The 114191-nt window shown below is 63.7% G+C and carries 104 protein-coding genes, 2 tRNA genes and 1 pseudogene (2 of these 107 cut by a window edge); 35 read left to right on the forward strand and 72 right to left on the reverse strand.

What is annotated here, in order from left to right:
* From SR858_RS17690 to SR858_RS17790, 21 genes are all read right to left on the reverse strand, one after another.
* Positions 1-376: the 5' portion of a hypothetical protein gene (locus SR858_RS17690; protein WP_322533686.1), read on the reverse strand. Its footprint begins 326 nt before the window's first position; 376 of the gene's 702 nt are visible here — the first part of the coding sequence; it begins with the start codon at positions 374-376; its stop codon lies off the left edge, out of view.
* A gap of 22 nt (positions 377-398) precedes the next feature.
* Complete coding sequence (locus tag SR858_RS17695) at positions 399-950, reverse strand: NUDIX domain-containing protein (RefSeq protein ID WP_019920318.1); 552 nt, start codon at positions 948-950, stop codon at positions 399-401.
* Between the two features lie 47 nt (positions 951-997).
* Positions 998-1309: a DUF2818 family protein gene (locus tag SR858_RS17700; protein ID WP_019920319.1), complete on the reverse strand. Its 312-nt coding sequence runs from the start codon at positions 1307-1309 to the stop codon at positions 998-1000.
* Positions 1309-2814 carry an NADH-quinone oxidoreductase subunit NuoN gene (gene nuoN / locus SR858_RS17705; protein WP_019920320.1) on the reverse strand — a complete coding sequence of 502 codons (1506 nt, stop codon included), beginning with the start codon at positions 2812-2814 and terminating at the stop codon, positions 1309-1311. The genes SR858_RS17700 and nuoN overlap by 1 nt, the downstream gene beginning before the upstream one ends.
* 36 nt (positions 2815-2850) lie before the next feature.
* Positions 2851-4350: an NADH-quinone oxidoreductase subunit M gene (locus SR858_RS17710; protein ID WP_026637000.1), complete on the reverse strand. Its 1500-nt coding sequence runs from the start codon at positions 4348-4350 to the stop codon at positions 2851-2853.
* A gap of 31 nt (positions 4351-4381) precedes the next feature.
* Positions 4382-6502 (reverse strand): NADH-quinone oxidoreductase subunit L, encoded by a 2121-nt coding sequence (gene nuoL, locus SR858_RS17715; protein ID WP_026637001.1) that lies wholly within the window; start codon positions 6500-6502, stop codon positions 4382-4384.
* Positions 6503-6549: 47 nt separating this feature from the next.
* Positions 6550-6858 (reverse strand): NADH-quinone oxidoreductase subunit NuoK, encoded by a 309-nt coding sequence (gene nuoK / locus SR858_RS17720; protein ID WP_019920323.1) that lies wholly within the window; start codon positions 6856-6858, stop codon positions 6550-6552.
* Positions 6855-7493, reverse strand: a complete 639-nt coding sequence (locus tag SR858_RS17725) for an NADH-quinone oxidoreductase subunit J (RefSeq protein ID WP_019920324.1) — start codon at positions 7491-7493, stop codon at positions 6855-6857. Before SR858_RS17725 ends, nuoK begins: the two co-directional genes overlap by 4 nt.
* A gap of 97 nt (positions 7494-7590) precedes the next feature.
* Positions 7591-8079, reverse strand: coding sequence for an NADH-quinone oxidoreductase subunit NuoI (gene nuoI / locus SR858_RS17730; RefSeq protein WP_019920325.1), 489 nt, complete (start codon positions 8077-8079; stop codon positions 7591-7593).
* Between the two features lie 13 nt (positions 8080-8092).
* Complete coding sequence (nuoH, locus tag SR858_RS17735) at positions 8093-9178, reverse strand: NADH-quinone oxidoreductase subunit NuoH (protein WP_019920326.1); 1086 nt, start codon at positions 9176-9178, stop codon at positions 8093-8095.
* Positions 9178-11499: an NADH-quinone oxidoreductase subunit NuoG gene (gene nuoG / locus SR858_RS17740; protein ID WP_026637002.1), complete on the reverse strand. Its 2322-nt coding sequence runs from the start codon at positions 11497-11499 to the stop codon at positions 9178-9180. The genes nuoH and nuoG overlap by 1 nt, the downstream gene beginning before the upstream one ends.
* A gap of 18 nt (positions 11500-11517) precedes the next feature.
* A complete protein-coding gene (gene nuoF / locus SR858_RS17745; protein ID WP_019920328.1) occupies positions 11518-12813 on the reverse strand; it encodes an NADH-quinone oxidoreductase subunit NuoF in 1296 nt (431 codons plus the stop codon).
* Complete coding sequence (gene nuoE, locus SR858_RS17750) at positions 12810-13298, reverse strand: NADH-quinone oxidoreductase subunit NuoE (protein WP_019920329.1); 489 nt, start codon at positions 13296-13298, stop codon at positions 12810-12812. The genes nuoF and nuoE overlap by 4 nt, the downstream gene beginning before the upstream one ends.
* Before the next feature lie 12 nt (positions 13299-13310).
* A complete protein-coding gene (locus tag SR858_RS17755; protein ID WP_019920330.1) occupies positions 13311-14564 on the reverse strand; it encodes an NADH-quinone oxidoreductase subunit D in 1254 nt (417 codons plus the stop codon).
* Complete coding sequence (locus SR858_RS17760) at positions 14564-15157, reverse strand: NADH-quinone oxidoreductase subunit C (RefSeq protein WP_019920331.1); 594 nt, start codon at positions 15155-15157, stop codon at positions 14564-14566. The genes SR858_RS17755 and SR858_RS17760 overlap by 1 nt, the downstream gene beginning before the upstream one ends.
* Entirely contained in the window at positions 15154-15630 is a 477-nt protein-coding gene (locus tag SR858_RS17765) for a NuoB/complex I 20 kDa subunit family protein (RefSeq protein WP_019920332.1), read from the reverse strand. Before SR858_RS17765 ends, SR858_RS17760 begins: the two co-directional genes overlap by 4 nt.
* A gap of 3 nt (positions 15631-15633) precedes the next feature.
* Positions 15634-15993: an NADH-quinone oxidoreductase subunit A gene (locus tag SR858_RS17770; protein WP_026637003.1), complete on the reverse strand. Its 360-nt coding sequence runs from the start codon at positions 15991-15993 to the stop codon at positions 15634-15636.
* 164 nt (positions 15994-16157) lie between these two features.
* Positions 16158-16242, reverse strand: a tRNA-Leu gene (locus SR858_RS17775).
* A 219-nt stretch (positions 16243-16461) separates the two neighbouring features.
* The gene (secG, locus tag SR858_RS17780; RefSeq protein ID WP_019920335.1) at positions 16462-16890 is read right to left on the reverse strand and encodes a preprotein translocase subunit SecG; all 429 of its coding nucleotides are present in this window, start codon (positions 16888-16890) and stop codon (positions 16462-16464) included.
* Positions 16891-17019: 129 nt separating this feature from the next.
* Positions 17020-17769: a triose-phosphate isomerase gene (tpiA, locus tag SR858_RS17785; protein ID WP_026637004.1), complete on the reverse strand. Its 750-nt coding sequence runs from the start codon at positions 17767-17769 to the stop codon at positions 17020-17022.
* A 102-nt stretch (positions 17770-17871) separates the two neighbouring features.
* Positions 17872-18852, reverse strand: a complete 981-nt coding sequence (locus SR858_RS17790) for an NAD(P)H-quinone oxidoreductase (protein ID WP_019920337.1) — start codon at positions 18850-18852, stop codon at positions 17872-17874.
* A 233-nt stretch (positions 18853-19085) separates the two neighbouring features.
* Between SR858_RS17790 and SR858_RS17795 the strand changes: the two genes are divergently transcribed.
* Positions 19086-21416, forward strand: a complete 2331-nt coding sequence (locus SR858_RS17795) for a TonB-dependent receptor (RefSeq protein WP_019920338.1) — start codon at positions 19086-19088, stop codon at positions 21414-21416.
* 2 nt (positions 21417-21418) lie between these two features.
* Here the strand turns inward: SR858_RS17795 and SR858_RS17800 are convergent, their stop codons facing one another.
* The 3 genes from SR858_RS17800 to SR858_RS17810 all read right to left on the reverse strand — a co-directional run bounded on the left by SR858_RS17800 (position 21419) and on the right by SR858_RS17810 (position 23948).
* On the reverse strand, positions 21419-22033 hold the full coding sequence (locus SR858_RS17800; RefSeq protein WP_019920339.1) for a tetratricopeptide repeat protein: 615 nt from the start codon (positions 22031-22033) through the stop codon (positions 21419-21421).
* A 31-nt stretch (positions 22034-22064) separates the two neighbouring features.
* On the reverse strand, positions 22065-22838 hold the full coding sequence (locus SR858_RS17805; protein ID WP_019920340.1) for a GIN domain-containing protein: 774 nt from the start codon (positions 22836-22838) through the stop codon (positions 22065-22067).
* Positions 22839-23063: 225 nt separating this feature from the next.
* Entirely contained in the window at positions 23064-23948 is an 885-nt protein-coding gene (locus SR858_RS17810) for a LysR substrate-binding domain-containing protein (protein ID WP_019920341.1), read from the reverse strand.
* 77 nt (positions 23949-24025) lie between these two features.
* Between SR858_RS17810 and SR858_RS17815 the strand changes: the two genes are divergently transcribed.
* Both SR858_RS17815 and SR858_RS17820 read left to right on the forward strand, forming a co-directional pair.
* Complete coding sequence (locus SR858_RS17815) at positions 24026-24457, forward strand: CidA/LrgA family protein (RefSeq protein ID WP_154819727.1); 432 nt, start codon at positions 24026-24028, stop codon at positions 24455-24457.
* Positions 24454-25131 carry an LrgB family protein gene (locus SR858_RS17820; RefSeq protein WP_019920343.1) on the forward strand — a complete coding sequence of 226 codons (678 nt, stop codon included), beginning with the start codon at positions 24454-24456 and terminating at the stop codon, positions 25129-25131. Before SR858_RS17815 ends, SR858_RS17820 begins: the two co-directional genes overlap by 4 nt.
* Positions 25132-25223: 92 nt before the next feature.
* Here the strand turns inward: SR858_RS17820 and axe2C are convergent, their stop codons facing one another.
* The 5 genes from axe2C to SR858_RS17845 are packed head-to-tail and all read right to left on the reverse strand — an operon-like array spanning position 25224 to position 32118.
* Complete coding sequence (gene axe2C / locus SR858_RS17825) at positions 25224-26348, reverse strand: bifunctional acetylxylan esterase/glucomannan deacetylase AxeC2 (RefSeq protein ID WP_019920344.1); 1125 nt, start codon at positions 26346-26348, stop codon at positions 25224-25226.
* 1 nt (position 26349) lies between these two features.
* Positions 26350-27108, reverse strand: a complete 759-nt coding sequence (locus SR858_RS17830) for a GDSL-type esterase/lipase family protein (RefSeq protein WP_019920345.1) — start codon at positions 27106-27108, stop codon at positions 26350-26352.
* Positions 27109-27145: 37 nt separating this feature from the next.
* Entirely contained in the window at positions 27146-28366 is a 1221-nt protein-coding gene (locus SR858_RS17835) for a glycoside hydrolase family 27 protein (protein ID WP_019920346.1), read from the reverse strand.
* Positions 28367-28376: 10 nt separating this feature from the next.
* A complete protein-coding gene (locus tag SR858_RS17840) occupies positions 28377-29726 on the reverse strand; it encodes a glycoside hydrolase 5 family protein (protein WP_019920347.1) in 1350 nt (449 codons plus the stop codon).
* Between the two features lie 28 nt (positions 29727-29754).
* Positions 29755-32118 (reverse strand): glycoside hydrolase family 3 C-terminal domain-containing protein, encoded by a 2364-nt coding sequence (locus SR858_RS17845; RefSeq protein ID WP_154819728.1) that lies wholly within the window; start codon positions 32116-32118, stop codon positions 29755-29757.
* Between the two features lie 310 nt (positions 32119-32428).
* Here SR858_RS17845 and SR858_RS17850 point away from each other — a divergent pair, with 310 nt between their 5' ends.
* The 12 genes from SR858_RS17850 to SR858_RS17905 all read left to right on the forward strand — a co-directional run bounded on the left by SR858_RS17850 (position 32429) and on the right by SR858_RS17905 (position 48625).
* Entirely contained in the window at positions 32429-33541 is a 1113-nt protein-coding gene (locus SR858_RS17850) for a LacI family DNA-binding transcriptional regulator (protein WP_019920349.1), read from the forward strand.
* Complete coding sequence (locus tag SR858_RS17855; RefSeq protein ID WP_019920350.1) at positions 33538-34749, forward strand: AGE family epimerase/isomerase; 1212 nt, start codon at positions 33538-33540, stop codon at positions 34747-34749. Before SR858_RS17850 ends, SR858_RS17855 begins: the two co-directional genes overlap by 4 nt.
* 3 nt (positions 34750-34752) lie before the next feature.
* Positions 34753-35670, forward strand: coding sequence for a carbohydrate kinase family protein (locus SR858_RS17860; RefSeq protein WP_019920351.1), 918 nt, complete (start codon positions 34753-34755; stop codon positions 35668-35670).
* A 200-nt stretch (positions 35671-35870) separates the two neighbouring features.
* Positions 35871-38942 carry a formate dehydrogenase-N subunit alpha gene (fdnG, locus tag SR858_RS17865; RefSeq protein ID WP_154819729.1) on the forward strand — a complete coding sequence of 1024 codons (3072 nt, stop codon included), beginning with the start codon at positions 35871-35873 and terminating at the stop codon, positions 38940-38942.
* 21 nt (positions 38943-38963) lie between these two features.
* Complete coding sequence (gene fdxH, locus SR858_RS17870; RefSeq protein ID WP_019920354.1) at positions 38964-39887, forward strand: formate dehydrogenase subunit beta; 924 nt, start codon at positions 38964-38966, stop codon at positions 39885-39887.
* Positions 39874-40533, forward strand: coding sequence for a formate dehydrogenase subunit gamma (locus tag SR858_RS17875; RefSeq protein ID WP_019920355.1), 660 nt, complete (start codon positions 39874-39876; stop codon positions 40531-40533). The genes fdxH and SR858_RS17875 overlap by 14 nt, the downstream gene beginning before the upstream one ends.
* A gap of 151 nt (positions 40534-40684) precedes the next feature.
* Positions 40685-41698, forward strand: coding sequence for a formate dehydrogenase accessory protein FdhE (gene fdhE, locus SR858_RS17880; RefSeq protein ID WP_019920356.1), 1014 nt, complete (start codon positions 40685-40687; stop codon positions 41696-41698).
* 17 nt (positions 41699-41715) lie between these two features.
* A complete protein-coding gene (selA, locus tag SR858_RS17885) occupies positions 41716-43224 on the forward strand; it encodes an L-seryl-tRNA(Sec) selenium transferase (RefSeq protein ID WP_051120272.1) in 1509 nt (502 codons plus the stop codon).
* Positions 43221-45110, forward strand: a complete 1890-nt coding sequence (gene selB / locus SR858_RS17890) for a selenocysteine-specific translation elongation factor (RefSeq protein WP_019920358.1) — start codon at positions 43221-43223, stop codon at positions 45108-45110. Before selA ends, selB begins: the two co-directional genes overlap by 4 nt.
* A gap of 9 nt (positions 45111-45119) precedes the next feature.
* Positions 45120-45215, forward strand: a tRNA-Sec gene (locus tag SR858_RS17895).
* Positions 45216-45447: 232 nt separating this feature from the next.
* On the forward strand, positions 45448-47019 hold the full coding sequence (locus tag SR858_RS17900) for a methyl-accepting chemotaxis protein (protein WP_322533696.1): 1572 nt from the start codon (positions 45448-45450) through the stop codon (positions 47017-47019).
* 184 nt (positions 47020-47203) lie between these two features.
* The gene (locus SR858_RS17905) at positions 47204-48625 is read left to right on the forward strand and encodes a PQQ-dependent sugar dehydrogenase (RefSeq protein ID WP_019920360.1); all 1422 of its coding nucleotides are present in this window, start codon (positions 47204-47206) and stop codon (positions 48623-48625) included.
* A gap of 71 nt (positions 48626-48696) precedes the next feature.
* Here SR858_RS17905 and pnp read toward each other — a convergent pair whose 3' ends face one another.
* Together pnp and rpsO are read right to left on the reverse strand one after the other, a co-directional pair.
* Positions 48697-50817: a polyribonucleotide nucleotidyltransferase gene (gene pnp / locus SR858_RS17910; RefSeq protein WP_019920361.1), complete on the reverse strand. Its 2121-nt coding sequence runs from the start codon at positions 50815-50817 to the stop codon at positions 48697-48699.
* A 223-nt stretch (positions 50818-51040) separates the two neighbouring features.
* On the reverse strand, positions 51041-51310 hold the full coding sequence (gene rpsO, locus SR858_RS17915; RefSeq protein WP_026637007.1) for a 30S ribosomal protein S15: 270 nt from the start codon (positions 51308-51310) through the stop codon (positions 51041-51043).
* 264 nt (positions 51311-51574) lie between these two features.
* Between rpsO and SR858_RS17920 the strand changes: the two genes are divergently transcribed.
* Positions 51575-52387, forward strand: a complete 813-nt coding sequence (locus tag SR858_RS17920) for a hypothetical protein (RefSeq protein ID WP_019920363.1) — start codon at positions 51575-51577, stop codon at positions 52385-52387.
* Positions 52388-52552: 165 nt separating this feature from the next.
* On the forward strand, positions 52553-53626 hold the full coding sequence (locus SR858_RS17925) for a TonB family protein (protein WP_084669796.1): 1074 nt from the start codon (positions 52553-52555) through the stop codon (positions 53624-53626).
* A 236-nt stretch (positions 53627-53862) separates the two neighbouring features.
* On the opposite strand, the gene SR858_RS17930 is transcribed toward SR858_RS17925, so the two are convergent.
* Genes SR858_RS17930 through SR858_RS17940 form a run of 3 tightly spaced genes read right to left on the reverse strand, consistent with a single transcriptional unit; the run spans position 53863 to position 55392 of the window.
* Positions 53863-54561, reverse strand: coding sequence for an ArsR/SmtB family transcription factor (locus SR858_RS17930; protein ID WP_019920365.1), 699 nt, complete (start codon positions 54559-54561; stop codon positions 53863-53865).
* Complete coding sequence (locus SR858_RS17935) at positions 54558-54992, reverse strand: antibiotic biosynthesis monooxygenase family protein (RefSeq protein ID WP_019920366.1); 435 nt, start codon at positions 54990-54992, stop codon at positions 54558-54560. Before SR858_RS17935 ends, SR858_RS17930 begins: the two co-directional genes overlap by 4 nt.
* Before the next feature lie 55 nt (positions 54993-55047).
* Complete coding sequence (locus tag SR858_RS17940) at positions 55048-55392, reverse strand: NIPSNAP family protein (RefSeq protein ID WP_019920367.1); 345 nt, start codon at positions 55390-55392, stop codon at positions 55048-55050.
* 340 nt (positions 55393-55732) lie between these two features.
* On the opposite strand from SR858_RS17940, the gene SR858_RS17945 reads away from it, so the two are divergent.
* A complete protein-coding gene (locus SR858_RS17945) occupies positions 55733-56218 on the forward strand; it encodes a hypothetical protein (RefSeq protein ID WP_019920368.1) in 486 nt (161 codons plus the stop codon).
* A gap of 81 nt (positions 56219-56299) precedes the next feature.
* Here the strand turns inward: SR858_RS17945 and pssA are convergent, their stop codons facing one another.
* From pssA to SR858_RS17995, 10 genes are all read right to left on the reverse strand, one after another.
* A complete protein-coding gene (gene pssA / locus SR858_RS17950; protein WP_019920369.1) occupies positions 56300-57166 on the reverse strand; it encodes a CDP-diacylglycerol--serine O-phosphatidyltransferase in 867 nt (288 codons plus the stop codon).
* Between the two features lie 101 nt (positions 57167-57267).
* Positions 57268-58017, reverse strand: coding sequence for an SIMPL domain-containing protein (locus SR858_RS17955; RefSeq protein WP_051120257.1), 750 nt, complete (start codon positions 58015-58017; stop codon positions 57268-57270).
* A gap of 66 nt (positions 58018-58083) precedes the next feature.
* A complete protein-coding gene (locus SR858_RS17960) occupies positions 58084-58839 on the reverse strand; it encodes an SIMPL domain-containing protein (RefSeq protein WP_019920371.1) in 756 nt (251 codons plus the stop codon).
* Between the two features lie 102 nt (positions 58840-58941).
* Positions 58942-60294, reverse strand: coding sequence for an ATP-binding protein (locus SR858_RS17965; protein WP_019920372.1), 1353 nt, complete (start codon positions 60292-60294; stop codon positions 58942-58944).
* Between the two features lie 7 nt (positions 60295-60301).
* Entirely contained in the window at positions 60302-61087 is a 786-nt protein-coding gene (locus SR858_RS17970; RefSeq protein WP_019920373.1) for a response regulator, read from the reverse strand.
* Between the two features lie 132 nt (positions 61088-61219).
* The gene (locus tag SR858_RS17975) at positions 61220-62287 is read right to left on the reverse strand and encodes an alpha/beta hydrolase (RefSeq protein ID WP_019920374.1); all 1068 of its coding nucleotides are present in this window, start codon (positions 62285-62287) and stop codon (positions 61220-61222) included.
* Positions 62288-62319: 32 nt separating this feature from the next.
* Entirely contained in the window at positions 62320-64533 is a 2214-nt protein-coding gene (locus SR858_RS17980; RefSeq protein ID WP_040377302.1) for a TonB-dependent siderophore receptor, read from the reverse strand.
* Positions 64534-64680: 147 nt separating this feature from the next.
* Positions 64681-65697, reverse strand: coding sequence for a ketol-acid reductoisomerase (ilvC, locus tag SR858_RS17985; protein WP_019920376.1), 1017 nt, complete (start codon positions 65695-65697; stop codon positions 64681-64683).
* Between the two features lie 57 nt (positions 65698-65754).
* Complete coding sequence (gene ilvN / locus SR858_RS17990; protein WP_026637011.1) at positions 65755-66246, reverse strand: acetolactate synthase small subunit; 492 nt, start codon at positions 66244-66246, stop codon at positions 65755-65757.
* 1 nt (position 66247) lies between these two features.
* Positions 66248-67993 carry an acetolactate synthase 3 catalytic subunit gene (locus SR858_RS17995; RefSeq protein ID WP_019920378.1) on the reverse strand — a complete coding sequence of 582 codons (1746 nt, stop codon included), beginning with the start codon at positions 67991-67993 and terminating at the stop codon, positions 66248-66250.
* 463 nt (positions 67994-68456) lie between these two features.
* Here SR858_RS17995 and SR858_RS18000 point away from each other — a divergent pair, with 463 nt between their 5' ends.
* The 6 genes and pseudogenes from SR858_RS18000 (at position 68457) to SR858_RS27780 (ending at position 71878) form a co-directional block, all read left to right on the forward strand.
* Entirely contained in the window at positions 68457-69023 is a 567-nt protein-coding gene (locus SR858_RS18000) for an RNA polymerase sigma factor (protein WP_019920379.1), read from the forward strand.
* Positions 69020-69436 (forward strand): DUF3619 family protein, encoded by a 417-nt coding sequence (locus SR858_RS18005; RefSeq protein WP_019920380.1) that lies wholly within the window; start codon positions 69020-69022, stop codon positions 69434-69436. The genes SR858_RS18000 and SR858_RS18005 overlap by 4 nt, the downstream gene beginning before the upstream one ends.
* Positions 69436-70188 carry a DUF3106 domain-containing protein gene (locus tag SR858_RS18010; protein ID WP_019920381.1) on the forward strand — a complete coding sequence of 251 codons (753 nt, stop codon included), beginning with the start codon at positions 69436-69438 and terminating at the stop codon, positions 70186-70188. The genes SR858_RS18005 and SR858_RS18010 overlap by 1 nt, the downstream gene beginning before the upstream one ends.
* Positions 70175-70699, forward strand: a complete 525-nt coding sequence (locus SR858_RS18015) for an RDD family protein (RefSeq protein ID WP_026637013.1) — start codon at positions 70175-70177, stop codon at positions 70697-70699. Before SR858_RS18010 ends, SR858_RS18015 begins: the two co-directional genes overlap by 14 nt.
* 321 nt (positions 70700-71020) lie before the next feature.
* Positions 71021-71245, forward strand: a pseudogene (locus tag SR858_RS27775) (hypothetical protein); the annotation flags it as partial.
* A 234-nt stretch (positions 71246-71479) separates the two neighbouring features.
* Positions 71480-71878 (forward strand): FxDxF family PEP-CTERM protein, encoded by a 399-nt coding sequence (locus SR858_RS27780; RefSeq protein WP_407654711.1) that lies wholly within the window; start codon positions 71480-71482, stop codon positions 71876-71878.
* Between the two features lie 5 nt (positions 71879-71883).
* Here the strand turns inward: SR858_RS27780 and SR858_RS18025 are convergent, their stop codons facing one another.
* The 14 genes from SR858_RS18025 to SR858_RS18090 all read right to left on the reverse strand — a co-directional run bounded on the left by SR858_RS18025 (position 71884) and on the right by SR858_RS18090 (position 84342).
* Positions 71884-72633: an rRNA pseudouridine synthase gene (locus tag SR858_RS18025; RefSeq protein WP_019920384.1), complete on the reverse strand. Its 750-nt coding sequence runs from the start codon at positions 72631-72633 to the stop codon at positions 71884-71886.
* The gene (gene ltaE / locus SR858_RS18030) at positions 72630-73652 is read right to left on the reverse strand and encodes a low-specificity L-threonine aldolase (RefSeq protein ID WP_019920385.1); all 1023 of its coding nucleotides are present in this window, start codon (positions 73650-73652) and stop codon (positions 72630-72632) included. The genes SR858_RS18025 and ltaE overlap by 4 nt, the downstream gene beginning before the upstream one ends.
* A gap of 29 nt (positions 73653-73681) precedes the next feature.
* Positions 73682-74506, reverse strand: a complete 825-nt coding sequence (locus tag SR858_RS18035) for a class I SAM-dependent methyltransferase (RefSeq protein ID WP_051120274.1) — start codon at positions 74504-74506, stop codon at positions 73682-73684.
* Positions 74507-74636: 130 nt separating this feature from the next.
* Complete coding sequence (fdx, locus tag SR858_RS18040; RefSeq protein WP_019920387.1) at positions 74637-74978, reverse strand: ISC system 2Fe-2S type ferredoxin; 342 nt, start codon at positions 74976-74978, stop codon at positions 74637-74639.
* 131 nt (positions 74979-75109) lie between these two features.
* Positions 75110-76990, reverse strand: a complete 1881-nt coding sequence (gene hscA / locus SR858_RS18045) for a Fe-S protein assembly chaperone HscA (protein ID WP_019920388.1) — start codon at positions 76988-76990, stop codon at positions 75110-75112.
* Between the two features lie 67 nt (positions 76991-77057).
* A complete protein-coding gene (gene hscB, locus SR858_RS18050; protein ID WP_019920389.1) occupies positions 77058-77573 on the reverse strand; it encodes a Fe-S protein assembly co-chaperone HscB in 516 nt (171 codons plus the stop codon).
* Between the two features lie 7 nt (positions 77574-77580).
* On the reverse strand, positions 77581-77904 hold the full coding sequence (iscA, locus tag SR858_RS18055; protein WP_019920390.1) for an iron-sulfur cluster assembly protein IscA: 324 nt from the start codon (positions 77902-77904) through the stop codon (positions 77581-77583).
* A 125-nt stretch (positions 77905-78029) separates the two neighbouring features.
* A complete protein-coding gene (iscU, locus tag SR858_RS18060) occupies positions 78030-78422 on the reverse strand; it encodes a Fe-S cluster assembly scaffold IscU (protein WP_019920391.1) in 393 nt (130 codons plus the stop codon).
* Positions 78423-78472: 50 nt separating this feature from the next.
* A complete protein-coding gene (locus SR858_RS18065; protein ID WP_019920392.1) occupies positions 78473-79729 on the reverse strand; it encodes an IscS subfamily cysteine desulfurase in 1257 nt (418 codons plus the stop codon).
* A gap of 47 nt (positions 79730-79776) precedes the next feature.
* Complete coding sequence (iscR, locus tag SR858_RS18070; protein ID WP_026637015.1) at positions 79777-80259, reverse strand: Fe-S cluster assembly transcriptional regulator IscR; 483 nt, start codon at positions 80257-80259, stop codon at positions 79777-79779.
* 138 nt (positions 80260-80397) lie between these two features.
* The gene (locus SR858_RS18075) at positions 80398-81174 is read right to left on the reverse strand and encodes a uracil-DNA glycosylase family protein (RefSeq protein ID WP_019920394.1); all 777 of its coding nucleotides are present in this window, start codon (positions 81172-81174) and stop codon (positions 80398-80400) included.
* 72 nt (positions 81175-81246) lie between these two features.
* Entirely contained in the window at positions 81247-82572 is a 1326-nt protein-coding gene (locus SR858_RS18080; RefSeq protein ID WP_019920395.1) for a glucoamylase family protein, read from the reverse strand.
* A gap of 103 nt (positions 82573-82675) precedes the next feature.
* Positions 82676-83320, reverse strand: a complete 645-nt coding sequence (gene maiA / locus SR858_RS18085) for a maleylacetoacetate isomerase (protein WP_019920396.1) — start codon at positions 83318-83320, stop codon at positions 82676-82678.
* A complete protein-coding gene (locus SR858_RS18090) occupies positions 83320-84342 on the reverse strand; it encodes a fumarylacetoacetate hydrolase family protein (RefSeq protein ID WP_019920397.1) in 1023 nt (340 codons plus the stop codon). The genes maiA and SR858_RS18090 overlap by 1 nt, the downstream gene beginning before the upstream one ends.
* Before the next feature lie 171 nt (positions 84343-84513).
* Between SR858_RS18090 and SR858_RS18095 the strand changes: the two genes are divergently transcribed.
* From SR858_RS18095 to SR858_RS18105, 3 genes are read left to right on the forward strand one after another with little or no spacing between them, the layout of a single operon-like run.
* Positions 84514-85428 carry a LysR family transcriptional regulator gene (locus SR858_RS18095; RefSeq protein WP_026637016.1) on the forward strand — a complete coding sequence of 305 codons (915 nt, stop codon included), beginning with the start codon at positions 84514-84516 and terminating at the stop codon, positions 85426-85428.
* A 57-nt stretch (positions 85429-85485) separates the two neighbouring features.
* A complete protein-coding gene (locus SR858_RS18100) occupies positions 85486-86031 on the forward strand; it encodes an NAD(P)H-dependent oxidoreductase (RefSeq protein ID WP_019920399.1) in 546 nt (181 codons plus the stop codon).
* 49 nt (positions 86032-86080) lie between these two features.
* The gene (locus SR858_RS18105; protein WP_026637017.1) at positions 86081-86770 is read left to right on the forward strand and encodes a gamma-glutamylcyclotransferase; all 690 of its coding nucleotides are present in this window, start codon (positions 86081-86083) and stop codon (positions 86768-86770) included.
* Positions 86771-86847: 77 nt separating this feature from the next.
* Here the strand turns inward: SR858_RS18105 and SR858_RS18110 are convergent, their stop codons facing one another.
* Positions 86848-88002, reverse strand: coding sequence for a PA0069 family radical SAM protein (locus tag SR858_RS18110; protein ID WP_019920401.1), 1155 nt, complete (start codon positions 88000-88002; stop codon positions 86848-86850).
* A 228-nt stretch (positions 88003-88230) separates the two neighbouring features.
* Here SR858_RS18110 and SR858_RS18115 point away from each other — a divergent pair, with 228 nt between their 5' ends.
* The 3 genes from SR858_RS18115 to SR858_RS18125 are packed head-to-tail and all read left to right on the forward strand — an operon-like array spanning position 88231 to position 93670.
* Entirely contained in the window at positions 88231-88908 is a 678-nt protein-coding gene (locus SR858_RS18115; protein ID WP_019920402.1) for a DUF2760 domain-containing protein, read from the forward strand.
* Positions 88905-90752 carry an Hsp70 family protein gene (locus SR858_RS18120; protein WP_019920403.1) on the forward strand — a complete coding sequence of 616 codons (1848 nt, stop codon included), beginning with the start codon at positions 88905-88907 and terminating at the stop codon, positions 90750-90752. Before SR858_RS18115 ends, SR858_RS18120 begins: the two co-directional genes overlap by 4 nt.
* A gap of 29 nt (positions 90753-90781) precedes the next feature.
* Positions 90782-93670, forward strand: coding sequence for an Hsp70 family protein (locus tag SR858_RS18125; protein WP_019920404.1), 2889 nt, complete (start codon positions 90782-90784; stop codon positions 93668-93670).
* Between the two features lie 98 nt (positions 93671-93768).
* Here the strand turns inward: SR858_RS18125 and SR858_RS18130 are convergent, their stop codons facing one another.
* From SR858_RS18130 to SR858_RS18170, 9 genes are all read right to left on the reverse strand, one after another.
* Positions 93769-94428 carry a tRNA-uridine aminocarboxypropyltransferase gene (locus tag SR858_RS18130; protein ID WP_051120259.1) on the reverse strand — a complete coding sequence of 220 codons (660 nt, stop codon included), beginning with the start codon at positions 94426-94428 and terminating at the stop codon, positions 93769-93771.
* 11 nt (positions 94429-94439) lie between these two features.
* Positions 94440-96002 (reverse strand): methyl-accepting chemotaxis protein, encoded by a 1563-nt coding sequence (locus tag SR858_RS18135; RefSeq protein WP_019920406.1) that lies wholly within the window; start codon positions 96000-96002, stop codon positions 94440-94442.
* Positions 96003-96116: 114 nt separating this feature from the next.
* Positions 96117-96992, reverse strand: coding sequence for a type VI secretion system protein TssA (gene tssA, locus SR858_RS18140; protein WP_019920407.1), 876 nt, complete (start codon positions 96990-96992; stop codon positions 96117-96119).
* A gap of 11 nt (positions 96993-97003) precedes the next feature.
* On the reverse strand, positions 97004-99598 hold the full coding sequence (tssH, locus tag SR858_RS18145) for a type VI secretion system ATPase TssH (protein WP_019920408.1): 2595 nt from the start codon (positions 99596-99598) through the stop codon (positions 97004-97006).
* Positions 99595-100056 (reverse strand): type VI secretion system baseplate subunit TssE, encoded by a 462-nt coding sequence (gene tssE / locus SR858_RS18150; RefSeq protein WP_019920409.1) that lies wholly within the window; start codon positions 100054-100056, stop codon positions 99595-99597. Before tssE ends, tssH begins: the two co-directional genes overlap by 4 nt.
* A gap of 60 nt (positions 100057-100116) precedes the next feature.
* Positions 100117-100608 carry an Hcp family type VI secretion system effector gene (locus SR858_RS18155; RefSeq protein WP_019920410.1) on the reverse strand — a complete coding sequence of 164 codons (492 nt, stop codon included), beginning with the start codon at positions 100606-100608 and terminating at the stop codon, positions 100117-100119.
* A 37-nt stretch (positions 100609-100645) separates the two neighbouring features.
* On the reverse strand, positions 100646-102136 hold the full coding sequence (gene tssC / locus SR858_RS18160) for a type VI secretion system contractile sheath large subunit (RefSeq protein WP_019920411.1): 1491 nt from the start codon (positions 102134-102136) through the stop codon (positions 100646-100648).
* A 1-nt stretch (position 102137) separates the two neighbouring features.
* Complete coding sequence (gene tssB / locus SR858_RS18165) at positions 102138-102647, reverse strand: type VI secretion system contractile sheath small subunit (protein ID WP_019920412.1); 510 nt, start codon at positions 102645-102647, stop codon at positions 102138-102140.
* Between the two features lie 34 nt (positions 102648-102681).
* Positions 102682-103287 carry a tetratricopeptide repeat protein gene (locus tag SR858_RS18170; RefSeq protein WP_026637018.1) on the reverse strand — a complete coding sequence of 202 codons (606 nt, stop codon included), beginning with the start codon at positions 103285-103287 and terminating at the stop codon, positions 102682-102684.
* A gap of 181 nt (positions 103288-103468) precedes the next feature.
* Here SR858_RS18170 and tssK point away from each other — a divergent pair, with 181 nt between their 5' ends.
* Together tssK and icmH are read left to right on the forward strand one after the other, a co-directional pair.
* Positions 103469-104815, forward strand: coding sequence for a type VI secretion system baseplate subunit TssK (tssK, locus tag SR858_RS18175; protein ID WP_019920414.1), 1347 nt, complete (start codon positions 103469-103471; stop codon positions 104813-104815).
* On the forward strand, positions 104812-105594 hold the full coding sequence (gene icmH / locus SR858_RS18180; protein WP_019920415.1) for a type IVB secretion system protein IcmH/DotU: 783 nt from the start codon (positions 104812-104814) through the stop codon (positions 105592-105594). The genes tssK and icmH overlap by 4 nt, the downstream gene beginning before the upstream one ends.
* Positions 105595-105635: 41 nt before the next feature.
* Here icmH and SR858_RS18185 read toward each other — a convergent pair whose 3' ends face one another.
* The 4 genes from SR858_RS18185 to SR858_RS18200 form a co-directional block, all read right to left on the reverse strand.
* Positions 105636-106418 (reverse strand): OmpA family protein, encoded by a 783-nt coding sequence (locus SR858_RS18185; protein ID WP_019920416.1) that lies wholly within the window; start codon positions 106416-106418, stop codon positions 105636-105638.
* Positions 106419-106437: 19 nt separating this feature from the next.
* Positions 106438-107415 (reverse strand): type VI secretion system-associated protein TagF, encoded by a 978-nt coding sequence (gene tagF / locus SR858_RS18190; protein WP_019920417.1) that lies wholly within the window; start codon positions 107413-107415, stop codon positions 106438-106440.
* On the reverse strand, positions 107412-111188 hold the full coding sequence (gene tssM, locus SR858_RS18195) for a type VI secretion system membrane subunit TssM (protein WP_019920418.1): 3777 nt from the start codon (positions 111186-111188) through the stop codon (positions 107412-107414). Before tssM ends, tagF begins: the two co-directional genes overlap by 4 nt.
* Before the next feature lie 113 nt (positions 111189-111301).
* Entirely contained in the window at positions 111302-112138 is an 837-nt protein-coding gene (locus SR858_RS18200; RefSeq protein WP_019920419.1) for a M15 family metallopeptidase, read from the reverse strand.
* Between the two features lie 120 nt (positions 112139-112258).
* Between SR858_RS18200 and SR858_RS18205 the strand changes: the two genes are divergently transcribed.
* From SR858_RS18205 to epsC, 3 genes are all read left to right on the forward strand, one after another.
* The gene (locus tag SR858_RS18205) at positions 112259-113203 is read left to right on the forward strand and encodes a hypothetical protein (protein WP_019920420.1); all 945 of its coding nucleotides are present in this window, start codon (positions 112259-112261) and stop codon (positions 113201-113203) included.
* Positions 113204-113316: 113 nt separating this feature from the next.
* A complete protein-coding gene (locus SR858_RS18210) occupies positions 113317-113787 on the forward strand; it encodes a rhodanese-like domain-containing protein (protein ID WP_019920421.1) in 471 nt (156 codons plus the stop codon).
* Positions 113788-113791: 4 nt separating this feature from the next.
* Positions 113792-114191: the start of a serine O-acetyltransferase EpsC gene (epsC, locus tag SR858_RS18215; RefSeq protein WP_019920422.1), read on the forward strand. It continues 536 nt past the right edge of the window; 400 of the gene's 936 nt are visible here — the first part of the coding sequence; the start codon lies at positions 113792-113794; its stop codon lies beyond the right edge, outside the window.

Below are 114191 nucleotides of genomic sequence, written 5' to 3' on the forward strand. Positions count from 1 at the left end.
CGGGCGCGAACTCGTTGCCGACGTAGATCAGCACCGGCGCGTAATTGAGTTTGACCTCTACCTTCGGGGCCACGCACTCGTAGCCGCTCACCGGATCCTGCAACATCGGCCCGCCCAACGTGGCCGAATACTGTGCGCGCGTCACCGTCAATCCCAGCGTTTCGCGGCGGCCGTCGATGCTGCCGGTCTTGAGCGTGAGCGCGCGGTATGGCAGCTGGTTGTTGATGGTAAAACCGTTGTTCTTGCTGGAGAGGACAGAGATGGTCTTGCTGATCGTGTCTTCGCAGCGGATCTGGAATGGCGTGCGGGCAGCTGCAGCAGCGGCTGGCGCCGGCGCCAGCACGCCGGCGGCGCCCGGCACAGCCAGCATCAACATGAGCGCCAGCACGCGCATGCGGTCAGCCCAGCTTCCAGTCGCCGGCGCGCAGCTTGTCGAGCCAGAACGCGCCGATCACGGTTTTCACGTCGGTCACTTTCCCTTCGCGGACCCATTGCAGCAGGTCGTCGAGCGGCGCGGTAAACAGTTCGAGAAATTCGCCGTCGTCGAGCTGTTGTTCGCCCGCGACCAGGCCGCGCGCCAGGTAGATGTCGAGGTGTTCGTCGGCATAGGCAATCGCGTTGTGGATGGTGCAGACGTACTGCCAGTCGGTCGCGGTATAGCCGGTTTCCTCGACCAGTTCGCGCTTGGCGCAATCGAGCGGGTCTTCGTTGGGATCGAGTTTACCGGCCGGAAATTCGATGAAGGCGCGGTGCAGCGGATAGCGGAACTGGTTTTCCAGCAGGACCCGGCCATCGTCGAACACGGGCAGGATCACGACCGCGCCCGGATGCTTGATGTACTCGCGCACGGCGTGGCGGCCATCGGGCAGTTCGATATTATCGCGTTGGACTTTGAGGAAGTGGCCATCGTAGGCCAGTTCGCCATCGAGGCGGGTTTCGGTCAGATTCACGTGCTGCTCTCCAGGGGTTCGAAGAGCAACAGTGTATCAGCGGAACATTAATCGCGGGGGCGGCGCAGGTAGCGCACGATGAAGCCCGGGAAGCCGAGCACCAGGAACAGGCAGGCGGAAATCGCGTAGAACTCCCAGGTCTGGGGGAAGCGCGTGCCGATCTGCGCTTCGAGCGCCATGCCGATGGCGCCCACCACGAAGTACAAGCCGATCATCTCGGCCAGCCGCACGTACAGCGGCTTGGCTTCGTTTGACCACCGTGCTGGCACCAGGGCCAGCACCTTGTCATTAAAGAATGGCAGGTTGGCCAATGCAATAGCTACCGCAATGACCAACCAGCTGGCAACGTTGACGTCCATTAGGTAGCCAGCGTCACTTTCATGGCGGCGGCGCACACGGCCAGCAGCGGGCCTGGCAGCACGCCCAGCGCCAGGATGGCGACGCCGTTCAGGCTCAGGACCACTTTCATGTCGGCCGGTGCATCGAGCGGTGCGCTGTCCACCGGCTCGTCGAACCACATGGTTTTGACGATGCGCAGGTAGTAGTAGGCGCCGATCAGCGAGAACATCACCGCGATGATGGTCAGCCATACCTGGCCGGTACCCAATACTGCGTTCAGTACCGAGAACTTGGCGGCAAAGCCGACCAGCGGTGGCACGCCGGCCATCGAGAACATCATGATGGTCATCATCAGCGCGAACCAGCCGCTGCGCTTGCCCAGGCCCTTGAAGTCGGCGATGTTGTCGGCGTCGAAACCGGCGCGCGACAGCAGCATCAGCAGGCCGAAGGTGCCCACGGTGGTCAGCACATAGGTAACCACGTAGAACATCGATGCGCTGTAGGCCGCTTCCATGCCGCCGGTACCGACGGTGGTGCCCACGCCAGCCAGCAGGCCCAGCAGCACGAAGCCGATTTGCGCGATGGTGGAATATGCGAGCATACGTTTCAGGTTGGTCTGGGCGATGGCGGTCAGGTTACCGATCACCAGCGACATCACGGCCAGGACCATCAACATTTGCTGCCAGTCGCCTGCCAGCGGCAGCAGGCCTTCCACCAGCAGGCGGATGCAGACGGCAAAGGTGGCGATCTTCGGTGCGCCGCCCAGCAGCAGGGTCACTGCGGTTGGCGAACCTTCGTACACGTCCGGTACCCACATGTGGAATGGCACGGCGCCCAGTTTGAATGCCAGGCCAGCGACCAGGAACACGATACCGAACACCAGGATGGTCGGCTTGATGGTGCCGGCAGCAACGGCAGCCGCCACTTTCGAGATTTCCAGCGAGCCGGTAGCGCCGTACAGCATCGACATGCCGTACAGCAGGAAGCCCGAAGCCAGAGCGCCGAGGACGAAGTACTTCATCGCCGCTTCGGTGGCCTTGTGATTGTCACGGCGCAGCGCGACCAGCGCGTACAGCGACAGCGACATCAGTTCCACACCGAGGTAGATGGTGAGGAAGTGCGAGCCGGAGATCATGATCATCTGGCCCAGGCCGGCGAACAGCGCCAGGACATAGAACTCGCCGCCCAGGTTGCCGGTCATCATGCCGCGCTGGGTGGTGTACTGGCGCGAATAAATCAGGGTCAGACCCAGTGCCAGGTACGTAAACAGCTTGAGCAGGTTCGACATCGGGTCGGAGACGTACATGCCGTTGAACGTGTACGTGGTGGTGCCGGCCATGAAATCGCCGTAGCTGATGGTCGCGCAAACGGCCAGCAGTGCCAGCGACAGCAGGTACGTGATCGAGCGCTTGGACTCCGACAGGTACATGTCGACCAACAGCAATAGCGAAGCGCCGACGATCATCGTGACCTCGGCATACGCCGGGGCGATGTTGAACGCCTCTTGTGGAATAGGTGTAATCATTAGGATTTTCTCGATGTTCCGGTGTTCAATTTCATTTTAAGGCAACTTGCTTTTGGCAACATGGGCCAGCAGGTCGGCCACCGACGTTTGCATGGTGTCGGTGAACGGCGCCGGGTACAGGCCCATGTACAGCACAGCAATCGCCAGCACGCCCAGCATGAAGAACTCGCGTCCGTTCACGTCGACCAGTGCGGCCACATGGTGGTTGGTCACTTTGCCGAAGATCACGCGCTTGGCCATCCACAGCGAGTAAGCCGCGCCGAAGATCAGCGCCGTGGCAGCCAGCAGGCCAATCCAGAAGTTGTACTGCACTGCGCCCAGGATCACCATGAACTCGCCGACGAAGCCGGAGGTTGCTGGCAGGCCGCAGTTGGCCATCGAGAAGAACACGAACAGTGCTGCGAACTTCGGCATCTTGTTGACCACACCACCGTAGTCGGCGATCTGGCGCGAGTGGGCCTGGTCGTACAGCACACCGATACACAGGAACATGGCGCCCGAGATGAAGCCGTGCGAAATCATTTGCACGATACCGCCCTGCACGCCGATCGGGTTGAAGATGAAGAAGCCCAGGGTGACAAAGCCCATGTGCGCAATCGACGAGTACGCCACCAGTTTCTTCATGTCCTTCTGGACCAGGGCGACCAGGCCGATGTAGATCACGGCGATCAGCGACAGCGTGATCACGAAGCCCGACAGATAGTGCGACGCGTCAGGGGTGATCGGCAGCGAAAATCGGAGAAACCCGTAGGCCCCGAGTTTCAGCATGATCGCGGCCAGCACGGCGGAACCGCCGGTCGGCGCTTCCACGTGGACGTCCGGCAGCCAGGTGTGGACCGGGAACATCGGTACCTTCACGGCAAACGCCATGAAGAACGCGGCAAAGATGAAGATCTGTTCCTTCATCGTCAACGGCGCCAGGTGCCAGTCGAGGATGTTGAAGCTGCCGGTGGTGCGGTACAGGTAGATGATCGCAACGAGCGTGAGCAGCGAACCGAAGAACGTGTACAGGAAGAACTTGAACGATGCGTACACGCGGTTTTCACCGCCCCACACGCCGATGATGATGTACATCGGGATCAGGGTCGCTTCGAAGAAGAAGTAGAACAGCAGGCCGTCCATGGCGCAGAACACGCCGATCATCAGGCCGGACAGGATCAGGAACGCGCCCATGTACTGCGCGACGCGCGACTGGATCACCTGCCAGGCCGAGATCACCACGATCACCGTGATGAAGGCGGTCAGCGGCACGAACCACAGCGACAGGCCGTCGATGCCCAGCGAGTAGTAGATGTTGAAAGTATCGATCCACTTGCTGCTTTCCACGAACTGCATGCCGTGGTGGGCATTGTCGAAATTGGTAATCAGCGGAATCGTTGCTGCAAAGCTGACGATGGCGCCGATCAGCGCGCCGATACGTACCAGGCCGGCGTTGGTGTCGCGGCCGAGCGCCAGGATCAGCGCGCCGAACACGATCGGGAGCCAGATCGCCAGGCTCAGGTACGGAGGTAATGTAGATATGGTTGACTGCATCATGGTTTTCGTTATCTCTATGCGTATCAGCTAATTAAGCGTGCCAAAACGGCAGGAAGTAGACCAGGAACCCCAGGATGCCCAGGATCATCACGAAGGCGTAGTGGTAGATGTAACCCGTCTGTCCCAAACGTGCCAGCTTCGAGAACCAGTTCACGACCTTGGCGCTGCCGTTGACCAGCAGGCCGTCGATCAGGGTCTTGTCGCCGACATTCCACAAGCCGTTGCCCAGCAGGCGGGCACCGCCGGCGAACACCACCTCGTTGAACTTGTCCATGTAGTACTTGTTCTCGAGCAGCGTGTGCACTGCAGTGAACTTGGCGAAGAACCAGGCCGGTACTCGTGGATTGATCATGTAGCAGTAGTATGCGCTGGCCACACCGGCAATTGCCAGCCACAGCGGCGCGGTCCTCAGCGAGTGGATCGCCATCGCCATGGCGCCGTGGAACTCTTCGCCCAGGATTTCCATGGCCTTGTGGTTTTCACCGACGAAGATCACGTTCTTGAAGAAGTCGCCGTGCAGCATCGGGCCGATGGCCAGGTAGCCGATGATGACCGAAGGAATCGCCAGCATCACCAGCGGGAACCAGACCACGAATGGCGATTCGTGCGGTTTCTGGCCAGGCTCCAGGCCGTGGTGGGCGTGGTCGTCTTCGTCTTCCTCGTGGTGGTCGTCATGACCATGAGCATCGTGGGCATCATGCGCACCGTGGGCAGCTTTCGGTGCGTGCTTGTCATCATGGTGGTGGGCATCGTGACCGTGGGCATGGGCCTGGCCGAAACGCTCTTTACCGTGGAACACCAGGAAGTACATGCGGAACGAGTAGAACGCGGTCACGAACACACCCGCCAGTACGGCGAAGTTGGCAAAGCCGGCGCCCCAGATGTGGGTCTCGTGCACGGCTTCGATGATCGAGTCTTTCGAGTAGAAACCCGAGAAGAACGGCGTACCGATCAGTGCCAGCGAACCGAGCAGCGACGTGATCCAGGTGATCGGCATGTATTTACGCAGGCCGCCCATGTTGCGGATGTCCTGGTCGTGGTGCATGCCGATGATGACCGAACCGGCGCCCAGGAACAGCAGTGCCTTGAAGAATGCGTGGGTCATCAGGTGGAACACGGCCACCGAGTAAGCGGAGCAACCCAAAGCCACGGTCATGTAGCCGAGCTGCGACAGCGTGGAGTAAGCCACCACGCGCTTGATGTCGTTCTGGATGATGCCCAGGAAGCCCATGAACAGCGCGGTAATCGAACCGATCACCAGGATGAACGACAGCGCGGTGTCCGACAGTTCGAACAGCGGCGACATGCGCGACACCATGAAGATGCCGGCGGTAACCATGGTTGCAGCGTGGATCAGTGCCGAGATCGGGGTAGGACCTTCCATCGAGTCCGGCAGCCATACGTGCAGCGGGAACTGCGCCGATTTACCCATGGCGCCGATGAACAGGCAGATGCAGGCAACGGTCAGCAGCGCCCAGTCGGTGCCAGGCAAGGTCAACAGCGCCAGTTCGTCCTTCTTGGCGAATACTTCCTGGTAGTTCATGGTGCCGGCGTACGCCAGCAGCAGGCCGATACCGAGGATGAAGCCGAAGTCGCCCACGCGGTTGACCAGGAACGCCTTCATGTTGGCGATGATCGCGGTCGGACGCTTGTACCAGAAACCGATCAGGAGGTACGAGACCAGGCCCACTGCTTCCCAGCCGAAGAACAGCTGCAGGAAGTTGTTGGCCATGACCAGCATCAGCATCGAGAACGTGAACAGCGAGATGTACGAGAAGAAGCGGTTATAGCCTTCGTCTTCGGCCATGTAGCCGATGGTGTAGATGTGCACCATCAGCGACACGAACGTGACCACGCACATCATCATCGCCGACAGCGTATCGATCTGGAAGCCGACCTCGAAGTTGATGCCGGCCACCGTCATCCAGTGGTAGACGGTGCCGTTGTACGTGGCGCCGTTCAGCACCTCGTTGAACGTCATCGCCGACAGGATGAAGGCGATCAGCACGCCCAGGATGGTGGCCGTGTGCGACGTTTTGCGTCCCACGACATTGCCAAAAAATTTGGTTCCTAACAAACCCGCAATCGCGGAGCCGACCAGCGGCGCCAGAGGTACGGCCAGTAGGAGGTTAGGGTTGAGAGTACCCGCCATGATGAACCTTAATCGTTATTTTTCGAAATGAGAACCAAGCCGCGGGATTAACCCTTGAGCCTATCGAGGTCTTCCACATTGATGGTGTCCAGATTACGGAACAGCACCACCAGGATCGCGAGGCCGATCGCTGATTCAGCAGCGGCCACGGTCAGGATGAAGAAAACAAAGATCTGGCCGGCTGCGTCGCCCAGGTAGTGGGAGAACGCGATGAAATTCATGTTCACTGCCAGCAGCATCAGTTCGATGGCCATCAGCAGAACGATGATGTTCTTGCGGTTCAGGAAAATACCAACGATCGAGATCGCGAACAGTATCGCGCCAAGAACCAGGTAGTGAGCAAGCGATAAAGTCATGGGGTCTCCTTATTCTCTGCCGAACCGGCCTCGACTTGTCCACGCGTGGTGACCGGGGCGATCTTGACGATCTTCAGGCGGTCGTTACGCTTGACGCGGACAGCGTCAGCCGGGTCGAAATGTTTGGTGTCCTTGCGCTTGCGCAGGGTCAGGGCCACGGCGGCAACGATGGCCACCAGCAGGATCGCCGCAGCGATCTCGAAGCCATAAACATATTTGGTGAAGATCAGGATGCCCAGTTCCTTGGTGCCGCCGATGTTACCGGCAGCAACGGCCTGGGTATCGAACGACAGGAACGACTTCCACAGCACGGCAGCCATTTCCAGCACGATGATCACGCCGACAAAGCTCGCTACCGGCAGGTAGCTCCAGAAGTTTTCGCGCAGCCTGCCGGTGTCGATGTCTAGCATCATCACCACGAACAGGAACAGCACCATGACCGCGCCGACATAGACCAGCACCAGCACGATGGCCAGGAACTCGGCTTCGAGCAGCATCCAGATGCCGGCGGCCGAGAAGAACGCCAGCACCAGGAACAGGGCCGCGTGGACCGGATTGCGGGCCGTGATAACGCGCGTGGCAGCCAATATCATGATGGCTGCAAAGGCGTAGAACAAAGCAGTTTTAAATTCCATAACTAACCCAAGAGACGTACAGTTTTTGTTTGAACCACCACTGCGGCGGAGAAGGCGCTAGCCGATGTTGCCGGCCTGCGCCCTGCCCCGCCTGTCGTCAGCGGTAAGGAGCGTCCGCGGCGCGTGCTTCGGCAATCTGGTTTTCGTAACGATCGCCCACGGCCAACAGCATTTCCTTGGTGTAGTACAGGTCGCCGCGTTTTTCGCCGTGGTATTCCAGCACGTGCGTTTCGACGATCGAATCGACCGGGCACGACTCTTCGCAGAAACCGCAGAAGATGCACTTGGTCAGGTCGATGTCGTAACGCGTGGTGCGGCGCGAACCGTCGTCGCGCTGCTCCGATTCAATCGTGATCGCCATCGCCGGGCACACTGCTTCGCACAGTTTGCAGGCGATGCAGCGCTCTTCCCCGTTCGGGTAGCGGCGCAGTGCATGCAGGCCACGGAAGCGCGGCGACATCGGCGTCTTCTCTTCCGGGTACTGCACGGTGATCTTGCGCGAGAACATATACTTGCCCGTCAGCGCCATCCCTTTGATCAGTTCGGTCAGCATGAAGCTGCCGATGAAGTCTTTTAAGCGTTCCATTTGTGTCTCTTCCTTAGTTCCAGATATTCCATGGGGAATGCATCCAACCAGCCACGAACACCAGGTACACCAGGGTCAGCGGAATGAACACTTTCCAGCCCAGACGCATGATCTGGTCGTAACGGTAGCGTGGGAAAGTACCGCGCACCCAGATGAAGACGGACACCAGGAAGAACGTCTTGGCGAACAACCAGAAGAAGCCGCCGAAACCGCCCCAGAATTCCAGGAACGCAAACGGTGCCGACCAGCCGCCGAGGAACATGATCGATGCCAAGGCCGCGATCAGGATCATGTTGGCGTATTCGGCCAGCATGAACATGGCGTACGCCATACCCGAGTATTCGACCATGTGACCGGCAACGATTTCCGACTCGCCTTCGACCACGTCGAACGGGTGGCGGTTACATTCGGCCAGGCCCGAGGTCAGGTACACCACGAACAGCGGCAGCAGCGGCAGCCAGTTCCACGACAGGAAGTTCACGCCATGCGAAGCCATCGTACCGGCCTGCTGGCTGGCGACGATATCGCCGAAGTTGAGCGAACCGGTAATCATCAGCACCACGACCAGCACGAAGCCCATCGGGATTTCGTACGAAATCATTTGTGCCGAAGCGCGCATTGCACCCATGAACGAGTACTTCGAGTTCGACGCCCAGCCGGCGATGATGATGCCGTAGACTTCCATCGACGTAATCGCCATCAGCAGCAGCAGGCCGGCGTTCACATTGGCCAGCACGGCTTCGGGACCGAAAGGCACCACGGCCCAGGCAGCCAGCGCCGGCATGATGGTCATGACCGGACCGATCACGAACAGGCCAGGATTGGCCTTGGCCGGGGTGATGATCTCTTTGAAGAGCAGTTTCAGTGCATCGGCGATCGGCTGCAGCAAGCCGCCGGGACCGACGCGGTTCGGGCCGATACGGATCTGGATGAAGCCGATCAGCTTGCGCTCCCACAGGGTCAGGTAAGCAACCAGGCCCATCAGTGGCAGCAGTACCACCACGATCTTGATCAGGTTCCAGACAATAGGCCAGACCGGGGCCAGCGGGCTGTTGGCGCCCAGGTCGTGCAACGTCGTGACGAATTCAGGCAACGCCATTATTTCACCTCTCCTGCTTTTTCAACGGTGATGGCACCGAACATGCTGCCCAGTGCAGCGGTCGAACGGTGGGCCGCAGCAACGCGCACGGCGTTCGCTGGCAGCTTGGCGTCAACGGTGGCAACCAGGACTGCGCTGCCGTTACCTTGCGTGACCTTGACGGTGTCGCCGGCCACCACGCCCAGCTGCTGCGCCAGTGCGCTCGACAGGTGCGCTTTCGGCGCAGCCGCGTCGGCCATCTTTTGCAGCGACTCGGCACGGCGCACCACGGCGTCGGCGAAGTAGATCGGCACGTCGGCGATACGTTCCACGCCGGTCGAGACCGAGGTCGAAGCCACGGCAGCTTGCGCAGCCTTGTTGTTGAGCTTGGCAGCAACGTCGAAGTTGCCGGCGCCCAGCACTTCGTCGCGGATCGCTTCCGAGGTGTCGTAGTCGAAACCGGACAGGCCGAGGATGTTACCCAGCACGCGCAGCACTTTCCAGGCAGGGCGGGTTTCCAGCAGCGGCTTGACGGTGCCGTTGAAGCTTTGCGCACGGCCTTCGCAATTGACGAACGTACCCGAGGTTTCGCTGAACGGCGAGACCGGCAGCAGCACGTCGGCGTAGTCCATGCCGTGCTTGAAGGCGGACATGACCACGACCATTTCGGCCTTGTTCAGTGCGGCAATCGCGGCTTGCGGATTGTGTGCGTCCAGTTCCGGCTCGACGTTGAGCAGCACGTAGGCTTGCTTGGCTTCGGTGAATGCCGGCGCGGTGGCGCCGTTGGCGTTGACGATGTAAGCGCCGACCGTGTTGGCCGCTTCGGTCAGATAACCGAGCGTGGCGCCAGTCTGCTCGGCCAGCCACTGGGCCGCTGCGTGCAGCGCGCCAGCTTGCGGGTGTTGCACGGCAGCGTTACCGAGGAAGATACCTTTGCGCTCGCCCGACACCAGCGAAGCAGCCACTGCCTTGGCAGCGTCCGATGCTTCGATGCCGTCGAAACCGGCAGGTGCAGCCACCGACTTGGCGGCAGCAACGGCGGCGACGATTTGCGACAGGCTTGATAACCATTCGCTAGGAGCGGCGATGACTTTGCTCGACACATTCATCAGCAGGTCGTCGTCGGTGGCGTGCAGCACGGACAGCTTGGCGCCGCCCTTCACTGCCGCGCGCAGGCGGGTGGCCAGCAGCGGATGGTCCTTGCGCAGGAACGAGCCGATCACGAACGCGCGGTCGAGCTGACCGAAGTCGTTGATCGACATGCCCAGCCACGGCGTCACGCCTTGCAGCGAGAAGTCGGACTGGCGCAGACGGGTGTCAACGCTGGTCGAACCCATGGCGCGGGTGAGCTTTTGCAGCAGGTGCAGTTCTTCGAGCGTGGAGTGCGGCGTGGCCAGGGTGGCCAGCGCGTTCTCGCCATGCTCGTGGCGGATGTTTTTCAGGCCGTGCGCCACGTATTCGAGCGCGGTCTGCCAATCGACTTCTTTCCACTCGCCGCCTTGCTTGAGCATAGGCTGGGTCAGGCGGTCGGCGGCTTCCAGGCCTTCGTACGAGAAGCGGTCCTTGTCGGAAATCCAGCACTCGTTGACGGCGTCATTTTCCAGCGGCAGCACGCGCTTGACCTTGCCGCCCTTGACTTGCACGATCAGGTTAGCGCCCAGGCCGTCATGCGGCGAGACCGATTTGCGGCGCGACAGTTCCCACGAACGGGCGCTGTAGCGGAATGGCTTCGACGTCAGCGCGCCGACCGGGCACAGGTCGATCATGTTGCCGGACATTTCCGAGTTGACGGTCTGGCCGACAAACGAGGTGATTTCCGAGTGTTCGCCACGGCCGATCATGCCCAGTTCCATCACGCCGGCCACTTCCTGGCCAAAACGTACGCAACGGGTGCACTGGATGCAGCGCGCCATCTCCTGCATCGAGACCAGCGGGCCGGCGTCTTTCGGCACGACCACGCGCTTGTCTTCTTCGTAGCGCGATTCGCTCTTGCCGTAACCAACTGCCAAGTCTTGCAACTGGCACTCGCCGCCCTGATCGCAGATCGGGCAGTCCAGCGGGTGGTTAATCAAGAGGAATTCCATCACCGACTTCTGTGCCTGCACAGCCTTGTCGGACGCAGAACGCACGATCATGCCGGCCGATACCGGCGTGGCGCAGGCAGGCAGCGGCTTCGGTGCTTTTTCCACTTCGACCAGGCACATGCGGCAGTTGGCGGCGATCGACAATTTCTTGTGATAGCAGAAGTGCGGGATGTACGTCCCCAGCTTGTTGGCGGCGTCCATCACCATGCTACCAGCAGGGACTTCGACTTTTTTGCCGTCTATTTCGATTTCAACCATGGTGATTGTTACCAGCTTTTAGATATATGCGGGCACACAGCAATTCTTGTGCTCGATATGGTGTTCAAATTCTTCGCGGAACTGCTTGATGAACGCACGCATCGGCATCGCCGCAGCGTCGCCCAGCGCGCAAATCGTGCGGCCCTGGATGTTGTCGCAAATGGAGTTCAGCACGTCCAGATCGGAAGCACGGCCCTGGCCGTTTTCGATGCGATGGATCATGCGGTACATCCAGCCCGTGCCTTCGCGGCAAGGGGTGCACTGGCCGCACGACTCTTCGAAATAGAAGTACGCCAGGCGTTCCATGGCCTTGACCATGCAACGGGTTTCGTCCATGACGATGACCGCGCCCGAACCGAGCATCGAGCCCGCCTTGGCGATCGAATCATAGTCGAGGTCGGTTTGCATCATGATCTCGCCACGGATCACCGGCGACGAGGAACCGCCAGGAATCACGGCCTTGATCTTTTTGCCGCCGCGCATGCCGCCAGCGAGCTCGAGCAGCTTGGCAAACGGGGTGCCCAGCGGGACTTCGTAGTTGCCCGGACGTTCGACGTCGCCCGAGATCGAGAAGATCTTGGAACCGCCGTTGTTCGGACGACCGATGGCCAGGTATTTTTCCGGGCCCATGTTCAGGATGAACGGCACCGCTGCAAAGGTCTCGGTGTTGTTGATCGTGGTTGGCTTGCCGTACAGGCCGAACGACGCCGGGAACGGCGGCTTGAAGCGTGGCTGACCCTTCTTGCCTTCCAGGGATTCGAGCAGCGCAGTTTCTTCGCCGCAGATGTAGGCGCCGTAACCGTGGTGCGCGTGCAGCTGGAAGCTGAACTCGCTACCCATGATGTTGTTGCCCAGGAAGCCGGCAGCGCGCGCCTCTTCCAGCGCTTCTTCAAACAGCTGGTACTCGGCGAAAATTTCGCCGTGGATGTAGTTGTAGCCGACGGTGATGCCCATCGCGTACGCGCCGATGGCCATGCCTTCGATCAGTGCATGCGGGTTGTAACGGATGATGTCGCGGTCCTTGAAAGTGCCAGGCTCGCCCTCATCTGTATTACATACCAGGTACTTCTGGCCCGGGAACTGACGGGGCATGAAGCTCCATTTCAGGCCGGTCGGGAAGCCCGCACCGCCACGGCCGCGCAGCGACGACGCTTTCAGGTCGGCGATGATCTGTTCCGGGGTGATCTTTTCTTCGATGATGCGGCGCAGGGCGCTGTAGCCGCCGCGCTTGACGTAATCTTCGAGGTGCCAGTTTTCGCCGTCGAGGCCGGCGAGAATGACAGGATCGATGTGACGATTGTGGAGTGACGTCATTTGGCGCTCCCGCTCAGTTCACCGACCAGGGTGTCGATTTTATCGTTGGACATGAAGCTACACATGCGGTGATTGTTCACCAGCAGCACCGGTGCGTCGCCGCAGGCGCCCATGCACTCCCCTTCCATCAGCGTGAATTCGCCGTCGTCCGTGGTGCCACGGTAGTCGATGCCCAGCTTTTGCTTGAGGTGCTGCGCAGCGCGCTCGCCACCGGACAAGGCGCATGGCAGGTTGGTGCACACGGTGATCTTGTGCTTGCCGATGGGCTTGAGGTTGTACATATTGTAGAAAGTGGCCACTTCCTGCACCGCGATTGCCGGCATGCGGATGTAGTCGGCCAGTTCCTGCATGGTTTCCGGCGAGATCCAGCCCAGTTCGACCTGGGCGTGCGCCAGCGCCGCCATCACGGCGGACTGACGCTGGTCGTCCGGGTACTTGGCCAGCTCGCGGTCGATTTTTTGATAGCACTGCTCTGATAACAACATACTTTTTGCCTCTTAGCGGTCAATACTGCCGAACACGATGTCCTGCGTACCGATGATGGTCACGGCGTCGGCAATCATGTGGCCGCGCGACATTTCGTCCAGCGCTTGCAGGTGCACATAGTCTGGCGTGCGCAACTTCATGCGGTATGGCTTGTTGGCGCCGTCCGACAGCAGGTACACGCCAAACTCGCCTTTCGGGTGTTCCACGGCGGCATACGCTTCGCCTGGTGGCACGTGGAAGCCTTCGGTAAACAGCTTGAAGTGGTGAATCAGCGATTCCATGTTGGTCTTCATGTCCACGCGGCTAGGCGGGGCAACCTTGTGGTTGCTGGTGATGACCGGACCCGGGTTGTTGCGCAACCACTCCACGCACTGCTTGATGATCTTGTTCGACTGGCGCAGTTCTTCCACGCGCACCAGGTAGCGGTCGTAGCAGTCGCCGTTGGTGCCGATGGCCACGTCGAAGTCCATCAGGTCGTACACTTCGTACGGCTGGTGCTTGCGCAGATCCCACTGGATGCCCGAACCGCGCAGCATGGCGCCGGTAAAGCCCATCGCCAGCGCATCTTCCGGCGTCACGACACCGATGCCGACGGTCCGTTGCTTCCAGATTCGATTATCGGTCAACAGGGTTTCGTACTCGTCCACGTAGCCTGGGAAACGGTTGGTGAACGCTTCGATGAAGTCGAGTACCGAACCCTGGCGGTGTTCGTTCAGGTCGGCAATCGCCTTGGCCGAACGGATGATCGATGGCTTGTGCTGCGGCATCGCGTCCGGCAGGTCGCGGTACACGCCGCCCGGGCGGTAGTAGGCCGCGTGCATGCGCGCGCCCGATACGGCTTCGTACACGTCGAACAAGTCTTCGCGGTCGCGGAAGCAGTACAGGAACGGGCCCATGGCACCGACGTCGAGCGCGTGCGCACCGAGCCACATCAGGTGGTTCAGGATACGGGTGATTTCATCGAACATCACGCGGATGTATTGCGCGCGCAGCGGCACTTCCAGGCCCAGCAGCTTTTCGATTGCCATCACGTACGCGTGCTCGTTGCACATCATCGACACGTAATCGAGGCGGTCCATGTACGGCACCGACTGCAGGTAGGTCTTTTGCTCGGCCAGCTTCTCGGTACCGCGGTGCAGCAGGCCGATGTGCGGGTCGGCGCGCTGGATCACTTCACCGTCGAGCTCAAGCACCAGGCGCAGCACGCCGTGCGCGGCCGGGTGTTGCGGACCGAAGTTCAGGGTGTAATTCTTAATCTCAGCCATTATTTAATCCCGTAGTTTTCTTCGCGGATCACGCGCGGCACGTTTTCACGCGGCTCGATGGTGACCGGCTGGTAGATCACGCGCTTCTGCTCGGGGTCGTAACGCATTTCGACATAGCCCGACACCGGGAAGTCCTTGCGGAACGGGTGGCCGATGAAACCGTAATCGGTGAGGATACGGCGCAAGTCGTTGTGGTTCTCGAACAGGATGCCGAACATGTCGAACGCTTCGCGTTCGAACCAGTTCAGGCAGCGCCACAGCGGCGTCAGTGACGGGAATACCGGCATGTCGTCATCCTGCGCAAAGCAGCGCACGCGCACGCGCCAGTTGTACTTGAGCGACAGCAGGTGGATCACGACCGCGAAACGCTGGCCGTCCCAGCTGCCTTCGCCATAGGTCATGTAATCGACGCCGCACAGGTCGATGGCCTGCTCGAAACCGAGCGACGCATCGTCGCGCAGGGTCTGCATCACGCCATAGTAGTCGGCTTGCTTGACGGTGATGGTGATCTCGCCGAGCGCCACGACCGTACTAACGCGTTCGCCCAGGGCAGTGCCGAGGGCGGTTTGGAGTTGTTCTAATTTGGTAGTCATCGTGCGATGGTGTTGGTACGCTTGATCTTGTTCTGCAGCTGCATGATGCCGTACAGCAGCGCCTCAGCGGTGGGCGGACAGCCTGGCACGTACACGTCGACCGGCACGATGCGATCGCAGCCGCGTACAACCGAGTACGAGTAGTGGTAGTAGCCGCCGCCATTGGCACAGGTGCCCATCGAGATGACCCAGCGCGGTTCCGGCATCTGGTCGTAGACCTTGCGCAGCGCAGGGGCCATCTTGTTGCACAGCGTGCCGGCCACGATCATCACGTCGGACTGACGCGGCGAAGGACGGAACACCACGCCGAAGCGGTCCATGTCATAACGGGCCGCGCCCACGTGCATCATTTCAACCGCACAGCAGGCCAGACCGAACGTCATCGGGAACATCGAACCCGTACGCGCCCAGTTGATCAGCTTGTCAGCCGAGGTAGTGATGAAACCTTCGTTTAATACGCCTTCAATAGCCATGGCTTATTCCCAATCAAGGGCACCTTTCTTCCAGATATACCAAAAACCGACCACGAATTCAGCGATGAAGCTCATCATCACCAGGAATCCGTTCCAGCCCAGTTCGCGCACGGAGACGCCCCAGGGGAAGAAGAATGCCGTTTCCAGATCGAACAAAATAAAGAGGATAGCGACGAGGTAGTAACGCACGTCGAATTTCATGCGCGCATCTTCGAAAGCTTCGAAGCCGCATTCATACGGGGACAGTTTGGCGAAGTCAGGCTTGTTTGGTCCGAGCACGTGGCCCAGCACCTGGGGAAGGATACCTACGCCGAGACCGACGAGGATGAACAACAGAACGGGGAGATAATTTTCGAGGTTCACGATTGATGAGCTTTTATTGAACGCTTGGTTTGAAGGACCACACTGCGATGTTTTGCGGTGCTCTTTACGTTCGCCCCAATCGTACAACTTAGACCAGGATCGAACGACACATCCTCGTAAAAAAGCCAGCTCAGGCACTACTCCCTTGCTGGCCTCTAAATTTTTGGTGCCGACGACGAGACTCGAACTCGTACAGCTTGCGCCACTACCCCCTCAAGATAGCGTGTCTACCAATTTCACCACGTCGGCATTCTAAGGCCGCTATTCTACTGCGTTTCTGCCGGCTTGTTAATGCCGTATTGCGAAAAAACAAGAAGAAAAACGATAAATATTTACTTCTCGGTACACTGGTTTAACTTTTGCCCACCAATGCGCCATTTCACTGCGTGTCACTGCCGATAACTGCCAAAACATTGAGCAACGTACTGCCTTTGTTGCCCAACGTTGTATTCCAAGACCGCTATTATATTACTTTGGGATGGAATTTGCAGGAGCCGGTGCAGGAGTTTGTGCAGCCGGCGCAGTTGGCTGCCCGGCAGGTGCTGCAGGCGCGGGCGTCGGCGCGTTCGGAATGCCGGCCGAACCGGTGGTTGGCGCGGTTGCCGGTACGGTTGGCAGGGCCTTGTCCATCACGCCGCCGCTGACGGCGCCGTTGTTGTGCTGGGTGGAGATGTACGCCAGGGCCAGGGTGGCGCTGAAGAAGATCGCCGCTGCCACACCGGTGGACTTGGACATGAAGTTCGAGGAGCCGGTGGCGCCGAACAGGCTGCCGGAAGCGCCGGAGCCGAAGGCTGCGCCCATATCGGCGCCCTTACCGTGCTGCAGCAAGACGAGGCCGATAATGGCCAGGGCCGAGACGACTTGGATGATGACTACCAGGTTGAACATGCTGCTCATGATATTCCATTCAAAATTAAATAGTTTTGTATCGTTTTGTTTCCAACCTGCCAATAGCGCGCGACAGGCTGGATTAACTGCATTTTTACAACAGTACTTCTCGTTAAGGGTAAACCCTTAATGTCCTGCTCAGGCGTGGATGATGGCGAGGAAATCTGCTGCCTTCAGTGCGGCGCCGCCGATCAGGCCGCCGTCGATGTCGGCCTGGGCCAGCAGTTCGACCGCGTTGTCCGGCTTCATGCTGCCGCCGTACAGGATCTGGATCTTGGCAGCGACCTGCTCGCTTTTCTTGGCCACGCAGCCGCGCAGGAAGAAATGCGCTTCCTGGGCCATCTGCGGGGTGGCGGTCTTGCCGGTGCCGATCGCCCACACCGGCTCGTAGGCCAGCACGACTTTATCGAGCTGATCGACCGGGATGACGTCAAGCGCAGCCTGCAACTGGGCGCAGATCACGGTTTCGGTATTGCCCGCTTCGCGGTCGTCCAGGGTCTCGCCCACGCAGATCACGGGGGTGAGGCCGGCGGCCAGCGCCACCACGGCTTTTTGCGCAACCAGCTCATTGGTCTCGCCGTGATACGCACGACGCTCGGAGTGGCCGACCAGCACGTATTTCGAACCGAAGTCGGTCAGCATGGCCGCTGCCACTTCACCAGTATAGGCGCCGCTGGCGTGGATCGACAGGTCCTGGCCGCCCCAGGCGACCGGGGTGGCATTCAATTCCTGTTCGCACTGGGCGAGGTAGGGGGCAGGCACGCAGACCGCGCAATCGGCGCGGTCGTTGACATCCTTGAGGCCGGAGACGATGCCGGACAACAAGGCCGCGTTGGCGGCGCGGTTGCCGTTCATTTTCCAATTGCCGATAACGAGTTTGCGTCGCATAGTAGCCTAAATTTTCAATAACCTATGATTTTACCGCGCCCGCCGACAGTGGGTCAAACTTGCATCGGTGAATTTGTTGTTTTGGTTGCAAGAGCTACGTGCTTAAATCACTTGCAGCATGATCTTGCCGACGTGGGTGCTGCTTTCCATCAGTTCATGCGCCCTGGCCGCCTGCTCGAGCGGAAACACCGTGTGGATCACCGGCTTGATCTTGCGCTCGGCCATCAACGGCCACACGTGCTTGAGCAGGTTTTTGGCTATCGCGCCCTTGAACTCCACCGAACGCGGTCGCAGCGTGGCACCGGTGATGGTCAGGCGGCGATACAGCATCTGCCCCAGGTCCAGCGTGGTCTTGGCGCCGCCCAGCGTGGCGATCAGCGCGATGCGGCCATCATCGGCCAGGCACGCCACTTCGCGCGGCACGTAGTCGCCGCCCACCATGTCGAGGATTACATCGACGCCACGGTCGTTGGTCAGCGACTTGACCACGTCAACGAAATCCTCGGTCTTGTAATTGATGCCGCGCTCGGCGCCCAGTTCCTGGCATGCAGCGATCTTGTCGGCGCTGCCGGCGGTGGCAAACACGCGGTGACCCAGGGCGCTGGCCAGCTGGATCGCCGCCACGCCGATACCGGAGGTACCGCCCTGCACCAGCAGGGTTTCGCCACCGGTCAACCGGGCGCGGTCGAATACATTGCTCCACACGGTGAAATAGTTTTCCGGAATCGTCGCCGCTTCCAGCATGCTCCAACCCTTGGGCACGGGCAGCACCTGCTCGATGGGCGCCACGCAGTATTCGGCGTAACCACCGCCCTGCACCAGCGCGCACACGTGGTCGCCGATGTCGAAGGTAGAGTAGTCGAGGTCGCCGTCGACGATCTCGCCGGCTACTTCCAGTCCTGGCAAATCCGACGCGCCCGGTGGCGGCGCGTAAGCGCCCTTGCGTTGGAAGACGTCGGGGCGGTTGATGCCGGCCACGTGCACCTTGATCAGCACTTCGCCGGTTTTCACGACCGGCATGGGGCGCTCGCACAGCTTCAGCACTTCGGGCGAACCGGGTTGGGTGATTTCAATCGCGCGCATGGTGGACCTCTGCAAATTTTAAAGAAAAGATTGTACGCGAGGCTACAGCGCCACGCAGGCGGGCGCACGGCTGCGCGGCATGCTTTCAATGCCGCGATTAATGCAATCGACTTGCAACAATGATGCTTGGCCGTTATTATTGCAACAGTTTTGCATTAACACTTCTGTGCTGCTGCCCTGCCCCATTTCGCCGGGCCGCGCCCACACCAACCCTCCGACCATTGCCAGGAATCATGCGCCATCACGTACTTGCAGCCGCCATTCTGTCCACATTTTCAAGCGCCTACGCGGCCGACGACACCACCCTGCAGACCGTTGAAGTCCGCGCCGACAAGCCGGTCGGCAGCGACACCAGCGTCACGGTCCAGAACGACCGCGCCCAGAACCGCACGCTCGGCGACATGCTCGAACACGTCTCTGGCGTGCAAAGCAGCGCCTTCGGCCCCAATGCCGGCGCGCCGGTGATCCGCAGCCTGTCCGGCAGCCGCGTGCAAATCCTCGAAGACGGCCAGTCGATCCTGGGCATGAACGCTATCAGCGGCGACATCAACATTCCGTTCGACCCGCTGTTTGCGCGCGGCGCCACCGTCAGCAAATCATCGGACAGCGTGCGCTACGGCGGCAACGCCATCGGCGGCAGCGTCAATGTCGATTCCGGACTGCTGTCGCGCACGATGGAGGAACAGGACCACGAACTGGAACTGGTGCTGCGCAAGGGCCACAACGATGCCGACGCCCAGGGCCTGCGCCTGAACGTCAACAACGGCAAGAATTTCTCGACCAATATCCAGCTGTCGTTCCAGAGCATCGGCCACTACGACATTCCCGGCAACAGCAAGGCGGCCGTGTGCAATACCGGGCTGTTCCCGGCCAACGGCGGCGTCAATACGTTTCTTGCCGACAGCTGCCAGAAAGAGGCGCGTATCCAGCAGGTGTACAACAAGGCGTCGCAGCCGTTCATCGAGCAATTCATCACGGAAAATCCTGACTGGGCCGATGGCGATTTTTCCTTCTACACCAACAACCCGACCTCGGTGTGGCAGCGTAAAACGTACATCAATCCAGCCAACCCGGCGTACGTGCCCGGCACGCCGCGCACGGTCGAAAACAAGATCAACAACGATGTCACGCCCGACTACCACGGCAGGCTCGGCAACAGCTACTCGAACAACTCGCACTTCGGCGTGGGCACCACCTATTTCTTCGACCAGGGCTACTTGGGCGTGAGCCTGGACTCGAAGGAAAGCAAGTACGGCGTGCCGGGCTTTTCGATGGAGAACAAGTCGTTCGGTGCCAACTACGATGAGGGACTGCCGGTCGGCGTGAAAATCCGCCAGGACAAGTATGCGCTGGAAGGCAAGCTGCGCGAGCCGGCGCCGTACGTGGAAAGTCTCGATCTGCGCGTCTCGCGCCTGAACAATACGTCGGGCGAGTACATCGGCCCGACCAACGCCAACGAGTACGCGTTCGATACCACCCAGGCCGAGCTGCTGCTGGCGCAGCGCCGCGCCGGGGCCTTGCATGGCCTGGTCGGCCTGTCGTACCGGTCGCGCGATGTGACCGGCAGCGGTCCGCAGCTGTACCTGCCCAATGTGGGCACTGCCAGCCGCGCGCTGTTCATCAGGCAGAACCTCGACTTCGACTGGGCATCGTTCGACGCCGGTTTCCGCCACGAGAAAGTGGAACACGAGATCGAGAACAGCGCGTTCAAGACCTCGCGCAATGCCGCCAACACCAAATTGGCCGACCGCGAGTTCAGCCTGAACAACTACAACATCGGCGCCGCGTTCGAGCTCGGCAAATTGTGGGGCGCCAAGCTGCGGTACGGTTCGTCGGAGCGCGCGCCCGATATCAACGAGCTGTACGCGAGCAACCGCCACTACTCGATCATGACGCAGGAGGAAGGCCACCAGAACCTGAAAGCTGAGCGTTCCCGCAATACCGAATTGACCGTGCTGTTTGGCGTTGGCGGCTTCAAATTGAGCGGTACCGCCTACCAGATGAAATACGACAATTACCTGTACCTTGGCCACTCGGGCCTGCAGACCGGCAACCGCCTGCCGCTCAAGTACTGGAAGCAGACCGACACGACCGTCAAGGGCTTCGAGCTCGATGCGTCGCAGGAGCTCAGCCTGGGCGCCTACGGCAAGCTGAACGTGTCGGCGTTTGCCGACCTGGTCAAGAACAAGGCCGACCACCCGGACCGGCTGCGCACGCAAAACGATGGCGAATACCTGCCCAATATGCCAACCAACCGCTATGGCGCCAACGTGGCGTGGGAGAACAGCGGCTGGAAGGCCCGCCTGTCGAGCACGTACTACGACAAGCAGAAATACCTGGGCAAAAGCGTGAGCAACGAAGTGCCGCTCGACGCCTACAACATGGTGAACTTCCAGGTCAGCCGCGCAATCGCGTTGCCTTACGCGCGTGTGACCGGGCTCGAAGTATTCATCAGCGGCTCCAACCTGCTCGATGACGATGCGCGGCCGCACAACTCGCCATTGAAATACATTGCGCCGCTGCCGGGACGCGGGTTCCAGGTGGGATTAACGATGAAGCTGTAACTTCAGTTGCCATCTCCCCCGGTCCGTGATTTGGTGGGCAGGGGCGAATTCGGCTTCCAGCGCGCCGACAGCGCCTGCCCTTCCTCGATCTGCTCCGGCGTCATGTGCTTGACCACGGCTGCGCGCTGTTCGGCCGCGTTGGGGGCGCTGCGGGCGGCGGCCAGGTTCCACAGCATGTAAGCGATCACGTTATCCTGCGGCACGCCGCCAATGTGATAGCGGTACATCAGGCCCATGGTTTGCAGCGCTTCGCCGTGGCCTTGCTGGGCCGCCTTGCGGAACCAGCTGACTGCCTGCTTGTGGTCCTGGATCACCGCGTTGCCGGTGTAGTACATGGCGCCGACCACGTACTGGGCGTCGGCCTTGCCTTGCAGCGCAGCCTTGCGGTGCCACTGGAACGCTTGCGGATAATCCTGCGGCACACCGCGCCCCATGTAATACATCAGGCCCAGCAGGTGCTGGGCATCGGCATTGCCGGCTTTTGCCAGCGGCGTGATTTCCTTCAGCGCGGTGCCGTAGTTCTTGTTGTTGTAGGCGGTGGCGCCTTCCAGGAAGCCGGCCAGCGCGGCTTGGTGCAGGCCCAGGGCGAGACAGATCGCCAGGATGAATTTTTTCATATCGTTTTAGCTATGGTGCGTTGATGCGGGCTCACTTCCAGTTGACCTTGCCGAGGCCGTCAACCGACACTTCGCGGTTGAGCGGCTTGCCGTACACGGTGACGGAACCGAGACCGCTCAGGTCGAGCTTGGCGTTGGTGGTGGCGGTGACGGTAGCGTTGCCGAGGCCGCTCAGATCGAGCTGGACACTGTCGGCCGTGAACTTCTGCGCATTCAAGCCGCCGAGTCCGCCCAGGTCGGCCTTGAGCAGCTTGCCGCGTCCGCCGAGGACGATATTGCCGGCGCCTCCCAGGTCGAGGTCGATGCGTTCGTTTTCGCTGATCCACAAATTCATCTTGCCCACGCCGCCGAGCTTGGCACGCACGGTCTTGTAATCGACCGTGGCCTTCATGCTGCCGGCGCCATCGAGCACCAGTTCCAGCTCCTGGCCGGAGAAGCCGCTGATATCAGTGGCGCCCAGCCCCTCCACCACCACCTGCCGCAGGTTGGGCAGCACCATCTCGGCGCGGGCGCCGTTGCTGGTATTGATCTTGATGCCGCGCCCGCCGTCGGTTTCCAGGTGCAGCGTATCGCCGCTCTGTGCGTAGGTCAGCCGGTCCATATAGCGCTTGTCGCCGGTGATCTTGAGCGACGGCGTGTCGCCCTGGCGCAGCCGGACATCGACCATGCCATCGATCTTGACCCGCACCACGCGCGCATCGATGCTGACGGTACGGGTTTCGCTGTTGTCGTCGGCAGCCGAGGCGCGCCCGAACAACGCGCACGCCGCAGCAAATAGCAAACCGAACTGGAAAATCCTCTTCATGATCTATCCCTGGCTGATGATTCCACAATCATAACGCCGCGAGCACGCCCACCCGAGAAATTGCGACGAACTGCACAAATCAAGGCATGAACAACCAATTCGGGATCACAATTCGGGGTCAGTGCCGACATTCGGACATTGGGGAACTTTTTTGGGCATGTTTCGGGCAGCGTGGCTGGGTTCGTGTCCAAATGTCGGCACTGACCCTGAAGTTGAACAACAAAATCACGTGGTGCGGGCGAGGTTGAGCCAGGCGCGGGCGGCAAACGACAGGTGGCTGTTGCGGCGCCAGGCCAGCCGCAGTTTCCAGTCGAGCGCGGGTTCGGTCAGCGTGGCGATCGAGAACTGGCCCTGTGGCAGGGTGTCGCAGAACAGCTTGGGCAGGATGGCGACACCCACGCCGAGGCGGACCAGCGAGGCGACGAAGTCCCACTGGCCGCTGCGCCCGCTGATCCTGGGCTGGAAGCCGGCGGCAGCGCAGGCGTCGGTAACGATGTCGTTGAGGGCGAACGACGCGCCGTAAAAAATGAACGGGCTGTCGGCCAGTTCGCGCAGCGCGATCGTGGACTGGCCGCGCCAGGGCGACGCCAGCGGTGCCAGCACGCACAACGGCGACGACACCAGCGGCAGCGAATCGAACTCGGTCCAGATGTGGGCGTTGCCGGCGTAGTCGAGCAGCGAGCCCATTTCCAGCGTGCCATTGCGCAGGTTGGTTTCGATCGCCTGGGTGCCGTCCTCGAACAGTTTGAGTTCCAGGTCCGGATACTGGCGGTGGTACGCCGCCAGCAGCGGCGCCAGCGGCTGGTGCGCCTGTTGCGTCACCCCCAGGCGTAATTCGCCGCGCCGCAGTTGCTGCAAATCGGCCAGCTCCACGTTCAGTTCCGCGTGCATGGCCAGCAGCGCCCTGCCCCGCGCCAGCACCACCTGGCCGGCGTCGGTCAGCGTGAAGCGCTTGCCGATGCGTTCGAGCAGCACCAGGTCAAGCGACTGCTCGAGCTGGGCAATCATCTTGCTGACCGTGGGCTGGGTCACGTGCAACTGCTCGGCAGCGCGGCTGAAACCCTGGTGGTCCACGACTGCGACGAAATACCGCAAGGAACGCAAATCCATGATCTATTCCAATATAGAATAATTTTCATAATTTTAATTCATTTTATCTTTTGATTAGCCACGCCTAGAATGGCTGCATGAAAACCTCTTCCGTCTCCCGATTCGTGTATACCGTACTGCAGATCGCGCTACTGATCGCCATCTGGTACGCCTGCGACCGCATCGCTGCCTGGCTGCACCTGCCGTTTTCCGGCGGCGTGGTGGGTCTGCTGGTCATGGTGGCGCTGCTGCTGGCGGGCGTGGTACGGCCGTCGGTGGTGGACCATGGCGCCGAGTGGCTGCTGTCGAACATGCTGCTGTTCTTCATCCCGCTGATCGTCTCGGTGGTGCAGTTCACCGCGCTGTTGGAACGCGAGGGCGTGCGGCTGTTCGCGGCGATCGGCATCGGTTTCATTTCGGTGCTGCTGGCCACTGCCTTGACCGTCGAGTGGGTATGCAAGTTCGAGCGGCGGGTGCGGCTGCGCAAGCTGCGCGGTGTTCGTCAAATCCGCCAGGAGCAGCCGGCATGAAACCGTTTCTCTACCTGGTGCTCACCGTGGTGCTGTTCTACGCCAACCAGGCGCTGCACCGCCGCTACCAGTACTTCTGGCTCACGCCCGCGATCACCACGTCAGCGATCCTGATTGCCCTGATCGAACTGACCTCGACCCCGTTCTCGCAATATTTTGGCGATACACGCTGGCTGCCCTGGCTGCTGGGCCCTGCCACCGTCGCCTTTGCGCTGCCGATCTACCAGCAGCGCGAGTTGATCAGGCGGCACTGGCTGGCGCTGGGCCTGGGCAGTTGTGCCGGCATCGTGGTCTCGCTGGGCAGTACGCTGCTGCTGAGCCGCCTGCTCGGCCTCGACGCCAATGCCGCCCACAGCCTGCTGGCGCGATCGGTGTCCACGCCGTTCGCGCTGGAAGCCACGCGCCACCTCGGCGGCGAATCGCAGTTGACCGGCGTGTTCGTGATGATCACCGGCCTGTTCGGGATCTTGCTGGGACAGGTATTGCTTGGCCTGCTGCCGCTGCGGATGCGGGTGGCCCGCAGCGCGCCTTTCGGTGCGGCGGCCCACGGCTTCGGCATGAGCGTGGCGCGCAAGATCGGCCCGCAGGAAGGCGCTGTGGCCAGCCTGACGATGATCTTCAGCGGGATCTTGATGGTGCTGCTGGCGCCGGTACTGGGGCGTTTGCTGGCATGAGCCGCGTTAGCCGCCGCGGCAGGCGCCATCACTTGAGCAGCCCTTGCAGCGCCGCTTGTGTATCGCTGGCTTGTGCAATGCCGATTGGCGTATTACCAGCCCATCACCTTGCGCATCTGCGGCGCCAGGTCGCGGGCCATGGCGGCGTGCTGTTCGCGCGTGGGGTGGGCGTCCTGCGGGTCGCCCGGGTAGGTGGTTGAAGGCACCGCCTGCACGCGCGGATCGCCCACGCGGCGCACCGTCTCGGCGAGGTATGCCACCAGCGCCGCCTTGCGTTCGTTCTTCAGCATCGCGCCTTCGGTCAGCACGATCTTCGCTTGCGGATGGTCGGCCAACAGCGTGCGCACCAGCCGCACGTAGGTGCCGACATACAGTTCACGCTCGGGAATGCCGACGTTGAAATCGTTGGTGCCGATGGCGCTGATAATCAAATCCGGATGGTACTGGCGCTGGTCCCACTTGACCGGCTGCTGCTGGTCGGCGATGGCCAGCTGGTAGTAGTCGGGCAGATTGAGCTGGTCGGTATGGTTGTCCCACGTGCGCACCAGTCCCCTGCCCCCGGCGCACACCAGCTGCACCTGCGCTTGCAGGTCGCGCGCCAGCAGCATGCCGTAAGTGGCGCGCGCATCCCACCACGACGCTTCCTTCTTCGCGCCCGGCACGCGGTCGATTGCTTCGCCGCACGTGACCGAATCGCCCATCACCAGCAGTTTGCGCTGCGGCAGCGCGGGCGCCGGCAGCCAGGCACCATCGGTGTCGAAGCGCTGCACAGTGGCCTTGCCCAGCCAGGCTTCGGAACGGTTGACGACCTCCACCCGGTGCGGACCGGCGACCAGTCCTTCGGCCAGCACCAGCGTTTGCGTGCCTTTGGCCAGGTGCACTTTGCGCGCAGCGCCGCCATCGACCATCACGTCAACGTAGCTGTTCTCGCTGCTGGCATTGACCGCCATCGCCACGCGCGTACCGTCGAAGGCCACGGCAAAGCCCACGCCCGGGTACGCGAAGTACACGGCGCCGTCGGGCTGGACCTGGCTGCGGCCGGTGCGGGCCACGCGCGGATCGGCGCCGGTGATGCTGGTGCCTGCCGTGCCTGTCGTGGCGGCCCAGGCTGGCGCCGCTGTTAGTACCGCAGCGGTGACTACAGCGGCACAGGCGAACGCCAACGCGGCTGCGGTGGCGGGGACTGCCAGCGCAGCCAGGCGGGGAGTCAGCGCCATCTTATTTCATCAGCTTTTTAATATCGGGCAGCATGGCGTCAGACCACACCTGGTAGCCCTTGGGCGTGGGGTGAAGGTAGTCGGCCATGATGGTGGGCGACATGTCGCCGTTCGCTTGCAGGAACTTCTTGCCGTAGTCCTTGAAAACGATGGATTTGCCGTCATCGAGCGTGGCGATCAGGCGATTGAGTTCGATGATCTGCTCACGCTTGGGGCTGGCCGCCGATTGCTCGTACGGCAGCACGGCGTTGAGCAGGATGCGCGCGTTCGGATACAGCGTGCGCAGCTTGGTCACCACCGCCTTGACGCCGTCGAACACCTGCTCGGGATTGGCCTGGCAGTGGAAGAAGTTATTGACGCCGATGGTGAGCACCACGAGCTTGGGCGACAGCTTGCCGGCCTGGCCGTTGTCGAGCCGCCAGAGCACATTGCCGGTGTGGTCGCCGCCGATGCCGAAGTTGGCCGTCTTCCACTTGCCAAACGATTTATCCCATATTTTCTTGTTCCACCCCTCGGTGATGGAATCGCCCACGAACAGCAGGTCCACCTTGCCGGTCTCCGCGACCTCGATATCTTCCTGGAACATGGCTTGCCAGCGGGCGATCGACATCCACGGGTATTCGACGGTGCGTGGCGCCGGGGTAATGCTGCACGCCTTGCCGTCGATGACGGCCGGCTTGGCGTCTGCCGCCTGTGCGGCGGCGCCGGACAGCGCCAGCACCGCGCTGGTGATGAGCGAAACAATAAGGCTATTCTTCATATTTTTGACCTCGGATTGAACGGGATTTCAGTGTAGCTTAAGTCTTCAACTTCAGGCGCAGCAGTAGCGTGCCGTGCGATGGCACCTTGGCTTCGAGCTTGCGCGTGGTGTCGCCGGTCTTGCCGGTCCAGACGTCGGTCCACGCATAAGGCTTCGTCTTGAAGTCCGCCGTGCGCTTGCTGAGGTCATCATTGATGTGATACGCGGCCCAGTCGAAGCTTACCGGCACCGCCTGCGCGCCGCGATTCATCACCATCAGCGCCCACTCGTCACCGGCCAGCGGCTTGGCCCAGTATTCGATATCGCCGGCCTGCAGGAAGCGCCACGCCGATACACCGAGCTTGTCCTGGTTGATGGCGATCGCCCCGGCATTGGTGAGAATGCGGTGGGTGGCGGCCGGCATCGACCGCACGTCGTTGCCGAGGATGAGCGGCGACGCCAGCATGGCCCAAGCCGAGAAATGCGACTTGTCCTCGTCCTCGCTCAGGCCCTTGCCCACGACCAGCATGTCCATGTCGTTCCAGTGACCGGGACCGGCGTGCTGGCGCAAGCCGGCCTGCTTGTCGAGGATGCGCAGCACGCCCCAGGCCGAGAACGAACCCTGGCTGAATTCGCAGTCCCAGCACGGGTAGATGTCGCCCGTGGTGCGCCACGAGTGGCCCACGTCCTTGGCCCACTCCCACGGCCTGGTGTCGCCCCACTCGCAGATGCTGAACAACATGGGCCGGCCGGCGCTGCGGATTGCGTCGCGCATGGTGGTGTAGGCACCGGCCGAGGTGAGGCCCTTGGTGTCGCACCAGTCGTACTTGATGTAATCGATGCCCCATTCAGCATAGGTGATGGCGTCCTGGTACTCGTGGCCACGGCTGCCCGGCTTGCCGCCGCAGGTGGTGGCGCCGGCGTCGGAGTAGATGCCGAGCTTCAGGCCACGCCCATGCACGTAGTCGGCCAGCGCCTTCATGCCGGACGGGAAGCGCGCGGGGTCGGGGTGGATCACGCCCTTGTTGTCACGCTTGCCGTGCCAGCAGTCGTCGATGTTGACGTAGGTGTAGCCGGCGTCCTTTAAGCCGCTTTTGACCATGGCGTCGGCGGTATCGCGGATCAGCTGCTCGTTGATATCGCAGGCAAAGGTGTTCCAGCTGTTCCAGCCCATTTGCGGCGTGGCCGCCAGGCCGTCGAACTTCTGGGCGCTGGCGGAGGTACTGAACAACCCGGCCACTGCACCGGCAGCAAGCCACGCGGGCATCGATTTTTTCATGCGCGACTCCTTACCGTGCAGGTGCTTTGAGCGACTTGAGCTTGTCGCCATACTCCTTGATCAGCTTGAGCGAGCTGGTATCGGTGTCGAACACCGAGTACAGGCCCTGCTCTTCCTGCGGCGGGTCGCCCATGAAGTCGTTACCCGGCTTCCACCAGTAGTCGGCATTGGCCGCGCGGCCGGCGCCGCCCCAGGCCCAGAAGTTAAAGCCGGCGATCGGATCGCCCTTGGCGGCGCGGGTATAGACCACGTCGAACACCTCCTTGTAGAAGCGGTCGCGGATCCTGGTCGTGGCCTTGATGCTGAACGACGGGCCGTCGCGATCGAGGCCGAATTCTTCGAGCACGATTGGCTTGCCGAGCTTTTTGGCGAGCTCGATGTGCGAATTCAGGTAGTCGCGGCTCTTGGTGATCGCATTGTCCCAGGTGCCTTCGGGATTGCGCGAGTCGAACCATTCCCAGTTCTTCGGCCACAGGTGGTACGTCAGGTAATCGACATGCTTGCTGCGGTGGGCGTCGAGGAACAGCTGCGCATCGTGGGCGGAACCGGCCAGGCCCTCGCTGCCGGTGCTCACCATGTGGTTGCGATCGAGGCTGTGGATGTAGCCGGCCGTCTCGTCGATCCACTTGACGTAAGCAGCCTTCTCTTCCTTCGTCGCCTTGCCGTTGCCGGGGCGCGGCTCGTTGGCCAGCTGCCACGACATAAGGTGCGGATCTTCCGAGTACGGCTTGCCGGTGATGGTGTTGACGCGCTTGACGATTTTCGCGATCACCTGGCGGTACTCTTTTTGCGCGGCAGCGTTCACATAGAACCGCGCATTCTTCTTCATGTAATCGTCATAGTCCTTGGTCACGTTCGGGTCCAGCGCCGGCGTGCCTTCGAACCAGTTCAGGTACTGGGTCATGCCGCCCGACCACTGCCAGAAGTTGTTCAGGTAAAGCACCACGGTCATGTCGCGCTTGGCCGCTTCGGCCATTAGGAAGTCCAGGCCCACCAGCAGGTTCTCGTCGTACTCGCCCGGCTTGGCAGTGGTGGCGGGGCTGACCGCGCTTTTCATGTCGGTCTTCTCGGAGACGGCGAGCACGCGCAGGTTGTTGATGCCGGTCGCCTTCATGGTATCGAGCTCCTTGAGCAGGCGGGCACGCTCGCCCACGCCGCTCGGCGCACCGAGGTAGCCGCCGTACCAGAAATTGGCGCCCACGATGTAGTACGCCTGGCCCTTGCGGCTGAAGTGCGTTTTCTTGGCCGTGACGAACTCCGACCTGGCGGCGTTGGTCACCGGCGCGCCATCTGCGGCGGCGACGATGCCGACCGCGCCCACCATCATGGCGGCGGCGCAGAATTTGAACAGTTGTTTCATGTCTCGTCCTTTATGGTTATGGTTGCTGCTACTTCAGGGGTTTGCCGTTGACGTTCAGGACTTGCTTCGGCAGTTTGACGGTAATGGTTCGGGCGCCGGCATCGGCGGCATCGTGCGCCAGCAGCACCTTGTAGCTGCCGGCGGCGATGCGCCAGGTCTTCGAGCGGCTGTCGTACAGCGCCAGCAGGCGCGGATCGACGGTCACGGTAACTTCCCGGCTCGCGCCCGGCGCCAGGTCCACTTTCTCGAAAGCGGCGAGGCGCTTGGGTGCTTCCCACTTCACGCCCAGCGGCGCCACGTATACCTGCGGCACATCCTTGCCCGCCACTGCGCCGGTATTGGTGACCTTGAAGCGCAGTTGCAGCTTGCCGTCCTGCTGGCCCGACTTCAGGTCGGAATACGCGAACGTGGTGTACGACAGGCCATGGCCGAACGGGAACAGCGGCTTGTGGCCTTTCAGGTCGAACCACTTGTAGCCCACCGCCGCGCCTTCATGGTAATCGACCGCGAAGCGCACTTTCTCGTTCTTCGGATCGCCATCGAGCACGGGCCGCGGCAGCTGGCTGGCAGACGCCGGGAACGTCGCCGGCAAGTGGCCCGACGGATTGACTTCGCCGAACAGGATGCGGGCAATCGCCTCGCCACCGCCCGAGCCGGCATACCACGCCTGCAGCACGGCCGCGCTCTGGTCCAGCCACGGCATCAGCACCGGGCCCGAGGTTTCGAGCACCACCACGGTTTTCGGATTGGCTTTCGCCACCGCCGCCACCAGCGCATCCTGGTTGTCGGGCAGCGCCAGCGAGACCGCATCGAGCGCTTCGCCCACCCACTGCTGGGCAAACACGATCGCCGCGTCGGCGCCTTCGGCAGCTTTGGCGGCGGCGACCGGATCGAGACCGTCGTGGTAAATCACCTGCGCGCCGGGCGCGCGCGCCTGGATCGCCTTCAGCGGCGACGACGGGTGGTACACCACCGGGCCGGGCCAGGTCAGGGGCTCGATGCCGGGCACCGGGTTGCCCTCCACCGGGTACACCAGCGACGAGCCGCCGCCGGCCAGCACACCCACGTCCGCGTGGGCGCCGATGACCACGATCTTGCGCGCGCCGGGTTTGAGCGGCAGGGTGTGGTTGGCGTTCTTGAGCAGGACCATGCCTTCTTCGGCATCGGCCTGGCTGACCAGGCGGTTGGCCGCGAAGTCGATCGCGCCGCCTTCCGCCACCGGGTGCTCGACCACGCCCTTGTCGAACATGGCCCACAGGATGCGATAGACCATGTCGTCCAGGCGCGCCTGCGGCACATGGCCGTTGGCCACCGCCTCGTCGAGCGCGCCGCCGAAGTACTGCGACTTGTCGAATTCCCAGCCCGACTGCTGGTCGAGGCCGGCCTTGGCCGCTTCCACCGTGCTGTGCACCGCGCCCCAGTCCGACATCACGTAACCCTTGAAGCCCCAGTCTTTTTTCAGCACACCGTTGAGCAGGTAATCGTTCTCGCACGCGTACACGCCATTCAGGCGGTTGTACGAGCACATCACCGAGCCGGGGTTGGCCTGTTCGAGCACGAACTGGAACGCCAGCAGGTCGGACATGCGGTTGCTGGTATCGTCGATGCGGGCGTCGAGCACGAAGCGGCCGGTCTCCTGGGCGTTGACGGCAAAGTGCTTCATGGTTGCGATCAAGTGGTTCGACTGGATGCCCTTGATCTGCGCCGCGACCATGCTGCCTGCCAGCAGCGGGTCTTCGCCGGCGTATTCGAAGTTGCGGCCATTGCGCGGTTCGCGCTGCAGGTTGACGCCGCCGGCCAGCATCACGTTGAAGCCCGACGCGCGCGCCTCGCTGCCGATCATGGCGCCGCCCTGGTAGGCCAGGGCCGGGTTCCAGGTAGCGGTGGTGGCCAGGCCCGAGGGGAGCGAGGTGCGCCCGCGCGGGGTGGGTCCGGCCTGCGTGGCCACGCCGAGGCCGGCGTCGGTTTCGAACAGCGCGGGCAACCCCAGGCGCGGGACGCCGGCGATGTAGCCGGCCGAATAAGGCAGCGCGGCCGGATGGCGCTTGGTCTTGTTGGCAAAGTCGGAGCCGAAGTGGCCCAGTACCCACGACAGCTTTTCTTCCTGCGTCATGGCGGCCAGCGCCAGTGCGGCGCGGCGGTCGGCCGGCAGCGCGGCATCGAGCCAAGGCCTGGCAGCAGGTGCTGCTTGTTTGGCTCGTTCGGCTTGTTTCGCTTGTTCGGCCTGTTCGGCCAATGCCGCTTGACCGGCTTGCCCGGCCAACGCCTGGCCGGCGGCGCTGGCCGGGACCGCAGCAGCTATCCCGAACGCCAGCGCCACGGCGATCGCAACGGGCCGGGCGTGACGGTGGCGCGGTCCGGCAGCGGACCGGGCGGATGCAACTTGTTCCATAAACGTGTCTCCCGCATGGATGGTTTTTATATTATGAAAATATTCTGCATGGACGCACTCCACCGGTCAAACCAAGGCCATAATCGGGGCGCAGTTTAGCCATATTCACTAAACAAGCACGCACACACTCAAATGGCGCGCTGCAACACCCGCAGCAGTGGCAAACTCGTTGTTTACTAAAGAACGCTAAACTTTTGTACGAATCCTGTTGGTCGTTTGACCATGGATAGACGCTTATGCAAGACTTCCTTCACACAGAACCGGCCGACGACGCAGTCGCGAGCCGCTTCGCCGAGACAACGGAGACCAGATGGCCACTACCGCTAACACCGCAACAGCGACGCCGGGCGTAACGATCCGCGACATCGCGCAAGTTGCGGGCGTGTCCGCAGGCACGGTCTCGCGCGCCCTCAAGAACGAACCGGGACTGACCGAAGCCACGCGCCAGATGGTGCTGGAAGCGGCGCGCTCGCTCGGCTACGACTTCTGCAAGCTGCGCCCCAAGCGCCTGCGCCGCCTCACTTTCCTGCTGCACCGCCAGCACAATACCGCCGCCAGCAGCCCGTTCTACTCCCCGGTGCTGCACGGCGCCGAAGAAGCATGCCGCAAGCAGGGGATCGTGCTGTCGTTCATGGCCGTGGGCCCCGCCGACGGCCTGATCGACCAGATCCGCATGCACGCGCCGGACGGCATCGTCTGCGCCGGCTTCTTCGAGCCCGAAACGCTGGCCGCGCTGCGCTCCACCGGCAAGCAGCTGGTGCTGATCGACATGCAGCTGCGCGGCTACAACTCGGTCAACCCGGACAATATGAAGGGCGGCTACCTGGCCACCAAGCACCTGATCGACACCGGCCGCACCCGCGTGGGTTTTATTTCCGGCCCGCTGGCGCACTACAGCATCCGCGAACGCGCGCGCGGCTATCGCCAGGCCCTGTTCGAGGAAGGGATCCTGGCCGACCCGCGCCTGGAAGCCAACCTGCCCGATGGCGTGGACCTGGAAACCGGCGCCTGGGAGGCGATGGAGCAGCTGCTGTCGCTGCCCCACCCGCCCGACGCCGTGTTCTGCTACAACGACAGCGCCGCCCTGGTGGCCATGCGTTGCTGCCTGGCCAAGGGCCTCAAGGTGCCGCACGATATCGCCATCGTCGGCTTCGACGACATCTCCACGGCCGTGCTGGGCCACCGCCCGCTCACCACCCTGCGCATCGACAAAAAGGCGCTCGGCGCGATGGGCGTCGAGCTGCTGCTCAATAACCAGCACCTGACGCAAAATCCGTCCCAGCCGGGACATCCCCAGCATCCGCCGGTGCAGCACATCGCACCGGTGGAACTGATCGTGCGCGCCAGCACCGTGTTCGACGGCTGGCGCGCCCCGCAATCTTCCTCCACCGATCGTCCACCAACCTTTTCACGGACCCCATGACGGCACCGAACTTCCACTCCCGCGCCACGCTGCTCGACCATATCCGCCACACCAAGCATTTTTACGATGGGCGCTGCGTGGACCCCAGCGGCGGCTTGTACCATTTTTACAAGGACGACGGCAGCATCTACGACGAGCGCACGCGACACCTGGTGAGCAGCACCCGCTTCGTCTTCAATTACGCGATGGCCTGGCGCCAGTTCGGTGACGCCGCCGACCAGCAGCGCCTGCGCCACGCCCTGGCCTTTTTGCGCGACGCCCACCGCAACGTGCACACCGGCGGCTACGCCTGGACGCTGGACTGGAAAGCCGGCGTGGCGCACGTTGCCGACGGCACCAACCACTGCTACGGCCTGGCCTTCGTGCTGCTGGCCTACAGCCACGCGCTGATGGCCGGCGAAACCCAGGCAGGCGAATGGATCGCCGAAACGTTCGATTTGATGGAGCACCGTTTCTGGGATGCGCAGCACGGCCTGTACGCCGACGAAGCCGCGCCCGACTGGTCGCACCTCGATGGCTACCGGGGTCAGAACGCCAATATGCACGCGTGCGAAGCGCTGATTGCCGCGTTCGAGGCGACCGGCGAAAGCGCCTACCTGCTGCGCGCCGAAACGCTGGCGCGCAACATCACGCTGCGCCAGGCCGCGCTGGCCGACAACCTGATCTGGGAGCACTACCACGCCGACTGGTCGGTGGACTGGGACTACAACCGCGACGACAAGAGCAATATCTTCCGCCCCTGGGGCTACCAGCCCGGCCACCTGGCCGAATGGGCCAAGCTGCTGTTGCTGCTCGAACGCCACGGCGCCCACCTGGCGCACGGCCAGGACTGGCTGCTGCCGCGCGCGATCGCGCTGTTCGACGCGGCGGTGGACAAGGCGTGGGATGCGCAGCACGGCGGCATCTATTACGGCTTCGCACCGGACGACAGCATTTGCGACGACCTCAAATATTTCTGGGTGCAGGCCGAAAGCATCGCCACCGCCGCCCTGCTGGGCGCGCGCACCGGAGACGCCCGCTACTGGACCTGGTACGACAAAATCTGGGACTATAGCTGGACCCATTTCGTCGATCACCAGTATGGCGCGTGGTACCGCATCCTGGGCGCCGACAACGGCAAGCTCACCGACGAGAAAAGCCCGGCCGGCAAGGTCGATTACCACACCATGGGCGCCTGCTATGAAGTACTCAATGTAATCAAGGATTAAAAGATGTCCGATTTTCCCATTTTCGTCGCCGCCGGCGAAGCGCTGACCGACATGATCGTGCAGGACGCGGCCCAACAACAGTGGCACAGCAAGGTAGGCGGCTCCACCTGGAACGTGGCGCGCACCATGGCCGCACTGGACGTGCCCACCGCATTTGCGGGCGCGATCAGCTGCGACGTCTTCGGCGACGCCCTGTGGCAGGCCAGCGCGGCTGCCAAGCTCGACCTGCGCTTCGTGCAGCGCCATGCCAAATCGCCGCTGCTGGCCATCGTCCACCGCACCGATCCGCCCGCGTATTTTTTCGTGGGCGACGACAGCGCCGACCTGCATTTCGACGCCAGCGCGCTGCCGCCGGGCTGGCGCGCGCACTGCAAGTGGGTGCATTTCGGCGGCATCAGCCTGGCGCGCCAGCCGCTGGCCGGCAAGCTGGTGACGCTGGCCGAACAGCTGAAGGCCGATGGCGTGCGCATCAGCTTTGATCCCAACTACCGCCTGCTGATGGATGAACGCTACGACGCCACGCTGCGCCGCATGACCGAACTGGCCGACGTCATCAAGGTGTCGGAGGAAGATCTGGCGGGCCTGTTCCGCACCGATGACATCGACGCGGCGTTTGCCACCCTGCGCGGCTGGAACCCGCAAGCGACCTACCTGTATACCAAGGGCGAACACGGCGCGTCGCTGCACTGCGGCGACCAGTCATGGACACAAACAACGCCGCAGATCACCGTGGCCGACACCGTGGGCGCCGGCGACGCCAGCATCGCCGCCCTCGCCTACAGCCTGCTGCACTACCCGGACCGCGCGCCCGACCGCCACCTGCGCTTTGCCGTGTGCGCGGGCGCGGCAGCCTGCATGACTGAGGGTGCATCGCCGCCGACGCTGGCCGCGATCGAGGCGTTGGCGACAAGGGAAGATTGACAAAACTGCTCATCGGTAACGATTCTCATTCCCTCAAAAATATTGTCAACATCCCTTTTTACCGAGAAAAATTATCGTTTTAATCACCGATCAGAAAATTAAATGTCTGTAATGCGTAGATTTGATACAAGTCATTACGGACACAAAATTTTCCCGGTGATAAACTTGGAATGTCCCCTTTCATAACCAAGAGGCTTCCTATGAACCAGATGTCCAGGCGACAGTTCCTTCGGGTAACTGGCGCCACCATCGCGGGTTCGAGCATCGCGCTCCTCGGCTTTGCGCCGGCAACGGCCATGGCCGAAGTCCGGCAGTACAAGCTGGCGCGCAGCACCGAAACCCGCAACACCTGCCCCTACTGCTCCGTAGGCTGCGGGATTTTGATGTATGGCCTGGGCGACGGCGCCAAAAACGCCACCGCTTCCATCATCCACATCGAAGGCGATGCCGACCACCCGGTCAATCGCGGCACGCTGTGCCCGAAAGGCGCCAGCCTGATCGACTTCATCCACTCGCCGAATCGCCTGATGGCGCCGCAGTACCGCGCACCCGGTGCGACCGAATGGTCGCCGATGTCGTGGGACGACGCGCTGAACCGCATTGCAAAGCTGATGAAAGCCGACCGCGATGCGAACTTCATCGAAAAATCGGCCGACGGCAAAACCGTCAACCGCTGGACCACCACCGGCATGCTGTGCGCGTCGGCGGCATCGAACGAAGTAGGTTATTTAACCCATAAAACCATGCGCAGTCTCGGCATGCTGGTATTCGACAATCAAGCACGTGTATGACACGGTCCGACGGTGGCAGGTCTTGCCTCGACATTTGGACGTGGTGCGATGACGAATCACTGGGTAGACATCAAGAACGCAGATGTCATCCTGGTCATGGGCGGCAACGCAGCAGAAGCACACCCTTGCGGGTTTAAATGGGTCACGGAAGCCAAGGCGCATCGCGGCGCCAAGCTGGTCGTGGTCGATCCGCGCTTTACCCGAACCGCTTCGGTGGCGGACTATTACGTCCCTACCCGTACCGGTGCGGACATCGTTTTCCTGGGCGGTATCATCAACTACCTGCTCACCAACGACAAAATCCAGCACGAATACGTCCGTAACTACACGGACATGCCGTTCATCGTCCGCGAGGATTTCGCCTTCAACGACGGCCTGTTCTCGGGCTACGACGAGGCGACCGGCAAGTACACCGACAAGAGCAGCTGGAACTACGAGATGGGCGACGACGGCTATGCCAAGATCGACCCCACGCTCGAGCACCCGCGCTGCGTGTACCAGATGATGAAGAAGCACTACGCGCGCTACACGCCCGAGATGGTGGAAAAAGCCTGCGGCGTGCCGCCGGAAAAATTCCACAAGGTGGCCGAACTGCTGGCATCGACGGCAGTGCCAGGCAAGGCCGCGACCATCCTGTACGCCCTGGGCTGGACCCAGCACTCGACCGGCGCGGAAACCCTGCGCACCGGCGCCATGGTGCAGCTGCTGCTCGGTAACATGGGCATCTCCGGCGGCGGCATGAACGCGCTGCGCGGCCACTCCAACATCCAGGGTTTGACCGACCTGGGGCTGCTCACCAATATGCTGCCCGGTTACCTGACCCTGCCCGGCGAGGCGGAACAGGACTGGAACGCGTATGTAGCCAAGCGCGCGCTGCAACCGCTGCGTCCCAACCAGCTCAGCTACTACAGCAACGCGAAAAAATTCCTGGTCTCGTTCATGAAGACCTGGTGGGGCGATGCCGCCACCGAGGAGAACAACTACGCGTTCGACTACCTGCCCAAGCTCGACAAGCCGTATGACATGATGCAGGCGTTCGAGCTGATGAACCAGGGCAAAATGACCGGCTACATCTGCCAGGGCTTCAACATCCTGGCCTCGGCGCCGGACAAGCAGAAGATCACCGACGGCCTGTCCAAGCTCAAATGGCTGGTCATCATGGATCCGCTGCAGACCGAAACGTCGGAGTTCTGGAAGCCGCACGGCGACTTCCACAAGGTCGATCCGACCAAGATCCAGACCGAGGTATTCAGCCTGCCCACGTCGTGCTTTGCCGAGGAACGCGGTTCGCTGGTCAGCTCCTCGCGCGTGCTGCAATGGCACTGGCAAGGCGCCGAGCCGCCGGGCCAGGCGAAGAGCGACCTGGAAATCATGTCGGGCCTGTTCCAGCGCATTCGCAAGGCGTACCAGAAAGATGGCGGCAAGTTCCCCGATCCGATCGTCAACCTGACGTGGAACTACGCCCAGCCGATGAGCCCTCAGCCTGAAGAAATCGCCATGGAATTCAATGGCAAGGCGTTGAAGGACATCTACGACGCCAAGGACCCGACCAAGCTGCTGCTCAAGAAAAACGAGCAGCTGGCCGGCTTCGCGCAGCTGCGCGACGACGGCAGCACGGCGTCCGGTTGCTGGATCTTTGCCGGTTCGTGGACCGCGCAGGGCAACCAGATGGGCCGCCGCGACAACAGCGACCCGACCGGCATCGGCAATACGCTGAACTGGGCGTGGGCGTGGCCGGCCAACCGCCGCATCCTGTACAACCGCGCTTCGTGCGATACCAAGGGCAAGCCGTTCGACCCAACCCGCAAGCTGGTGGCCTGGAACGGCGCCACCTGGTCCGGCGCCGACGTGCCGGACTTCAAGGCGGACGAGCCGCCGGAAAACGGCATGGGTCCGTTCATCATGCTGGCCGAGGGTGTGGCGCGCTTCTTTGCGCGCGACGCCATGGCCGAAGGGCCGTTCCCCGAGCACTACGAGCCGTTCGAGTCGCCTATCGGGCACAACCCGATGCACCCGAATAATCCGCGTGCGTTCAACAATCCGGCCGCGCGCATGTTCGCCAACGACCGCAAAAAGCTGGGCAAGAAGGAAGAGTATCCGCACGTGGCAACCAGTTACCGCCTCACGGAGCACTTCCACTACTGGACCAAGCATGCGCGCCTGAACGCCATCATCCAGCCGGAGCAATTCGTCGAAATCGGCGAAGAACTGGGCAAGGAAATCGGCGTGGTGCACGGCGACCGGGTACGGGTGTCGTCCAAGCGTGGCTACATCGTGGCGAAAGCCGTGGTGACCAAGCGTATCAAGGCACTGGTAATCGATGGCAAGAAGACCCACCAGGTCGGACTGCCGATCCACTTCGGGTTCAAGGGGCTCACCAAACCGGGCTACCTGGTCAACACACTGACGCCGACGGTAGGCGACGCCAATTCACAGACACCGGAATTCAAGTCGTTCCTGGTGAAAGTGGAAAAAGCCTGACGGCCCGAGGGAGATTAAAACATGTCATTACAATCGCTAGATATCAAACGCCTGTCGGCCACCACGGTGCAGCCGCCGGTGGCCCGCACCCCGGTCACCGGCACGGTCGCCAAGCTGATCGACGTCTCCAAGTGCATCGGCTGCAAGGCCTGCCAGACGGCCTGCATGGAATGGAACGACCTGCGCGACGAAGTGGGTGAAACCACCGGCGTGTACGACAATCCGACCGACCTGACGCCGCAATCGTGGACCGTCATGCGGTTCTCGGAATACGAGAACACCGACGGCAACCTCGAGTGGCTGATCCGCAAGGACGGCTGCATGCACTGCGAAGATCCGGGCTGTTTAAAAGCCTGCCCGGCGCCGGGCGCCATCGTCCAGTACACCAACGGCATCGTGGATTTCCACCAGGAGAACTGCATCGGCTGTGGCTACTGCGTTGCCGGCTGCCCGTTCGACGTGCCGCGCATTTCCAAGGCCGACAGCCGCGCCTACAAGTGCACGCTGTGCTCGGACCGCGTGGCCGTCGGCCAGGAACCGGCCTGCGTCAAGACCTGCCCTACCGGCGCGATCGTCTTCGGCACCAAGGAAGACATGAAGCACCATGCCGAGGAGCGGATCGAAGACCTCAAGTCGCGGGGCTTTGCGCAGGCGGGCCTGTACGACCCGGCCGGCGTTGGCGGCACGCACGTGATGTATGTGCTGCACCATGCCGACAAGGCGCCGCTGTACCATGGCCTCAAGCAGAATCCGTCCATCAGCCCGATGGTGGGCCTGTGGAAGGGCCTGACCAAGCCGCTGGCGCTGGCCGGTATCGCGGCCACCGCGCTGGCGGGCTTCTTCCACTATTCGCGCATCGGTCCGAACGAAGTGAGCAAGGAAGAGGAAGCCGAGGCGCTGCACGAAGCACAACGCATCCGGGAGGACCACAATGAGCGCACATGATCCGCTGAAGGACAAGGACGGCAATCCCTTGATCCAGCGTTACACCGCCAATGACCGCAGCAATCACTGGATCACGGCGATCTGCTTCGTGCTGCTGGCGGTCTCCGGCCTGGCCATGTTCCATCCAGCGACATCGTGGATGGCCGTGTTCCTCGGCGGCGGCCAGTGGACCCGCATCCTGCACCCGTTCCTCGGTGTGGTGATGTTCATCTCGTTCGCGGTGCTGGTGTTCCGTTTCTGGCACCACAACAAGATCGACCAGGCGGACAAGCAGTGGATGAAGCAGATCGGCGATGTGCTCACCAACCGCGAAGACCGCCTGCCCAAGATCGGCATGTACAACGCCGGTCAGAAGATCCTGTTTTTCGTGCTGATCGCCAGCATGGTGGGGTTGCTGTTGTCGGGCATCGTGATCTGGCGCGCGTACTTCGCGTTCTACTTCCCGATCGACGTGGTGCGCTTTGCGGCGCTGCTGCACGCGTTCAGCGCGTTCGTGCTGATTTGCTCGATCATCGTGCATATCTACGCGGCGTTCTGGGTCAAGGGTTCGATCGGCGCCATGGTGCGCGGCACGGTCACCTACGGGTGGGCGCGCAAGCACCACCCGCGCTGGTTCGAGTCGGTGATCAAGAAGCAGCGCGACTGATGGTCGCATGACGTAACACCCGCAGCACGTCCGGGCGCCACGCCGCGCCCGGACTCTCCCGCCCGAGCCAACCTGCTCCCCCGTTCCAATTTCGGATTAAAATACATTTTTGCCCGGCCGCCCCTTTTGCCGCCGGCTACTGGAGAATCTAGTGGTACAACGCTTGCTCGAACCAGGCCAGATCGAAGCGCTCGATCACACTGCCATTCCGCGCCTGCTGCTGCCTGAAGCACGCAGCCTGTTTGCCGCGCGCGCCGCGCGCCTGCGCCAGCTGGCCAACAACGATATCAAGGGCATTCCGGTCGGCGAAGCCATGCAGGGTTACCTGCAACTGATGGCGGCCGTGGTGGACGCGCAAGGCGCGGTTGCCGCCGCACTGCCGCCCGAGACTTTCAGCCTGCCACCGGCGGCCGACATCAAGCTTTCCATCGATCACAATATGCCGCCGCTGCCCGTCAACGGCGTGCGCCCCCCCGAGTGGCGCACCGTGTTCGCGGCCCTGCTCGACCACCTGGCGGCATCGGTCAAGGACCAGCCGCAGATCGACGCCGTGCTGGCCGAGCTGCGCGCGCTCGACGTGGCCCAACTGGAAGGCTGCGCCGACGCCGTGCTGGCCGAACTGACCGAGGGCGTGCACCCGCTGCATGCGCCGTTCGTGGCCGCCGCGCTGCAAGTGATGTGGACCAGGCGCGCCGCCCAACTCGACTCGCCGCGCGTGCAGCCCTTGGTCACCAATACCCTGTGCCCCGTGTGCGGTTCGCACCCGGTGGCCAGCGTGATCCGCATCGGCGGGCAGTCGCAAGGCTACCGCTACCTGCAATGCAGCTGCTGCGCCAGCGAATGGCACATGGTGCGCGTGAAGTGCTCGTGTTGCGAGCATACCGGCAAGATCGCCTACCAGAGCCTGGAAACCAACGACGACAAGCTACCGGTGGAAGACGCCACGGACGCCAAGGCGAACAAGGCCAACGACCCGAGCAAGGTCGCCCGCGCCGAGACCTGCGAAGACTGCAAAACCTATCGCAAGATCTTCAACCAGGAGCACGACTTCAACGTGGAGCCGCTGGCCGACGACCTGGCCAGCCTCACGCTGGACGTACTGGTGAGCGAAGCCGGTTACGCGCGCGCCAGCGGCAATCCGCTGCTGTGGTTTAACGCGGCATGACCGCGCCGGCCAGCAGCATGGCTGCCACTACCGCAACCGCCGCGCCGGTGACGTCCAGCGCGCCGGCGATCCGCTTGCCTGCCGTGCACCTGATCCTGTCCGATGCCGGCTGCCAGCCGCTGATCGAGCAGTATGGCCGCACCCAGACCACGGACACGGCGCGCGCACTGCTGGCCGACCTGCGCGCCCGGCTGCTGGCCGCGCGCGCGGAGGGCGGCGCTGCCAGCAACGAGGCCACGCACGCAGCCGCCGGTGCCGCCATCGATACCGGCACTGGCACCGCCACCGACATCCCTGCCCTGCTGGCCATGCTGGCCGAACGCCTGCAACGCAGCAACCGCTCCAACCTGCGCGCCGTCTTCAACCTCACCGGCACCGTGCTGCACACGAACCTGGGCCGCGCGCTGCTGCCCGACAGCGCGGTGCAGGCGGTGGCCGAGGCGCTGCGCTGGCCGATGAACCTGGAATGGGATATCGACACCGGCACGCGCGGCGACCGCGACAACCTGGTGGAAGAGCTGCTGCTGGAACTGACAGGGGCGGAAGCGGCCACCATCGTCAACAACAACGCCGCCGCCGTGCTGCTGATGTTGAACACCCTGGCGCTGGGCCGCGAAGTGATCGTCTCGCGCGGCGAACTGGTGGAGATCGGCGGCGCCTTCCGCATCCCGGACGTGATGACGCGCGCTGGCGCCGTGCTGCGCGAAGTGGGCAGCACCAACCGCACCCATTTGAAGGACTACGCGGAGGCCGCCGGTCCACAGACGGCGCTGATGATGAAGGTCCATTGCAGCAATTACGAAATTACCGGTTTTACGAAAAGCGTGGAACTGCCCGAACTGGCGCCGCTGGCCAAATCGCACCAGATCGACGTTGCCGTCGATCTGGGCAGCGGCACGCTGGTGGACCTGGAGCAGTACGGCCTGCCGCACGAAACCACGGTGCGCGAAACGATAGCCGCCGGCGCCGACCTGGTGACCTTCAGCGGCGACAAGCTGCTGGGCGGTCCGCAATGCGGCATCATCGTCGGCCGCAAGGATTTGATCGTGCAGATCAAGAAGAACCCGCTCAAGCGCGCGCTACGCGTCGGCAAGCTGACACTGGCCGCACTGGAGCCGGTGCTGGCCCTGTACCGTGCACCCGACCTGCTGCCCGAGCGCCTCACCACGCTCAAGCTGCTGACCCGGCCCGCCGCCGCCATGCGCGCGCAGGCGGCAGCGATCGCGGCGCCGTTGCAGGCGGCGCTGGGCGCCAGCTACGCGGTGACCGCCGAGGCCATGACCAGCCAGATCGGCAGCGGCGCGCTGCCGGTGGACCAGTTACCGAGTTTTGGTTTGGTGATCAGAGCAAACGGTAAAGCCAGCAACGCGCTGGGCAGGCTGGAACAGCGCCTGCGTGCCTTGCCGCTGCCGGTGATCGGCCGCGTAGCGCACGATGCGCTGTGGCTCGACCTGCGCTGCCTGAACGACGAACAGCAGGAAAAGTTTGTCGCCCAACTGGCGCTGCTGGAGCAGGCCGGCGCATGATCATCGGTACCGCAGGCCATATCGACCATGGCAAGACCACCCTCACGCGTGCCCTCACCGGCGTCGATACCGACCGCCTGAAGGAGGAAAAGGCGCGCGGCATCTCGATCGAACTCGGTTACGCCTACACGGCACTGACCGAACACGACACGCTGGGCGTGATCGACGTGCCAGGCCATGAAAAATTCATCCGCACCATGGCCGCCGGCGTCACCGGCATCGACGCCGCCCTGCTGGTGGTGGCTGCCGACGACGGCATCATGCCGCAAACGCTGGAGCACCTGGCCATCCTGCGCCTGCTCGGCGTCAAACGCGGCGCGGTGGCGCTCACCAAGATCGACCGCGCCGACGCCGCGCAGATCGCCCTTATCGAAGCCGACATCACCGCTCTGCTGGCGCCGACCGACTTCGCTGGCGCACCTGTTTTTCACACCAATGCCACCGAGGCCGACGACGCCGGCGTGCAAGCCCTGCGTGCCTACCTGGCGCAACTGGCGGCCACACTGCCGGCCAGCGACGAACGGCGCCTGTTCCGCCTGGGCGTGGACCGGGTATTCACCTTGTCCGGCCAGGGCACCATCGTCACTGGCACCGCGCTGGCGGGCACGGTGCGCGTGGGCGACACGGTGACGCTGGCGCCGGGCGGCCAGCAGGCGCGCGTGCGCAGCATCCATGCGCAGAACCAGGCCGCGCAAACCGGGCGCGCCGGCCAGCGGCTGGCGCTCAACCTGGGCGGCGTGGCCAGGGAAGACATTGCGCGCGGCACCTGGATCGTCGCGCCGGCATTGGCCGACTGCTCGCAGCGGATCGATGTCGAACTCACGCTCACGCCCGATTGCGGCGTCACACTCAAACCGTGGTCGCCACTGCACGTGCACCTGGGCGCCGCCCACCACACGGCCAACGTGGTGCTGCTCGACGACGAGGCGCTGGCGCCGGGCCACTCGGGCCGCGTGCAGCTGGTGCTCGACGCGCCGGTGCACGCGGTGCCGGGCGACCGCTTCGTGATCCGTAACGCGCAAGCCACGGCCACCGTGGGCGGCGGCGTGGTGCTCGATCCGTTCGGCCCCGCGCGCAAGCGACGCAGCAGCGCGCGGGTGGACTGGCTCAATGCGCTGGCGGATTTCATCGACCATGGCGACACGGCCGCCCTGCTGGCGCGCAGCGCGCTGGGCTTGCGGGTGTCGGCGCTGGTGCGGCTGTCGCAACTGCCGGCCGCGCTGATCGCCGCGCCGCCGGGCGCCGTCAACGTGGCGCTGGCCGGAGGAGACGCGCTGCTGATCGGCGCCGCCGACATGCAGGCGCTGGAAGAACGCATCCTGGCCGCGCTGGCGCAGTTCCACGAGCGCTGGCCGGACGACGCCGGGCCGGAGTTATGGCGGCTCAAGCGCATCGTCTCGCCGGAAATGGAAGAGCGGCTGTGGAGCCGGCTGGTGGACACCCTGCTGGCCGCTGGCCGCATCGCCCGGCGCGGACGCAGCCTGCACCTGCCGCAGCACAGCGTGGAACTGGGCGCGGAAGAACAGGCGCTGGTGGCGCCGTTGCTGGGATCGCTGCTGGCAGGCCGCTACGATCCGCCGTGGGTGCGCGACCTGGTGCGCGAACACGCGATGCCCGAGGCCGAAGTACGGCGCCTGCTGCGCAAGCTGGCGCGCAGCGGCGAGATCAGCCAGGTAGTACCCGACCTGTTTTACCATCCGCAACCGCTGGCGGAACTGGCGCAGTTGCTGGTCACGCTGCCGCAGGTGCAGGCGGCGTCGTTCCGCGACGCCACCGGCCTGGGGCGCAAACGCGGCATCCAGATATTGGAGTTCTTCAACCGCGTCGGCTATACTCGGCGCGTTGGAAATATTCACATGGTGCGACCCGATACAACGTGGTCCTAGCACTCCCAAGGAAGGCAATCTCATCCGGTGATGGGGCCGGGCTTCAAACCCGGTGAGGGGCGTCAGCCGTTCCTCTGTAGGTTCGACTCCTACTGCTTTCCGCCATTTCCCCGTCTATTTACATCTTTTTACATTCATTTCCTGTCAACAGGCTGGCGTGCGTGTCAGCAGTTTCCACAAGGAACAATTTTCCCGAATCGGTGCTACAATTTCTCATTCGCAATAAATTTTGCACTAGAGATAACTTTACATCGAGGACTACTATGAAACTGGCTAATATGAAAGTGGGGCGCGCCTGGCCCTGGGCTTCGGCTCCACGCTGGCGCTATTGCTGGTCGTGGCGATCGGCAGTTCCACCGCGCTCAACACCGTCACCGACGACACCGACAACCTGGTCGAGCGACAGCTGCAGACCGAGCGCCTGGTCACCGAATGGAAAGGCAGCATCGAGAACAATGTGCAGCGTGCGCAGGCGGCCGCCCGTTTGACCGACCCCGAGGAACAGAAATACTTCGAAGACGGCCTGGCGCGCGCCATCAAGCGCAACGGCGAGTTGCAAAAACTGATCGTCGAACGCCTGGTCGATGCCCGCGCCAAGGAACTGTATGCCAAGGCCATGGCCGACCGCGACATCTACCAGGCCGCGCGCAAAAGCGTCATGCAAGCGCGCGATGCCGGCGACGTCGCACTGACCAAGCAGCTGATCAACCAGAAATTCGTGCCGGCCAGCGAAACCTACCTGGCCAGCATCGGTGCCGTGGCCGACCGCCAGCGCGCCGCCATCGACGAAATCGGCAAGGCCGTGCACGACCGCAGCGTGCAGGCCATCACCATTACCGCCATCCTGACCGCGATCTCGATCGGCGTGGCGCTGCTGCTCGGCTGGCTGATCACGCGCTCGGTGCTCAGGCAGCTCGGCGGCGAGCCGGCCTATGCTGCCGGCATCACCGACCGCATCGCCGCCGGCGACCTGACCGTGCGGGTGGACCTGGCCGCCAACGACACCAGCAGCCTGCTGTTCAGCATCGCCGCCATGCGCGACCGCCTGGCCGCCATCGTGGGCGAAGTACGCGGCACCACCGAGGCGGTGGCCACGGCCTCCGACGAAATCGCCAGCGGCAATATGGACCTGTCCTCGCGCACCGAGCAGCAAGCCAGCTCGCTCGAAGAAACCGCGTCGTCGATGGAAGAGCTGACGTCCACCGTCAAGCAGAACACCGAGTACGCGCGCCAGGCCAACCAGCTGGCCGCCAGCGCTTCCGATGTGGCCGTGCGCGGCGGCGCCGTGGTGGCCGAGGTGGTGACCACGATGGAATCGATCAGCACCTCGTCCAAGCGCGTGGTGGATATCATTGGCGTGATCGACGGCATTGCTTTCCAGACCAATATCCTGGCGCTGAACGCGGCCGTGGAAGCGGCGCGCGCCGGCGAACAAGGCCGTGGCTTCGCCGTGGTGGCAACCGAAGTGCGCAACCTGGCCCAGCGCTCGGCCAGCGCCGCCAAGGACATCAAGGAACTGATCAGCGACTCGGTGGAAAAAATCTCGACCGGCGCGATGCTGGTGGACCAGGCGGGCAACACCATGACAGAGATCGTCAACAGCGTGCGCAGCGTCTCCGACATCATGGAGCAGATCGCCACCGCCAGTCTGGAACAGGAAGCCGGCATCGACCAGATCAACCAGGCCATCGGCGAGATGGACGGCGTGACGCAGCAGAATGCGGCGCTGGTGGAACAGGCCGCAGCAGCGGCCGAATCGCTGCAAGGCCAATCGACGCACCTGGCGCAGCTGGTCAGCGTGTTCAAGCTGGACAATGCCGGTTTCGCGCCGGCGGCAGCGGTGCGTCCTGCTGCCAAACGCAGTGCAGCCCCGGCAGCGGCAAGCCGCCGCCTGGCGCTGGGCAGCTAAAATACCGGGGAACCAACAAAACCGCAAGCTGCAGCTCCGTCATCCCCGCGTTGCCAGGATGGCGATTCATGCGTTTGCGGCGACGGTCAACCGCTCCGCCCTTCCAAGTTAATGGCACAATGCGCAGTCATTTATTTGGGAAACTTTCATGCACAAGATTGCTCTGCCAGCCGCCGCTATTAGCATGGCTTTCGTCACCGCTTCCGCATTTTCTTCCGACGCACCCAAGCTCACCGCCGACAAGCTCTACCAACAAAACTGCGCGATCTGCCACGGCGCCAGGATGGAAGGCGCGGTCGGACCGTCGCTGGTGGACAAGGAATGGCTGCACGGCGCGCCCACCAGGGACAACCTGGTCAAGATCATCGCCAAGGGCGTGCCCGAGAAAAATATGCCGGCCTGGTCGCCGGCACTGACCAACGCCCAGATCGCGCTACTGGCCGATTACGTGGCGGCCGGTCCGAAACCGGCAAGCGCCAAGGCCATGGCAACGCCGGCCACGGCAGCCACGGCGGCCGCTGCATCTAAGGCGGCCACAGCAGCAACCTCAGCCACGGCGGCCGATGCCGACGGCATTGATCTTTCCGGCTTCAAGCTGCCGCAAGGTTTCCGTATCAGTGTGTACGCCGATGGCGTCGATGCCGCGCGCAGCCTGGCGGTGTCGCCGAGCGGCATCGTGTATGTCGGCTCGCGCAAGGCCGGCAAGGTGTACGCACTGGTACCGCGCGCCGGCCAGAAAGCCGAGGTCATCACCATCGCTTCCGGCCTGGAAAACCCGATCGGCGTGGCGCTGCTGAACGGCGCGCTCTACGTCGGTGAAATCGGCCGCGTGATCCGCTTCGACAATATCGACCAACACTACGCGCAACAGCCGAAGTACGCCGTGGTGAAAGTGAACCTGCCAAACGACAAATGGCACGGCGAGAAAATCATCAAGGCCGGCCCCGACGGCAAGCTGTACATCCCGGTCGGCGCCCCGTGCAATATCTGCGACACCGACGACACCAAACACGCCAAGATCTACCGCATGAACGCCGACGGCAGCGGCCTCGAAGAATACGCACGGGGCGTGCGCAACACGGTGGGCTTCGCCTTCCACCCTACAACGAAAGCGCTGTGGTTCACCGATAACGGCCGCGACGAACTGGGCGACAACACGCCATCGTGCGAACTCAATATCGCGCCCAAAGCCGGCTTGCACTTCGGCTTCCCGTACTGCCACGGCGGCGTGCTGCCCGACCCGAAATTCGGCGCGGGCCGCCAGTGCGAAGAGTTTGTCGAACCGGTCGCCAAGCTGGGCCCGCACGTGGCACCACTCGGCCTCACCTTTTACACAGGCAAGCAGTTCCCGGAAGCGTATCGCAACAATGTCTACGTGGCCAACCACGGCTCATGGAACCGCACCACCAAGAGCGGCTACGAGGTGCGCCTGATTACGCTCTACAACAGCAAAGTCGTCAGCGATACGGCCTTCATCAGCGGCTTCCTACGCGACGAGGAAGTCGTGGGCCGCCCGGTCGATATCGCCACGCTGGCCGATGGCTCGATGCTGGTGTCGGACGATTTTGGTGGCCGCATTTTCCGCATAACTTATGAAGGTAAATAAGGAAGAAAAACAGGACGAAAAAAAAGCCGCCCGGGTGACACCAGGCGGCTTTTTTGCTGAGCTAACTCAGATTACTGCGCAGCAGCAGCTGCTTCTTCAGCAGCAGCTTTCATCGACAGCTTCAGGCGGCCGCGGTCGTCGGTTTCCAGGACCTTGACGCGCACTTGCTGGCCTTCTTTCAGGTAGTCGGCCACGGCGTTCACACGCTCGTTGGCGATCTGCGAAATGTGCAACAGGCCGTCTTTGCCTGGCATCACTTGCACGATGGCGCCGAAGTCCAGCAGTTTCAGCACGGTACCGTCGTAGGTTTTGCCTACTTCAACCGACGCGGTCAGTTCTTCGATGCGGCGCTTGGCTTCCTGGCCGGCAGCAGCATCGACGGAAGCGATGGTGACCACGCCTTCGTCGCTGATGTCGATCTGGGTGCCGGTCTCTTCGGTCAGCGCGCGGATCACGGCGCCGCCTTTGCCGATTACGTCACGGATTTTTTCCGGATTGATCTTGATGGTGATCAGGCGCGGTGCGAAATCGGACAGTTCCGTTTTCACGGTTGGCATGGCTTTTTGCATTTCGCCCAGGATATGCTCGCGGCCTTCCTTGGCTTGCGCCAGTGCCACTTGCATGATTTCCTTGGTGATGCCCTGGATCTTGATGTCCATCTGCAGCGCGGTGATACCGTTGCGGGTACCAGCAACCTTGAAGTCCATGTCGCCCAGGTGATCTTCGTCGCCCAGGATGTCCGACAGCACGGCAAACTTGCCGCCGTCCTTGATCAGGCCCATGGCGATACCGGCCACGTGCTCTTTCATCGGCACGCCGGCATCCATCAGCGCCAGGCAGCCGCCGCAGACCGACGCCATCGACGACGAACCGTTCGATTCGGTGATTTCCGACACCAGGCGCACAGCGTAGCTGAACTCGTCAGCTTCCGGCAGCGCAGCGATCAGCGCGCGCTTGGCCAGGCGGCCGTGGCCGACTTCGCGGCGCTTCGGCGTACCGACGCGGCCGGTTTCGCCGGTGGCGAACGGTGGCATGTTGTAATGCAGCATGAAGGAGTCGGTGAACTCGCCCATCAGTGCATCGATCTTTTGCGAATCGCGGGCGGTGCCCAGGGTTGCTACGACCAGGGCCTGGGTTTCGCCACGGGTAAACAGTGCCGAACCGTGGGTACGCGGCAGGACCGAGGTGCGGATCGAGATCGGACGCACGGTGCGGGTGTCGCGGCCGTCGATGCGTGGCTCGCCTTCGAGGATCTGCGAACGCACGACCTTGGCTTCCATGTCGAACAGGATGTTGCCAACTTCGACGCCGTCCGGCGACACGGCGCCAGCGGCAGCCGCTTCGGCGCCCAGTTCAGCGACGACTTCCGAGTGCATCGAACGCAGCTTGTCGGTACGTGCCTGCTTGTCGCGGGTTTGATACGCTTCGCGGATTTTCGCTTCGGCGAAGTGGGTCACGCGGCCGATCAGCGCTTCGTTTTTCGCTGGCGCGGTCCACACTTGTTCCGGCTTGCCGCCGTCGCGTACCAGGTCATGGATGGCGTCGATGACAGCTTTCATCTGGGTGTGGCCAAAGACCACGGCGCCGAGCATGATTTCTTCGGACAGCTGCTTGGCTTCCGATTCCACCATCAGCACGGCCGCTTCGGTACCTGCAACGACCAGGTCCATCTGCGAGGTTTTCAGCTGTTCAACCGTTGGGTTGAGAATGTACTGGCCATTGGCGTAACCCACGCGGGCAGCGCCGATCGGGCCGTTGAACGGCACGCCCGACACGCACAATGCGGCCGAAGCGCCGATCATCGAAGCGATGTCAGGATCGATTTCCGGGTTGACCGACAGCACGTGAATGATCACTTGCACTTCGTTCATATAGCCCTCTGGGAACAGCGGGCGGATAGGACGGTCGATCAGACGCGACGTCAGGGTTTCTTTTTCCGAAGGGCGGCCTTCACGTTTGAAGAAACCACCGGGAATCTTGCCGGCTGCATAGGTCTTTTCAAGGTAATCGACGGTCAGCGGGAAGAAGTCCTGGCCCGGCTTGGCATCCTTGCGCGCCACCACGGTAGCCAGTACGACGGTGTCTTCAATCGACACCAGCACTGCGCCAGAGGCTTGGCGAGCGATTTCGCCGGTTTCCAGCGTGACCGTGTGCTGGCCGTACTGGAAGGTTTTCGTAACTTTATTAAACATGGGTAAATCCCTTTCTATTTGCCGACAGATTTTCAGGCGCTGTCGTTCACCTCACCACGGGCGGCATCTGTGGCTGCCGCCTTTGCTACACTTGCTCTTAACACCATGCCAGCTTGTCAAATGACTATTCCAGCTAGCAATTTTTTCGTCTGCACAAATGACAAAATGCCTGCGACAGTAAACTGGCGCAGGCATTTCTTTTGAAGCTAAGGGCGCAATAAAATTACTTACGCAGACCCAGTTTGGCGATCAGATCGCGGTAACGGGTAGCATCCTTGTTCTTCAGGTACGACAGCAGGCTTTTACGACGGTTAACCATCATGATCAGACCGCGACGCGAGTGGTGATCCTTGCTGTGGGCCTTGAAGTGGCCGTTCAGTTCGTTGATGCGGGCGGTCAGCAGTGCAACTTGCACTTCTGGCGAGCCGGTGTCTTTTTGGCCACGGGCGTTGTCCGCGATGATCGCGGCTTTGTTGATGTTTTCTACGGTCATGATATTTACCTTTAACATGCGGTGCGCGGAGTCTGAACCCTGCCCACCGTGATTTCAAAAAAACTGGTCCGAAAAGACCAGACCCGCAAGTATAGCGGAAAATGGCCGGCATGTACTCATTGAGTACGACAATTGCTGAATATTCTGCCTGCTCCTGAGTAGGAGCAGTCCCACGTGTAGCTTGGGAGTGCGCCGACGTTAAATCAACTGTGTGATTGATATGATCCGCCCATACCGTCACGCAACTTTTTTTATGGAGTAGTCATGTCTTTCCGCACCCCGTCCGCCCGTACCGCCATCTATACCGCCTCCCTGCTGGCGCTGTCCACTGTCTCCGCGCTGGCGTTTGCCCAGCCATCGCCGGCGCTGGACCGCGCCAGCCTGTCGGTCGGTGCGTTCTACACCGAGCCGCGCATCAAGGTCGAGGGCGATACCGAGTACGGCCGCATCGACACCGGCACCTACAAGGGCGATAAAACCACCCTGCCGCGCGTCAAGGCCTCGGTACTGATCGGCGACTCGCATGGCTTCGACTTCGACTACTACCGCTACGACAAAGATTACAACCCCGGCCTGTCCGGCAGCACCAACTTCAACGGCCAGCCGCTGACCGGCAACGGCCGCCTGAACGCCAAGCTGCGCCTGGACCTGGCCAGCATCGCCTACAAATGGTGGCTGGGCCAGGGCAATGACGTGTTCGGCATCGGCATCGGTGGCGCCTATTACCGCGCCGGTATCGAGGGCACGGCCAATGGTTCGATCAACGGCATTTCCGGTAACGCCCGCTACGACGAAAGCGAAAGCGCCTGGGCGCCGCTGCTGGAACTCGGTTATCGCCACCAGTTCTCGCCAGAAGCACGCTTTTATGCCAATGCCAATGGCATCAAGAAAAACGGCGGCAACGTCAATGGCCATATCTACGGCGGCTCGGTCGGCATGGAATGGTATGTGACGCCGATGGTCGGCGTGGTGGCGGAATACACGGCCTCCAAGATCAGCCTGCGCCGCGACCGCGACGACACCGCTGTCAACGTGCGCCTGAACGGCCCTGCTGCCTACCTCAAAGTGCGCTTCTGATCTTCCACGCTGTTCGCTTGCTGTGGCAACGCGTGGACTTGTCCGCGCGTGCCACACTCCCCTGCTTGCCTATCAATCATTCGATTGATTATTTTTACACCTCCCAGCGTTTGCGGTTTTGGCAACATGTAGAATTGTTGTCATTCATAAACCTATTTCATTCCCATGAAAAAAGCTCTCGCAGTGCTGGCGCTGTCCCTGTTTGTGCTACCAGCCATGGCGGCCACTTCCATGGCCCATATCCAGCCCGGCAGTTGCGAAAAGCCGGCATGGCCGCGCGAGTCGCTGCGTGCGCTGGAAAAGGGCCGCGTGATCGTGGCGTTCCTGGTGGGCGCAGACGGCAAGCTGAACGAGACGACCGTGCTGCGTTCAAGCGGTTTTGCGCGCCTCGACCGCGCTTCCGTCGAGGGCCTGGCGCTGTGCCAGTTCAAGCCCGCCATCGAAGACGGCAAGCCCATCGCCGCATGGGCACGCATCGCCTACGTCTGGTCGTTCGAAAACCAGGGCCTGAGCTCGTCGGAACTGTCGGCGATGGAACGCAGCGCGCGCCAGGGCGCCGCTGCCAGCCAGTTCGAACTGGGCAAGATTTATCTGAGCGGCCGTGCCGGCAAACGCAATGTGGAAGCCGGTACGCAGTGGATACGGCGCGCCGCCGACCAGGGCCTGGCTGGCGCGCAGGTGGCCATGGCGCTCACGCAAATCAGTTCCACCCGCTTCAACAATGCCTCGGACGAGACCGTGGACTGGCTGCGCAAGGCCGCAGCACAAGACCACCCGGCAGGCCAGTACCTGCTGGCGCGGGTACTGATGGCACAAGGAAAAATGGCAGAAGCCCAGCCCCTGATGGACCGCGCGGTGGCGCAACAGCATCCCGAGGCAATGTCGCTGGCGGGCGTGCAGTTGCTCGACAGCGGACGCAGCGAAGACTTGCCGCGCGCCACGGCCCTGCTGCAACAGGCGGCGGCCAAGGGTGACAACAACGCCCACTGGATGCTGGCCGAAAGCTATGCGATCGGCCGGGGCCTGCCGCAAAGTAACGAGCTGGCGGTGGAACACTTCCGGCCAGCGGCAATCGCCGGGATCGGCCCGGCCCAGCGCGAACTCGGATTGGCCTATGCCAACGGCAAAGGCATCAAGCAGGATGCGGCACTGGCCAAACTCTGGCGCGATGCCGCTGATGAGACCGACAAGCGCAAAGCCAGGGCAGAGTCCGAGGCACAGGCGAACCCTGACAAATAACTATGAAAATTTCCTAGTGGCATGTAATGGCGTGTAAGCGCACTGGCCGGCTTCTACGAAAACGGCCGTGGTGTGAACAAGAACCCCGAGCGGGCCAAGCGCCTGATGCAGGAAGCAAGTGAAGCGCCCACGGCGAGCGCAGCAGCTGCCGGCCGATAAACGTCCGCAAGCTGCGCTGCTGCCTGCATGCCTCCTCCGGGAACAGGCTGCAGGTTGGCGTGGATGGCGCAGCGGCCTCAGCCGCTGTCGTCGCCAAACAACTCGGCCAGCGCCAGCTTGCCGCTGGGCGGCACCGCCAGCGCGCGGCTGTCGCTGCTGCGCAGCAACCATCCGCGTTCGATAAAATTCTCGAGCAGCGTCACTGCCAGCGGACCGGCGAAGTGATCGCGCCGCTCCGACCAGTCCACGCAGCCGTACAGTTGCCGCCTTGCCGGCACGCCTTCGGCGGGCAGCGCCACGCCCAGCGCCAGCAGGCGCCGTCGGCCTTCCGGTGTCAGCGGATAATCGTGGGCGCCCGGCGTAACCCAACCGCGCGCGATGAAACATCGGCACAGGTCCACGCCCAGCACGCCGGCCAGGTGGCCATAGCACGTGCGCGCGTGGCGCAGCCCGGTCATGGCCGGCGCCTGCCAGCGCGTGGTTTCGGGCAGCGCGCCGTCGGCTACGCGCAGCAACGCTTCCAGCGCGTGCGCGACATTGGCGTCGGCCAGCATGTAATAGCGATGCCGCCCTTGGGCGCGCACGCGGGCCAGGCCTTCGTCCACCAGCAGCTTCAAATGCTGCGAAGCGGTGGGCGCGGCGACACCGGCGTGGGTGGCGAGGTCGGTGGCGGTGTAGTAGCGGCCGTCGAGCAGGCGCGACAACATCAGCGCCCGCGTGGGGTCGCCGATGGCGGCGGCCACGCGGGCAAAGCGTGGTTGCGCGGCGGTGTTCATGCCGGGTCCGGCGCAGGAGGCATAGTCGGCATGACTGGCTTGGTCGGCATGACTGGCGTGGTCGGCGTGGCCGAGGGGGCCGACGTGGCGCACACACGCGGCGGCTGAAACGGCGGCGCCTGCTCGCGCGCCATCAGGCCGTAGTCGCGCACGACCTCGGCCACGCGCAGGCGGTAATGCTCGAACACGCCGGCGCGGCCGGCCGACTGGGCGGCGCGGTGCGCCTCGCGTTCGCGCCAGGCGCGCACCGCCGCCTCGTCGCGCCAGAAGGACAGCGACAGCAGCTGGTCCGGATCGCTGATGCTGGTATAGCGCTCGACCGAGATAAACCCATCGACCTGCGCCAGCAGCGGCCCCAGCTGCGCAGCGCGCGCCAGGTACTCGGCGCGGCCAGCCGCGCTCGGCACGACTTCAAATATGACGGCGATCATTGCGCGCCCTCCGGGAAGAATATGGTGGCGCCATTGTAGGCCAGCGGCGCCTGCTTCACCGTGCCACCAGCGCCAGCGGCGGCAGGCAGAACGCGCCATCGACCGCCTCCACGAAAGTACGCTGCTCGCGCAGGATGAAACGCTGACTGCGGGCGAGCTCGAAATTGGCCCGCGCCTCGTCGTCGGCGCGCAGACTGGCGCGATAGGCCTCGTAAGCCGCCAGCGACTCGAAAGCCACCAGCCCCCACGCCTCGTCGTTGGTGCCTTCGTGCGGCAGGAAGTAGCCAAGCAAGTGGCCGCCCAGGCGCGGAATGATGCGGCCCCAGTTTTCGGCATACAGGCGGAAGGCATCGCGCTGGAACGGGTCGATCTGGTAGCGAATGAAACAAGTGATGGTCATGTCAGCCCCTGGTAATGGAAACAGCGGACAGGATAACCAGGCGGGGATAGGCATGCTTCGGCCTGGAACGAAGTATTATTTGTGCGCAGTTGGAGCAACAGCGAGTCTGCCGCGTGGCGGCGCCGCTTGGTCGGCGGCAAGGAGGCAGCGCCTCGCGCTACCATGGCAGCGGGGCCAAGGCCCGAGCAAGCAGCAGGGCGCATGCGACGGCGGGCAACGCCGGCCCTGCCATGCGCTGCCGGCATCTATCCGACTTAGCGCTGCGCCTCCCTCCTACTCAAACACGTTTGGCACGATGAAACAATGGTCGCTCCATCACACCTAGCAAAAAGGAGCCAGCATGAAGACCAAACTGACAGCATGGATTGCAGCAATCCTGATGAGCGCGAGCGCCGTGGCGCAAACCGGCGCCACGGGTAGTGGCAGCGGCAGCGGCCAGTCCGGCAGCAGCAGTGGCCAGTCCGGCAACGGCAGCCAGGGCGGCGGCAGCACTACCAATAGCAGCGGCCAGGGCGGCGCCAGTGGTAGCGCCCAGAGCGGCAGCGCTGGCGGCAGCAGTCAAAGCGGCGGCAGCGGCCGGTCCGGCAGCGCGGGACAGTCGGGTACCCTGGGCAGTGGCGCCAGCGGCAGTGGCGGAAGTTCCGGCAGCAGCGGCGGTTCCGGCAGTACCCAATCCATGGGGAGCGGCAGCAGCGGCAATAGTGCCAGCGACACCACGGGCACCAGCACCGACCCGCAATCGAAACGCAAGAGCCACAGCACGAAACACAAATCCAGCAGCGGCAGCGGCGAACGCAATCAGCAGTCCGGCTCGCAAACCCGCTGAGCCACCGGCCGCGATCGCCGCTTCTGCATGCGCTGCGCCCTTATCAGGCGGCCGCTGACCGTCGTGCCACGGGCCGCCTCGTCAGTGGCGTCTATCGTCATCCTCGATCTCGGTCTGGATCACGCTGACGGGCTTGCCCTTGGCCAGGCGCCAGACCAGCACCGCGTAGCCTGACAGGCCGTATGCGATAAACAGCGGGAACATCACCTTGGGCGGATCGATTGAAATCAGGGCGAAGAACAGCGCGATCAGGAACACCGTGATGAACGGTACCGACTTGCGGAAGTTGACGTCCTTGAAGCTGTAGAACGGCACATTGGTGACCATGGTGAGGCCGGCAAATACGGCGATGCCCCACGATACCCAGGCCAGCTCGAGGCCGGAAACTTCCTGGTCCACCATCAGCAGCACGAAGCCGGCCACCAGCGCGGCGGCCGACGGCGATGGCAAGCCCTGGAAGAAGCGCTTGTCCACGACGGCGATGTTGGTGTTGAAGCGGGCCAGGCGCAGCGCGGCGCCGGCGCAATAGACAAACGCGGCGATCCAGCCCAGTTTGCCCAGGCCGCGCAGCGACCATTCGTATATCACCAGCGCCGGTGCCGCGCCGAACGAGACCATGTCGGCCAGGCTGTCGTACTGGGCGCCGAATTCGCTCTGGGTGTTGGTCAGGCGCGCGACCCGGCCGTCGAGACCGTCAAGCACCATGGCAATAAAAATCGCCCAGGCCGAGTATTCGAATTTCTGGTTCATCGCCATGACGATGGCGTAAAAACCGCAGAACAGCGCAGCGGTGGTAAAGGCGTTGGGCAGCAGGTAGATGCCGCGCGGGCGGGGACGGTCGAGGTCTTCCCCCCTGGCCCTGCGCGCAAAACGGCTGAAACGCGACGTCTTGGGCAGTTTGGCTTTGGCAGCGGCGTTCTTGGCGCGGCGACGCGGGAAGTTCGGCATAGGGTTCCAGTACGGTTAATGTTCTTGTTGCGTCATCATTATAGAGGAGCCGAACATAAAAAAGGGGCCGCATCCCGGCCCCTGGTTGTGCAGCGACTTTTCTATTTGAAGCGCACCTTGCCCACGGCGCGCATATTCAGGGTGGTTTCGCCCGGCTCGAAGCTGGGCTCCTCGACTGCCGGCGCCGCAGCCCGCGCCAGTGCGGCAGGAGCAGGCGGCGGCGCCGGCGGCGCACTGCCAGCGTAATTGCCGGAACCCTCGAAATCCATCACTTCCACCACGGCGTCGGCGGGATCGCGGCCCATGGCGGCAGCCACGGCGCGCACGCGCTGGTTCAGGTTGGCGTAGGTGGCGGCGATGCGCTCGTCGTCGAGCTTCAGGAACGTGGCCGGCGCCAGGCCGAAGTACAGATTAGACAGCCCCAGCACCCCCTGCCCGGCGGCGACGGTCTTGGGCAGGGCGGCCAGGTTGGTGGTGGTCACGCGCAGGCTTTGGGTGACGCGCCAGCCGTTGGGCACGCGCGGCTGGGTGGCTGGCGGATTGGTCTGCTCGGGGTAGACGGGATAGGTGTAATACGATTCGGTCTTGAAACTGGCCTGCGGATCGGCCTGCTTGAGCAGCGCCAGCCCCTGCTTCATCTTCAGGTTGACGCGCGACTGCGCGACCGCCTTGTCCTTGTTGGTTTCCTCGGCCGTCATGATGACGGTGACCTGGTCGTTGGCCTGGCGTACCGTGCCGGTGGCCGGCAGGACGATCAACATGCCCGTGCTCGGTAACGGTGCCGGTGCGGCTGCGTGGGCGGTACCGGCACCGGCGCAAAGCATGGCGGTAACAACAAGTCTGGACATCATGGCAGTCTCCTGGTTGATATAAAGGCAACCTGGACTCTACCATGATGTTTGCCCTACAACATCACATTATTTGAAGCGCACCTTGCCCACCAGGCGCATTTCCAGCGTGGTCTCGCCCGGCTCGAAGCTCGGCTCGGCCACTTCCATGCTGTCGGCGGCCTTGGCGCGCATCATCATCGGCGCGGCGCGGGCGCCTTCCTGGGCATAGTTGCCCGAACCTTCGAAATCGACCGTCTCGAGCACGGCATCGCCAACCTTGCGGCCCATGGCGTTAGCGATCGAGTTGATGCGCTCGTTCAGGTTTTTATACGTGGCGGCGATGCGCTGATCGTCGAGCTTTTTGGTGGTTTCCGGGGCCAGGCCGAAATTGAGGTTGTTCAGGGTCAGCACTTTCTGGGCGGCGGCAGCCGTTTTCGGCAGCGCTTCCAGGTTGGTGGTGGTCACTTCCACGTACTGGCCCACGCGCCACGAAGTCGGCACGCGCGGCTTGGCGATCTGGCCGTTCGGCAAAGGGCGGTCTTCCGGATACACCGGATAGGTGTAATAGCCCTGGGTTTTCAGGCTCGCTTGCGGATCGGCCTTTTTCAGGATATCGACGCCCTGCTTCATTTTCTGGTTCACGCGCGACGCGGCAGCAGCCTTGTCCTTGTCCTGCTCTTCGATGGCAAAGGTAGCAACGGCCTGGTCATTGGCATGCTTGACTTCACCGAAGGCCGGCACGACGACCAGCGCGCCGGTGGTCGGCAGCGCTTCGGCGGCATGGGCGGCGCCCGTCAGTGCGAGTGAAACTGCGGCGGCGGCGAGGTGTTTGATGACGGTCATTGCATACTCCAGTTAAGTTTAAGACAAAACAAACTTTAACTGAATTTACATGACGCAACTGTAAGACATGGTGAGTGTTTGTAACAGAGCGCACCTAACTTATCAAGACGCTGGCAGCAGCGCCACCGCGCGCAGACCGCTACCGCCCCGGTTGTGCAACTGCAGGCTGCCGCCGTGCGCTTCGACGCATGACCGGGCAATGGTCAGCCCCAGTCCGGTGCCGCCGCTTGCCCGGTCGAGCCGGAAGAACGGTTTGAACACATTGTCCAGCTGCGCCGGCGCGATGCCCGGGCCGTCGTCGTCGATCACGATGCGCAGCACGGCGCCGCCGCCCGCCTCCGCCCGGGCATGCTCAATGCCGATGCGGGCGCGGCTGCCGTAACGCACCGCGTTTTCCACCAGGTTGGTCAGCGCGCGACGCAGCCCCAGCGGCCGGCAACGGTACGGCACGCTGGCGGGCGCCGTGGCGTGCAGGCGCACGTCCTGCCCCAGCGCACCCTGTTCGGCGGCGATGTCGCGCAGCAGACCGGCCAGGTCGGTTTCGATCGTCACTTCCGCGTGGGCCTCCTCGCTGGCCATGCGCAGCGATTGCTCGACCATCTGTTCCATGTCCACCAGCGTGCGCTGCATGGCAGTGCGCAGGTCGGCATCGTCCACCAGCTCGGCGCGCAGCCGCAGCGTGGCAATCAGCGTGCGCAGATCGTGGGTGATGGTGCCGATCAGCTGCGCCTGGTCTTCGATATGGCGCGCCAGCCGCTGGCGCATGGCGTCGAACGAGGCGGTCAGTTCGCGCGTCTCGCGCGGGCCGCTCAACGGCAGCGGCGCCACCTGCTCGCCGCGCCCCACCCGCTCGGCCACGCGCGCAAGCTTGCGGATCGCGCGCAAGGTGCCATGCACGAAAGCAAAGCCCAGCGCCAGCACCAGCAAGGTGGTCATCGGCAGCGAGAAGCGGTTCGAGCGCCACCACGGGAACTTGGTCATCGGCTGCTGGGCGCTGTTCATCCAGTGGCCGTCGGCCAGGCGCATGGAGATGGCCAGCCGGGCTTGCTGGTCGTCGCCTTCGGCCGGCTCGAAGCGCACCCGCACGGCGTCGGCCGCCAGGCCGGTCCTGGCCAGCAGGCTGGCGTGCAGGTTGGATTCCTCGCCGGGCAGCGCTTGGTGCGGTTCGATATTGCTGGCAGCGGCCACGCGCACATGGGTACCGGGACGATCGAGCGCGGCCAATAGTTGCGATGCCTGCGCGGCGCCGGGCACGGCCTGCAACTGGGCGCCAGCGAGGCGCCACATATCGACGGCCTGGGCAATGACATGGCGACGCGACACCGGGTGGATGACGTCGCCGCGCCCGAGCACGATCAGCGAGGCGACCTGGTAGGCGATCATGGCGCCGAACAGCACCAGGATTAGTTGCGCGGCCATGGTGCGCGACCACCAGTGCTGCCAGTATGCCGTCATGGCGCGGTCACTGCGCGGTGTGCGGCACGCCGCGCGGGCAGGCAACGACGTCGGTGGCAAACAGGTAGCCCTGCCCCCACACGGTCTTGAGCAGGCCCGGCTGGCGCGGGTCGCGCTCGAGTTTCTTACGCAGGCGGCTGACCTGGCTGTCGATGCTGCGGTCGAACGGCAAGGCGTCATCGCCCACAGTCAGGTCCATCAGGCGGTCGCGGCTCAGTATGGTACCGGGGTGGTCCACCAGCGCGCGCAGCAGGCGGTACTCCGCCTGGCTCAGCGCCACCGGAATGTTTAGTTGCTGGTCGTACAGCTGGCGTTTTTGCACGTCGAGGTACCAGGCGTCGAAGGCGAAGCCGGCGTACGGATTGGCAGAGGTGGACGCAGCCGGCGGCGTGGGCGAGAGATACTGGGCGCGGCTGCAGCGGCGCAGCACCGAACGGATGCGCGCCAGCAGCTCCGGCGGATCGAAAGGTTTCACGACATAGTCATCGGCGCCGCTCTCGAAGCCGGCCAGCTTGTCGGCTGCGCTTTTCATTCCGGTCAGCAGGATCACCGGCAGCTGCGAACTGGCGGCGACCGCCCGGCACAGCGACAGGCCGTCCTCGCCTGGCATGGTCACGTCGAGCACCATCAGGTCGAACCGGGTGCCGGCCAGCGCCAGCCGCGCCTGCTTCGCGCTGGCGGCGGTGGTGGCGCGCAGGCCCTGGCGGCGCAGGTAAGCCGCCAGCGCATCGCGGATGTCGGGATGGTCGTCCACGACCAGTATGTGTTCGCCTGCTTGTGCTGCCGTCGTCATGATGATGCACCCTGGTGCCACATTAACCTTTGTTAATGCGGTTGATTCGTATTCTCATTATCGCGCTATTGTAGCAGCATGGCGCGAAAAGATACGGCGGACAATCACGACAACGACAGCGTTGCAACCCTCCTATGGCAGAGTGCAGGACGGGCCCGCAGCGCCGCTGGCGACCTGAAGGGCCGGGCCGACGGACAAGCCCAGCATGGCGCCATGGCTGGCGCCTTCGAACTCGCGCCAGGTGGCATGCAGGCCATCGCGCTGCGCCTGGCGCGCGACAAAGAGGCGCGCGGTTTCCGGCGGCACCGCGCGGCGCGCTTCGCGCATGCGCTGGGCAGCGGCGGAGTCGATACCGGCGCGGGCTGGCGGCGGCGCCTGGCCAGCGGCGGCGCTGGCCGGATTGGCGTTGTTGGCGTTGTTGGCGTTGTTGGCGTTGCCGGCGCTGGCCCCGCTCATCACCAGCAGGCAGGTTCCGGGCGCGGTGGCAGCCGCTTGCCGTTCCTCCTGCAAAATAAAGCCGTTCTGCCACCAGAACGACGGATCGGCGGCAATATAGCGCTGGAACGAAGCCGGCTGGCGCAGCAGCGCATGCAGCACGAACAGGCCGCCATACGAATGCCCCCACAGCGACTGCCGTGCAGGATCGATCGCCACGCGCTCGCGCACGGCCGGCTTGATCTGCTGTTCGATAAGCGCCAGGAAAATATCGGCGCCGCCGGCCGGCCGGTCATGGGCGCCACTGTCCATGGTCGGCCCCGGCCCCGGCATTGGCGGCGTGTAGTCGTAGGCGCGCGCCGTGGTGTCGAAGCGCAAGTTCGTGGCGTAGCCGATGGCAACGATCACCGGCGGCGTGCCATCGCGCTCCAGCGCCAGCAGCTGGTCCGCAGTCAGCGCGGCAAAAGCCGCGTTACCGTCGAGCATATACAGCACCGGAAATCCACCGGCCGGCGCCGCGCGCCGGGGCACCGCCAACTGCACGCGGTAACGGCGCGCACCGTCGGCGGCATCGAGCTCCCACTGCTCGAAGCGGTAAGCGGCGGATGCGGGCGAAGAAGGCTCGGCCACGGTCGGCCCCACCGCTTGCGCCAGGTTGGGCTGCGCCATGGCGGGCGCCAGCGCCAGCGCCAAGGTGGCGACGGTCGCGGCGGCAACCCGCCGTCCGCGTTCGATCGCTGGCCTCCTGGTCACCCGGTCCGACATCCGGCTCCCGGAAAGCAGCATGCGCGCCATGCTCAGAACGACGCCGACAGGCTGACGAACAGCGAACGGCCCGGTTCGTTATACGTGGCGGCGCCCGCATCGGACCCCACGCTTTCGCGGAACATGCGCTTGTCGAACAGGTTGTTGACGCCGGCGCGCACCGACAGGTTGCGGGTGAACACGTAGCCGCCGCTGAAACCCACCACGCCGTACGGATCGAGCGCGTTCAACTGGGCGCCGGTGGCGGCGGCGCCGGTGCCGGTCAGGCGGCGCGGCTCCTGTTTGCCGTAATAGGTGCCAGTGAGCAGCAGCGACAGCTTGTCGTTGAATTGCCAGTCCAGTTGCGAGTTGAGCGTGTATTTCGGAATCACCGACAGCGGCTCGCCGGTGGTCTTGTTCTCGTTCTCGACCATGTAAGTCAGGTTGTTGATGAACTTGATGTTGCGGGCGAACGGTAAGGTCAGATTGCCTTCCACACCCTGCACGATCGCCTTCGGCGAATTTTCCCACTGGAAGATACGGCCGTTGGCGGTGGTGTTGCCCAGCAGGCTGTCCATGCCGCCGCTGATCTTGTTCTTGTAATCGTTGTGGAAGTACGTGAGGCCGGCCACGTAGCCATTGCTGTTGAAGGCAATGCCGATTTCCTTGTTCAGGCTGATCTCGGGCTTGAGGTTTTCATTGCCGCGCACATAGCAACCGCCACCGAGGTTGGGGTTGTTGACCGGGCAGCCGTTGCCGCGCGTGTAGTACAGGTAATTCGGGTTCGACTGGTACAGGTTGGGCGCCTTGAACGCGCGCGCCACGCCGCCCTTGAGCGAGATGGCCGGCGTCAGTTCGTACGACACGTTCAGGCTCGGGCTCCAGTTGGTGCCGAACTGGCTGTGGTCGTCGAAGCGCAGTCCGGGCGTGAGCAGCAGGCCGGTGCCGGCGTTGATATTGTCTTCGACAAATACGCCGTAGGTGGTGGCGTCGGTCTTGCCGTCACGGTTGGTGGCGGTCATGCCCGGAATCGCGGTGGCGGTTTGCGTCATCGAATACGGGTCGTTGAGCTTTTCCTGGCGCGCCTCGAAGCCGGCAGTCAGCATCTGCGGCACGCCGCCCCATTTCAACGGCATGCTCACTTCACCGTTCAGGCCATAGTTTTGCAGCGCCGAGGTCGAGCGGGTGGCGGTGGTCGTGATATTGCCTTCCGGGCCGCCAGCCAGGCCTTCGTTCAGGCGCGTGTTGTCGGTGTCTTCGTAGCGCAGCGACAGTTTCGATGTGCCGAAGTCCCACTTGCCACGGTGCGTGAGCGATGCGTTACGGCGGATCATGACGTTGGTTTCCGCGCCCTCTGCGGCCAGGCTGCCGACGATGCCGGTGTCGACCGCAGCGCCGCCCACGGCGCGGTCGCCGGCGTAAATATTGCCCTGGCGGCTGAAGCCCGATTCCAGTTCCAGCACCTGGCCGGTGGCCACGTCCCAGCGCAGCAGGCCGCCGATGTCGCGGTTGCGCACGCCTTCGCGGCCGGCCGGCGCCACGTTGCCGGCAGCGGTGCCCGACGCGGCGGCGTTGATAGCCTGGTCGTCGGCATCGGTCTTGTTGACGTTGCCGTACACGCGGAACGAGAAATTGTCAGCCAGCGGACCGCTGAGGTTGAAGCCGAGGCGGCGGGTACAACCCTCTTCACTGTGCTCGGGCGCCAGCGTGTACGCGGTGACCGAGCCGGCCAGCTGCTTGCCCGGGGACTTGGTGATGATATTGATCACGCCACCGGCCGCGCCGCTGCCGTAACGCGCCGCTGCCGGACCGCGCAGCACTTCGATGCGCTCGACCGCTTCGGCCGGCACCCAGTTGGTGTCGCCACGCGTGTTGCGCTCGCCGCTGCGGCCCATGCGCACCGAGTTGCGCGCACTCACCGGCTGGCCATCGACCAGGATCAGCGTGTTTTCAGGTCCCATGCCGCGCAGGTCGATCTGGCGGTTATTGCCGTACTGGCCGCTCGAACTATTGCCGGTCAGATTCACGCCGGGCATGGTGCGGATGATTTCCGACAGGTCGTTGGCCGGCGGGCGCTTGGCGATATCTTCGGCCGTGATCACCGAGACGCCGGGCGCCTGTTTCAGTTCTTCTTCGGCGGTACTCACGACTTGCACGGTGGCCAGGGTTTGCTCGGCGGGGGCTTGCTGCGCGCTTGCTGCCAGCGGCAACATCATCAAAGCGCCGACAATGGCGGCGGCCATGGGGGTGTAGGGAATGTGCTTCATCTGATGCTATGTCCTCGTTGGTCCTATGTGTCAAACGAGAATGATAGTCATTTGCAAGCTGAAAAGTTTGTCAAGGTGTGTCAACAATGTGGCGCCGCATAACGCAAAAAGCCGGCTTGCGCCGGCTTTTCATGAGCAGAAAAACGCTTAGTTTTTCGACTGGTCAACCATCTTGTTCTTGGCGATCCAAGGCATCATGGCGCGCAGCTTGGCGCCGACTTCTTCGATCTGGTGTTCCGAGTTCAGGCGGCGACGCGAGATCAGGGTTGGCGCACCAGCTTTGTTTTCCAGGATGAACGACTTGGCGTATTCGCCGGTCTGGATGTCTTTCAGGCACTGACGCATTGCGTCCTTGGTGGCCGAGGTGACAACTTTAGGACCGGTCACGTACTCGCCGTATTCGGCGTTGTTCGAGATCGAGTAGTTCATGTTGGCGATGCCGCCTTCGTAGATCAGGTCGACGATCAGTTTCAGTTCGTGCAGGCACTCGAAGTATGCCATTTCCGGCGCGTAGCCAGCTTCGGTCAGGGTTTCGAAACCAGCTTTGATCAGCTCGACAGCACCACCGCACAGTACGGCTTGTTCACCGAACAGGTCGGTTTCGGTTTCTTCGCGGAAGTTAGTTTCGATGATGCCGGCACGGCCGCCGCCGTTGGCCGACGCGTACGACAGGGCGATATCACGGGCGGTGCCGGACTTGTCCTGGTACACGGCGATCAGGTGAGGCACGCCGCCGCCCTGGGTGTAGGTAGCGCGCACGGTGTGGCCCGGGGCTTTAGGAGCCACCATGATCACGTCGAGGTCGGCGCGTGGCACGACCTGGCCGTAGTGCACGTTGAAGCCGTGGGCGAAGGCCAGTACCGCGCCTTGCTTGGCGTGCGGGGCAATGTTTTCGTTGTAGACCTGGGCGATGTTCTCGTCCGGCAGCAGGATCATGATGACGTCGGCAGCTTTGACGGCGTCGTTCACTTCCGCCACTTTCAGGCCGGCTTGTTCAACCTTGTTCCACGAAGCGCCGCCCTTGCGCAGGCCAACGGTCACGTTGACGCCCGACTCGGACAGGTTTTGTGCGTGTGCATGACCTTGCGAACCATAGCCGATGATGGCAACGTTTTTACCCTTGATCAGGGAGAGGTCGGCGTCTTTGTCGTAGAAAACTTTCATGATAATTCCTTGGTATTTTGTATGGTAAACAGGTACTTGCTGTAGGCGGTACCGGGATTAAACTTTGAGGATGCGTTCGCCGCGTCCGATGCCGGAACCGCCGGTACGTACCGTCTCGAGTATCGAGGCGCGGTCGATCGAATCGATGAACGCGTCGAGCTTGCTCTTGGCGCCGGTCAGTTCGATCGTGTAGGACTTTTCGGTGACGTCGATGATGCGGCCACGGAAGATATCGGCCGTGCGCTTCATTTCTTCACGTTCCTTGCCCACGGCGCGCACCTTGATGAGCATGAGCTCGCGTTCGATGTGCTGGCCTTCGGTGAGGTCCACCACCTTGACTACCTCGATCAGGCGGTTCAGGTGCTTGGTGATTTGCTCGATGATGTCGTCCGAGCCGCTGGTGACGATGGTCATCCGCGACAGGGTGGCGTCTTCGGTTGGCGCGACCGTCAGCGTTTCGATGTTGTAGCCCCGGGCCGAGAACAGGCCGACCACGCGCGACAGCGCACCGGCTTCGTTTTCCAGCAAGACAGAGATAATGTGTCGCATGTTATAAGTCCTCCGAACCGAGCAGCATTTCAGAGAGGCCCTTGCCTGCCTTGACCATCGGCCACACGTTTTCCGACTGGTCGGTGATGAAGTTCATGAACACCAGCTTGTCTTTCATGCCGAACGCATCGCGCAGCGCGCCATCGACATCGCCCGGTTTTTCGATGCGCATGCCGACGTGGCCATAGGCCTCGGCCAGCTTCTCGAAATTCGGCAACGAATCCATGTACGACTCGGAGTAGCGCGAACCGTAGTCGATCTGCTGCCACTGCCGGACCATGCCCAGGAAGCGGTTGTTGAGCATGATGATCTTCGGCGTCAGGTGGTATTGCTTGCAGGTAGCGAGCTCCTGGATGCACATCTGGATCGAGCCCTCGCCGGTGATGCAGGCAACGGTCGCGTCCGGGTTGGCCATCTGCACGCCCATGGCGTACGGCAAGCCCACACCCATGGTGCCCAGGCCGCCCGAGTTGACCCAGCGCTTGGGCTTGTCGAACGGGTAATACTGTGCGGCCCACATCTGGTGCTGGCCGACGTCGGACGTGATGAAGGCATCGCCCTTGGTCACTTCCCACAGCTTTTGCACGACCGATTGCGGCTTGATCACGAGATCCGAATCGGCGAATTTCAGGCAGTCCTTGCCGCGCCATTCGGCGATCTGCTTCCACCAGTCCTTGACTGCAGGAACATTCGGCTTGGCTTCGCTGGCGTCGAGCTGGGCCAGGAATTCGATCAGCACGTCCTTGACGTTGCCGACGATCGGAATATCGACCTTGACGCGCTTGGAAATCGACGATGGGTCGATATCGACGTGGATGATCTTGCGCGGGTGCGACGCGAAGTGTTTCGGGTTGCCGATCACGCGGTCGTCGAAGCGGGCGCCGATGGCGATCAGGACGTCGCAGTGCTGCATCGCCATGTTCGCTTCATACGTGCCGTGCATGCCGGGCATGCCGACGAAGTTCTCGCTCGAGGCGCGATAGGCGCCCAGGCCCATCAGCGTGTTGGTGACCGGGAAGCCCAGCTTGTCGACCAGCTTGTTGAGCTCGTCGGATGCGCTGGCCAGGATCACGCCGCCGCCGGTGTAGATCATCGGACGTTCGGCTTGCAGCAACAGCTGGACGGCCTTGCGGATCTGGCCCGCGTGGCCCTTGTCTACCGGTTTGTACGAACGCATCTCGACCTCTTTCGGGTACGAGAACGTCGTCTTGTGCATCGAGATATCCTTCGGAATATCGACCAGCACGGGACCGGGACGGCCGGTGCGGGCGATGAAGAAGGCTTTCTTGACGGTTTCCGCCAAATCCTTGACGTCTTTGACGAGGAAATTGTGCTTGACCACGGGACGGGTGATACCGACCGTGTCGCATTCCTGGAAGGCATCCTGGCCGATGGCGTGGCTGGGCACCTGGCCCGAGATCACGACCATGGGGATGGAATCCATGTAAGCGGTGGAAAGACCTGTGACGGCATTGGTGACACCCGGACCGGACGTGACCAGCGCGACACCAACCTTGTTCGAGCTGCGCGAATAGGCATCGGCAGCGTGAACCGCAGCCTGCTCATGGCGTACCAGAACGTGTTGGAATTTGTCTTGCTTGAAGATGGCGTCGTAGATATACAGGACGGCACCGCCGGGATAGCCGAAGACGTGTTCAACGCCCTCTTCCGCGAGGCAGCGCACCAGTATTTCGGCGCCAGTCAGTTGACCACTAAGTTGTTGTTGCGAAGATGCTTCGGTGTTCATGAAACATTCCTTTCAAGGTCCATTGGAGATTGATCGGATGTTCTTCCCTCGCGAAATATGCCTACCCCTACAGCTTGCCCAACGTCCCTTTGTCATGCGGTCACGTCCACCTCTTCCGCCAACCGTAGTGACGGGCAAAATGGCGCTAAAACGCATATAGTCGTTTCGCTGGAATTCTGTAGCGGTTGTGCTTACCTCTCGCGCTTGTGGCGCGGGTCAGAACAAACTGCCTACATATGAAAGCGCGTCATGTCGATGGCGGCGTTGTGTGCCTGCTGCGAGATGACCATACAGCTTCGGGGTGTTCAAAGCGTCCCATACGGTACACCCGATGCACCATGTTGAGCAAGAACAAAGTAGAAAAAGGCCTGTTACCGGTGCAAAAAGTGGGTGGAATGACGTAAAACCATGCAAATGCGTGGGATTTTTGCTAGGATGCGGTCAGTTTTCCACAACCTCCAGCATGGCCACAGACAAAGAACTCTCCGACTTCCTCGAGAACGTCGAACGGCGCGCCTTCAAGCAAGCGGTGTACGCGGTGCGCAAGGACGAATCGGCCCTGGACATCGTGCAGGACGCGATGATCAAGCTCGCCGAAAAATACGGCGACAAGCCGGCCGCCGAGCTGCCCATGCTGTTCCAGCGCATCCTGCAAACCACCATCCTCGATTACTTCCGCCGCGAAAAAGTCCGCAATACCTGGGTCACGCTGTTTTCCGGCATGGGATCGTCCAAGGATGGCGACGAGGACTTTGATATACTCGAATCTTTCTCCGAGGAAGGTTCTGAAGCCGCGGAATCGTCCGCCGACAAGGTCGAACGCCAGCAAATGCTGGAATTGATCGATAACGAGGTTCAAAAGCTTCCGGCACGTCAACGAGAAGCGTTCCTGATGCGTTATTGGCAGGACATGGATGTGGCTGAAACAGCCGAAGCAATGGGATGTTCCGAAGGGAGCGTGAAGACGCATTGCTCACGCGCAACTCACGCACTGGCCGCCTCGCTCAAAGCCTTGGGAATTAAATTATGAACACCGACGATCTGAACTTCGCGTACAAGGTACGCCACGCGCTCAACGAGCGTCTCGACGACCTGCCCGCATCCACCACCGACCGGCTGGCGCAGGCGCGCAAGCTGGCCATGGCCCGCAAGAAAGCCCACGTGGCAGCGCCGCTCACCGTGCGCCAGGCCCGGTTCGCTACTGCCGGCCATGGTGATAACGGCGGCGTGCTGTCGCAGGGCTTCGGCTGGCTCGGCCGCATGGGCGTGGCGCTGCCACTGCTGCTGCTCGTTGGCGGCCTCACCGGCATCTACCACTTCGAAGAGCAGCAACGCATTGCCGACCTGGCCGAGATGGACGCCGCCGTGCTGTCCGACGAGCTGCCGCCCACGGCCTACCTCGACCACGGCTTCAACGCCTACCTGGCGCAGAGCGAGCAATAATGGCGGTCAGTGGTTCGGCCGGCATGGGCATCGCCGCACTGGCGGTGTTAGCGGTAGCAGCAGGTGGTGCGGCATGGGTCGGTCCGAGCGCCAATGCGCCCTCGGCGCTCGCGGCGGTTGTGCCCGGCGCACCAGGTGCCCCTGAAAAAACCCTGTGGAAAGACCTGACGCCGGCACAAAAAATCGCGCTCGAGCCGCTGGCCGCCGAGTGGGACAAGGTCGAACCGATCCGCAAGCAGAAGTGGCTGGCGATCGCCAGGCGCTACACCGCCATGAAACCCGACGAGCAGTTGCGGGTGCAGGAACGCATGCGCGAGTGGGTGCGCATGACGCCCGAGGAGCGGCGCCAGGTGCGCGAAAACTTCGCACGCGCGCAAAAGGTCGATCCGTCGAAAAAATCCACGCAGTGGGAAAACTACCAGCAATTGTCCGACGTGCAGAAGCAGCAGCTGGCGGCCAAGGCAGCCAACTCTGCCAGCAAGAAGCAGCTGGCCAACCTGCCCACGCCGTCGCAAAGCAAGCAGCAGTTGCCGACGCCGATCAAGCCGCACGTTGCGCCACCAGCCACACCATTGCCAGCGCCCGCGCCATGGCTCGATCCGGCCACCGGCCAGCCCTGGCCCGATGCATCCAATATCGCGCCGGTCATTACGCCACCGGCGCCGGCCCCAGCTGCTGCGCCAGCGACGGTTCCCCAGCCTCCCGCCCCACCGGCGTCCGTCGCGCCGGCCATCCCCGATGCCACCAAATAACGTCACGACCTTCCCTACCGTCAAACGCCGCCTGGTATCGATGGTGTACGAATTCCTGCTGGCGTTTGCGGTATTGTTCCTGCCGTTCCTGATTTTCGAAATGATCACCGGCGCCAGCCATGCGCCGCTGATCGAACACCTGCGCCAGGTGTTGTGCTTCGTGGTGCTCGGAGTCTATTTCGTCCACCAGTGGACGCGCGAAGGCCAGACCCTGGCCATGCGCACCTGGCGCCTCAAGCTGGTCCACCCGGGCCACGACCGCGTGGCGCCGCGCGTGGCGATGCTGCGTTATTTGCTGTGCTGGTTGTGGGTATTGCCGGCAGTGATAGTCTGCGGCGTGTTCGGCTTGCAGCACTGGCAGGCGCTGGGCGCGGTGCTGGCAGGTGTGTTGCTGTGGTCGTTGACGGCACTGTTCGACAAAGAGCGCCAGTTCCTGCATGACCGCCTGACGGGCACGCGGCTGGTGCAACTGCCGGCGCCGCCCAAGAAGCACAAACCGGTCGCACCGTAGCAGTATTGTCATAAATGCTTGCATTTTTTGAATTACAATAAAGGCAAGCCTTGCGGTTTCTGCTGCAAGGCGCCGCACCCGCCGGGTGCGTCCCTAAACCTGCCTGGAAACCACATGCAATTTATGAAAATGAAGCTTCTTGCTGCGCTAGCCGTTGGCGCCGCTGCCATGCCTGCAATGGCCGCTCCCCTGTTCGGCGTGACCTACGCCGGTGACTTTTCCCCCACCGCCATCAACAACGCCGGCCAGGTCGTCGGTCGCATCGCCGGCCAAACCGTGCTATACAGCGGCAGCGGTCTGTCGGTGCTCGGCGGCAGCAACATGGTGGTGACCGGCATCAATGATGCCGCCACTGTCGTCGGCTATCAAACCTCGCCTACCGGCGTACGTCAGGCTTTCATCCAGTCCGATGGCACGCTCACCAATATCGGCGGCGCGAGTGTGGAAGTAGGCGATCTGTCGATCAACAATGCTGGCCAGGTAGCCGGCAGCTTCGGGGTGGGCGGCGACCAGCGCCACGGCTTCGTGTACCAGAATGGCACACTGACCGACCTCAATCCTGGACAACCTGCGCCATTCGAGGGTTCGGCCACCGCCATCAACAACCAGGGACAGATCGTCGGCACCGCCGGCGAGTATTCCTGGACGGCCACCCCAGTAATTTATGCCAATGGCACCACCACGCCGCTGGCCAATAGCCACCCGGACGGCTACCAGATGTACGCCAACGGCATCAGCGACAACGGCGACATCCTGCTGCAGGGCCGCTACGGCCCGAGCATGGTAACGGAAAGTTTTGTATATTCGAATGGCGTGCTGACCAACATCGGCGCCTTTAGCGGCATCGACATCAACAAGTCCTCGCTGGTGGTCGGTACCGACTACCTCGGCGGCGGTACCGCGCAACTGTGGGACAACGGCACGCTGTACAACCTCAACAGCTTGATCGACCCGGCCTCGGGATGGTACCTGCAGTCTGCTGTCGGCATCAATGACAGCAACCAGATTGCCGCCTTTGGATGCCGTACCACCGGCGCCCTGGAATGCGGCACGCTGATCCTGTCGGCGCAAGGAGTGTCCGCAGTACCGGAGCCGACCACCTACGCCATGATGCTGGGCGGCCTGGGCATGCTCGGTTTCATGGCGCGCCGCCGCCGCGCGGCCAGGCCGGCCGCATGAGGTAATCAGAAGCGCTCGTGGTCCTGCAAGTAGCGCCACTCGCCTGCCGGCAAGCTGGCCATGGCGATGCGGCCGACGCGGATGCGCTTCATCGATACCACCTCGAGGCCCACCATCTTGCACATGTGCTCGATCTGGCCGGGCTTCGGTCCCTTGACCGCAAAGCGCAGGCGATTCTCGTTCTGCCAGCTGACCTTGATCGGCGCCAGCGGCTTGCCGTTGAACGGCAGGCCGTGATTCAATAAAGCCAGGCCGTTATCTTTGATTTGGCCACCCACTTCCACGATGATTTCCTCTTCGATCTTGCTCGAATCATCGACCAGCTTGCGCGTGACGCGGAAGTCCTGGGTGAAGATCAGCAAGCCGCTGGCTTTGGTTTCCAGCGGCGTGGTCAGGGTCAGGTTGGTGAAGTGGCGCTTTAACACGCGCTGGGCTGGCGCCGTGCGCGTGAGCGTTGCCGGCTGCAGCAGGTGCAGCGCCTGCTGGCCATCCTTGCCGATGCCGCCGTTCACACCGGCCGGTTTATGCAGCAGCAGCGTGACCGGTACGATTTCCAGCAAGGTGGCGTCGTCGGCCACCGTGATCTGCTGCTCCGCCGTCACGCGTGCGCCGGCGTCTTCCACCACCGCGCCATCGACGCTGACGTAACCGCCCTCGATATAGACCTCGGCCTCGCGGCGCGAACAGGGGCGTTCCTCGGCCAGGCGCTTGGCCAGGCGGACGGTGTTGTCGTTGTCCTTGTCAGGGGTGTTCATCCGAAAAAATCTCCAAATACGGTAATTGCGCGATCGATATCGTCGCGCGTGGCATCCATGTGCGTGACGATGCGCAGCCGGGGCGCCATCGACACGCGGATGCGAGTCAGTTGCAGCACGTCGTTCAACCCCTGGCATACGAACGAGGGAATGTCGACGTAAAAAATATTCGTTTGCGGCGTGCTGACCTTGATCTTCTTCATCTTGGCCAGCTCGCCCGCGAAGTACGCAGCATTGGCGTGGTCGTCGGCCAGGCGGCCGATATTGTGCTCGAGCGCATACAGGCCACCGGCAGCGATCATGCCGGCCTGGCGCATGCCGCCACCGAGCATCTTGCGCCAGCGCTTCGCTTCCTTGATTAACGGTCGGGTGCCGCACAGGATCGAACCCACCGGCGCACCCAGGCCTTTCGACAGGCAGATCGACGCGCTGTCGAAACCGGCCAGCGCCTCGCGCGGACTCACGCCCAATTTCACAGCGGCGTTGCACAGGCGCGCGCCGTCGAGGTGCGTGGCCAGGCCCTTGTCATGCGCCAGCGTGGTCGCCTGGCGCGTATAGTCGAGGCTGAGCACGCGGCCGCCGATGGTGTTTTCCAGCGCCAGCAGGCGCGTGCGCGCAAAATGAAAATCGTCGGGCTTGATGTAGGCGGCGATGTCGTCCAGCGCAATGCCGCCATCGGGCTGATTGATGATCGGCTGCGGCTGGATGCTGCCCAATACGGCCGCGCCACCGCCTTCGTACTTGTAGGTGTGCGCTTCCTGGCCGACCAGGTATTCGTCGCCGCGTCCGCAGTGGACCAGCAGCGCCAGCAGGTTGCTCTGCGTGCCCGATGGCGCGAACAGTGCATCCTCGTAGCCGAACAGGTCGGCCGCATATTCCTGCAGGCGGTTGACGGTGGGGTCGTCGCCATAGACGTCGTCGCCGACGTCCGCTGCGTTCATGGCGGCGCGCATGGCCGCGCTGGGGCGGGTGACGGTGTCGCTGCGCAGGTCCAGCCACTTTTCATTATGCTCAGCCATCGTGCCCTGCCCCTTTATAAATTATTAGGTTATACCTGCTCTGTAAAGAATCGCTTGTCCATTTCCTGCAAACCTACCGTGTCGAGTACCTCCTTGAGGCGCTCGGCGGGCCGCTGGCGCGGCAGGTTTTTATACGTGGCGATAATCAGCTCGTTCTTCATCGAGTGCTCCCAGCCCACCAGTTCCGTCACCGTCACCTGGTAGCCATGGGCTTCCAGTTGCAGGCAACGCAGCACGTTGGTGATCTGGCTGCCGAATTCGCGGGTGTGGATCGGGTGGCGCCAGATTTCGGACAATGCCGACTTGCCCATCGATTGCCCCTTGTTCTTCTTCAGCACCGACGCGACTTCAGCCTGGCAGCACGGCACCAGCACGATGTGCTTCGATTTCTTCTTCAGCGCGAAATCGATGGCGTCATCGGTGGCGGTGTTACACGCATGCAGCGCGGTGACGATGTCGATCTGCGGCGGCAGCAATGTCGATTCGGTGGACTCGGCCACCGACAGCGGCAAAAACGACATGCCCGGGAAATCGAACTGCGCGGCCAGCTGCTGCGAGCGCGCCACCAGTTCTTCGCGCGTCTCGATACCGTAGATATGCGAACCGGCTTCGAGCGCCTTGAAGAACAGGTCGTAGATGATGAAGCCGAGGTACGATTTGCCGGCGCCATGATCGACCAGCGACACGTGGCCCTTGGCAGCCAGCACGTCTTTCAGCAGCGGCTCGATGAACTGGTACAGGTGATAGACCTGCTTCAGCTTGCGGCGGCTGTCCTGGTTCATCTTGCCGTCGCGCGTGAGGATGTGCAGCTCCTGCAGCAGCGCCACGGTCTGGCCTTCGCGGATTTCGGGCATGTTGTCGGCGCCGGTCACAGTCGTACCGATTTTACCTGTGCCGATTTTACCTGCGCCGGTTTTCGGCGCTACCGACTTGGCAGCCGGTTTGTTTGCCGGCCTCTGTGCGCCAGCCTTGGCAGACGCCATATCAGTGGCTGCCTTCGCTGGCGTGGTTGATCGTGTATTTCGGGATCTCGATCACCATGTCTTCGTCGGCCACCACGGCCTGGCACGACAGGCGCGACACGGCTTCCAGGCCCCAGGCCTTGTCCAGCATGTCTTCTTCGGTTTCGCTCGCTTCGTTCAGCGACTCGATCCCCTCGCGCACCAGCACGTGGCAGGTGGTGCAGGCGCACGATTTTTCGCACGCGTGCTCGATGTTGATGTCGTTCTCGAGCATGATGTCGCACAGGGTCTGGCCCGACTTGGCTTCAACAACGGCGCCGTCCGGGCACAGTTTGGCGTGGGGCAGGAATACGATTTGTGGCACTTGATACCTCTACATTTAATTTTGACGCCGCCGTCATCCTCGCGAGCGCGGGGATCCATAGACACGCAATTTAGCCGGCTTCGTATCGATTCCCGCGTGCGCGGGAATGACGGAGCAGAGACCAATGGTTTTTACACTACCTGATTCAGCGCCTTGCCCGCCAGCGCGCTGCGCACGCTGCGGTCCATCCGGCGCGACGCGAATTCTTCGGTGCCATGCGCCAGCGCTTCCACCGCCGCTTTCACGGCGCCGTGGTCGGCCGCGCCGCTTTGCGACCTGGCCAATACGTCGCGGGTGGCGGCCAGCAACGCATCGACTGCCGCGCTCTCTTCGTCGGACAGCAAGGCGGCGTCTTCGTCCAGCGCCGCCTGCGTGGCCAGCAGGATGCGTTCCGCTTCCACCTGCTCTTCGCGCAGCGCGCGGGCGATCATATCCACGTCGGCAGACTTGTACGACTCTTGCAGCATGCGCGCCACGTCGTCGTCCCCTAACCCATAGGCCGGCTTGACGCTGATCGACGCCTCCACGCCCGAGCGCAGTTCGCGCGCCGACACCGACAGCAGGCCATCGGCATCGACCTGGTACGTGATGCGGATACGCGCCGCGCCCGCCGCCATCGGTGGAATGCCGCGCAATTCAAAACGCGCCAGCGAACGGCAGTCGGTCACCAGTTCGCGCTCACCTTGCAGCACGTGCACGGCCAGCGCGGTCTGGCCATCCTTGAAAGTGGTGAACTCCTGCGCACGCGCGCACGGAATGGTCGAATTGCGCGGGATGATTTTTTCCACCAGCCCGCCCATGGTCTCGATGCCGAGCGACAGCGGAATCACGTCGAGCAGCAACCAGTCGTCGCCGGCGGCGCGGTTGCCGGCCAGCAGATTGGCCTGCACGGCAGCGCCGAGCGCCACCACTTTGTCGGGGTCGATATTGGCGTGCGGCGTGGTGTGGAAGTACTCGCCCACCGCGCGCTGCACGTGCGGCATGCGCGTGGCGCCGCCGACCATGACCACGCCATCGACGTCGTCTGGATCGATGCTGGCGTCGCGCAGCGCCTTCTTGATCGCGTTCATGGTCTTGGCGACCAGGTGTTTGGTGATCTCGTGGAAGGTCTCGGCGGTGATGCGCAGGTGGACTTCCTCGCCCGAGTTGAGGATGGCGTCAACCGTCACTTCGGTCTTGTTCGACAACAGTTCCTTTGCCTCGCGCGCCTTGATCATCAGGGTGGCGGTGTCTTCGTCGGACAGCGGCGCCAGTTTTTCCTGTTGATGGATGTAGCAGAACAGGCGGTGGTCGAAGTCGTCGCCGCCCAGCGCCGAATCGCCGCCGGTGGACAGGACTTCGAACACGCCTTTCGACAGGCGCAGGATCGAAATGTCGAAGGTGCCGCCACCGAGGTCATAGACGGCGTACACGCCTTCGGAGCCGTTATCGAGGCCGTAGGCAATCGCCGCAGCGGTCGGCTCGGACAGCAGGCGCAGCACGTTGATGCCGGCCAGTTGCGCGGCATCCTTGGTGGCCTGGCGCTGGGCGTCGTCGAAGTAGGCCGGGACGGTGATTACCGCGCCCACCAGGTCGTCGCCAAGCGAATCTTCCGCGCGCTGGCGCAGGGTGGCCAGGATTTGCGCCGAGATCTCCACCGGGCTCTTGATGCCGGCCACGGTTTTCAGCTGCACCATGCCGGGCGTGTCCTGGAAATCGTACGGCATGTTTTCCACGTAGGCGATATCGGCCAGGCCGCGTCCCATGAAGCGCTTGACGGAGACGATGGTGTTTTTCGGATCCGTCGCCTGCGCCTGCTGGGCCTTGTAGCCGATGTTGGCGTGGCCGTTGGGCAGGTAGCGCACCACGGACGGCAGCAGCGGCCGGCCGTCTTCGTCATTGAGCACTTCCGGGATGCTGTTGCGCACGGTGGCAACCAGTGAATTGGTGGTGCCAAGGTCGATCCCGACCGCCAGCCGATGCTGGTGCGGTGCGGTGGACATGCCTGGTTCGGAGATTTGCAGAAGTGCCATGGGTGGAACCTGTATTCTTGTTGGTTTGCCTGGGCGGCATGGGGAACCTGTAGCGGCCCCGCAGGCCTCAGGCTTCGATTGCTTCGAAGGCGAAGCGGACTTCTTCGCCGAATTTTTCGAGGAACATCAGCGCGCGCACACCCTGGGCCGCGCCGGTGTAATCGGCAGCGTCGAGCTGCTGTTCGATGTCGGCCAGCTGCGCCTTGCGGGCAGCGCGCAGGTCGCGGTCGAGCGCGTCGAGGGCGTCGGCATCCTTTGCGGCGCGGGCGTCGCCCAGCGCTTCGCGCCATTCCATCTGCTGCATCAAAAACGCTACCGGCATCGCGGTATTCGATTCGGTTTGCAGATCGACGCCGTGCAGCTCGCACAGGTACTGGGCGCGCTTTTGCGGGTTCTTCAGCGTCTGATACGCCTCGTTGGCGCGCGTGGCCCACTGCATGGCGACGCGCGTTTCAGCATCGGTCGCGTTGACGAATTTGTCCGGGTGGACCCGGCCTTGCACGTCGCGGTAGGCGTTGTCGAGCGCATGGGCATCGACCGCGTACCGCTGCGGCAGCTGGAACAGCTCGAAGTGATTTTGCATAGGCGGTTTAAATACGGAAACTCTCGCCGCAACCGCAAGCGTCTTTTTCGTTCGGGTTGTGGAACTTGAAGCCCTCGTTCAAGCCTTCGCGTGCGAAGTCCAGCTCGGTGCCGTCGATATACGGCAGGCTTTTCGGATCGACGAATACCTTCACGCCGTGCGACTCGAACACGCTGTCCTCGTCGGCCACTTCATCGACATACTCGAGCTTGTACGCCAGGCCCGAGCAGCCGGTGGTACGCACGCCAAAACGCAAACCGACGCCCTTGCCGCGGCGTTCGATGTAGCGATTGATGTGCTTGGCTGCTTTTTCGGTCAGGGTAATTGCCATCTAATTCTCCGTGCCGGCGACAGCCGGCCTATATAAAACCAAAGTTGTTGTAATGCGATTGTGGTCAGGCGTGGCGGCGAAGGCAGTACGCCACTACGGCGCACCACGATCGCATTTCAACAACTTTAAGCGGCGACTGCTGGGTGCTTGGCTTGATAGTCCTGAACAGCCGCCTTGATCGCGTCTTCTGCCAGGATCGAGCAGTGAATCTTGACCGGTGGCAGTGCCAGTTCTTCGGCGATTTGCGTGTTCTTGATGGCCAGTGCCTGGTCCAGGGTTTTACCCTTGACCCATTCGGTCACCAGCGAACTCGAGGCGATGGCCGAACCGCAGCCGTACGTCTTGAATTTCGCATCTTCGATCAGGCCATCGGCGCCGACCTTGATTTGCAGTTTCATCACGTCGCCGCACGCTGGCGCGCCCACCATGCCGGTACCGATGCTGTCATCGCCCTTGTCGAAAGCGCCGACGTTGCGTGGGTTTTCGTAGTGGTCCAGTACTTTTTCCGAGTAAGCCATTTTGTTGCTCCTGTATCTTTTAGGTGATTCGTACGTAGCGCGCAGCGTGATTAATGCGCGGCCCACTGGATCGAGCTGATGTCGATCCCTTCCTTGAACATGTCCCACAGCGGCGACAGTTCACGCAATTTGCCCACTTTCGACTTCATCAGTTCGATGGCGAAGTCGATGTCTTCTTCGGTCGTGAAACGGCCGATGGTAAAGCGGATCGAGCTGTGCGCCAGTTCGTCGCTGCGGCCCAGGGCACGCAACACGTACGATGGCTCCAGGCTGGCCGAGGTGCAGGCCGAACCGGACGACACGGCCAGGTCTTTCACGGCCATGATCAGCGACTCGCCCTCGACGTAGTTGAAGCTGACGTTGAGGTTGTGCGGCACGCGGTGGTCCATGTCGCCGTTGATGTAGGTTTCTTCGATTTCCTGCAGGCCCGTGGCCAGGCGGTCGCGCAGCGCCTTGATGCGCGAAATTTCGGTATCCATTTCCACTTTGGCCAGGCGGAACGCTTCGCCCATGCCCACGATCTGATGGGTAGGCAGCGTACCCGAACGCAAGCCGCGCTCGTGGCCGCCACCGTGCATTTGCGCTTCGATGCGCACGCGCGGCTTGCGGCAAACGTACAGCGCGCCCACGCCTTTCGGGCCGTAGGTTTTGTGCGCGGTAAAGGTCATCAGGTCGACCTTGGTTTTTTGCAGGTCGATCACGATCTTGCCGGTCGCTTGCGCAGCGTCGCAGTGGAAGATGATGCCTTTCGAGCGGCACAGCGCGCCGATCTCGTCGATCGGCTGGATCACGCCGATTTCGTTATTCACCAGCATGACCGAAATCAGGATGGTGTCGGGACGGATGGCGGCGGTCAGCTGCTCGATGGTGATCAGGCCGTTGTCCTGCGGTTCCAGGTACGTCGCTTCGAAGCCCTGGCGCTCCAGTTCGCGCACGGTGTCGAGCACGGCCTTGTGCTCGGTTTTTACCGTGATGATGTGCTTGCCCTTGGTCTTGTAGAACTGCGCTGCGCCCTTGATGGCGAGGTTGTTCGACTCGGTGGCGCCGGAGGTCCAGATGATTTCGCGCGGGTCTGCATTGACCAGGGCGGCGACGTGGGCGCGCGCCTCTTCCACCGCTTTTTCAGCAGTCCAGCCGTACATATGGCTGCGCGATGCGGGATTGCCGAACTGCTCGCGCAGGTAAGGAATCATGGCATCGGCCACGCGCGGGTCGATCGGCGTGGTGGCCGAATAGTCCATATAAATAGGGAAATGCGGCGCGGTCTGGAACTTTACGGCGGCGAGATTTTTTTCTGGGGCGTTCATCTGGTAACTCCGTTCATCTTTTGTTTTTAGCCTGGCAAGCAATGCGCTCAACCCAACGCGGCCTGGTTTTCATTGCGGTGCATGACCACCACGCTTTGGTCGGCATGCTTTTGCTTCTGTTGATCGACCAGATCCTGCAACGACACCGAATCGAGGTAATCAACCATTTTTTCGTTCAGCGTGGCCCACAACTCGTGGGTCATGCAACGCACGCCACTGGCGGCGTCCGCCCCGTGGCAATTTTCCTTGCCGCCACACTGGGTGGCGTCCAGCGGCTCATCGACGGCGATGATGATGTCGGCCACCGTGACCTTGTCCGCCCGGCGGGCCAGGCTGTAACCCCCCCCCGGACCACGGATCGATTCGACAATTTCGTGGCGGCGCAACTTGCCGAACAATTGCTCCAGGTACGACAGCGAAATGGCCTGGCGCTGGCTGATGCCCGATAGCGTGACCGGACCCTTGCCTTGGCGCAAAGCCAGGTCGATCATCGCAGTCACAGCAAAACGGCCTTTAGTGGTCAGACGCATCACTACCTCGGTTCGGTTAAAATATCGACCCTGCCTGCCCCGCTCAGTGTACGTTTAAGCCTGAGTAGTTGATCGAATTAGTCAAGTATACCAAACTTTGGCGAAGCTTGCCGGTGGCCCTTCGGTTTCGACCTGTGGCTAAGCTTTCAATAGTTGCATCGGGCCAAACAGCGTGTGCATGTCCTGGTTGCCAATAAAACTCAGGTTGTACGGGTGCTCCGCCACGATCTGCGGAAACTCTTTCATCACCGGCAATTTCTTCAGCAATTCGGCGATCTTGCCCCACAAAATCATGGTGGGCGTGGCGGCCGACTGCGCGGCCAGACCGGCCATCACGGTCTCGAAAAACGGCAGCCAGGCCTTGGCATCTTTAACGGGCGCGACGTCGCTGCGGAACACCAGCGACGCGTTCAGCAACAAAAAGCCCTGGCCAGTCAACTTGCGCTGCATGTCGTCCAGGGTCTGGATATGGGTGCCGGCGCCGCTGCGCGCGCGGGTCGAGACAGCCGCCATGGCATCGCCGGCGGTATTGTCCAGTTGCAGCTGGCCATCGGCCACCAGCAGCATTTTCATGAAGTTGCGCAGCGAGGTGGCCTTGTTGACCGCTTTCGATAAGCCGCCACCCTCCTCGCTCGACCACAGGCTGCCGACGGCGCCATCCATGAAGCACACGCCGGTGGCACTCAGCGCACGCGGATACGGCCCCTCGCCCACCAGCACATAGCGCACCTGGTCCAGCGGCAAGGCGAAGGCGGCAAACAAACGGCCTTCGGTGGGTAAATACTGGTCAACCGCCAGCTGCGGCAGGTAATCGGGCGTGGCCTTCATCACCGCCTGCAGACCCTCGATTAACAACGGGCGCCAGGAAGCGTCGGCGCCAGCGAGCGCGGCAAGGATAGGATCGGGGATGGTCATGGCTGCAAGGCAATCGGACAAAGGCGAGATTGTAACGTGACTGCTTGCAGCTTTCTATTTATAAATGGTTGATTATTGTTCCAGCCAGCCGCCTTCGAAGCCGGCCCGCTGCAGGCCGGCGCGGATGTACTCATTGCCACGCATCAGGCGCCAGATAAAATCGTGCAGGTAGTTGTCGGCCATGATGATGGCCGGCCCCTTGTCGATGCCGAAGTGGTACGGCGACACCCAGCGCACGCAGCCGCCCCGTGCGTGGTGGAACACGGTGGAAAACGAGGGTTTGAAGCCGCACTGGCGCTGTTCGTGCAAGTCCAGGGTCTGGTAGTGGCGGATGGTCGGCAGCACGATCTCGGGCGCGAACGGCAATGACGCTGCCACTGCCCACGGCGCCAGCGTGCCGTCGTCCGGGCCGTACGGTACGCCGCGGGCGATGTAATCGTAAAATTTTCGCTGCACGCCGCCGATCTTGCGGGTGCCCGGGCCCGGACCGTCGCAGGCCGAGATGCCCCAGTGCAGCGCGTCGTACTCGGGAAAGCCGAGCGGGTTTTCAATCGCATAGCGCTGCTGGACCAGCGTGGCGCGGCGGCTGTTCTCAAAGTAGTCGAGGTCGTGGGCACGCATGGGATGATCGCGGATGCCGCGCATATCGAGCCACACGTGCGACATCTGGTGGATGAACAGCGGCCCCGCGTACAGGTATTCGATGTCGTACACGGTTTTCCATTCATAGCTGGCAGCCCAGGCGTCGTAGCTGTCGCGTTCGATCGGGTACGTGGGCGAGCCCAGCGCCAGCACGTACAGGATCAGCGCCTCGTCGTAACCTTCCCAGTGCCAGCGCAGGAAACCTTTGCCCGGCTTCCAGCCGTGGCACAGCAGGCGCTTGCGGCGGCGCATCCATTGCCAGTCCACGCGACGGTACAGCAAGTCGCCCAGGTCGCGGATTTCGCGTTCATCGTCATCGGCGCCGGTGAAGTATTCAACCACAGCCAGCACGCCGGCGATCAGCAGCGCGGTGTCGATACTGGACAGTTCGCTGTCGCGCGCCCGTGCGCCGGTGTCCATGTCGAGAAAGTGATAATAAAAACCCTTGTAGCCGCTGGCGGTCGGCGATTCGCTCTGCTCGCAGTTGGCGAAAAATCGCAATGTGGTCAAGGTGCGGGCGATGGCATCGGAACGCGGCATGAAGCCGCGCTCGACGGCAATCGGGTAGCAGGTCAACGCCATGCCAACCGCCGCGATGCTGGCGGGCCAGCCGGCGCCGGCCGTCTTGTCACGCACCAGGCCGTTGGCCGGATTGGCTTCGGTGACAAAGTAGTCGAACGATTCTCTCTGCAATTGGCCCAGCAGCGCCACCGTCGCGTCATCGACTGCGAGCGGCGGGCGCTCGATACGCGGCATAGTCGTCATGTCAGGCCCGGGCAGTTGTTGTAAAACTGCATCGTGTCACACCTGTGGCCGGTGGTATGTGCCTGAACTAACGGACCAGCTTGCCCGAATGACGCTATTCGGCATCCGGCTGCGCTGCCGGGTGCGCGCGCTGGAACGCGGGCAACGCCGCGCAGTGATCGTGGATGCGCGTGATGGTGGGATACGGCGCCAGATCGACACCGAAACGCTGGGCGGAAAACACCTGCGGCGCCAGGCAGCAATCGGCCAGGCCGGGCTGGTCGCCGTGGCAAAAGGTGCCGGTGCGCGGGTCGCCGGCCAGCATGGCTTCGAGCGCCGCCATGCCGGTGCGCAGCCAGTGCTGCTGCCACGCCAGCTTGGTCTCGTCGGTTTGTTCCAGCTGGCCGGTCAGGTATTTCAGCACGCGCAGATTGCCCAGCGGATGGGTATCGGCCGCGATGGTCAGCGCCAGCGCACGCACGCGGGCCCGGCCAGCGGGGTCTGGCGGCAGCAAGGGGACTTGCGGCCGGGTCTCGTCGAGGTACTCAAGAATGGCCAGCGACTGGGTCAGGATCGCGCCGTCATCGTCGAGCGCGGGCACCAGCCCGGCCGGGTTGATGGCGCGGTACGCCGCCTGCAACTGCTCGCCGCCACCGCGCAGCAGGTGCACGGGCAGGGCTTCGTAGTCCAGTCCCTTCAGTTCGAGCGCGATGCGCACCCGGTAGGCAGCCGAGCTGCGGAAATAGGTGTAGAGCTTCATCAGCTTTTTTCGCCGTAGTGAACGACGGCCTGGTCGATGGCGCCAAAGATGCTGGCGCCGTTGGCGTCCATCATCTCGATGCGCACGCGGTCGCCGAACTGCAGGTATGCGGTTTGCGGCTTGCCCGTTTCGATGGTTTCGTACATGCGCACTTCGGCCAGGCAGCAATAGCCGACACCGCCGTTGGCGATGCTCGAGCCGTGCAGGTTGCCCTGCTTGTTGGACACGGTGCCCGAACCGATGATGGTGCCGGCCGCCAGCTCGCGCGTGGCAGCCGCGTGCGCCACCAGCTGGGCGAAATTGAAGGTCATGTCCTCGCCGGCGTTGGGCTTGCCGAACGGCTGGCCGTTCAGGTCCACCAGCAGCGGCAGGTGCAGCTTGCTGTCCTGCCAGTGCTGGCCCAGTTCGTCGGGCGTGACCGCCACCGGCGAAAACGCGCTGGCCGCCTTCGACTGGAAGAAGCCGAAGCCCTTGGCCAGTTCGTTGGGAATCAGGTTGCGCAGCGAGACGTCGTTGACCAGCATTACCAGGCGGATTGCGGCGGCGGCATCCTCGACAGCCACGCCCATCGGCACGTCGGCGGTGATCACCGCCACTTCCGCTTCCAGGTCGATGCCCCAGTCGGTGCTGAGCGCATAGATCGGGTCGCTGGGCCCGATAAAGCTGTCGGAGCCGCCCTGGTACATCAGCGGATCGGTGTAGAACGACGCCGGCACCTCGGCATTGCGCGCCTTCCGCACCAGTTCCACGTGGTTGATATAGGCAGAGCCGTCGGCCCACTGGTAGGCGCGCGGCAGCGGCGAGTGACAGGCGTGCTGGTCGAATGGCCGCGCATCGACTGCCTCGCCGGTATTGAGGATGTCGTACACCGCATGCAGGCGCGGCGACACCAGATCCCAGTTGTCGAGCGCGTGTTGCAGGGTCGCGGAAATCTTGGGCACCGCTTGATAGTGTGACAGGTCGCGGCTGACGACAACCAGGCGGCCATCGCGGCTGCCGTCCTTGAGGGTGGCGAGCTTCATGCGCGGGCTCCCGGTTGGGCTGTTTTTTTTGCCGACGCGGCTGCGGCGGTGGCGATGGTGCTTTGGTGCATGAGAGGTCTCCGTAATGTGCGCAATGTCTTCCCTGGGATTAGACGCCAATACCAGATATCATGCAAACGAGATTTTTATCCTGATTTATCACATTTCTTTATGAATCCAAGTTTGCGCCACATGCGCGCCCTGGTGGCGCTGACCAAGACCGGCAGTTTTACGCTGGCCGCCGAGCATCTGCACCTGACGCAATCTGCACTGAGCGGGCAGATCAAGGAACTGGAACAGATCCTGGGCTTGCGCGTGGTGGAGCGCACCACGCGCAAGGCGCAATTATCGGAGCTGGGACGCGAACTGACGCCGCTGTTCGAGAAAATGCTGCAAGACCTCGACCGCGCCATGGCCGACATTGCCAGTCGCAAGGCGCTCAAGCAGGGCGTGGTGCGGGTGGCGGCGCCGCAGATGTTGTCGTGCACCCTGCTGCCCGAGGCGATTGCCGCCTACCGCGACCTGCATCCCGACGTGCAGGTGCGGCTGGCCGACAGCCCGGTGGAGCAAGTGTCGGCGCGCGTGTTCAGCGGCGAGGTGGACTTCGGCATCGGCCCCGACCGCGACACCACGGCCGACATTGCAGCCGAACCGCTGTTCGAGATGCCGTTCGTGGTGGTATTTCCCGAAGGCCACCCCTTGCAACAGGCGCAGCACGTGACATGGGCCGACGTTGACCGCTACCCTTTCATTGCATTGCAAGGCCAGTTCACCGAACGGCTGTTGCGCGATATGCACACTTCATTCCGGGATTTATCGCTGCGGCCAGCCAACGAAGTGACCTTCATGACCACTGCGCTGGCCATGGTCCACGCCAACCTCGGCATCACGGTCTGCCTGCCGTATGCCGAGAAAATGATAGCGCTGTACGGCCTGCACATGCGTCAACTACAGGCGCCAGCACTGACCCGGCGCTTTTTCGTGTACACCCGCAACGCCCGCGCCCTGTCGCCGGCGGCCGACAGTTTTGCTGCGTTTCTAAAGCAATTCGTCGCCACCCATCCATGGCAAGTATCATTGCTGTAAAGAATATTTACATTTAATCCAATGACACACTGACAAGCGCCTGTTTATCCTGAGCCGATGAACATCCTGCATATCGATTCCTGCGTGCGCGGCGACCAGTCGCGCTCACGCCAACATACGGCCGCTACCGTGGCCAAGCTGACCGCCGCCCACCCGGGCGCCCACACCATCTACCGCGACCTGGCGGCCGCACCGCTGTCGCACGTGAGCGGCCCGCTGCTGCAAGCGATGAGTCGGCAATGGAACGCCGCCATCCCCATGCATCCCGACCTGCGTGCCGAAGTGTTGCTCAGCGCCGCGCTGCTGCAAGAATTCATCGATGCCGACATCGTGGTGGTCGGTGCACCCATGCACAATTATTTCGCGCCCTCGTCGCTGAAGGTGTGGCTGGACCGTTTGCTGCCTTTGCATGATCCGGGTGAAAACGATTGCATGGCCGAAATACAGGTGGTGCTGGTGACGTCCGGCGCGGACGACCCGGCCAGCGCCACGCTGATGCGGCACTACGAACAGCAGTTGCAGGCCGCCTTCGCGTCGATCGGTGTGCGACAATTGCAGATCGCGCGCAGCAGCGATTTTGCCGCGCAGGCAGACCGTGCCTGACCTGCTGGCAGTGCCACAGGCGGACACACCACAGCACAGCAAGACCGACATGACAGCAGACACCATCGCCATCAACCAGAAAATGGACCAGTTCGACGGCCACCACAGCGTATGGCTGTTCGGCTACGGCTCGCTGATCTACAAGGCCGACTTCCCCTACCTGCAACGGCGCCCTGCAAGCATCGCCAACTGGACCCGGCGCTTCTGGCAAGGCTCGCACGACCACCGCGGCACGCCCGACGCGCCGGGCCGCGTAGTGACCCTGATCGAAGCGCCGGGCGCCATCTGCCACGGCATGGCCTACCTGATCACGCCCGAGATATTCGCCCATCTCGACCATCGCGAAAAGGACGGCTATTTACGGTTGGCTACGCCGATCAGTTTCGAGGATCACCAAGCTGGTGTTGGCGTCGGCGACATGCGCGTGGGCGACGCGCGCGCGGGCGACAATGTCGTCGGCGCCGCTGGCAACGTATCGGCCGACAAAGCTGCCGTTGGAGCCGGCAGCGTCCTGGGACTCGTCTACATCGCCACGCCAGACAATCTCGCCTTCATCGGTGAAGCGTCCGAGCGCGATATCGCCGAGCACATCGCCCGCTCGGCCGGCCCCAGCGGCCCGAACAGCGACTACCTGAACCACCTGGCCCATGCGCTGCGCGAACTGGGCCGCGACGATCCGCACGTGTTCGAAATCGAGCGGCACCTGGTGGAACTGGCCAGCCGGATGGCGCGGACCTGAGCGGCTAACGTCCGCAGCATCCCCGTAACCGGCCGGCACGCTTCGCAGTCCGCGCACCGTGGCCCCATCCGCGCGGCTCAGAACAAATCTAGCTGACCGCTAATGACCACCCTGGCCCGCGCCCCCAGCGGCGGCACCACCAGCGGTCGCACGAACTGCGAGGCGTCCATGGTGTGGAAGCGGCTGCCCTGCCCCGTCAGCCCCAGCCGCTCGGCAGCAATCTTGAAGCGCTGCCTGATCAGGTCGGCCCACACGCCCTCTCCCTTCATGCGCGTGGCGAAGTTGCTGTCGTAGTCCTTGCCGCCGCGCATGTCGCGCACGCGGTTCATCACGCGCTGGGCGCGGTCGGGAAAGTGCGCTTCCAGCCATTGATGGAACAGCGGCGCGACCTCCCACGGCAGGCGCAGCACCGTGTAGTGCGCCGAGACGGCGCCGGCGTCCTTGACCGCCGCCAGCAGGCGTTCGATCTCCGGCTCCGTCACGAACGGGATGATGGGTGCGACGCTCACGGCCACGGGTATGCCGGCGTCGGTGAGCGTGCGGATGGTGCGCAGGCGCCGGGCCGGCGCGGCGGCGCGCGGCTCCAGCGTGCGGGCGATGGCCGGATCGAGCGTGGTGAGCGTGATCGCCACGCCGGCCAGGCGCTGCGCCGCCATGGGCGCCAGGATGTCGATGTCGCGTTCGATCAGCGCCGACTTGGTGATCAGCCCCACCGGGTGGTGGCACTCTTGCAGCACTTCGAGCACGCGGCGCGTGAGCTTGCGGTCGCGCTCGCACGGCTGGTAGGCGTCGGTGTTGACGCCCAGCGCGATCGATTCCGGCACGTAGCCGGACTTGGCCAGTTCGCGGCGCAGCATGTCGGGCGCGTTGACCTTGGCGAAGATCTTGCTCTCGAAGTCCATACCCGGCGACAGGCCAAGATAGCTGTGCGTGGGGCGGGCAAAGCAGTAAATGCAGCCATGTTCGCAACCACGATACGGATTGAGCGAAACACCGAACGGCAAGTCCGGCGAGGCATTGCGGCTGAGGATGGACTTGCAGACCTCGTCGATGACCTGGGTTTTCCATGGTGTGGACTCCTCTTCTTCGCGTTGCCAGCCGTCGTCGTACGCCTCGCGCGCATGAACCTCGAACCTGCCCTGCAGATTGGAGACGGCGCCACGTCCCTTGTGCGCCTTGAGTGACGGCGGCGGCAACATTACATGCGATTGGTTATTTTCGTCGTGGGACATGGCTGACCTGAATACTGTATATATAAACAGTATTCTAGGCGCTGACCCGGACCATATCAAGTTCTAAATCCATCTGTGCACCGCGCCCTGCTTTGGCGCCCCGGCACGAACTGGTATCATGCAGGGCTTCCGGGGGCCAGGCCCCCGCGCGCCTTGCGCGACTCCAACCAATTACACGCCGGAACGCCGCCAAACGCGGTGCGCCGGCACATTCACAACGAGCAATTGATGAACACACCAAACCAACCGCTGCCGTCTTTTTTCAGCCGCATCTCGATTGCCATCGGCGCCTTTTTCCGCGCCATCTCCGATGCTGAATACGCGGCCCGCCTGACCCGCATGGACGACGCACCCGTGCCCGTTGCCGCGCCCACGCCGGTGCCGGTTCCAGTACCGACCCCGGTGCCAGTGCCCGTGCCGACGCCGCTGCCGGTCCCTACCCCGGTGCCAGTGCCCACGCCGGTGCCGGTACCAACGCCGGTACCCGTGACCGCGCCGGCCCCGGCGCCGGTCACCCTGCGCGTGGCCACGCCTGACGCCGCCCTGCAATTGCTGAGCCTGTTCCAGCGCGAAGCGCGCCTGATCGACTTCACCCAGGAAAACCTGTCCGCCTACTCCGACGCCGACATCGGCGCCGCCGCGCGCGTGGTCCACGAGGGTTGCAGCAAGGTGCTGCGCGAACACTTCACCATCGAAGCCGTGCGCAGCGAAGCCGAAGGCAGCCGCGTGGTGCTGGAGCAAGGCTTTGACGCCGCCGCCGTGCGCCTGACCGGCAACGTGGTCGGCCAGGCGCCGTTCCGTGGCACGCTCAGCCATCGCGGCTGGCGCTCGACCGACGTACGCCTGCCGAAACTGGCCGAAGCACACGACGCCGCCATCCTGGCCCCGGCGGAGGTGGAACTGTGAGCGATCCACGTTACGCCATCGGCATCGACCTCGGCACCACCCACAGCGCCCTGTCCTATGTAAACCTGCAAGCGAGCGACGGCGAGAAAACCGACCACGGCGTGCTGGCCATTCCCCAGCTGACCGCGCCGGGCACGGTGGAAGACCTGCCGCTGCTGCCGTCGTTCTTGTACCTGCCGCACGCCGACGAACTGGCGCCCGGCGAGAACAAGCTGCCCTGGCAGCAGAGCGATGCCGAACTGACCGGTGTGGCCGGTGAAATGGCGCGCAGCCGTGGCGCCACCACGCCGATCCGCCTGGTTTCGAGCGCCAAGAGCTGGTTGAGCCATCCCGGCGTGGACCGCCGCTCGGCGCTGCTGCCGGCCGACGCGCCGGAAGAAGTCACGCGCGTCTCGCCTTTGGCCGCTTCCACGCGCTACCTGGCACACCTGCGCCAAGCGTGGGAACAGGCGCACCCGGAAGCGCCGTTCAACGAACAGGCGATTACCGTCACCATTCCCGCGTCGTTCGACCCCGGTGCGCGCGAACTGACGGCCGAAGCGGCGCGCGCCGCCGGCTACGAAAACCTCACCCTGCTGGAAGAACCGCAAGCAGCCCTGTACAGCTGGATCCAGGGCAGCGAAGGTCGTTGGAGAAAAGAAGTCAAGCCGGGCGACATCATCCTGGTAGTGGACGTGGGCGGCGGCACCAGCGACTTTTCGCTGATCGCCGTGCTGGAACGCGACGGCGTGCTCGAACCGCACCGCATCGCGGTCGGCGACCATATCCTGCTGGGCGGCGACAATATGGACCTGGCGTTGGCGCACCTGGTGGCCCGCAAGCTGGCGGCCAACGGCACCCAGCTCGACGCCTGGCAAATGCGCGCACTGACCTACGGCAGCCGCACCGCCAAGGAAAAGCTGCTGGCCGATGCCAGCATCGAGACCTGGCCGATCGTGGTGCCAAGCCGTGGTTCGAAACTGATCGGCGGCTCGATCCGCACCGAACTGACGCGCGCCGAAGTAACCACCTTCATCCTCGACGGCTTCTTCCCGGCCGTGGAAGCATCAAGCCGCCCGGCCGTGCGCCAGCGCGCGGGCCTGACGCAACTGGGCCTGCCGTATGCGCAGGATGCCGGCGTCACCCGCCACCTGGCCGCGTTCCTGGCGCGCCAGGTGGGCGCCACCAGCGAACTGGAAGGCTATGCCGGCGCGCACAACGCCGACGCCACCTTCCTGCACCCGACCGCAGTGCTGTTCAACGGCGGCGTGTTCAAGTCCGAGCTGCTGGCCCAGCGCATCATGGCCACTCTCAACGACTGGCTGTACCTGGAAGGCGCGGAACCTGCACGCATGCTGGGCGGCGCCGACCTCGATCTGGCAGTGGCGCGCGGCGCGGCCTATTACAGCTACGTGCGGCGCGGTACCGGTGTGCGCATCCGCGGCGGCACCGCGCGCTCGTACTACGTGGCGATCGAATCGTCGATGCCGGCCATTCCCGGCATGGAGCCGCCGATCCAGGCGCTGTGCGTGGCGCCGTTCGGCATGGAAGAAGGCAGCGAGATCGAACTGCCGAACCAGGAGTTCGGCCTGGTGGTCGGCGAGCCGGTGCAGTTCCGCTTCTTCGGCTCCTCGGTGCGCCGGCAAGACCAGATCGGCGACCTGCTCGACTTCTGGGGCCCGGACGAACTGCTCGAGATGAACGAGATCCAGGCCAACCTGTCGCCGGAAGGCCGCCAGTCCGGCGACGTGGTGCAGGTGCGCCTGCACGCGATGGCCACCGAATCGGGCACGCTCGAACTGCTGGCCGTGGCCAGCGACGGCCAGCGCTGGAAGGTGGAGTTCGACGTGCGCAGCGGCGCCTGACCTTAACGTTACTTTCGCGAAGAACCAGCATGGGCCAATACCTCGTCAGCATCGACCTTGGCACCACCAACACGGTGCTGGCCTACGCGGCGCCAGGCAGTTCCACCATCGAACTGTTCGACATCGAGCAGCTGGTGGCGCCAGGTGAAATCGGCGCCGCCACCTTGCTGCCATCGGTGCGCTACCACCCGGCCGACGGCGAATTCGCCGCCGGCGAACTGCAACTGCCGTGGCGCGATGCCGACGTCGCCGGCCTGGCGCAAGTGGTCACCGGCCGCCTGGCACGCAAGCTAGGCGCGCAAGTGCCGGGCCGGTTGGTCAGCAGCGCCAAGAGCTGGCTATCGCACCCGGGCGTCGATCGCACCGCGCCCATCCTGCCGTGGGGTGCGGAAGCGGACGTCGCCAAGGTGTCGCCGGTGGCGGCCAGTGCATCGTACCTGGCGCACCTGCGCGCCGCCTGGAACACCCGCTTCCCTGATCACCCGCTCGAACAGCAGCAACTGGTGCTGACCATCCCCGCGTCGTTCGACGAAGGCGCGCGCGCCCTCACCCTGCAAGCGGCGCGGCAAGCCGGCCTGCCGGCGCTGCGCCTGCTGGAAGAGCCGCAGGCGGCCTTCTACGACTGGCTGTACCGCCAACGCGCCACGCTGGCCGCCGACCTGTCCGATACACGCCTGGCGCTGGTCTGCGACGTGGGCGGCGGCACCACCGACTTTTCATTGATCGAAGTCGCGCTCGTGAACGGCGCGCCGCAGATCAACCGCATCGGCGTGGGCAACCACCTGATCCTCGGCGGCGACAATATGGACCTGGCGCTGGCGCACCTGGTGGAGTCGCGCCTGCCCGCATCCGGTGGTGCGGCGCCGGCGCGGCTGTCGGCCGGCCGCCTGGCGCAGTTGACGGAGCGCTGCCGCGCCGCCAAGGAACAACTGCTGGCCACCAACGCCCCCGACCAGACCACCGTCACCCTGCTCGGCGCCGGCTCCAGGCTGATCGGCGCTTCGCGCTCGGCCGACCTCACTCGCGACGAAGTGGCGCAACTGGTGGTCGATGGCTTTTTCCCGATGAACGAAGAGCGTGAGCCGGCGCGGCGCGGCCGGGGCGCGATCATCGAATTCGGCCTGCCCTACGCCAGCGACGCCGCCATCACGCGGCACCTGGCAGGCTTCCTGCGCCAGCATGCGCCGGCCGCGCGCGCGGCGCTGGGCCTGGCGCCCGACGATCCCACCATCCCGGTGCCGGACACGCTGCTGCTCAACGGCGGCGTATTCCGCGCCGACGCACTGGGCCAGCGCCTGCAACAGGTGCTGGCGCAATGGCGCTGTGCGCCGCTGCGCGCGCTGCACAACGATAACCCCGACGTGGCTGTAGCGCGTGGCGGCGTGGCGTACGCGCTGGGCCAGTCCGGCCAGGCGCCGGTGATCGGCGGCGGCTCGCCGCGCAGCTATTTCCTGCTGCTCGACGATGAGCGGGCTGACAGGCCGCGCCGCGCCATCTGCCTGCTGCCGCGCGGCAGCGCCGAGAACCGCGAACTGCTGCTGGCCGACCGCACCTTTGCCTTGCGCCTCGGGCGCCCGGTGCGCTTTCACATCGCGTCCTCGACGTCCGACACGGTCACCCCGCGGGCCGGTGCGCTGGTGGATCTGCAGCCGGACGACTACGTGCAGTTGCCGCCGATTGCCACCGTGCTGCGCGACAGCCACGCCGCCAGCAGCCGCAAGGAACTGCCGGTGCGGCTGGCTGCCACGCTGAGTGAAGTGGGCACGCTGGAGGTGCACTGCGTGGCCACCGACGGCGCCCAGCGCTGGCAGCTGGAGTTCCAGCTACGCGGCGATACCGCCGTTGCCGAAGACGACGACATCGCCACCATCGACGGCACGCCGTCTCTTGACGCGGCCATGCCCGCCGGCCTGCCGGCCGCGCTGGAAAAAATCGACCGCATCTTCGGCAGCCGCGCGCTGCAAGTCGAACTGAAAGAAGTCAAACAGCTGCGTGGCCAACTCGAACATTTGCTGGGCAGCCGCGAAAGCTGGACCACGCCCGTATTGCGGCGCCTGTGCGATGCGCTGATCGAGCGCGCGCGCGGCCGGCGCCGCTCGTCCGAGCACGAACGCGCGTGGCTCAACCTGGCCGGCTACAGCCTGCGCCCCGGTTTCGGCCACCCGCTCGACGGCTGGCGCATCGAGCAATTGTGGACCTTGTACGAAACCGGCGTGCAGCACCACGGCGACGGCCAGGTATGCGCCGAATGGTGGACCCTGTGGCGCCGCGTGGCGGGCGGCCTGTCGGTGGAGGCGCAGTTGCGCGTGCTCGACGATTTCGCCTTCAATGTGCAGGCAGATGCGCAGGAACGCGGCCGCCGTCCGCACACGCTGGTGAACGGCAGCGAGGAAGACATGCTGCGCCTGGGCGCTTCGCTCGAACGCATCCCCGGCAGCTACAAGGCGGAGATCGGCGCCTGGATGCTGGGCCGTCTCGACGCGGCCACCAGGGCCGCCGCCAAGGCGGCGCTCAACAAGACGCGTGCCGGTGCGGCCAATGCCGGCAAGGCCGAGGCGACGCAGACGCGCTTCCTGTGGGGCCTCTCGCGGGTGGGCGCACGCCAGCCATTCCACGGCAGCGCGCACGACGTGGTCGATGCCACCACGGTGGCGGAGTGGCTGGCGGCGATCCTGGCGCTGGACTGGAAAAAAGTGGAACCGGCCGGCTTTGCCGCCGCCCACCTGGCGCGCATGACGGGCGACCGCACGCGCGACATCGACGACACCTTGCGCGCCGAGATCCTGCGCCGGCTATCGGCCGTGGGCGCGCCTGCCAACTGGAGCACGATGGTGCGCGACGTGGTGCAACTCGACCAGGCCGACGAAAAACGCATGCTGGGCGAAGCGCTGCCGCCGGGGCTCAAGCTGCTCAGCTGAGCACCAGCCACACTACCCCGCTAACCATCCTGCAATACGCACGCAGTGCACTTGGGTCGGCCCGGCACCGGGCTCGACCCGGCTTGACCACGAGGGATTCAGTTGCGGCGTTCGGCCGCGTAACCGGCCTGCTGCGCCACGAAACCATCAAAGGCATCGATCAAGGGTTTATAGCGCTCGGGCGCATGCTCGAGTTGCGAGAGCGCGTACGCAGTCGCCTCCAGCGTCGAAAGCTGGTCCGGCAAATGCGCCTTGCGGATCAGGTAGTGCGATGGCGGCGTATCGGTCAGCGGCAGCCGAGGCAGCGCCTGCAACAGCGGGTTCAGGTACAGCATCTTGCGGCTCTTGCGCCAGGTGCCGTCCAGCACCACCAGCCGCAGGTGCTGCGGCGTCGCCAGCCACGCAGGATCGAATGCCGGCGGCGTGGCGACACCGAGCGATTTTTCTTCCGCCGTCTCCGGGTACAGCAGCACGTTGTGGCGGCCGTCCGACAGCAATGCGCCCAAGCGGTCAGGCGCAAAGGTCTCGCCCACTTCCAGCCGGCTGCCGGCCAGGCACAAATGCAGCAAGCGCGCACTGCCCTTGGCGTTGGCCACCTCCATGGGATGCTGGAGCACCAGCACTTCCACTTGCGGCGAAATGACCGTCACCCAGCGGCAGATGCAGGTGCGCTGTGCACGCAGGCACGCCGGGCATTGCTGGCGTGCGGGTGTATTTGAAGAGGCGGTTGAGGAAGCGTGGTCGGTACGGGTGGTCATGGACCGGTATTTTACCGAAGCGCCGGCACTCCCGCGCCGGCGAGCTTGAATACGCTTACCACGTCGGCCAGCTTCGCCGACTGCTCCTGCATCGATTCGGCCGCGGCTGCCGCTTGCTCGACCAGCGCGGCGTTCTGCTGCGTCACCTGGTCCATCTGCGTGATGGCGTCGTTCACTTGCGCGATGCCCTGGCTTTGCTCGTCGCTGGCGTTGCTAATTTGCGTCATGATCTGCGTGACGCGGCCGATGCTGGTGACGATCTCGGACATGGTCTGGCCGGCTTTGTCCACCAGCTCCGAGCCCAGCGCCACTTTTTGCACCGAGTCGTCGATCAGGCCCTTGATGTCCTTGGCCGCTGCCGCAGAGCGCTGCGCCAGGCTGCGCACTTCGGAAGCGACAACCGCGAAGCCGCGTCCCTGCTCGCCGGCGCGCGCCGCTTCCACTGCCGCGTTCAACGCCAGGATGTTGGTCTGGAAGGCGATGCTGTCGATCACGGAAATGATCTCGACGATCTTGCGCGACGAGTCATTGATCGAGCCCATGGTGTTGACCACCTCCCCCACCACCGAGCCGCCACGGCTGGCAATGTGCGAGGCGTTGATCGCCAGCTCGTTGGCCTGGCGCGCATTCTCGGCGTTGAATTTGACGGTCGATGTGAGTTCCTCCATCGACGATGCGGTCTCCTCGAGCGAGCTGGCTTGCTGCTCGGTGCGCGACGACAGGTCCTGGTTGCCGGCGGCGATCTCGGTGGATGCGGTGGCCATCAACTCGGTGCCCGTGCGTACCTGGGCGACGATGCCCACCAGGTTGGAATTCATCACCTTCAAGGCGTTCATCAGCTGCCCGGTTTCGTCGGTGCTGGTGACCTGGATGTCGCTGGTCAGATCGCCCGACGACACGGTTTCCGCCACCTTGAGCGCGGCGTTGATCGGCTGCGTGATGGTGCGCGTAATCCACCACGCGGCGGTCACGCCCAGCACGATGGCGGCCAGGCCGAGCAGCACCAGCAGCGTGCGCCCGCTGGTGTACTGCTGCTGGATGGTGACGGCCGTGGCGTCGAGCAGCGCGCCCTGTTTTTGCGAGAACGCGTCCAGCGCGCCGAGGTAGGCCACGCGGTCCTGCGCCATCTTGCGGTCGAAAATCTGCTTGCCCAGCGCCAGGTCGCCGGCCGCCTTGGCAGCAAACACCGACTTGCGCGAGGCGGTGTAGGCCTTGCGGGTATCGACCACGTTCTGGAACAGCGGTCGCAGTGCTTCTTCTTCGATGTCCGCGCCGATGCGGTCCTGGATTTCGGTGGCGCGGGCGGACGACTTGGTCATCAGGCCTTCGATCATCTTCTGATCGAGAGGATCGGCCACCATCCACGCGCCCATGGTGCGGGCGGCGTTGACTTCGACGATCTTGGTCCACTCGGCGATCAGGCGCTGGTCGCGGATCTTCACGTCGATCATGTGGTCGGTCATGGCGCTGGCGGCGCTCAGGCGCAGGATGCCGATGATGGTCATCGCCGTGAGCAGCACCAGGATCAGTGCAAAACCAAACCCCAGGCGCGTGCCGATCTTCAGATTGTTCATGGCGGACTCCTTCAAGAAACAGTCCAGTCCATGCTAGCACCGTTCCACAAAATGTTACAGCGCAGAAAGTAACATTCGGTCGTGCGGTGCAGCATTGCAGCAACCCAGCAACGATCAGTTGTCAGACAAGGACGATCCCAGCAGCTCCTCGACACCGGAGATGGCGCCGGGATCCTTGATCACGGCGCGCAACCACAGGTGCAGCGGCATGTCGCCCCAGCTGGCAGCCTTGTCGGCCAGGTAGGCCACCGGGCTGTGCGGTTCGGTGCGGCGGAAGAAATCGGCCACCAGCCGCAGTTGCTGCAAGGCCTGGGCGCGGTCGCGCGGCTGTACTGCAATTGCGACACCAATTGCCATACCTGGTGGCGCCGTTTCCTGCGCGGCGCCGGCCGCCAGTGCCGGATGTTCGAGCGGCGCACGGCCGCGCACCAGCGCCTGCAAGACTTCGCGCGCCGGCGCGAACCCCGGCCCGTCGGCGCCCAGGCGCAGGTCGGCCACGCGTTCCAGGTCACCGAGCATGGCGATGCAGTACTCGGTATCGTCCTGCGGCGCCAGCCCGCCCTCGAACGCCATCTCGCGCACCAGCACCGGCGTGCGGTTCAGCAGCCAGAACAGGTTGCCGATGCGCTGGTCGTAGTCGCCGTCGTCGGCCAGCGGGTACAGGCCGTCCCAGTAATGTTCGCACAGGCCGGTGAGCACGGCATAGCCGTCACCGAGGCCGCGCAGGCCGCGCGTCTTGGCGTGGGCTTCGGCCAGCCATACGGCCAGGCGCATGTCCTTGCTGTGCGAGGCGATCATGGTGGCGCAGCGGCTGGCGACAAAGCCCCAGTCGGCCTCCTTGAGTTCCGCCACCCATTCGCCCTGGTCGAGGGTGGGATCGTCGCAGGTGCGGGCGCGGGCGATGGCGTCCACTTCGGCGCTGAACGACACATCTTCGCCGCACGCGCGCTCGACGCTGATGGGCAACAGCATTTGGGCGATGCTGAACATGGCGGCCTCCCTTATTTGATCTGGTATTTGAACAGGCCCTGGCGGTTGGCGCCCACCTTGATCTTGGCGATCGCCGCGCCCTGCGCCATTTTCTCCAGCACTGCTTCCGCGATCTCGGGCAGCAGGCTGCCGTTGATAATATGATCGACGTTGCGGGCGCCGCAATCGACCTCGGTGCAGCGCGCCAGCACCGCGTCCACCAGCGCTTCGTCGTAGCTGAATTCCGCGTGGTGCTGCTGGTGAATGCGCTGGCCGATACGCCCCAGCTTGAGCGCAATGATCTGCGCCAGCACCGCGTCCGGGATCGGGTAATACGGCACCACCTTCAGGCGTCCGAGCAAGGCCGGCTTGAAGTGCTTGACCAATTGCGGCCGCAGCAGCGCTTCGAGTTCCTCGACGGTGGGTGCGGGCGAATGGTTCAGGCACGCCTGCATCACGGTGGCCGAGCCGGCGTTGGACGTGGCAATGATGATGGTGTTGCGGAAGTCGATCTCGCGGCCTTCGGCGTCGTCCATCACGCCCTTGTCGAACACCTGGAAGAACAATTCCACCACGTCCGGATGGGCCTTTTCGATTTCATCGAGCAGCACCACGCTGTACGGATTGCGGCGCACGGCCTCGGTCAGCACGCCGCCCTGGCCGTAGCCCACGTAGCCGGGCGGCGAGCCTTTCAGGCCCGAGACGCTGTGCGCTTCCTGGTACTCGCTCATGTTAATCGTCAGCAGTTTGCGCTCGCCGCCGTACAGCACATCGGCCAGCGCCAGCGCGGTCTCGGTCTTGCCCACGCCGGACGGTCCCACGAAAAGAAATACGCCTTTCGGCTTGTTCGGGTCGTCGAGGTTGGCGCGCGCCGTGCGCACGCGCTGCGCCACGGCGGCAATTGCATGCGGCTGGCCCAGGATGCGCTCCTGCAGCGTGGACTGAAGGTTCAACACCGTGTTGATTTCGTCGCGGACCATCTTGCCGAGCGGGATGCCGGTCCAGCCGGAGACGATGGCCGCAACGGTCGCCGCATCCACCTCTACCGGCACCAGCGGCGCCTCGCCCTGCAACGCTGCCAGTTCGGCTTTGAGCGCGCCCAGCTCGCCACCTGCGCTGCGCTGACGGGTAATGGCGGCCACCACGCCTTGCTCGCGCTGCCAGCGCTGCCCCAGCCGGGCATGTTCGTCGGCCAGCGCCGCGTGGTGTTCGGCCAGCTGCGCCAGGCGCTTGCGGCGGATGGCGTCGGCGTCGCCATCGTCCTCGCGCTGCAAGGCGGTGGTCTCGGCGCCGATACGCTCCATGGCGCGCGCGGCGCTTTCCAGCAATGCGGGCGTGCCGCTTTGCGCCAGCGCCACCCGCGCGCACGCGGTATCGAGCACGCTGACCGCCTTGTCGGGCAATTGCCGGCCGCTGATGTAGCGGTGCGACAGCCGCACCGCCTCGGTCACTGCCTCGTCGCGGATGCGGATGCCGAAATGCGCCTCCATCAATGGCGCCATTGCGCGCAGCATGGCGCTGGCGATGTCTTCGCTTGGCTCTTCCACCTTGACGACCTGGAAGCGCCGCGCCAGCGCCGCATCTTTTTCAAAATACTGCTTGTATTCGCTCCAGGTGGTGGCGGCGATGGTGCGCAGTTCGCCGCGCGCCAGCGCCGGCTTGAGCAGGTTGGCGGCGTCGTTCTGGCCCGCCGCACCGCCGGCGCCAATCATGGTGTGGGCTTCGTCGATGAACAGGATGATGCCGTGCGGGCTGTGCTTGACTTCATCGATGACGTATTTCAGGCGGTTCTCGAACTCGCCCTTTACGCTGGCGCCGGCCTGCAACAGGCCCATGTCCAGCGTGTGGATATCGACGCCTTTAAGCACCTCGGGCACGTCGCCGGCGGCGATGCGCAGCGCCAGCCCTTCCACCACGGCGGTCTTGCCCACGCCCGCCTCGCCGGTGAGGATGGGATTGTTCTGGCGCCGGCGCAGCAGGATGTCGATCACCTGCCGCACCTCGGCCTCGCGCCCGACCACGGGATCGAGCTTGCCGTCGCGGGCCAGCTGCGTCAGGCGCGTGGTGTACTGGTCCAGCGCCGGGGTGCGGGCAACAAGCGGCACCGCCCCGGGTGCTTCGCCCGGCGATGGGGTGGGCGCTGTGGCCTCCTCCTGCGAGCCGCGCGTGGCTTTGTCGAGACGGTGCTTGATCTCGTCGATCGGGATGCTGGCGAACAGCGGCGAGGCCCGCTGCGCCAGTTGCGCCAGCTCGGGATCGGTCAGCAAGGCCACCAGCAGGTGGCAGCTGCGGATGCGCGCCGGCTGTTCGGTTTCCAGGGAAGCCAGCAGCCATGCGTGTTCGATCAGTTGCGGCAGCTGGCGCGAGAACACCGGCGTGCGCGTGCTGCCGGTCTTCAGCTGGGCCACCTGCCGGTGCAGGTCCGCCTCCAGCCGGCCCAGGTCCACGCCACACTGGCGCACGATGATGGCGAGGTCGCAGCGCTCATGCTCCAGCAGCGCCAGCAGCAGGTGCTCGACCTCCACCTCGTACTGGCCCAGCGCCATGCAGATGCTGGCCGCGCGGGTGGCCGCCTGGCGCGTGGTGTCATTGAGTTTGCCGATCAGGGTTTTCAGGTTCATCGTCATGGTGTGGCTCCACGCGCGTTGCGGTTGATGGAATAGTGCAGCGAAGACGGTTGCAGCACGGCGTCGAAACTGACCGCCTCGCGTTGCGGCAAGCCGGCCAGGGTGGCGGTGATGGCAAAGCTGATGCGATTGATGCTGCCGTGCTCGCGCTCCAGCCGCGCCTGCACCTGGCGCAGGCGCGGCTCGTGGCGCTCGATCGCGGCCTTGAGCGCGGCGCACACGCGGGCGCGATCCTCCGCGCTGTTGAGACACAGGCCGGCAAAGTCGATCAGGCCGTAGTTGACGATCGAGCGCGCGCATTCGGGATAGGCGCGCAGCAGTTCTTCCGGCAGCGCGCAGCGGGTGTTGAGCAGGTCTTCCAGGTCGCGCGCCACGCTGTCCTTGTACTGCTCCAGGGTCAGGCCGCCCGGGCGCGCGCCCAGCAGCCGGTCCAGCAGGCCGGGTGTGTAGCCGTTCATCGAAAGCCCCTGTCGAAAAAAAAAGCCGGGCCAAGACGGCCCGGCTGAAGACGCGCCGGTTTACACCACGCGATTGGCGGACAAGTCCCAACCGCCCGAGGTATTGCCGCCGGCGCCGCCGCTCACTTTTTGCTGGGTATAGCGCCACTTGATCTTCGAGAACTTGAGCGACACGTCCTCGGTGAGGATGTCGCCTTCGGTTACGGTCGGATAGACGGCGCCGATCAACACGTTCTCGATCTCGATCTCGTAGTACTTCACGCGCTCGCCCTGGGCATCGGCGCGCATGAATTCGAACTTGGCCTTGGGGATGGTGCGGCCGGCAGCGCAGGTTTGCAGCAGGACCGGCGAGGCCAGGTCGGCCAGTTTCGACAACACGATATCGCGATGTTCGCAACGCTCGGCGGTATGGCCGCCGCCGGTGGACGACGTCGCGGAGCGTGGCTGTTCCACACCGAAGCTGACCGATTTACACTCGATCCAGTCCTTGTGGCGGTCGTCGTTGGACTCGCCCTTGATACCATCGATTTGCAGATAGACGTCGATTGCCATTGCATGCTCCTCTTTGCGGTTGAACTACGGTGATAAGCTAACTGGTCGACTTCGGCAACTCCGCGACCAGACGGAGGGAAACGGACAACTCGTCGAGCTGGAAATGCGGGCGCAGGAACGACACCGCGCGGTACACGCCGGGCCGTCCCGGCACTTCGTGCACCTGCACCGAGGCCTCGCGCAGCGGAAACTGCGCCTTCTGTTCCTGGCTGGCGTTATCGTCGAGCAGCACGTACTGCATCAGCCAGCGGTTAAGAAAGTCCTGGACGTTGGACGCGGCGGCAAAGCTTCCCACCTTGTCGCGCATCATGGCCTTCATGTAGTGGGCGATGCGCGAGACCGCGAAGATGTATTGCAGCTGCGACGACAGCACGGCGTTGGCATTGGCCGCATCGCTCGAATACTTCCGGGCCTTTTGCGCCGACTGCGCACCGAAGAAGGCGGCATACGCGGTGTTCTTGCAGTGCACCAGCGAGATGAATCCGAGGTCGCTCAGTTCCTTCTCGCGGCGGTCGGTAATCGCCACCTCGGTCGGGCACTTGAGCGCCACCTCGCCCTGGTCGGTCTTGAAGGTATGGGTGGGCAGGTCGTCCACCAGGCCACCGCCCTCCACGCCGCGTATCGCCGCGCACCAGCCGTAGTCGTCGAAGGCACGGGTCAACTTGGCGCCGAAAGCGTAGGCGGCGTTGCACCACATGTATTTCTGGTGATCGCTGCCATCGACTTCCTCGACAAAATTGAAGCCCTCCACCACGGTGCCGTCGGCCGGGTTGAATGGCAGGCGCCCGAGGAAGCGCGGCAGGGTCAGGCCCACGTAACGCGAATCTTCCGATTCCCGGAACGCCTTCCACTTGGTGTATTCGACCGTATCGAACATCTTGGACAGGTCGCGCGGTTTGCCCAGGTCGCCGTAGGTATCGAGGCCGAACAGCTCGGGCGAAGCGGCCGTGATGAATGGCGCGTGGGCAGCGGCCGCCACGTGCGACATCTGGTCGATGAAGTACATGTCCTCGGGCTGGCGCGAGATTTCGAAGTCGCCGAGCAGCGCCGCGTACGGCGCACCGCCGAAGGTGCCGAATTCTTCCTCGTAGATCTTCTTGAACATGGTGCTCTGGTCGAATTCCAGCGCGGCCTGGAAGTCCTTCACCAGCTCGCGCTTGGTGGCGTTGAGCATGCGGATTCTTACGCCCTGGCCGCTGGCCGAATTGGTCACCAGGTAATGCAGGCCGGTCCAGCTTTGCTCGAGCTTCTGGAACGCCGGTGCATGCATGATGGCGCTCAGCTGGCTCGAGATCAGGCGGTCCAGTTCCGCCACCCGGGCGTCGATGGTGGCGGTGAGATTGTTCGACACTACCACCGTGCCGTGGAGAACCTGGTCCACCAGTTCGGCGATGATGTCGCGGGCGCGCGCATGTTCGACCGAGGACTTGGCCACCTTGCTTTGCTCGACGATCTGGTCGAGCAGGTTGTCCGCCGGCGCGCTGGCGATCGCGGTGGCCGGCTGCAGTTCCTGTAATTGTGCGGACATCTCAGTCTCCCTTGCCGGATTGGGCCGACTTGAGCGCGGCCAGCTTGTCGGTGTTGCCCAGCACTTCGCCGAGGATGTCTTCGAGCTTGTCGTTGCCGGCCAGCTTGTTGCGCAGGTCGGCCAGCTTGCTGCGCGCGTCCAGCAGTTTGGCGAGCGGCGCCACCTGGCGCACCACCGATTCGGGCCGGAAGTCGGCCATCGACTTGAAGTGCAGCTCCACGCCGATGCTGCTGTCGTCGCCGACCAGCATATTGGGCGCGCTGAAGCGCGCCACCGGATCGACGCCGCTCATCACCTCGTCGAAGTTCTCGACATCGATGCCGACGAACAGGCGGTCCTTGAGGCGCGTCTTGTCGGCGTCCGGATTGCCGCCGAAGTCGCCGACCACGCCGACGACGAACGGCAGTTCCTTGTTTTCCAGCGTATCGCCGATTTCCACGTCATACGTCATCTGCACGCGCGGCGGGCGCACGCGGGTCAGGCGCTTCTGAACACTTTCAGTTTTGGCCATGGCAGTTCCTTGGAGTGGGATGATGGGAGGCGGCTTACTTCAAGCCGCCGAAAGGATCGTTGCTCGACTGGCTTTTCGCTGCGCCCTTGCGGGTAGCAGGGGCAGTTTTGGCGCGCACCGGTGGCGGCGGCGCCACGGTGGGCACCAGCACGTCCTCGCCCAGGGTCGTGCGCAGCAGCTTGGCCAGTTCGCGCGCCTCGGTGCGCAAGGAGCCATTGAGGTTGTTCTGGGCACTGAGGTCGGCCAGCGCCTTGGTGGAGACCCGCAGGCCGCTTACCGCCACGATGCTGTTGGCCAGCGTATCGACCGGGTCGCGCCGCAGCGCCTCCTGGGCGTTGGTGATCGCCTCGCCATAGCTGGCGCGGTCGAACTTGATCTGCGCCAGTTGCAGCCACGGCGCCTTGTCGGCCGGGTAGCTGGTGGCGGCCTCCTTGAGCAGCGCCTGCGCCTTGTCGCCCTGGCCGGCCTTGAGCGCAGCGTTGGCGTCGGCCAGCACGGTTTTCAGCGTGGCAGCTTTCGGTGGTTCGGTACGAATGTTCTCGCCGTCGGTCGCGCAACCGGACAACAGCACCAGGCCGGCGAAGGCGCCGGCCAGCGTGGTACGGGGCAAACCGGGCAACCCTGTTCTGTTCGTGATCATCACATTCTCCTTTGCCTAACCATGAGGAAGGGGCCCATTATTCATGAACCAAACAGGTGGAAATTGCGCTTACGCAACTATTCCGGCGGTTGGTTTGCCTTTCCGATTTGCTTGCGTTCACGCAATAATCGAGGAGTCTCGATTGGCTCTAATGCAGAACCGTCGGCAGAAAGGAGTTCGCATGACCATTCCATCCAAGGTGCTGTGGGGCGAGGGCCTGTTCCTGCGGCCGCAGCATTTTCAGCAGCAGGACCGCTACCACGAGGCGCGTTTGAACCAGGTCGCGCTGGCGCTGCAACCGTTCCTGTGGGGCGTACGCCACATCGAGTGGGATCTCGACGCGCTCAAGGCGGACCGCCTGCGCCTGCAGGCGTTGTCGCTGATCTTCCGCGACGGCGAAATCTTCGATGCCCCCGGCAGCGAACCGTTGCCGCCCGCCGTGGACCTGGCTGCGCTGCCCGCCGCGCTGCAGGAGGTAACGTGGTACGCCGCCCTGCCCGCGCTGGCGCCGGGCGGCGGCAATGCTGCCGGCAGCACGGAACGCCACCAGGGCGCCCGCTACAGCCAGGCCGCGCGTGAAACGGCCGACCTGTACACGGGCGCGGTGGGCGCCGACGTGGCGTTTTTAAAACAATCAGTGCGGCTGATGTCGGACCAGGAACCGCTGGGCGCCTTCGACTGCGTGCCGGTGATACGGCTGCGGCGCACGGTGACCGGCGGCTTCGAACCCGATCCCGCGTTCATCCCGCCCACGTTGTCGATCGCCGGCGCACCGGCACTCAAGGAGATGCTGGACCGGCTGATGGAAGCGCTGCAAGCGAAGGTGCAATCGCTGCAAGGCCATATGCGGGAACCGAGCCGCAACGTGATCGAGTTCCGCTCCGGTGACGTGTCGTCGTTCTGGCTGCTGCACACGGTGAGCACGTCGGCCGCCACGCTGATGCACTACGTGCGCCATCCCGGCATGCACCCGGAGCGCCTGTTCGAATGCATGCTCGCGCTGGCCGGCGCCATGATGACCTATTCCAAGCAGTACTCGCTGGTGCAACTGCCGGCCTACCGCCACGACGACCTGGCGCTGTGTTTTTACAGCCTCGACCACATCATCCGCGACCTGCTCGATACCGTGATCTCGACCAGGTATTTCTCGATCGCGCTCACCGAGGAGAAGCCCAGCTACTACCTGGGCAAACTCGATTCGGGCAAGATCGACCAGCGCACCACGCTGTACCTGGCGGTGGGCGCGGCGCTGTCGGCGCTGGAGCTGGTGGACGTGGTGCCGCTGCGCGTCAAAGTCGGCGCGCCCGACGACGTGGAAAAATGCGTGCTGTCGGCCATGCCGGGCGTGAAACTCACGCACGCGCCGCAAGTGCCGGCGGCCATTCCCGTTCAGCCGGACACCTATTATTTCGCACTGGAGGGCAAGGGTATGTTGTATGAACACATGCTCAAGGCGCAGTCGATTTCGATTTACGTGCCGTCCGGGATCCGCGACCTGCGCCTGAACCTGATCGCGGTGACAGCATGAACGCCCATGTCGAACGGCGCGCCAATCCCACCCAGCTGGGCGGCCAGCGGCGCCAGATCCAGCCCGGCTACGGCCACGTGCAAACCCTGCTCGATTTGCTGCAGGAGGGCTTTTACCTGCTGTTCATGCTCAGGAACGGCAGCGTGCCGCCGGGCGAGGCGGCGTTCCTCGACAATATCACCGCCTACCTGGCCGACTTCGACCGCGAGGCACGCAAACTGCGCGCCCACGGCGACGACATCGACGCCGCCAAGTATGCCTACTGCGCCGCGCTTGACGAGATCATCCTGTCATCGCAGTTCCCGATGCGCGCAGCGTGGGAGCGCCGCCCGCTGCAACTGGTGATCTTCGGCGACCAACTGGCGGGCGAGCATTTCTTCGACCGACTGGAAGCGCTGCGCAGCACCGGCGGCGCGCGCCTGGCCGCGCTGCAGGTGTTTCATATGTGCCTGCTGATCGGCTTCAAGGGCAAATACGCGCTCGATAGCGGCGACAAGCTGGCCTACATGACTGCGCGCCTCGGCGACGAGATCGCCCACATCCAGGGCAAGAGCAAAGGCTTCGCGCCGCAGGCCGAGCGGCCCGATCAGATCGTCCACAAGCTGCGCACCAACACGCCGCTGTGGACCGCGTGCGCATTGTTTGCGGTGTGCGGACTCGGTGCGTTCATCGGTTTGCGGGCATCGCTGGCAAGCGAGTCGCGCGAGCGGCTGGCCGGATATTCGGACCTGGTAAAACTGGCGCCACGGCCAGCGTATGTGACGATTACCTTGCCTTGATAAGACGGACGCTCCGCCGGCGCGGAGCGACGGCCTTCAATTCACTGCGCCACCCTGAACTCGATCCGCCGATTCCTGGCGCGCCCCTCCGCAGTAGTATTTTCCGCCACCGGCCGGTCCGGTCCCTGGCCTGACACCAGCACCATGTCTTGGCTCACGCCCTTCTCCGCCAGGTAGCTGCGCACCGTCTGCGCGCGGGCGTGGCTCAGCGCCAGGTTGCTATCGCGCTGGCCCAGGTTGTCGGTGTGGCCGATCACCTCCACCTGCTTGCCTTTGACCTTGTGCAGCGCGGCCGCCATCTCGTCGAGGATCACCTTGCCAGAGTCGGCCAGCGTCGCCTTGCCGCTTTCGAACTCGATGATGCGCTTCGCCAGCGCAGCATCGAGCAGGTTCTGTTCCGCCGCGCTCACGCGCAAGCCATTGTTGACGGTGTAGGTGGGATTGAGGCTGGTGGCGATGTCGCTGGCGATCTGCTGGCGCTGCGCCTCGTTGGCCACCTCGCCGCGCAAGGTGATATTGGTACCGTCGATCTTGATCTCGCCCTTGGTGATCCATTTCAGATTCGGGCCGATCAGCTTGAGCAGGTAGCCATGCCAGTTGGGCGGCAGCGATACCCGGGCGATCGCTACCTGGTCCACCACCCGCTCCGGCCCATACAGCTCGCGCACGCGCGCCAGCAAGGCCGCCTTGCCGCCCTCGTCGGCAACGGCGCCATTGACCACCACCTGGCCCGGGCGCGGGTCGCTCCCGGTCTGGGCGGTCGCGGGAACCATCAACATAAACAATGCCGGCGCCAGGGCCGGCCAGATCGAACGCTGGCGCATCGGATACTCCCAAGGATGATCAAACAAAGGTTTCGTGAAACAGCTCGCGGGCCGAGCGCAGCGAGAGCTGGCCCTGGTCCAGGTAGGCGGCCAGGGTCTGCACGGCGGCATCGGCGGCCAGCGGAGCGTCGATCCAGCCGGTGTCGTCGAAGCCGACCTGGTGATCCACGGCGCACTCGGGATCGATGATCGCCTGCAGCGCTTCCGGTGCGGCGCCGGCAAAGCCGATCACCAGCACCGGCAAGTCGCCGCTATCGACCAGGAACAGCGCCAGCTCCACATCGGCCTGCTGCACGAACGGCGCCACCAGGTCGAGCCAGAACGCAGCGACCAGGTAGCGCACGCGCGCGGCCGCCGGCAGCGGCAACACCAGGCTTTTGTCGAGACGCGTGGCGGTACCTGCACCAGCGCGCAGTACCGTCCGCAGCAGCAGGCCCAGTGCCACGATGGTGCGGCGTACCTGCGTGCGGCCCAGCAGCGCCTCCAGCCCCGCGATCGTCTGGCGGTCGAGAAAATCGGTGAACACAATCTGGTGCTCGGCGGCGCCGGGGTCGAGATCGACGGTGGCGGCGGCCAGCGCCAGCAAGGCCGGCTCCGGGTCGCATGCGGCCAGCACCTCGGCCGCCAGTACCTCGAGCGTGGTCCATAACGGCGCCAGTACCAGGGGGCTGAGCGCAGCGAAGCCGCGCGGGTCGCCCACGTCGATCGCGCTCATGCCCAGGAACGGGTAGCGCCGCTGCGAAGCGTCGCTGCTGGCCGCCAGGTGGCCGCCGATGGCGCGCCGGCTGCGCGTGCCCACGAACGCGAAATGCACCGGGCGCAGGGCGTCGTAATGCAGCTTCCAGCGCGGTGCAGCGCTCAGGCGGTTCATCACCTCGGCCAGCCAGCCGTCGAGCAGGCTGGCCAGCGCCGGGTTGTCGGTCGCCTTGATGAAGTCTGCGCGTGCCGGCAGCTTGCCGAAGTAGCCGATGCGCGCCGCTTGCGGACCGCCTTTCATGGTGCGGTCCCGGCGGCCGCAATGGCTGCTACGGCCGTCGAACCACCGGCAACAGTGCCCGCACCGACCACGGTCTCGGGCAGCTGCATGCCCTTGAAACGCTGGAGCGGGGCGGGCGGTTCGGGATCATCGTTGCCGCTCTCCGGGCTGCTGATGATTTTCAGGCCCATCGCCACGGTCACCGTGCCGGTGGTCCAGCGCAGCTCGAACACGCCGCCTTCGCGGCGCTGCTTGGCTGCCGCGTCGATCATCATTTTCAGACCCTGCGGTCCGGGCTGGTTGAACACATCGACACTGCGGCCATCAACGCTGGTGGCGGTGATGCGCGCGCCCTCGGCGCCGGTGGGGCCCGGATGGACCATGTGCGCCCACTGCGGCGGCGTATTGCGGTAGCGGAGCTGCTGGCCGTCGATATCGACCACGTATTCGAGCGCGCCGGGCGCCGGCATGGGCTGGATCTGGAACACGGTTTGCGGCGGAGTATCGGCCCCGCCCGCGCCGTTCAGGGGCGCGATCCAGCCGGCAAAGCGCGTGGCCGTCTGCGGCGCCAGCGCAATGCCCATGTCGGCCCAGGTGCGCGGCGCCAGCACGTCGCCGCGCCGCACCACCAGCGGGCCCATGGCGGTGGTGGCGAACCTGGCGACCAGGCCGTCCGGTCCGAAGACGCGGGCGATGTCGGCGCCGGCCGCTTCGGTGCGGCCGTTCGGCGCGAACGGATACTTGTCGGCCAGCGTCTGCCGGAACGGCTCCACGACCTGTGCCAGCCAGGTCTTGTTGATTTCCGCCTCGGCCGGCGCGATCAGCACCGCAAAGGTTTGCATCAGCGGGCGTACCAGCAGCGGACGAATCGCCTGCTTCTGGCTGTCGCTCATACCGTTGAGCATCTGCTCGTCCACGTGGCGCAATGCGTCGGCCAGCTCGGAGCCGGTGCCTTCCAGCGTTTGCTGCATGAACTGGCGCGCGCCGGGACCAGGATCGCCCTGGTTCTTGAGCTGGTTGAGGCGCCCGCGCAGCTTCGACAGGGTTTGCAGGTAGCCGCCCAGCAGCGAGGCGTCCTTGTCGCGCGCGGCCAGCAGCTTCGCCACGCCGGCGAACTCGCGCCCGATCGGCCCCATGGGCTGGTCGCCTGCCTGCGGCAGTTGCAGGTTGACGTTCACCTGCGATGGTCCGCGACTCAGTACGCGATTCTTGATCCAGTTGACGAAGCCGCTCTGCGCCGCCTTCAGCTCCGCGCTCATCACCGACGGGTTGTCCCACGAGGTTTGCTGGTCGATCGTGGTGAGAAGTTTCGCAATCGGCGACGACTGCGGATCGCCGAGCCGGTTCATGGCGACGACAGCGGCGTCAAAACCATCGAGGTTGGCGATGGTGACGCCGGTGACGAATTTTTGCCATTCGCGCGCGTAGTCGGCCTTGTATAAATCGGTGAGGCCTTTCTGGATTTGCTCCGGGCTGCCTTCGAGCGTGAGGTCGTCGCGGGTGGCGCTCTTGAGCACCCAGTCGGTACTTTGCAGCTCGCGCGCAGCCGCTTCGCGGAACGCCGGCTGCACGTATTTTTCCCACGCCTCGCGGGTGTAGGCGCCGGCAATCGCGTGGCTGCCGGCCACCAGCGCCTGGTCCTGCTCTCCCACCATGCGCGACACCGTCATCGCCGGGAAGCGGGTATTGGCGCGGGCGCGGATGTCGGCATATACGCGTTCGCGCGCCGGCATGCCGCGCACCACGCGCCGCAGGTGGTCGCGCGACTGGTCTACCAGCGCCAGCTTCGGCTCGATGCGCGGCCACGCCGGATCGGCCACCTGCGCCAGGTAAAACGTCAGCAGCCGCTCGGCCGCCTGAATCATCTGCTCGCGCGACATGGCGCCGCGCTGGTTCTCCAGCCAGCCGCGCCAGTAACGCGTGAGCTGGTCGTTCAGGTGGCCCGGTTCCGCGTGGCTTTTATCGGCCAGCATCAAATAGGTTTTCAGCGCGTTGTAGGCGTCGTCCACGTTGACGGCAGACGCCTGCTGGAACTGCGCCGCCTCCGTGGCAGCGGGTGCTGCGGCACCCGGTGCTTCGGCACCCGGTGCTGCGGCGCCCGGCGCGCGCAATTGGTCGGCGTGAGTGTTCATCGCCGTCAGCAGTTCTTCCAGGCTGGCCACCACCGGCCTGACCATCACCTCCTTGACGCCTGCAAAATACTCGGCGCGCAGCTTCTGCTCGAGCAGCTCCCCCTGGTACAGCCCCATGCGCAGCGACCAGGGACGCTCGTCGCGGTAGCGTTCCAGTTGTTCGATGCGGTCCTGCAGGATCGCCAGCGCCTCCAGCCGCGACTGCAAATCGAGGCGGCCCTGTTGAAGCTTGATTACCTGGTCCAGGTCCGCCTGCACATTGCTCACCAGTTGGCGGTTGCCCAGGTACGACCAGCCCCACCCGCCCAGCGCCCCGCCCAGCAGCAGCATTGCCGTGAAAAACACCGCGTACGTCAGGCGCACCTTGTGGCGGCTGGCGTACTGCGATACCAGGTCCTTGTCGGCGAAGATGACGTTGCGGAACAGGTTGAACAGGAAGAAGCCCGAGTGGCCGGTGGCGGTGCGGTCATGGGCGCCCTGCTGCGGCGCCTGCAATCCAAAGCGCTGCGCCACGCGCTGCGACTGCGCGCTGACCGGCAAGCCTTCCTGCAGCGCGCTGGTGAAGTAATAGCCGCGAAACAGCGGTTTGAACTGGTACGGGTTTTCCTCGAACAGCGCGGCCAGGAAGGCCCGCAGCGGCGTGCGCAAGGTGGAGAATTCGAGCGGGAACGTGAACACGCCCGGCTCCATGCGGTCGCGCCGCTGCTGGCCCATGTTGGCGATCGAGAGCGCCTTGAGGCCGTCGCACAATTCGTCGAAGGTCTGGTCGAAGAACGCCAGTATCTGCTGGCTGGCATTCTTGCGCTTGTACGGCATGGTGGCTCCCCAGACGCGTTCGCGCTCCGCCCGTTCGGCCTGGGCGAAAAATTCGCCGAAGCCGGCAACCAGGTCGGCCTTGGTGAACACCACGTACACGGGTGCGAATATCTCCAGCCGTTCGATCAAGTCCTGCACCCGTTTGCGCAGGCCGCGTGCGAGCTGGATGCCGGCCTCGGGATCATCGCCGCGCAGCTCGGCGATGCTGACCGCGATCAGGATGCCGTTGATCGGCGCGCGGCGCCGGTATTTTTTCAGCAGGTCGAGAAAGCCGAACCACTCGGCGCGGTGTTCGTCCATCACCGAGTAGCGGCCGGCGGTGTCGAGCAGGATGCCGTCCGGCGTGAAGAACCAGTCGCAGTTGCGGGTGCCGGCGACGCCCTGCACCACCTTGCCATCGGCGAAGGGGAACTGCAGGCCCGAGTTGGTGATCGCCGTGCTTTTGCCGGCTGCCGGATTACCGATGATCATGTACCACGGCAGCTCGTACAACGCGCGCGCACCGGAGACGATGCCCAGGCGCGAGCCCTTGATGGTGTCGATGGCCTTGAGCAGGCCCTCGCGAATGGCTTTTACTTCTTCGAGCGACTGGTCGCGCTGGATGGTCTCCGCAGACACTGGCGCGGCGATGGCCTGCGCCAGTTGTTCGGCGTCGCCGCGCGCGCGGCGCCGGCGCCACCACCACAAGCCACCGGCGACCAGCAGCATCAGCACGGTGGCGCCCAGGGCCCAGATCAGCGCCAGCTCCAGCACTTCGGCGCCCAGGTAGAACAGCGCCGCCATCGCGATCAGACCGGCAATTGTCAGGCGGCGGGCATCGGTGATGTAGTTCCAGAATCGTCGCATCGGGGCACTCGCAGGCGGCAGGATTGGGGCGCCGGGCATAAAGGCGGACCGATCAATGTTGCCACCAGGATTGCCGGAAAATATTGATCAAAAACAACAATAGCCGCCTGGAATTATTTGGCCAGCGTTCCCGCCACGCGCAACTCGGTGTGACCGAAATCCATCATCTTCCAGCGCCCGCCCCAGGTCAGTCCGACCGACTGCGCCACCTCGCCGTAGAGCCGGTAGCCCCGCATGGCCCACGGATCTTTTTCCGAAATCACCAGCTTGCCGTCGCGCAGGAAGGCGCAGTCGGCCGCCAGGCCGAACTGGTGATAGCTCTGGAACGCGCGCGCATTGGTGACAGCGGGGCCGGCCGCCGCCAGCGCGTTTTGCCGCTCGGGGCTGCGGTAACCTTCGAGGATCGCCATGTCGTAGCCGTGCTGTTGCTTCATGATGCGGAACACCACCAGCAGCCGCCGCGAAAAATCGGCATCGAGCAGTTGCCAGTTGCGATTCGCGCCGTCGAGCATGGGGCGCACCAGCGTCACCTCGGCAGTGGTAAACACTGGCGGTGGCAGCGCGGCCGGCGCCGCCAGCCGCTCGCCCTTGAGCAGCTGCGCCACCTGCTCGTTGGTCACGCGGTGGTCTTCGTAGCCGCCCAACATGGTCGGGCTGCTGAGCACCAGCGCCAGCAGCGGCGGCACCGTCACCAGCACCGCTGCGGCCAGCAGCAAGGGCCAGCGCCGCCACAGCAAGCGCGCCCCGTTTGCCACCCCATCGCGCGCGCCGCGTCCCAGCGTACCGGCTTGCAGCACGCCGTGGGCGGCGCGGCGGCGCACGCCATGTTCGAGGCGACCGGCCACGCCGGCCACCGACTGCGCCAGCAGCGCCCGTCCGGCGGGAAACAGCAGCAGCCACGCACCGGCGCAAACCGCGACAAAAAACATCAGCATGGAAAAGAGAAACATGGTGCGCTCCATCAAGACCGGGGCGCGCTGCCGGATGGACACTGGCAGGCGGCCGCAACACTTCATGGTATGCCGCCCAGCAAGTCGCGTGAAAGACCAGATCAAACCCGGGAGAAAAATGTGGACACCTCCAAGCAGATGCCGAGCCTGATGGGCGCGGCGCACGGCGCGGCCGATGGCAACCGGCGCATCCTGGCGCAACTCGAATACGGCCCCAAAGCCGGCAGCCGCGCCACCGTTCCTGCCCGCGCCTGGAGCTTCGATGGCTGGACCGTGGGACTGGTGCTGCTGTTGCTGATGCTGGGCGGCCTGGCCTGGCTGATGCACGAGGAGACCATCACGCCGGTGACTTTCAAGCGCCACGCGGAGGGCAGCCGGCATGTCAAGGCAGCGGCGGCGCAGGACACAGTAGAGGCGGCAGCAAAGATTGCGGAGAATGTCGCGAATGCAGCGGCAGGGACGACGATGACGGCGACAGCGGTGGATGTGATGCCGGCGGCAAGGGCAGCGGCGGCGGACGTCATGTCTGCGGCGGCGGCGCCGATGCCAGCGGCTGGGGCAGCGCCAGCGGCAGCCGACGCGGCCATCATCATCAACCAGCCACGCCTGGCTGTCTCCGCCCCTTTCGGCACGTTTGCGGCGCCAGCGGCCTCGACGCCACCGGGGCAGCGAAACATGGCATCCGCTTCAACCGGAACGGCCATCAAGATCGACAAGGCTGCCATGGCCGCCGACAAGGCAGCCCCCCACAAAAGCATCGTCGCCGCGCGCGGCAACCCAGCACCGGTGGCGCTCAACACGCGCCCTGGCGCCCGCCCGGCAGCACCGGCCAACAGCGACACCGACGTCACCCTGCTGACCGCACTGGTGGCCCATGCGAACAAGCGGGCCAGCGTGGCGCCCGAACCGAGCCGTGATGTGGTCGAGCGCGTGGACGGCGTATCCACCGCCGACCTGCTGGCGCGCTGTAAGCAGCTGGGCCTGATGGAAGGCATGTTGTGCCGCTCGCGCATCTGCTCCGGCGGTTGGGAATCGGACCCGGCCTGCCGCGTACCTTCGAACTAGGCTTATGCTTTTTCCATCTAACCGTCTCTGTTTTTATTCGTTCTGGTTTATAAAACCCCGCCGTATATTGACCTCCATGTTGTCTATCGCCACCAAGCGCATCGAGGTTATCCATGTCTGTAGAAGCAATCGCCACCGTCCTGCCTGAAGAACTTGCCACCATCAAGGCAGCGGCACAATCCTCCAATTTACCGTATGCCGGCGGCGTGCCGCCCGCGCTGGCCTGGGCGCTGTTCAGCAGCGGCCGCGCGCAGCTGATCGACGTGCGCACCGGCGAAGAACGCAAGTTCGTCGGCCACGTTGCCGACAGCGGCCACGTGGCCTGGGCCACCGGCACCGCCCTCACCCGCAACCCGCGCTTCGTGCGCGAACTCGAAAACAAGATCGGCGGCAAGGATGCCGTCGCCCTGCTGCTGTGCCGCAGTGGCAAGCGCTCGGTGCTCGCTGCCGAAGCGGCCGCCAAGGCCGGGTTCACCCATGTCTTCAATGTGCTCGAAGGCTTCGAAGGCGAGCTCGATGAGCACCAGCAGCGCGGCAAGGCGGACGGCTGGCGCTTCCACCAACTTCCCTGGATCCAGGACTAATAAAATGGGTACCTTCGATATCACCGGTGTAGTGCAGTCGCTGCACGAAGTGCGGCACCAATGGCGGCACACGCAGCGCCGCAACAGCGAAGCGGGCAACCGCGAATTCCCGTCGCGCGATGCGCTGGGCGCGATCATCGACAGCCTGAAAGGCGTGCTGTTCCCGATGCGGCTGGGACCACCCGACCTGCGCCAGGAAAGCGAAGATTTTCATGTCGCCCATGCGCTCGACGGCGCCCTGCACGCGCTGCTCAAGCAGGTGCGGCGCGAGCTGGCCTACAACGCGCATCTCGGCCAGCTGGCGGACAGCGACGGCGTGCGCGATCTCGACCAGCAGGCGCTGACCGCCACCCGCGACTTTGCCGCCGCCCTGCCCGCCATCCGCGCCCTGCTCGACAGCGACG

Source organism: Duganella zoogloeoides (genome assembly GCF_034479515.1).
In the GTDB taxonomy this organism is placed as follows: Bacteria; Pseudomonadota; Gammaproteobacteria; order Burkholderiales; family Burkholderiaceae_D; genus Rugamonas; species Rugamonas zoogloeoides.

What these genes read in the sequence shown, in the direction of transcription:
- SR858_RS17700 (WP_019920319.1), bottom strand. Translation starts at nt 1,309, where the DNA reads ATGGACGTCAACGTTGCCAGCTGGTTGGTCATTGCGGTAGCTATTGCA.
- nuoN (WP_019920320.1), bottom strand. Translation starts at nt 2,814, where the DNA reads ATGATTACACCTATTCCACAAGAGGCGTTCAACATCGCCCCGGCGTAT.
- SR858_RS17710 (WP_026637000.1), bottom strand. Translation starts at nt 4,350, where the DNA reads ATGATGCAGTCAACCATATCTACATTACCTCCGTACCTGAGCCTGGCG.
- nuoL (WP_026637001.1), bottom strand. Translation starts at nt 6,502, where the DNA reads ATGGCGGGTACTCTCAACCCTAACCTCCTACTGGCCGTACCTCTGGCG.
- nuoK (WP_019920323.1), bottom strand. Translation starts at nt 6,858, where the DNA reads ATGACTTTATCGCTTGCTCACTACCTGGTTCTTGGCGCGATACTGTTC.
- SR858_RS17725 (WP_019920324.1), bottom strand. Translation starts at nt 7,493, where the DNA reads ATGGAATTTAAAACTGCTTTGTTCTACGCCTTTGCAGCCATCATGATA.
- nuoI (WP_019920325.1), bottom strand. Translation starts at nt 8,079, where the DNA reads ATGGAACGCTTAAAAGACTTCATCGGCAGCTTCATGCTGACCGAACTG.
- nuoH (WP_019920326.1), bottom strand. Translation starts at nt 9,178, where the DNA reads ATGGCGTTGCCTGAATTCGTCACGACGTTGCACGACCTGGGCGCCAAC.
- nuoG (WP_026637002.1), bottom strand. Translation starts at nt 11,499, where the DNA reads ATGGTTGAAATCGAAATAGACGGCAAAAAAGTCGAAGTCCCTGCTGGT.
- nuoF (WP_019920328.1), bottom strand. Translation starts at nt 12,813, where the DNA reads ATGACGTCACTCCACAATCGTCACATCGATCCTGTCATTCTCGCCGGC.
- nuoE (WP_019920329.1), bottom strand. Translation starts at nt 13,298, where the DNA reads ATGTTGTTATCAGAGCAGTGCTATCAAAAAATCGACCGCGAGCTGGCC.
- SR858_RS17755 (WP_019920330.1), bottom strand. Translation starts at nt 14,564, where the DNA reads ATGGCTGAGATTAAGAATTACACCCTGAACTTCGGTCCGCAACACCCG.
- SR858_RS17760 (WP_019920331.1), bottom strand. Translation starts at nt 15,157, where the DNA reads ATGACTACCAAATTAGAACAACTCCAAACCGCCCTCGGCACTGCCCTG.
- SR858_RS17765 (WP_019920332.1), bottom strand. Translation starts at nt 15,630, where the DNA reads ATGGCTATTGAAGGCGTATTAAACGAAGGTTTCATCACTACCTCGGCT.
- secG (WP_019920335.1), bottom strand. Translation starts at nt 16,890, where the DNA reads ATGAGCAGCATGTTCAACCTGGTAGTCATCATCCAAGTCGTCTCGGCC.
- tpiA (WP_026637004.1), bottom strand. Translation starts at nt 17,769, where the DNA reads ATGCGACGCAAACTCGTTATCGGCAATTGGAAAATGAACGGCAACCGC.
- SR858_RS17790 (WP_019920337.1), bottom strand. Translation starts at nt 18,852, where the DNA reads ATGCGCGCGATTGAAATCACCCAACCCGGTTCGCCCGAAGTGCTGAAG.
- SR858_RS17795 (WP_019920338.1), top strand. Translation starts at nt 19,086, where the DNA reads ATGCGCCATCACGTACTTGCAGCCGCCATTCTGTCCACATTTTCAAGC.
- SR858_RS17800 (WP_019920339.1), bottom strand. Translation starts at nt 22,033, where the DNA reads ATGAAAAAATTCATCCTGGCGATCTGTCTCGCCCTGGGCCTGCACCAA.
- SR858_RS17805 (WP_019920340.1), bottom strand. Translation starts at nt 22,838, where the DNA reads ATGAAGAGGATTTTCCAGTTCGGTTTGCTATTTGCTGCGGCGTGCGCG.
- SR858_RS17810 (WP_019920341.1), bottom strand. Translation starts at nt 23,948, where the DNA reads ATGGATTTGCGTTCCTTGCGGTATTTCGTCGCAGTCGTGGACCACCAG.
- SR858_RS17815 (WP_154819727.1), top strand. Translation starts at nt 24,026, where the DNA reads ATGAAAACCTCTTCCGTCTCCCGATTCGTGTATACCGTACTGCAGATC.
- SR858_RS17820 (WP_019920343.1), top strand. Translation starts at nt 24,454, where the DNA reads ATGAAACCGTTTCTCTACCTGGTGCTCACCGTGGTGCTGTTCTACGCC.
- axe2C (WP_019920344.1), bottom strand. Translation starts at nt 26,348, where the DNA reads ATGGCGCTGACTCCCCGCCTGGCTGCGCTGGCAGTCCCCGCCACCGCA.
- SR858_RS17830 (WP_019920345.1), bottom strand. Translation starts at nt 27,108, where the DNA reads ATGAAGAATAGCCTTATTGTTTCGCTCATCACCAGCGCGGTGCTGGCG.
- SR858_RS17835 (WP_019920346.1), bottom strand. Translation starts at nt 28,366, where the DNA reads ATGAAAAAATCGATGCCCGCGTGGCTTGCTGCCGGTGCAGTGGCCGGG.
- SR858_RS17840 (WP_019920347.1), bottom strand. Translation starts at nt 29,726, where the DNA reads ATGAAACAACTGTTCAAATTCTGCGCCGCCGCCATGATGGTGGGCGCG.
- SR858_RS17845 (WP_154819728.1), bottom strand. Translation starts at nt 32,118, where the DNA reads ATGGAACAAGTTGCATCCGCCCGGTCCGCTGCCGGACCGCGCCACCGT.
- SR858_RS17850 (WP_019920349.1), top strand. Translation starts at nt 32,429, where the DNA reads ATGGCCACTACCGCTAACACCGCAACAGCGACGCCGGGCGTAACGATC.
- SR858_RS17855 (WP_019920350.1), top strand. Translation starts at nt 33,538, where the DNA reads ATGACGGCACCGAACTTCCACTCCCGCGCCACGCTGCTCGACCATATC.
- SR858_RS17860 (WP_019920351.1), top strand. Translation starts at nt 34,753, where the DNA reads ATGTCCGATTTTCCCATTTTCGTCGCCGCCGGCGAAGCGCTGACCGAC.
- fdxH (WP_019920354.1), top strand. Translation starts at nt 38,964, where the DNA reads ATGTCATTACAATCGCTAGATATCAAACGCCTGTCGGCCACCACGGTG.
- SR858_RS17875 (WP_019920355.1), top strand. Translation starts at nt 39,874, where the DNA reads ATGAGCGCACATGATCCGCTGAAGGACAAGGACGGCAATCCCTTGATC.
- selA (WP_051120272.1), top strand. Translation starts at nt 41,716, where the DNA reads ATGGCTGCCACTACCGCAACCGCCGCGCCGGTGACGTCCAGCGCGCCG.
- selB (WP_019920358.1), top strand. Translation starts at nt 43,221, where the DNA reads ATGATCATCGGTACCGCAGGCCATATCGACCATGGCAAGACCACCCTC.
- SR858_RS17905 (WP_019920360.1), top strand. Translation starts at nt 47,204, where the DNA reads ATGGCTTTCGTCACCGCTTCCGCATTTTCTTCCGACGCACCCAAGCTC.
- pnp (WP_019920361.1), bottom strand. Translation starts at nt 50,817, where the DNA reads ATGTTTAATAAAGTTACGAAAACCTTCCAGTACGGCCAGCACACGGTC.
- rpsO (WP_026637007.1), bottom strand. Translation starts at nt 51,310, where the DNA reads ATGACCGTAGAAAACATCAACAAAGCCGCGATCATCGCGGACAACGCC.
- SR858_RS17920 (WP_019920363.1), top strand. Translation starts at nt 51,575, where the DNA reads ATGTCTTTCCGCACCCCGTCCGCCCGTACCGCCATCTATACCGCCTCC.
- SR858_RS17925 (WP_084669796.1), top strand. Translation starts at nt 52,553, where the DNA reads ATGAAAAAAGCTCTCGCAGTGCTGGCGCTGTCCCTGTTTGTGCTACCA.
- SR858_RS17930 (WP_019920365.1), bottom strand. Translation starts at nt 54,561, where the DNA reads ATGAACACCGCCGCGCAACCACGCTTTGCCCGCGTGGCCGCCGCCATC.
- SR858_RS17935 (WP_019920366.1), bottom strand. Translation starts at nt 54,992, where the DNA reads ATGATCGCCGTCATATTTGAAGTCGTGCCGAGCGCGGCTGGCCGCGCC.
- SR858_RS17940 (WP_019920367.1), bottom strand. Translation starts at nt 55,392, where the DNA reads ATGACCATCACTTGTTTCATTCGCTACCAGATCGACCCGTTCCAGCGC.
- SR858_RS17945 (WP_019920368.1), top strand. Translation starts at nt 55,733, where the DNA reads ATGAAGACCAAACTGACAGCATGGATTGCAGCAATCCTGATGAGCGCG.
- pssA (WP_019920369.1), bottom strand. Translation starts at nt 57,166, where the DNA reads ATGCCGAACTTCCCGCGTCGCCGCGCCAAGAACGCCGCTGCCAAAGCC.
- SR858_RS17955 (WP_051120257.1), bottom strand. Translation starts at nt 58,017, where the DNA reads ATGATGTCCAGACTTGTTGTTACCGCCATGCTTTGCGCCGGTGCCGGT.
- SR858_RS17960 (WP_019920371.1), bottom strand. Translation starts at nt 58,839, where the DNA reads ATGACCGTCATCAAACACCTCGCCGCCGCCGCAGTTTCACTCGCACTG.
- SR858_RS17965 (WP_019920372.1), bottom strand. Translation starts at nt 60,294, where the DNA reads ATGACGGCATACTGGCAGCACTGGTGGTCGCGCACCATGGCCGCGCAA.
- SR858_RS17970 (WP_019920373.1), bottom strand. Translation starts at nt 61,087, where the DNA reads ATGACGACGGCAGCACAAGCAGGCGAACACATACTGGTCGTGGACGAC.
- SR858_RS17975 (WP_019920374.1), bottom strand. Translation starts at nt 62,287, where the DNA reads ATGTCGGACCGGGTGACCAGGAGGCCAGCGATCGAACGCGGACGGCGG.
- SR858_RS17980 (WP_040377302.1), bottom strand. Translation starts at nt 64,533, where the DNA reads ATGAAGCACATTCCCTACACCCCCATGGCCGCCGCCATTGTCGGCGCT.
- ilvC (WP_019920376.1), bottom strand. Translation starts at nt 65,697, where the DNA reads ATGAAAGTTTTCTACGACAAAGACGCCGACCTCTCCCTGATCAAGGGT.
- ilvN (WP_026637011.1), bottom strand. Translation starts at nt 66,246, where the DNA reads ATGCGACACATTATCTCTGTCTTGCTGGAAAACGAAGCCGGTGCGCTG.
- SR858_RS17995 (WP_019920378.1), bottom strand. Translation starts at nt 67,993, where the DNA reads ATGAACACCGAAGCATCTTCGCAACAACAACTTAGTGGTCAACTGACT.
- SR858_RS18000 (WP_019920379.1), top strand. Translation starts at nt 68,457, where the DNA reads ATGGCCACAGACAAAGAACTCTCCGACTTCCTCGAGAACGTCGAACGG.
- SR858_RS18005 (WP_019920380.1), top strand. Translation starts at nt 69,020, where the DNA reads ATGAACACCGACGATCTGAACTTCGCGTACAAGGTACGCCACGCGCTC.
- SR858_RS18010 (WP_019920381.1), top strand. Translation starts at nt 69,436, where the DNA reads ATGGCGGTCAGTGGTTCGGCCGGCATGGGCATCGCCGCACTGGCGGTG.
- SR858_RS18015 (WP_026637013.1), top strand. Translation starts at nt 70,175, where the DNA reads ATGCCACCAAATAACGTCACGACCTTCCCTACCGTCAAACGCCGCCTG.
- SR858_RS27780 (WP_407654711.1), top strand. Translation starts at nt 71,480, where the DNA reads ATGGTAACGGAAAGTTTTGTATATTCGAATGGCGTGCTGACCAACATC.
- SR858_RS18025 (WP_019920384.1), bottom strand. Translation starts at nt 72,633, where the DNA reads ATGAACACCCCTGACAAGGACAACGACAACACCGTCCGCCTGGCCAAG.
- ltaE (WP_019920385.1), bottom strand. Translation starts at nt 73,652, where the DNA reads ATGGCTGAGCATAATGAAAAGTGGCTGGACCTGCGCAGCGACACCGTC.
- SR858_RS18035 (WP_051120274.1), bottom strand. Translation starts at nt 74,506, where the DNA reads ATGCCCGAAATCCGCGAAGGCCAGACCGTGGCGCTGCTGCAGGAGCTG.
- hscA (WP_019920388.1), bottom strand. Translation starts at nt 76,990, where the DNA reads ATGGCACTTCTGCAAATCTCCGAACCAGGCATGTCCACCGCACCGCAC.
- hscB (WP_019920389.1), bottom strand. Translation starts at nt 77,573, where the DNA reads ATGCAAAATCACTTCGAGCTGTTCCAGCTGCCGCAGCGGTACGCGGTC.
- iscA (WP_019920390.1), bottom strand. Translation starts at nt 77,904, where the DNA reads ATGGCAATTACCCTGACCGAAAAAGCAGCCAAGCACATCAATCGCTAC.
- iscU (WP_019920391.1), bottom strand. Translation starts at nt 78,422, where the DNA reads ATGGCTTACTCGGAAAAAGTACTGGACCACTACGAAAACCCACGCAAC.
- SR858_RS18065 (WP_019920392.1), bottom strand. Translation starts at nt 79,729, where the DNA reads ATGAACGCCCCAGAAAAAAATCTCGCCGCCGTAAAGTTCCAGACCGCG.
- iscR (WP_026637015.1), bottom strand. Translation starts at nt 80,259, where the DNA reads ATGCGTCTGACCACTAAAGGCCGTTTTGCTGTGACTGCGATGATCGAC.
- SR858_RS18075 (WP_019920394.1), bottom strand. Translation starts at nt 81,174, where the DNA reads ATGACCATCCCCGATCCTATCCTTGCCGCGCTCGCTGGCGCCGACGCT.
- SR858_RS18080 (WP_019920395.1), bottom strand. Translation starts at nt 82,572, where the DNA reads ATGCCGCGTATCGAGCGCCCGCCGCTCGCAGTCGATGACGCGACGGTG.
- maiA (WP_019920396.1), bottom strand. Translation starts at nt 83,320, where the DNA reads ATGAAGCTCTACACCTATTTCCGCAGCTCGGCTGCCTACCGGGTGCGC.
- SR858_RS18090 (WP_019920397.1), bottom strand. Translation starts at nt 84,342, where the DNA reads ATGAAGCTCGCCACCCTCAAGGACGGCAGCCGCGATGGCCGCCTGGTT.
- SR858_RS18095 (WP_026637016.1), top strand. Translation starts at nt 84,514, where the DNA reads ATGAATCCAAGTTTGCGCCACATGCGCGCCCTGGTGGCGCTGACCAAG.
- SR858_RS18100 (WP_019920399.1), top strand. Translation starts at nt 85,486, where the DNA reads ATGAACATCCTGCATATCGATTCCTGCGTGCGCGGCGACCAGTCGCGC.
- SR858_RS18105 (WP_026637017.1), top strand. Translation starts at nt 86,081, where the DNA reads ATGACAGCAGACACCATCGCCATCAACCAGAAAATGGACCAGTTCGAC.
- SR858_RS18110 (WP_019920401.1), bottom strand. Translation starts at nt 88,002, where the DNA reads ATGTCCCACGACGAAAATAACCAATCGCATGTAATGTTGCCGCCGCCG.
- SR858_RS18115 (WP_019920402.1), top strand. Translation starts at nt 88,231, where the DNA reads ATGAACACACCAAACCAACCGCTGCCGTCTTTTTTCAGCCGCATCTCG.
- SR858_RS18125 (WP_019920404.1), top strand. Translation starts at nt 90,782, where the DNA reads ATGGGCCAATACCTCGTCAGCATCGACCTTGGCACCACCAACACGGTG.
- SR858_RS18130 (WP_051120259.1), bottom strand. Translation starts at nt 94,428, where the DNA reads ATGACCACCCGTACCGACCACGCTTCCTCAACCGCCTCTTCAAATACA.
- SR858_RS18135 (WP_019920406.1), bottom strand. Translation starts at nt 96,002, where the DNA reads ATGAACAATCTGAAGATCGGCACGCGCCTGGGGTTTGGTTTTGCACTG.
- tssA (WP_019920407.1), bottom strand. Translation starts at nt 96,992, where the DNA reads ATGTTCAGCATCGCCCAAATGCTGTTGCCCATCAGCGTCGAGCGCGCG.
- tssH (WP_019920408.1), bottom strand. Translation starts at nt 99,598, where the DNA reads ATGACGATGAACCTGAAAACCCTGATCGGCAAACTCAATGACACCACG.
- tssE (WP_019920409.1), bottom strand. Translation starts at nt 100,056, where the DNA reads ATGAACGGCTACACACCCGGCCTGCTGGACCGGCTGCTGGGCGCGCGC.
- SR858_RS18155 (WP_019920410.1), bottom strand. Translation starts at nt 100,608, where the DNA reads ATGGCAATCGACGTCTATCTGCAAATCGATGGTATCAAGGGCGAGTCC.
- tssC (WP_019920411.1), bottom strand. Translation starts at nt 102,136, where the DNA reads ATGTCCGCACAATTACAGGAACTGCAGCCGGCCACCGCGATCGCCAGC.
- tssB (WP_019920412.1), bottom strand. Translation starts at nt 102,647, where the DNA reads ATGGCCAAAACTGAAAGTGTTCAGAAGCGCCTGACCCGCGTGCGCCCG.
- SR858_RS18170 (WP_026637018.1), bottom strand. Translation starts at nt 103,287, where the DNA reads ATGATCACGAACAGAACAGGGTTGCCCGGTTTGCCCCGTACCACGCTG.
- tssK (WP_019920414.1), top strand. Translation starts at nt 103,469, where the DNA reads ATGACCATTCCATCCAAGGTGCTGTGGGGCGAGGGCCTGTTCCTGCGG.
- icmH (WP_019920415.1), top strand. Translation starts at nt 104,812, where the DNA reads ATGAACGCCCATGTCGAACGGCGCGCCAATCCCACCCAGCTGGGCGGC.
- SR858_RS18185 (WP_019920416.1), bottom strand. Translation starts at nt 106,418, where the DNA reads ATGCGCCAGCGTTCGATCTGGCCGGCCCTGGCGCCGGCATTGTTTATG.
- tagF (WP_019920417.1), bottom strand. Translation starts at nt 107,415, where the DNA reads ATGAAAGGCGGTCCGCAAGCGGCGCGCATCGGCTACTTCGGCAAGCTG.
- tssM (WP_019920418.1), bottom strand. Translation starts at nt 111,188, where the DNA reads ATGCGACGATTCTGGAACTACATCACCGATGCCCGCCGCCTGACAATT.
- SR858_RS18200 (WP_019920419.1), bottom strand. Translation starts at nt 112,138, where the DNA reads ATGTTTCTCTTTTCCATGCTGATGTTTTTTGTCGCGGTTTGCGCCGGT.
- SR858_RS18210 (WP_019920421.1), top strand. Translation starts at nt 113,317, where the DNA reads ATGTCTGTAGAAGCAATCGCCACCGTCCTGCCTGAAGAACTTGCCACC.